The organism is Vibrio sp. A37, assembly GCF_059777565.1.
On the sequence record NZ_JBLNLI010000001.1, the window covers coordinates 692058 to 805902 of the forward strand.

113 protein-coding genes and 1 pseudogene (1 of these 114 running past the window's edge) are annotated in these 113845 nt (G+C 40.9%); 59 read left to right on the top strand and 55 right to left on the bottom strand.

Features of this window, described 5'->3' with window-relative positions; genetic code table 11:
• The 3 genes from ACM2FC_RS02905 to ACM2FC_RS02915 all read left to right on the top strand — a co-directional run.
• Positions 1-690, top strand: the end of a protein-coding gene (locus ACM2FC_RS02905) for a methyl-accepting chemotaxis protein (protein WP_498479325.1). Its footprint begins 1212 nt before the window's first position; only the last 690 of its 1902 coding nucleotides appear in the window; the start codon falls outside the window, past its left edge; the stop codon is at positions 688-690.
• Positions 691-857: 167 nt separating this feature from the next.
• Positions 858-1013 (top strand): DUF5993 family protein, encoded by a 156-nt coding sequence (locus ACM2FC_RS02910; protein WP_498479326.1) that lies wholly within the window; start codon positions 858-860, stop codon positions 1011-1013.
• A gap of 12 nt (positions 1014-1025) precedes the next feature.
• Positions 1026-1574, top strand: coding sequence for a disulfide bond formation protein B (locus ACM2FC_RS02915; protein WP_498479327.1), 549 nt, complete (start codon positions 1026-1028; stop codon positions 1572-1574).
• A 69-nt stretch (positions 1575-1643) separates the two neighbouring features.
• On the opposite strand, the gene ACM2FC_RS02920 is transcribed toward ACM2FC_RS02915, so the two are convergent.
• Positions 1644-2747 (bottom strand): mechanosensitive ion channel family protein, encoded by a 1104-nt coding sequence (locus ACM2FC_RS02920; protein ID WP_498479328.1) that lies wholly within the window; start codon positions 2745-2747, stop codon positions 1644-1646.
• A 271-nt stretch (positions 2748-3018) separates the two neighbouring features.
• Here ACM2FC_RS02920 and ACM2FC_RS02925 point away from each other — a divergent pair, with 271 nt between their 5' ends.
• Together ACM2FC_RS02925 and ACM2FC_RS02930 are read left to right on the top strand one after the other, a co-directional pair.
• Positions 3019-3687, top strand: a complete 669-nt coding sequence (locus ACM2FC_RS02925) for a potassium channel family protein (protein WP_498479329.1) — start codon at positions 3019-3021, stop codon at positions 3685-3687.
• On the top strand, positions 3684-5051 hold the full coding sequence (locus ACM2FC_RS02930) for a TrkH family potassium uptake protein (protein WP_498479330.1): 1368 nt from the start codon (positions 3684-3686) through the stop codon (positions 5049-5051). Before ACM2FC_RS02925 ends, ACM2FC_RS02930 begins: the two co-directional genes overlap by 4 nt.
• A 35-nt stretch (positions 5052-5086) precedes the next feature.
• Here the strand turns inward: ACM2FC_RS02930 and ACM2FC_RS02935 are convergent, their stop codons facing one another.
• Positions 5087-5533, bottom strand: a complete 447-nt coding sequence (locus ACM2FC_RS02935) for a DUF2850 domain-containing protein (protein WP_498479331.1) — start codon at positions 5531-5533, stop codon at positions 5087-5089.
• A gap of 285 nt (positions 5534-5818) precedes the next feature.
• On the opposite strand from ACM2FC_RS02935, the gene ACM2FC_RS02940 reads away from it, so the two are divergent.
• Positions 5819-6100, top strand: coding sequence for a hypothetical protein (locus ACM2FC_RS02940; RefSeq protein ID WP_498479332.1), 282 nt, complete (start codon positions 5819-5821; stop codon positions 6098-6100).
• A 2-nt stretch (positions 6101-6102) separates the two neighbouring features.
• On the opposite strand, the gene ACM2FC_RS02945 is transcribed toward ACM2FC_RS02940, so the two are convergent.
• On the bottom strand, positions 6103-7251 hold the full coding sequence (locus ACM2FC_RS02945) for a diguanylate cyclase (protein WP_498479333.1): 1149 nt from the start codon (positions 7249-7251) through the stop codon (positions 6103-6105).
• A 261-nt stretch (positions 7252-7512) separates the two neighbouring features.
• Positions 7513-8400: a LysR family transcriptional regulator gene (locus tag ACM2FC_RS02950; RefSeq protein WP_498479334.1), complete on the bottom strand. Its 888-nt coding sequence runs from the start codon at positions 8398-8400 to the stop codon at positions 7513-7515.
• Positions 8401-8489: 89 nt separating this feature from the next.
• On the opposite strand from ACM2FC_RS02950, the gene ACM2FC_RS02955 reads away from it, so the two are divergent.
• Positions 8490-9416, top strand: coding sequence for a DMT family transporter (locus tag ACM2FC_RS02955; protein WP_498479335.1), 927 nt, complete (start codon positions 8490-8492; stop codon positions 9414-9416).
• Between the two features lie 14 nt (positions 9417-9430).
• Here ACM2FC_RS02955 and ACM2FC_RS02960 read toward each other — a convergent pair whose 3' ends face one another.
• Both ACM2FC_RS02960 and ACM2FC_RS02965 read right to left on the bottom strand, forming a co-directional pair.
• Positions 9431-10033: an alpha-ketoglutarate-dependent dioxygenase AlkB family protein gene (locus tag ACM2FC_RS02960; RefSeq protein ID WP_498479336.1), complete on the bottom strand. Its 603-nt coding sequence runs from the start codon at positions 10031-10033 to the stop codon at positions 9431-9433.
• A gap of 9 nt (positions 10034-10042) precedes the next feature.
• A complete protein-coding gene (locus ACM2FC_RS02965; protein WP_498479337.1) occupies positions 10043-10561 on the bottom strand; it encodes a GNAT family N-acetyltransferase in 519 nt (172 codons plus the stop codon).
• A gap of 153 nt (positions 10562-10714) precedes the next feature.
• On the opposite strand from ACM2FC_RS02965, the gene ACM2FC_RS02970 reads away from it, so the two are divergent.
• Positions 10715-11146, top strand: a complete 432-nt coding sequence (locus tag ACM2FC_RS02970; protein WP_498479338.1) for an Mpo1-like protein — start codon at positions 10715-10717, stop codon at positions 11144-11146.
• Positions 11147-11431: 285 nt separating this feature from the next.
• Here ACM2FC_RS02970 and ACM2FC_RS02975 read toward each other — a convergent pair whose 3' ends face one another.
• Positions 11432-12961 carry a DUF3612 domain-containing protein gene (locus ACM2FC_RS02975; RefSeq protein ID WP_498479339.1) on the bottom strand — a complete coding sequence of 510 codons (1530 nt, stop codon included), beginning with the start codon at positions 12959-12961 and terminating at the stop codon, positions 11432-11434.
• A 160-nt stretch (positions 12962-13121) separates the two neighbouring features.
• On the opposite strand from ACM2FC_RS02975, the gene ACM2FC_RS02980 reads away from it, so the two are divergent.
• The 6 genes from ACM2FC_RS02980 to ACM2FC_RS03005 all read left to right on the top strand — a co-directional run bounded on the left by ACM2FC_RS02980 (position 13122) and on the right by ACM2FC_RS03005 (position 18476).
• Positions 13122-13697: an aldolase/citrate lyase/malate synthase family protein gene (locus ACM2FC_RS02980; RefSeq protein ID WP_498479340.1), complete on the top strand. Its 576-nt coding sequence runs from the start codon at positions 13122-13124 to the stop codon at positions 13695-13697.
• A gap of 218 nt (positions 13698-13915) precedes the next feature.
• A complete protein-coding gene (locus ACM2FC_RS02985) occupies positions 13916-14122 on the top strand; it encodes a hypothetical protein (RefSeq protein WP_498479341.1) in 207 nt (68 codons plus the stop codon).
• Between the two features lie 182 nt (positions 14123-14304).
• Entirely contained in the window at positions 14305-16020 is a 1716-nt protein-coding gene (locus ACM2FC_RS02990; RefSeq protein ID WP_498479510.1) for an ABC transporter substrate-binding protein, read from the top strand.
• Between the two features lie 7 nt (positions 16021-16027).
• Positions 16028-16756: a substrate-binding periplasmic protein gene (locus ACM2FC_RS02995; RefSeq protein ID WP_498479342.1), complete on the top strand. Its 729-nt coding sequence runs from the start codon at positions 16028-16030 to the stop codon at positions 16754-16756.
• A gap of 366 nt (positions 16757-17122) precedes the next feature.
• Entirely contained in the window at positions 17123-18046 is a 924-nt protein-coding gene (locus ACM2FC_RS03000) for a LysR family transcriptional regulator (protein WP_498479343.1), read from the top strand.
• Positions 18047-18137: 91 nt separating this feature from the next.
• Positions 18138-18476 (top strand): zinc ribbon domain-containing protein YjdM, encoded by a 339-nt coding sequence (locus ACM2FC_RS03005; RefSeq protein ID WP_498479344.1) that lies wholly within the window; start codon positions 18138-18140, stop codon positions 18474-18476.
• Positions 18477-18555: 79 nt separating this feature from the next.
• Here the strand turns inward: ACM2FC_RS03005 and gcvP are convergent, their stop codons facing one another.
• From gcvP to ACM2FC_RS03020, 3 genes are all read right to left on the bottom strand, one after another.
• Entirely contained in the window at positions 18556-21438 is a 2883-nt protein-coding gene (gcvP, locus tag ACM2FC_RS03010; protein WP_498479345.1) for an aminomethyl-transferring glycine dehydrogenase, read from the bottom strand.
• Between the two features lie 140 nt (positions 21439-21578).
• Entirely contained in the window at positions 21579-21959 is a 381-nt protein-coding gene (gene gcvH / locus ACM2FC_RS03015) for a glycine cleavage system protein GcvH (RefSeq protein ID WP_498479346.1), read from the bottom strand.
• A gap of 41 nt (positions 21960-22000) precedes the next feature.
• A complete protein-coding gene (locus ACM2FC_RS03020) occupies positions 22001-23296 on the bottom strand; it encodes a serine hydroxymethyltransferase (protein WP_498479347.1) in 1296 nt (431 codons plus the stop codon).
• Positions 23297-23680: 384 nt separating this feature from the next.
• On the opposite strand from ACM2FC_RS03020, the gene ACM2FC_RS03025 reads away from it, so the two are divergent.
• The 3 genes from ACM2FC_RS03025 to ACM2FC_RS03035 all read left to right on the top strand — a co-directional run bounded on the left by ACM2FC_RS03025 (position 23681) and on the right by ACM2FC_RS03035 (position 26908).
• On the top strand, positions 23681-24304 hold the full coding sequence (locus ACM2FC_RS03025; RefSeq protein WP_498479348.1) for a helix-turn-helix domain-containing protein: 624 nt from the start codon (positions 23681-23683) through the stop codon (positions 24302-24304).
• Positions 24305-24633: 329 nt separating this feature from the next.
• Positions 24634-25761, top strand: a complete 1128-nt coding sequence (gene gcvT, locus ACM2FC_RS03030; protein WP_498479349.1) for a glycine cleavage system aminomethyltransferase GcvT — start codon at positions 24634-24636, stop codon at positions 25759-25761.
• A 106-nt stretch (positions 25762-25867) separates the two neighbouring features.
• Positions 25868-26908: a S1 family peptidase gene (locus ACM2FC_RS03035; RefSeq protein ID WP_498479350.1), complete on the top strand. Its 1041-nt coding sequence runs from the start codon at positions 25868-25870 to the stop codon at positions 26906-26908.
• Positions 26909-26950: 42 nt separating this feature from the next.
• On the opposite strand, the gene nadE is transcribed toward ACM2FC_RS03035, so the two are convergent.
• Positions 26951-27781, bottom strand: coding sequence for an NAD(+) synthase (nadE, locus tag ACM2FC_RS03040; protein WP_498479351.1), 831 nt, complete (start codon positions 27779-27781; stop codon positions 26951-26953).
• 137 nt (positions 27782-27918) lie between these two features.
• Between nadE and ACM2FC_RS03045 the strand changes: the two genes are divergently transcribed.
• From ACM2FC_RS03045 to rplT, 6 genes are all read left to right on the top strand, one after another.
• Positions 27919-28437, top strand: coding sequence for a nicotinate-nicotinamide nucleotide adenylyltransferase (locus ACM2FC_RS03045; RefSeq protein WP_498479352.1), 519 nt, complete (start codon positions 27919-27921; stop codon positions 28435-28437).
• 41 nt (positions 28438-28478) lie between these two features.
• Positions 28479-29093: a hypothetical protein gene (locus tag ACM2FC_RS03050; RefSeq protein WP_498479353.1), complete on the top strand. Its 615-nt coding sequence runs from the start codon at positions 28479-28481 to the stop codon at positions 29091-29093.
• Positions 29094-29361: 268 nt separating this feature from the next.
• On the top strand, positions 29362-31290 hold the full coding sequence (gene thrS / locus ACM2FC_RS03055; RefSeq protein WP_498479354.1) for a threonine--tRNA ligase: 1929 nt from the start codon (positions 29362-29364) through the stop codon (positions 31288-31290).
• Positions 31291-31293: 3 nt separating this feature from the next.
• The gene (gene infC, locus ACM2FC_RS03060) at positions 31294-31845 is read left to right on the top strand and encodes a translation initiation factor IF-3 (RefSeq protein ID WP_237360729.1); all 552 of its coding nucleotides are present in this window, start codon (positions 31294-31296) and stop codon (positions 31843-31845) included.
• A 118-nt stretch (positions 31846-31963) separates the two neighbouring features.
• Positions 31964-32158, top strand: coding sequence for a 50S ribosomal protein L35 (gene rpmI, locus ACM2FC_RS03065; RefSeq protein ID WP_004401085.1), 195 nt, complete (start codon positions 31964-31966; stop codon positions 32156-32158).
• Between the two features lie 40 nt (positions 32159-32198).
• Positions 32199-32552, top strand: a complete 354-nt coding sequence (gene rplT / locus ACM2FC_RS03070) for a 50S ribosomal protein L20 (RefSeq protein WP_073605034.1) — start codon at positions 32199-32201, stop codon at positions 32550-32552.
• Positions 32553-32626: 74 nt separating this feature from the next.
• Here the strand turns inward: rplT and ACM2FC_RS03075 are convergent, their stop codons facing one another.
• Complete coding sequence (locus ACM2FC_RS03075) at positions 32627-33079, bottom strand: Lrp/AsnC family transcriptional regulator (protein WP_498479355.1); 453 nt, start codon at positions 33077-33079, stop codon at positions 32627-32629.
• Positions 33080-33104: 25 nt separating this feature from the next.
• Complete coding sequence (gene tssM / locus ACM2FC_RS03080; RefSeq protein ID WP_498479356.1) at positions 33105-36503, bottom strand: type VI secretion system membrane subunit TssM; 3399 nt, start codon at positions 36501-36503, stop codon at positions 33105-33107.
• Between the two features lie 684 nt (positions 36504-37187).
• Here tssM and ACM2FC_RS03085 point away from each other — a divergent pair.
• From ACM2FC_RS03085 to icmH, 5 genes are read left to right on the top strand one after another with little or no spacing between them, the layout of a single operon-like run.
• Positions 37188-37790 carry a hypothetical protein gene (locus ACM2FC_RS03085; protein ID WP_498479357.1) on the top strand — a complete coding sequence of 201 codons (603 nt, stop codon included), beginning with the start codon at positions 37188-37190 and terminating at the stop codon, positions 37788-37790.
• A 9-nt stretch (positions 37791-37799) separates the two neighbouring features.
• A complete protein-coding gene (locus ACM2FC_RS03090) occupies positions 37800-39164 on the top strand; it encodes an FHA domain-containing protein (RefSeq protein ID WP_498479358.1) in 1365 nt (454 codons plus the stop codon).
• Positions 39157-39657 (top strand): type VI secretion system lipoprotein TssJ, encoded by a 501-nt coding sequence (tssJ, locus tag ACM2FC_RS03095; protein WP_498479359.1) that lies wholly within the window; start codon positions 39157-39159, stop codon positions 39655-39657. The genes ACM2FC_RS03090 and tssJ overlap by 8 nt, the downstream gene beginning before the upstream one ends.
• A gap of 10 nt (positions 39658-39667) precedes the next feature.
• Positions 39668-40993, top strand: a complete 1326-nt coding sequence (gene tssK / locus ACM2FC_RS03100; RefSeq protein WP_498479360.1) for a type VI secretion system baseplate subunit TssK — start codon at positions 39668-39670, stop codon at positions 40991-40993.
• Complete coding sequence (gene icmH, locus ACM2FC_RS03105) at positions 40990-41781, top strand: type IVB secretion system protein IcmH/DotU (RefSeq protein ID WP_498479361.1); 792 nt, start codon at positions 40990-40992, stop codon at positions 41779-41781. Before tssK ends, icmH begins: the two co-directional genes overlap by 4 nt.
• 15 nt (positions 41782-41796) lie before the next feature.
• Here icmH and ACM2FC_RS03110 read toward each other — a convergent pair whose 3' ends face one another.
• The 5 genes from ACM2FC_RS03110 to ACM2FC_RS03130 form a co-directional block, all read right to left on the bottom strand.
• The gene (locus ACM2FC_RS03110; protein ID WP_498479362.1) at positions 41797-42723 is read right to left on the bottom strand and encodes a DMT family transporter; all 927 of its coding nucleotides are present in this window, start codon (positions 42721-42723) and stop codon (positions 41797-41799) included.
• A 391-nt stretch (positions 42724-43114) separates the two neighbouring features.
• Positions 43115-43477, bottom strand: coding sequence for a glutathione S-transferase N-terminal domain-containing protein (locus tag ACM2FC_RS03115; RefSeq protein WP_498479363.1), 363 nt, complete (start codon positions 43475-43477; stop codon positions 43115-43117).
• Positions 43478-43681: 204 nt separating this feature from the next.
• Positions 43682-44209 (bottom strand): hypothetical protein, encoded by a 528-nt coding sequence (locus tag ACM2FC_RS03120; RefSeq protein ID WP_498479364.1) that lies wholly within the window; start codon positions 44207-44209, stop codon positions 43682-43684.
• Positions 44202-44744 carry a YaeQ family protein gene (locus tag ACM2FC_RS03125; protein ID WP_498479365.1) on the bottom strand — a complete coding sequence of 181 codons (543 nt, stop codon included), beginning with the start codon at positions 44742-44744 and terminating at the stop codon, positions 44202-44204. Before ACM2FC_RS03125 ends, ACM2FC_RS03120 begins: the two co-directional genes overlap by 8 nt.
• Before the next feature lie 60 nt (positions 44745-44804).
• Positions 44805-45014, bottom strand: a complete 210-nt coding sequence (locus ACM2FC_RS03130; protein WP_047047292.1) for a cold-shock protein — start codon at positions 45012-45014, stop codon at positions 44805-44807.
• 448 nt (positions 45015-45462) lie between these two features.
• On the opposite strand from ACM2FC_RS03130, the gene ACM2FC_RS03135 reads away from it, so the two are divergent.
• Entirely contained in the window at positions 45463-45654 is a 192-nt protein-coding gene (locus tag ACM2FC_RS03135; RefSeq protein WP_498479366.1) for an alternative ribosome-rescue factor A, read from the top strand.
• A 111-nt stretch (positions 45655-45765) separates the two neighbouring features.
• Here the strand turns inward: ACM2FC_RS03135 and ACM2FC_RS03140 are convergent, their stop codons facing one another.
• Positions 45766-46935, bottom strand: coding sequence for a threonine/serine exporter family protein (locus ACM2FC_RS03140; protein ID WP_498479367.1), 1170 nt, complete (start codon positions 46933-46935; stop codon positions 45766-45768).
• A gap of 343 nt (positions 46936-47278) precedes the next feature.
• On the opposite strand from ACM2FC_RS03140, the gene ACM2FC_RS03145 reads away from it, so the two are divergent.
• The 5 genes from ACM2FC_RS03145 to ACM2FC_RS03165 all read left to right on the top strand — a co-directional run bounded on the left by ACM2FC_RS03145 (position 47279) and on the right by ACM2FC_RS03165 (position 50743).
• Complete coding sequence (locus ACM2FC_RS03145) at positions 47279-47635, top strand: NADH:ubiquinone oxidoreductase (RefSeq protein WP_498479368.1); 357 nt, start codon at positions 47279-47281, stop codon at positions 47633-47635.
• 207 nt (positions 47636-47842) lie between these two features.
• Positions 47843-49012 carry a serine hydrolase gene (locus tag ACM2FC_RS03150; RefSeq protein ID WP_498479369.1) on the top strand — a complete coding sequence of 390 codons (1170 nt, stop codon included), beginning with the start codon at positions 47843-47845 and terminating at the stop codon, positions 49010-49012.
• A gap of 248 nt (positions 49013-49260) precedes the next feature.
• Complete coding sequence (locus ACM2FC_RS03155; protein WP_498479370.1) at positions 49261-49608, top strand: helix-turn-helix domain-containing protein; 348 nt, start codon at positions 49261-49263, stop codon at positions 49606-49608.
• Between the two features lie 57 nt (positions 49609-49665).
• Entirely contained in the window at positions 49666-49896 is a 231-nt protein-coding gene (locus ACM2FC_RS03160) for a DUF3820 family protein (RefSeq protein ID WP_498479371.1), read from the top strand.
• 34 nt (positions 49897-49930) lie between these two features.
• On the top strand, positions 49931-50743 hold the full coding sequence (locus ACM2FC_RS03165; protein WP_498479372.1) for an alpha/beta fold hydrolase: 813 nt from the start codon (positions 49931-49933) through the stop codon (positions 50741-50743).
• A gap of 59 nt (positions 50744-50802) precedes the next feature.
• Here ACM2FC_RS03165 and ACM2FC_RS03170 read toward each other — a convergent pair whose 3' ends face one another.
• The 9 genes from ACM2FC_RS03170 to ACM2FC_RS03210 all read right to left on the bottom strand — a co-directional run bounded on the left by ACM2FC_RS03170 (position 50803) and on the right by ACM2FC_RS03210 (position 62021).
• On the bottom strand, positions 50803-51969 hold the full coding sequence (locus ACM2FC_RS03170; RefSeq protein ID WP_498479373.1) for a nucleotide sugar dehydrogenase: 1167 nt from the start codon (positions 51967-51969) through the stop codon (positions 50803-50805).
• A gap of 98 nt (positions 51970-52067) precedes the next feature.
• On the bottom strand, positions 52068-52484 hold the full coding sequence (gene arnF, locus ACM2FC_RS03175) for a 4-amino-4-deoxy-L-arabinose-phosphoundecaprenol flippase subunit ArnF (protein ID WP_498479374.1): 417 nt from the start codon (positions 52482-52484) through the stop codon (positions 52068-52070).
• On the bottom strand, positions 52484-52834 hold the full coding sequence (locus ACM2FC_RS03180; RefSeq protein WP_498479375.1) for an EamA family transporter: 351 nt from the start codon (positions 52832-52834) through the stop codon (positions 52484-52486). The genes arnF and ACM2FC_RS03180 overlap by 1 nt, the downstream gene beginning before the upstream one ends.
• The gene (locus ACM2FC_RS03185) at positions 52831-54489 is read right to left on the bottom strand and encodes a phospholipid carrier-dependent glycosyltransferase (RefSeq protein ID WP_498479376.1); all 1659 of its coding nucleotides are present in this window, start codon (positions 54487-54489) and stop codon (positions 52831-52833) included. Before ACM2FC_RS03185 ends, ACM2FC_RS03180 begins: the two co-directional genes overlap by 4 nt.
• A gap of 8 nt (positions 54490-54497) precedes the next feature.
• Positions 54498-55397 (bottom strand): 4-deoxy-4-formamido-L-arabinose-phosphoundecaprenol deformylase, encoded by a 900-nt coding sequence (gene arnD, locus ACM2FC_RS03190; protein WP_498479377.1) that lies wholly within the window; start codon positions 55395-55397, stop codon positions 54498-54500.
• Complete coding sequence (gene arnA / locus ACM2FC_RS03195) at positions 55390-57372, bottom strand: bifunctional UDP-4-amino-4-deoxy-L-arabinose formyltransferase/UDP-glucuronic acid oxidase ArnA (protein ID WP_498479378.1); 1983 nt, start codon at positions 57370-57372, stop codon at positions 55390-55392. Before arnA ends, arnD begins: the two co-directional genes overlap by 8 nt.
• A gap of 29 nt (positions 57373-57401) precedes the next feature.
• The gene (locus ACM2FC_RS03200) at positions 57402-58385 is read right to left on the bottom strand and encodes a glycosyltransferase (RefSeq protein ID WP_498479379.1); all 984 of its coding nucleotides are present in this window, start codon (positions 58383-58385) and stop codon (positions 57402-57404) included.
• Positions 58375-59547, bottom strand: coding sequence for an aminotransferase class I/II-fold pyridoxal phosphate-dependent enzyme (locus ACM2FC_RS03205; protein WP_498479380.1), 1173 nt, complete (start codon positions 59545-59547; stop codon positions 58375-58377). Before ACM2FC_RS03205 ends, ACM2FC_RS03200 begins: the two co-directional genes overlap by 11 nt.
• Positions 59548-59978: 431 nt before the next feature.
• A complete protein-coding gene (locus tag ACM2FC_RS03210) occupies positions 59979-62021 on the bottom strand; it encodes a methyl-accepting chemotaxis protein (protein ID WP_498479381.1) in 2043 nt (680 codons plus the stop codon).
• Positions 62022-62443: 422 nt separating this feature from the next.
• Between ACM2FC_RS03210 and ACM2FC_RS03215 the strand changes: the two are divergent.
• A pseudogene (locus ACM2FC_RS03215) lies at positions 62444-63952 on the top strand (M4 family metallopeptidase); the annotation flags it as partial.
• Between the two features lie 26 nt (positions 63953-63978).
• Here ACM2FC_RS03215 and ACM2FC_RS03220 read toward each other — a convergent pair.
• The 4 genes from ACM2FC_RS03220 to ACM2FC_RS03235 are packed head-to-tail and all read right to left on the bottom strand — an operon-like array spanning position 63979 to position 65815.
• Positions 63979-64299 (bottom strand): cupin domain-containing protein, encoded by a 321-nt coding sequence (locus ACM2FC_RS03220; RefSeq protein WP_498479382.1) that lies wholly within the window; start codon positions 64297-64299, stop codon positions 63979-63981.
• A 55-nt stretch (positions 64300-64354) separates the two neighbouring features.
• Positions 64355-64882, bottom strand: a complete 528-nt coding sequence (locus ACM2FC_RS03225) for an O-acetyl-ADP-ribose deacetylase (protein ID WP_498479383.1) — start codon at positions 64880-64882, stop codon at positions 64355-64357.
• A 3-nt stretch (positions 64883-64885) separates the two neighbouring features.
• Positions 64886-65266 (bottom strand): hypothetical protein, encoded by a 381-nt coding sequence (locus ACM2FC_RS03230; RefSeq protein ID WP_498479384.1) that lies wholly within the window; start codon positions 65264-65266, stop codon positions 64886-64888.
• Between the two features lie 12 nt (positions 65267-65278).
• Entirely contained in the window at positions 65279-65815 is a 537-nt protein-coding gene (locus ACM2FC_RS03235) for a DUF924 family protein (RefSeq protein WP_498479385.1), read from the bottom strand.
• Positions 65816-65932: 117 nt separating this feature from the next.
• On the opposite strand from ACM2FC_RS03235, the gene ACM2FC_RS03240 reads away from it, so the two are divergent.
• Complete coding sequence (locus ACM2FC_RS03240) at positions 65933-66715, top strand: substrate-binding periplasmic protein (RefSeq protein ID WP_498479386.1); 783 nt, start codon at positions 65933-65935, stop codon at positions 66713-66715.
• 33 nt (positions 66716-66748) lie between these two features.
• On the opposite strand, the gene ACM2FC_RS03245 is transcribed toward ACM2FC_RS03240, so the two are convergent.
• Positions 66749-67318: an MSHA operon transcriptional regulator gene (locus tag ACM2FC_RS03245; protein WP_498479387.1), complete on the bottom strand. Its 570-nt coding sequence runs from the start codon at positions 67316-67318 to the stop codon at positions 66749-66751.
• Between the two features lie 733 nt (positions 67319-68051).
• On the opposite strand from ACM2FC_RS03245, the gene ACM2FC_RS03250 reads away from it, so the two are divergent.
• Entirely contained in the window at positions 68052-68615 is a 564-nt protein-coding gene (locus tag ACM2FC_RS03250; protein WP_498479388.1) for a pyridoxamine 5'-phosphate oxidase family protein, read from the top strand.
• Here the strand turns inward: ACM2FC_RS03250 and ACM2FC_RS03255 are convergent.
• Positions 68612-69925: a PTS sugar transporter subunit IIC gene (locus tag ACM2FC_RS03255; protein WP_498479389.1), complete on the bottom strand. Its 1314-nt coding sequence runs from the start codon at positions 69923-69925 to the stop codon at positions 68612-68614. The genes ACM2FC_RS03250 and ACM2FC_RS03255 overlap by 4 nt on opposite strands.
• Before the next feature lie 367 nt (positions 69926-70292).
• Here ACM2FC_RS03255 and ACM2FC_RS03260 point away from each other — a divergent pair, with 367 nt between their 5' ends.
• The 10 genes from ACM2FC_RS03260 to ACM2FC_RS03305 all read left to right on the top strand — a co-directional run bounded on the left by ACM2FC_RS03260 (position 70293) and on the right by ACM2FC_RS03305 (position 79498).
• Positions 70293-70598 (top strand): PTS sugar transporter subunit IIB, encoded by a 306-nt coding sequence (locus ACM2FC_RS03260; protein ID WP_498479390.1) that lies wholly within the window; start codon positions 70293-70295, stop codon positions 70596-70598.
• 68 nt (positions 70599-70666) lie between these two features.
• Complete coding sequence (locus ACM2FC_RS03265) at positions 70667-71989, top strand: PTS sugar transporter subunit IIC (protein WP_498479391.1); 1323 nt, start codon at positions 70667-70669, stop codon at positions 71987-71989.
• Positions 71990-72071: 82 nt separating this feature from the next.
• The gene (locus ACM2FC_RS03270) at positions 72072-73457 is read left to right on the top strand and encodes a glycoside hydrolase family 1 protein (protein ID WP_498479392.1); all 1386 of its coding nucleotides are present in this window, start codon (positions 72072-72074) and stop codon (positions 73455-73457) included.
• 10 nt (positions 73458-73467) lie between these two features.
• Entirely contained in the window at positions 73468-73776 is a 309-nt protein-coding gene (locus tag ACM2FC_RS03275; RefSeq protein ID WP_498479393.1) for a PTS lactose/cellobiose transporter subunit IIA, read from the top strand.
• Positions 73777-73967: 191 nt separating this feature from the next.
• Positions 73968-74927, top strand: coding sequence for a LacI family DNA-binding transcriptional regulator (locus tag ACM2FC_RS03280; protein WP_498479394.1), 960 nt, complete (start codon positions 73968-73970; stop codon positions 74925-74927).
• A gap of 242 nt (positions 74928-75169) precedes the next feature.
• Complete coding sequence (locus ACM2FC_RS03285) at positions 75170-76057, top strand: class I SAM-dependent methyltransferase (RefSeq protein WP_498479395.1); 888 nt, start codon at positions 75170-75172, stop codon at positions 76055-76057.
• 137 nt (positions 76058-76194) lie between these two features.
• Positions 76195-76575 (top strand): energy transducer TonB, encoded by a 381-nt coding sequence (locus tag ACM2FC_RS03290; RefSeq protein WP_498479396.1) that lies wholly within the window; start codon positions 76195-76197, stop codon positions 76573-76575.
• A gap of 199 nt (positions 76576-76774) precedes the next feature.
• Positions 76775-77551 (top strand): substrate-binding periplasmic protein, encoded by a 777-nt coding sequence (locus ACM2FC_RS03295; protein WP_498479397.1) that lies wholly within the window; start codon positions 76775-76777, stop codon positions 77549-77551.
• 348 nt (positions 77552-77899) lie between these two features.
• On the top strand, positions 77900-78076 hold the full coding sequence (locus tag ACM2FC_RS03300) for a hypothetical protein (RefSeq protein WP_498479398.1): 177 nt from the start codon (positions 77900-77902) through the stop codon (positions 78074-78076).
• Positions 78077-78202: 126 nt separating this feature from the next.
• On the top strand, positions 78203-79498 hold the full coding sequence (locus ACM2FC_RS03305) for a hypothetical protein (RefSeq protein WP_498479399.1): 1296 nt from the start codon (positions 78203-78205) through the stop codon (positions 79496-79498).
• A 75-nt stretch (positions 79499-79573) separates the two neighbouring features.
• Here ACM2FC_RS03305 and ACM2FC_RS03310 read toward each other — a convergent pair whose 3' ends face one another.
• A complete protein-coding gene (locus ACM2FC_RS03310) occupies positions 79574-80182 on the bottom strand; it encodes a short chain dehydrogenase (protein WP_498479400.1) in 609 nt (202 codons plus the stop codon).
• Positions 80183-80287: 105 nt separating this feature from the next.
• On the opposite strand from ACM2FC_RS03310, the gene ACM2FC_RS03315 reads away from it, so the two are divergent.
• Entirely contained in the window at positions 80288-81190 is a 903-nt protein-coding gene (locus ACM2FC_RS03315; protein WP_498479401.1) for a LysR family transcriptional regulator, read from the top strand.
• 10 nt (positions 81191-81200) lie between these two features.
• Here the strand turns inward: ACM2FC_RS03315 and ACM2FC_RS03320 are convergent, their stop codons facing one another.
• A complete protein-coding gene (locus ACM2FC_RS03320) occupies positions 81201-81872 on the bottom strand; it encodes a fructose-6-phosphate aldolase (protein WP_498479402.1) in 672 nt (223 codons plus the stop codon).
• A 159-nt stretch (positions 81873-82031) separates the two neighbouring features.
• Between ACM2FC_RS03320 and ACM2FC_RS03325 the strand changes: the two genes are divergently transcribed.
• From ACM2FC_RS03325 to ACM2FC_RS03335, 3 genes are all read left to right on the top strand, one after another.
• A complete protein-coding gene (locus ACM2FC_RS03325) occupies positions 82032-82931 on the top strand; it encodes a glycyl-radical enzyme activating protein (RefSeq protein WP_498479403.1) in 900 nt (299 codons plus the stop codon).
• Between the two features lie 2 nt (positions 82932-82933).
• Positions 82934-85357, top strand: a complete 2424-nt coding sequence (locus ACM2FC_RS03330; protein WP_498479404.1) for a formate C-acetyltransferase/glycerol dehydratase family glycyl radical enzyme — start codon at positions 82934-82936, stop codon at positions 85355-85357.
• A 126-nt stretch (positions 85358-85483) separates the two neighbouring features.
• Complete coding sequence (locus ACM2FC_RS03335; RefSeq protein WP_498479405.1) at positions 85484-86227, top strand: DeoR family transcriptional regulator; 744 nt, start codon at positions 85484-85486, stop codon at positions 86225-86227.
• Between the two features lie 18 nt (positions 86228-86245).
• Here ACM2FC_RS03335 and ACM2FC_RS03340 read toward each other — a convergent pair whose 3' ends face one another.
• A complete protein-coding gene (locus ACM2FC_RS03340; protein WP_498479406.1) occupies positions 86246-87157 on the bottom strand; it encodes a cation diffusion facilitator family transporter in 912 nt (303 codons plus the stop codon).
• Positions 87158-87292: 135 nt separating this feature from the next.
• Between ACM2FC_RS03340 and ACM2FC_RS03345 the strand changes: the two genes are divergently transcribed.
• Complete coding sequence (locus ACM2FC_RS03345; RefSeq protein WP_498479407.1) at positions 87293-87886, top strand: hypothetical protein; 594 nt, start codon at positions 87293-87295, stop codon at positions 87884-87886.
• A 144-nt stretch (positions 87887-88030) separates the two neighbouring features.
• Positions 88031-88786 carry a substrate-binding periplasmic protein gene (locus ACM2FC_RS03350; RefSeq protein ID WP_498479408.1) on the top strand — a complete coding sequence of 252 codons (756 nt, stop codon included), beginning with the start codon at positions 88031-88033 and terminating at the stop codon, positions 88784-88786.
• A gap of 59 nt (positions 88787-88845) precedes the next feature.
• On the opposite strand, the gene ACM2FC_RS03355 is transcribed toward ACM2FC_RS03350, so the two are convergent.
• Entirely contained in the window at positions 88846-89268 is a 423-nt protein-coding gene (locus tag ACM2FC_RS03355) for a MarR family winged helix-turn-helix transcriptional regulator (RefSeq protein ID WP_498479409.1), read from the bottom strand.
• A gap of 100 nt (positions 89269-89368) precedes the next feature.
• On the opposite strand from ACM2FC_RS03355, the gene ACM2FC_RS03360 reads away from it, so the two are divergent.
• Positions 89369-90106 carry a siderophore-interacting protein gene (locus tag ACM2FC_RS03360; protein WP_498479410.1) on the top strand — a complete coding sequence of 246 codons (738 nt, stop codon included), beginning with the start codon at positions 89369-89371 and terminating at the stop codon, positions 90104-90106.
• A 7-nt stretch (positions 90107-90113) separates the two neighbouring features.
• Here ACM2FC_RS03360 and ACM2FC_RS03365 read toward each other — a convergent pair whose 3' ends face one another.
• From ACM2FC_RS03365 to ACM2FC_RS03420, 12 genes are all read right to left on the bottom strand, one after another.
• Positions 90114-90578 carry a hypothetical protein gene (locus ACM2FC_RS03365; protein ID WP_498479411.1) on the bottom strand — a complete coding sequence of 155 codons (465 nt, stop codon included), beginning with the start codon at positions 90576-90578 and terminating at the stop codon, positions 90114-90116.
• A gap of 18 nt (positions 90579-90596) precedes the next feature.
• The gene (locus ACM2FC_RS03370; protein WP_498479412.1) at positions 90597-90965 is read right to left on the bottom strand and encodes a MaoP family protein; all 369 of its coding nucleotides are present in this window, start codon (positions 90963-90965) and stop codon (positions 90597-90599) included.
• A gap of 240 nt (positions 90966-91205) precedes the next feature.
• Positions 91206-92417, bottom strand: a complete 1212-nt coding sequence (locus ACM2FC_RS03375; RefSeq protein WP_498479413.1) for a quaternary amine ABC transporter ATP-binding protein — start codon at positions 92415-92417, stop codon at positions 91206-91208.
• A complete protein-coding gene (locus tag ACM2FC_RS03380) occupies positions 92410-93306 on the bottom strand; it encodes an ABC transporter permease (protein ID WP_498479414.1) in 897 nt (298 codons plus the stop codon). Before ACM2FC_RS03380 ends, ACM2FC_RS03375 begins: the two co-directional genes overlap by 8 nt.
• A 61-nt stretch (positions 93307-93367) precedes the next feature.
• A complete protein-coding gene (locus tag ACM2FC_RS03385) occupies positions 93368-94357 on the bottom strand; it encodes an ABC transporter substrate-binding protein (RefSeq protein ID WP_498479415.1) in 990 nt (329 codons plus the stop codon).
• A gap of 171 nt (positions 94358-94528) precedes the next feature.
• Positions 94529-95854 (bottom strand): hypothetical protein, encoded by a 1326-nt coding sequence (locus ACM2FC_RS03390; protein ID WP_498479416.1) that lies wholly within the window; start codon positions 95852-95854, stop codon positions 94529-94531.
• A gap of 342 nt (positions 95855-96196) precedes the next feature.
• The gene (locus ACM2FC_RS03395) at positions 96197-96925 is read right to left on the bottom strand and encodes a prephenate dehydratase domain-containing protein (protein ID WP_498479417.1); all 729 of its coding nucleotides are present in this window, start codon (positions 96923-96925) and stop codon (positions 96197-96199) included.
• A 192-nt stretch (positions 96926-97117) separates the two neighbouring features.
• Positions 97118-98188 carry a glycerophosphodiester phosphodiesterase gene (gene glpQ, locus ACM2FC_RS03400; protein WP_498479418.1) on the bottom strand — a complete coding sequence of 357 codons (1071 nt, stop codon included), beginning with the start codon at positions 98186-98188 and terminating at the stop codon, positions 97118-97120.
• A 16-nt stretch (positions 98189-98204) separates the two neighbouring features.
• Positions 98205-99569, bottom strand: coding sequence for a glycerol-3-phosphate transporter (gene glpT, locus ACM2FC_RS03405; protein WP_498479419.1), 1365 nt, complete (start codon positions 99567-99569; stop codon positions 98205-98207).
• 361 nt (positions 99570-99930) lie between these two features.
• The gene (locus ACM2FC_RS03410) at positions 99931-100305 is read right to left on the bottom strand and encodes a cystatin domain-containing protein (protein WP_498479420.1); all 375 of its coding nucleotides are present in this window, start codon (positions 100303-100305) and stop codon (positions 99931-99933) included.
• A 143-nt stretch (positions 100306-100448) separates the two neighbouring features.
• Positions 100449-101789 carry a sensor histidine kinase gene (locus ACM2FC_RS03415; protein WP_498479421.1) on the bottom strand — a complete coding sequence of 447 codons (1341 nt, stop codon included), beginning with the start codon at positions 101787-101789 and terminating at the stop codon, positions 100449-100451.
• A complete protein-coding gene (locus tag ACM2FC_RS03420) occupies positions 101770-102462 on the bottom strand; it encodes a response regulator transcription factor (RefSeq protein ID WP_498479422.1) in 693 nt (230 codons plus the stop codon). Before ACM2FC_RS03420 ends, ACM2FC_RS03415 begins: the two co-directional genes overlap by 20 nt.
• A gap of 315 nt (positions 102463-102777) precedes the next feature.
• Here ACM2FC_RS03420 and ACM2FC_RS03425 point away from each other — a divergent pair, with 315 nt between their 5' ends.
• Positions 102778-103611, top strand: a complete 834-nt coding sequence (locus tag ACM2FC_RS03425) for a DUF6279 family lipoprotein (RefSeq protein WP_498479423.1) — start codon at positions 102778-102780, stop codon at positions 103609-103611.
• A gap of 43 nt (positions 103612-103654) precedes the next feature.
• Here ACM2FC_RS03425 and nfsA read toward each other — a convergent pair whose 3' ends face one another.
• Positions 103655-104377: an oxygen-insensitive NADPH nitroreductase gene (gene nfsA / locus ACM2FC_RS03430; RefSeq protein WP_498479424.1), complete on the bottom strand. Its 723-nt coding sequence runs from the start codon at positions 104375-104377 to the stop codon at positions 103655-103657.
• 261 nt (positions 104378-104638) lie between these two features.
• Here nfsA and ACM2FC_RS03435 point away from each other — a divergent pair, with 261 nt between their 5' ends.
• Positions 104639-104974, top strand: coding sequence for a hypothetical protein (locus ACM2FC_RS03435; protein ID WP_498479425.1), 336 nt, complete (start codon positions 104639-104641; stop codon positions 104972-104974).
• 380 nt (positions 104975-105354) lie between these two features.
• Entirely contained in the window at positions 105355-106032 is a 678-nt protein-coding gene (locus ACM2FC_RS03440) for a MaoC family dehydratase (RefSeq protein ID WP_498479426.1), read from the top strand.
• Positions 106033-106163: 131 nt separating this feature from the next.
• Here ACM2FC_RS03440 and ACM2FC_RS03445 read toward each other — a convergent pair whose 3' ends face one another.
• A complete protein-coding gene (locus ACM2FC_RS03445) occupies positions 106164-106982 on the bottom strand; it encodes a phosphate ABC transporter substrate-binding protein (protein WP_498479427.1) in 819 nt (272 codons plus the stop codon).
• Positions 106983-107115: 133 nt separating this feature from the next.
• Between ACM2FC_RS03445 and ACM2FC_RS03450 the strand changes: the two genes are divergently transcribed.
• Entirely contained in the window at positions 107116-107469 is a 354-nt protein-coding gene (locus ACM2FC_RS03450; protein ID WP_498479428.1) for a DUF3024 domain-containing protein, read from the top strand.
• A gap of 56 nt (positions 107470-107525) precedes the next feature.
• Here the strand turns inward: ACM2FC_RS03450 and rnb are convergent, their stop codons facing one another.
• From rnb to ACM2FC_RS03465, 3 genes are all read right to left on the bottom strand, one after another.
• Positions 107526-109529 (bottom strand): exoribonuclease II, encoded by a 2004-nt coding sequence (gene rnb / locus ACM2FC_RS03455; RefSeq protein ID WP_498479429.1) that lies wholly within the window; start codon positions 109527-109529, stop codon positions 107526-107528.
• 183 nt (positions 109530-109712) lie between these two features.
• Positions 109713-110774 carry a 3-oxoacyl-ACP synthase III family protein gene (locus ACM2FC_RS03460; RefSeq protein ID WP_498479430.1) on the bottom strand — a complete coding sequence of 354 codons (1062 nt, stop codon included), beginning with the start codon at positions 110772-110774 and terminating at the stop codon, positions 109713-109715.
• Positions 110771-111517, bottom strand: a complete 747-nt coding sequence (locus ACM2FC_RS03465) for a hypothetical protein (protein WP_498479431.1) — start codon at positions 111515-111517, stop codon at positions 110771-110773. The genes ACM2FC_RS03460 and ACM2FC_RS03465 overlap by 4 nt, the downstream gene beginning before the upstream one ends.
• Before the next feature lie 369 nt (positions 111518-111886).
• Here ACM2FC_RS03465 and ACM2FC_RS03470 point away from each other — a divergent pair, with 369 nt between their 5' ends.
• Positions 111887-113755 carry a DEAD/DEAH box helicase gene (locus ACM2FC_RS03470; RefSeq protein ID WP_498479432.1) on the top strand — a complete coding sequence of 623 codons (1869 nt, stop codon included), beginning with the start codon at positions 111887-111889 and terminating at the stop codon, positions 113753-113755.
• The last annotated feature ends 90 nt before the right edge of the window (positions 113756-113845 follow it).

Genomic DNA, 113845 nt, shown 5'->3' on the forward strand with positions numbered 1-113845 from the left:
GAAATCGCTTCTAGCTCAGAGCAAGCCGCAAGCGCGTCTGCGAACTCTGTTAAAATTAGTACCAAAGGGCAACAAGTAGCGAATACATGTCAGGAATCTATCAGTGATTTGGCTGATCAAGTGAATGATGCCGTGAAGATTATTCTCGAGCTCAAAAATCATGGCCAAACGATAAACTCGATTGTAAGCACGATTAGTGATATTGCGGAGCAGACGAACTTGCTTGCTTTAAATGCTGCGATTGAGGCAGCGAGAGCAGGGGAGGCCGGTCGAGGGTTTGCAGTTGTGGCGGATGAAGTTCGAGTGCTATCTCAACATACTCACAAATCGACTGAAGAAATTAACGCCATGATCACTACACTTCAGTCTACTACTCAAGATGCTGTAAAAGTCATGAACCAATGCCATGAACTCGCTCAAACCAGTGTCAGTGACGCGCAGAATGCCAGTGATTCATTCCAAGAAATCTCTCAAGCTGTCAACGATATTAGTGATATGTCTACTCACATCGCAACGGCTGCCGAGCAGCAGACTTCGGTTACCGATGAAATAGGACGTAATACGGAAGCTATTCGTGAAGTCGCTTCTGAATTCTTAACAGAGTCAGAAAGCGGTATTCGACAAGCGAATGAGTTGGCTGAGCAGTCACATCAACTACGAAAACTCCTCAAGCAGTTTAAGTTGGCCTAAAGGCCAACTGGCTTAAGCCTCAGCATAAAACTGGATGAAAAAGCCAGCTTTATGGATAAGAGAAATACAAACTTTGTCTCAGATATGCAACATATCGGGTTAGCAAAGAAATTAGCTCTGTCTATATTGTAAGAAGGATTAAACGAGCAAGGGAAGGGATCTTCACTATGATGAGTTTACTATTCCTTATCATTTTGATTGCGATGATGTGTGCTTTCAAAGGTAAGAAATGCAAGTCTTATATCTTTTTTGCTGTTGCTCTGGTGCTCAGCCTTTACTGGCTTAGACACCATGCAACTGACACCCTCTCTATTTTACTGTAAAGGAGAGGCCTCATGAATCAATCTAGAATTACACAACTCAACTGTTTAGGTGTACTTGGTATGTCAGCGGTATTGCTTGCCGCGTTTGTTATGCAGTTCTCCCTGAATGAGCTTCCTTGCCCTTTGTGTTTGTTACAACGAGTGGGCTTTGCGATGGTGATGTTTGGCTTTATGCTAAATCTCATTTATGGGCCTCAGCAGCGCCATTATGGAATCGTTCTTTTTGGAGCGATGTTTGGAGCAGCAGCAGCGCTGCGTCAAGTTTCCTTGCACGTGATCCCTGGCACACCTGGCTACGGTAGTCCTATTTTTGGTATGCATTATTATACTTGGGCTTTCGTACTATTCATGGCGACCATTTTCGCCGTCGCAATTTTATTGATATTGTGGCGAGAAGAGTGGAATAACGACGATTTTGAAATGACAACATTTGGACGTTTTGCATGTTTGCTCGCGATTTCAGTTGTTGCTTTGAACCTGATATCAACATTTATCGAGTGTGGACCTTTCCAATGTCCAGATAATCCAGTGAGCTATTGGTTTATTGATAGTATGAGTTAGCGAGTTGCTGGAATCGGTATAAGCCTGTAAGTCGGCAGAAGTTTAATGCCGACTTTTTATTTGTGTTCTCTATTTTCCTAACTGTATTTGCTGTTCTACTGAAGGCCCTTGTTGGGGATCCAATTTGATGGTTTGTGTTGGGAACGCTATGTCCGCACCATTTTCGTGTATGACGTCCAATATCTTTAGCATTACATCTTGTTTTACTTCATGAAACCGAATCCAGTTGACCGTCTTGGTAAAGGTGTAAACCATGATATCTAGGGTTGATGGTCCGAATTGGTTGAAGTTAACAATCAGGGTTTGTGTACTGTCTATGTCTGGGTGTTTCTCCAACATGGATTTAATACCATTGACAACATTTGCGACATGAGCGCTATCATCATAACGAACACCAATATTCTCGTAGATTCGACGGTTTAGCATCCTAGAGGGGTTTTCGACGACGATACTACTAAAAACAGAATTTGGGATGTACAGTGGCCTTTTATCGAATGTTCTGACTATTGTCATGCGCCAACCGATCCGTTCTACCGTTCCTTCGATTTGTCGATCTGGGGAACGAATCCAATCACCCACTTTGAAGGGTCTATCGAAATAGATCATTAAGCCGCCAAAAAAGTTAGCCAGTAAATCTTTTGCGGCTAAACCGACAATTAAACCACCGACACCACCGAATGTGAGAAGGCCGGATAGGCTTAAGCCAAAGGATTGCATAATCGTTAGCGCACCGATGACAAGGAATATAAGTCGAGTTACTTTCGCGATAGCTTGTACAGTCGTTTCATCTCGCTTTTTCTGGCTGAGGACATATTTTTCCACATTATTAATAAAGCGGATTATGATCCAAACAAAAACGGCAATGACGAGCAGATGTTTTAGTGTACTTAACCAGTTTAATTCTGATTGAAAACGACTTTGTAAAAGAATGCCAAGAGAAACGGTGGCAGGCCACAACCAAATTAGTGTGCTAACGGGCGTCTTTAGTGAATGAAGAGTAAGATTGTCCCACTGGAACTTAGTTTTATCGACAAGTGGGTCTAAACGGCTGTATATAATACGCCATGCGACCCAAGCAACAAAACTTGCTGCTGTTATAAAAATAACATTTGTATCCCAATCCGCTGGCAAAGTGCCAATATACGACGTTAATCGGGTAAATAATTCGTTCATATTGTTCCATCTTTTTGGCTGACAATCACAAAGAGCTTACTTCCATAGTAGCCCTTCACGTACTTAATTAAGCATTTTTGATAGTTCTAGCGAGATTATAATTACTAATCTAAGTTTTAAAAATCAACCTTAAACGAGTGTCTAAATTTCAACCAGACGTAGTTCACATTTTCATGTCAATTTAATGTCAGAATGTAATTTTAAAGTTTGATATGAGAAATTTATAGGAGCAAACTTAGCTCCGCTTTTTTGACGATACATAGGCAAAAATATGAGACCAAGTGATAAGCAGTTTGCGGTGATCGGTTTAGGCCGTTTCGGTTTGTCCGTTTGCAAAGAACTACAAGATGCTGGCGTGCAAGTTTTGGCGATAGACATCAACGAAGATAGAGTAAGAGAAGCATCCGCGTATGTGACTCAAGCTATCGTAGCAAACTGTACGAACGAAGATACGGTCGCCGAATTACAGTTGGCTGATTATGATATGGTAATGATCTCTATCGGTTCAGATGTCAACTCAAGTATTCTAACCACATTGGTTGTGAAAGAGTCTGGTGCCCAATCTGTATGGGTAAAAGCAAATGACAAATTTCACTTTAAAATTCTTCAAAAAATAGGGGCGGACCATATCATCATGCCAGAGCGTGATATGGGGATCCGAGTTGCTCGTAAAATGTTAGACCGACGTGTTCTCGAGTTTCATGAGCTGGGTAGTGGCATGGCAATGACCGAGATCATCGTGAGTTCTCGATTAATGGGCAAAACACTTTCAGACCTTTCACTCTGTAAAGATAAAGATTGTGATGTCCAAGTGCTAGGCTTCAAACGTGGCCCGGATATTACTAAAGCACCTGAACTGAATACGCCTCTAGAGATTGGAGACGTGATTATCATCGTTGGACCGAAAGTTACCTTGGCGAAGAAAATTAAGTCCTTATGAGTACTTACGACAGAATCAGCTCTATCTTTCCGCTAGAGCCGAGCAAAAAGAAGAAGAAAGGCAACGAACCTAGGGTCATTTTTCTTACTTTTTTAGGTGTATTGATTCCATCTGCGCTGCTACTGACACTTCCGGTATTCTCAGTCACTGGCTTAAGTGTCACCGACGCTTTGTTTACTGCTACTTCTGCTATCAGTGTGACTGGGCTGGGCGTGGTAGATGCTGGAAAGCACTTCACCACAGAAGGTCAAGTATTGTTAATGTTCTTGATGCAAGTGGGTGGCCTCGGACAGATGACACTCTCCGCAGTGTTGTTATACATGTTTGGAGTGAGATTAAGTCTAAAGCAACAAGCTTTAGCGAAAGAGTCTTTAGGCCAAGATACGGGTGTGGATATTCATAGTCTCGTCAATCAAATAGTGATTTTTGCTTTTGTGACTGAATTTATTGGCTTTGTTTTGCTCTCTCTGCATTTTGTGCCGCAGATGGGATGGGAAACTGGCATGTTTTACGCGTTATTTCATGCTATTTCTGCTTTTAACAATGCTGGATTTTCTTTGTTCTCCAACAATATGATGGGGTATGTGAATGATCCTCTTGTGTTATTGACACTGGCGGGATTGTTTATTTTCGGTGGCTTGGGTTTCACGGTGGTGGTAGATCTTGCGAAGAATTGGCGAAAAGGTTTCTCCCAATTATTACTGCATACCAAAATCATGGTTATCATGACGCCAGTACTTTTAATTTCGGGTACTGTTTTGATTTGGGCACTTGAGCGACACAATCCTCTTACACTTGGACCATTGTCTGAGTCAAGCCAATGGTTGTCCGCCTTCTTCCAATCCGCGAGTGCTCGAACTGCTGGCTTCAATACTGTTGATCTTGGACACTTTACCCATCCTGCATTACTTGTGGTTATCGTGCTCATGCTTATTGGTGCGGGTTCTACTTCAACTGGTGGTGGTATTAAAGTCTCCACATTTACCGTAGCTTTAGTCGCAACGTGGGCTTTTCTTCGCCAGAAAAAACATGTTGTTATGTTTAAGCGTACCGTCAACTGGCAAATTGTAACCAAGGCATTGGCGATTATCGTTGTGAGTGGTGCTTTATTAACTACGGCTATGTTTTTACTCATGATTACGGAAAAAGCGAGTTTTGTTAAGGTTGTGTTTGAAACAGTATCTGCGTTCTCTACTGTAGGCTTAACGGCAGGTTTAACCGAACATCTTACTGAGCCTGGTAAAATAATCTTAATTATCGTGATGATTATTGGCCGGATTGGGCCGCTTACGTTGGCATTTATGCTTGCCCGACCAGAACCGTCGTTGGTTAAATATCCAGAAGATTCCGTTTTGACTGGCTAAATAACTACATAATAAGCCTAGGTTTACATCTGGGCTTATTTTCTCCCACTAAAATGATCGCTAAGCGCTGCACGACGCGCCTTTGCTCCCCCTATACCGCCCCCCATATCAATGGTATTTTCATAACCTTTTTTAATCAGTCTTTGACTAGGTGCCTCAGGAGATATTCTTTTAAGTTGGGGAGATTTGACTGAACCTGCAACGGCATAAACAGTCACACCGCTGCCAGTTTTAATAGATATTTCTTTGCCATTGAATTGGAAGTTTGTAGTGACTAGGCGCGAATTTTTGAACACACCTATTTCACTAAGTGTAATGATGTCTGTGTCGTAGGACGGCGCACCGACTTCAATCCAGTCGCCATAAACGTGTTTTGGATCGACGTAATCTTTATAGCTAACATAAATTAGCACTGAGAACCCCATTGCCATTATGATTAGCGCACCATACATGATGTTTTTTATTGCTTTTGATCTTGTCATAGTAAGCCGAAATATGTGATCACGTGAGTGACTAAACCTAGCGATAATGCTGCGTTATATTAACTATCATCCACTCTTTGATATCGCTTCTAGTTGTCTATTGTTCAGTTAAAAGAGTGCAATTATCGCGCAATTCACTTAAAGTGATATTCAACGTTGTTTTCATAAGTATAGTCAATTCCCAAGCTATCGCTTAGGAAGCAACTTGAGATGAATAGACCCTAATAGTATGCGTTATAAAATTGACTATACTTATTTTATGACGCTCAATTGACGGGAGGTAGAATGGCTGTTGTTCCTAAGCATGATGATCAGAATCCTCGTTATGATCCTAAAAAAGATTTTACTGGCGATCAAATGCATCGTTTTACTGAAGTCGCCAATAAAGCTCAGCAGCGAAAAGAGGCACTAGGCTCGCGCAGCTCGGCTTTTTCTTCAGTAAAAGAAAAAGCGATGAGGCCAATAGTTACACCTAAAAAAGATAAATTTAATAGCTTTAGGTACGCGGCATGGTTAATTGTCGCGTGTGCGGTTGGGCTATGGTTGATGTATATGACGAGTACTTAGGCTTACTTTAGTGGAATAACGGTGGCGTTATCTTTGTCGCGTGAGCCGTCTGTTTCTGGGGTGGCATGGTTATAATAGCAATATCGATTTTTGCCACCATGTTTGGCGGCATACATCGCTTTGTCTGCACAGCGAGTCAGTTCAGAGAGTGAATCGGCATCGCTAGGAAATAGGGCTGCACCGACGCTGACGGTTAGGTCATTTATTCTTTCGGTACCTTGGTACCCATCTCGAAACAGGTTGCAAATTCTGCCGAGGATATTGTCTAAATCAGTTTTGTGCTTAACGCCATAAAGCAATAATACAAATTCGTCACCGGCAAACCTAGCAATCGAATAGTCGTGTTTGCCAGTTTTTCTGTCTTTACTTCTCACCTTATTTCCAAGCCTTCTCGCGAAGTGTTGTAAGACTTTATCGCCAATATCATGGCCATATGTATCATTGATGGTTTTAAAGTTATCAATATCGAGAAAGACCAGTGCGGTATAATCCTTTGAGTCCCTAATTTCTTCAAGCTTTTCGCTTGCCCACCTCTCAAAACTCCATCTGTTGGCCAAACCAGTGATATGGTCCATGTAGGCCAGATCTTCAATACCTTCTTGATAAAGGCTTTGAATATAGTCAATGGCTTTCGAGTAGTAATAAGATGAAATATTAAAAATGACACTAAGAGAAATTAGACTCAGGAGAAAGTGAATGCCTGAAAAGCTAGTGGGTAATAAAGTAGACGGCGTATAAGCAATAGAAACTATGGCTAACAAACAGAAAGTCGAGCTAAATATGAGCCCATTGCGAAAGTCGTTCACATAAACAAGGCAACCAACTATTGGATACAGGTACAAGAAGCGACCTGGAATTTGACCATTGTAGAATAGCAGTGCAGCACCTAAAAATAGCATGACTCCACTAAACATAAGATCGGTGCAATTGGCTTGAAAATTTCGAATTGAATACCAAGCAATTATTGAAATTAAAATCAGGCAGCCAATCTCTAACAACCCAAATCCGTATCGACCATCAACCAAATTAAGCGTTCCAGAAATAAGCAATATAATGCTGCATAATAGAGAACATAATAGCATGATATTTCGTCTTTTATTTAAGCGAATATCTGCCATTTCTTCCAAATTTGTGCCTACTAAATTGCCCATGAAACTTCTTTCTAATCCGTTAGTTTACATTTCCTCATATTAATAATAGAAGAAAATTATCATCTGAACCAAATTAACAAATAAAAATATTTCAATATGTCACTGGTTGAATATTCAAGAATAGAATAAGTGACTTACTCTAACTTGGTAGGGTTTTAGTTTTTTGAACTCACGCTCTAACTACTCATCTTATTCTTTCCATAAGGTGAGGTGACTCAAATTCATGTACCGCAATGTCAAAATAGATCGATTATACGTAGCTCATTTGGCAAACTCTGACTTTATCCAAGACCTGAGTAGTAAGATATATTCGTTACTGAGCTGATCCTGCTGACAGATAAAATAGAAGTCTTGATTTGGGTTTAGGATAGGTTCCCCTATCTGCATCAGCATCCCTTGTTCTACATAATCCCGAATAAAAATCTTATGAGTAATGAATAGGCCGAGTTGGCTGATTGCCGCTTGTAGTGCTTGTATCGTGGCGTTAAAAGATAAATTGTGACCAAAATTAGGTAAAGGTAGCCCTTTAGCATCACACCAAACTTGCCAGTCATTTGCTCGACGTTTGTTGCGAGTGATGATGGCTGGAAATTGTTGTAGTAGCTCTTCAATAGTAGTGTTTGGTGGAATGAGGTTTGGATTTGCGACCATTACTAGCTCATCGTTCCCAAGCCATTCACAATGGTAGTTTTCCCAGTCGTCACTGCGGCCAAGGACTAAAGCGACGTCAATCCCTTCTTGTTCAAGCGAAAACGTATCCACCAAATTAGATATCCGGATATCTAATGTGTTTGAGAATTGGTTAAATCGTTCCACTCTCGGGATCCACCAATGCATAGCAAGAGAATGAACCATGTTAAGTGTGAGTCGGTGCGAATGTTTTTTATCTACTAGCGCTTGAGTTGCGTTAACGATTTGCTCGAGAGCGGGCGCTATTTGTTTGTAATATTGTCTTCCTTGCGCGTTGAGTACAACCATCCTGTTGACACGTTGAAACAGTTCCATTCCAAGGTATGTTTCTAAAGATTTGATCGATTGACTTACCGCTGAATGACTGACATTGAGCTTATCCGCAGCCTCTGACATGCTGCCCGTTTCTGCTACCGCCACGAATGAATAGAGCGATTTTAATGGTGTGATTTTATTCATTGTAAGTTTTACTTAACTATTTGGTTAATATTAATCGTTTTTATCTATTCAAGCACTTCTTTACAATTTGTTTATGTAAAGGAGAACTTATGACACGTCAACTTTTACCAATATTATTTGTACTTTCATCGACTTTTAGTGTGTCGTTGAATGGGCTATTGTCTAAATTTCTTACTGAGCAAATCAGCCTAGAGTGGCTTGGTTTTCTTAGATTTTTTCTGCCTGCGGTGTTGTTAATGACGATTCTATTATGCTCGAAACTCAGGCTTCCTCCAAAAGAACTTGTACTACCACTTTCAATGCGAGCGCTTTGTATCGCGGGCTGCCAGTTGTGTTTTATTTTCTCTCTATCTCAATTGAGCTTAGTTGAAAGTGTTGTGCTTTTTGGTACAGGGCCACTATTTATACCCGTGTTAGAAAAACTAATATTTTCTGTGAGATTGAAAGCGAGCACAATTATCGCCTTGGCAATGACATTTATTGGTGTTTTGATGTTGTCTGGTAATTTATCGGGCTTTACCTTTAAGCCTGCATTGTTGGTGGGGCTTTCTGCTGGACTATTTAATGCAGGATCACAGTTAAGCCTGCATCGGGCGACGAAAAGTGACTTGGGGCCAGTAGAAATCAACGCATGGACACTTGCTTTGGCGTCAATTGTATTCGTTCCTGTTCTGGGGCTAGGTTTTGTACTAAATCATGGCTTAAGCTTTAAAACGGGTAACTCTAATGACTTAATTCTTGTTGTTGGACTATTTGCTGTCTCTATATTAATTATTAACACCCAAATATTTAGAGCAAAGGCATACAAGTTGGTAGAGTCTAGTTCTCAGTTAGCACCGTTTCTCTTTACTAATTTACTTTTTGCATCGATTTGGCAAGTCACCTTTTTTAACGTCAAATTTAGCGAGTTGCAGCTTGCGGGGCTGATTGTTATCGTTACTGCAAACGTATTCAATGTATTGACACCTACAGTTGTTGAAAAATGGCAGCATAGAAAACTTCAGGAGGTAAATTAGGGGGCTACAAGCCCTTAAGTGTAGATATAGCGGAACGTTAGGTTCAAGCGCTCTTGTCTGCTAAGGCGGGTTTTGGGCAAGCTGTGTTGCCAAAAGTGCTGAGTGGATTGAGCCATGATGAGTAAAGATCCATGGGTTAATTCTATTTTTATTTTTTCTTTAGTGTTGATGTGTTTTAGTTGGAAAGTGCGAGTTTCTCCTAAGCTGATCGATGCGATAGTCGGGTTTCTACCTAGTTCTGGTTCATCATCCGAGTGCCACCCCATTGAGTCGTTACCGTCTCTATACAAGTTTACTAGTACAGAGTTGAATTGTTGATCACAGGTTTCTTCACATAGCTTTTTCAAAAGTAGTAAAGAGTTTGTCCAAGGTTGCGGGGATAGATTGAGGCCAGAATAGGAGTAGCTGACATCACCATGCCAAGTTTGTAGCCTTGGTTGCAATCGCTTTTGGCCCCAAATAGTGATGTATTTTTGTTCAAAGAAAAGTTCTTTTTTGAGCAGCAAGAACATGTTGCTTGCCTCAGGTTCACTCAAAAAGCGAGGGGACCAATACAATAATCCATCCTTAATTGGTATCCATTCTCCGCTGTTAGTTTGGGTGTCAAATAAGTCCATTTTTTCTTTCTATTCTATATCGAGGATGTATTCGTAGCAGTCAATATAACGGCCGGAAATCTTAGCGTAATTTCGAAAAGATCTGGTTCGGTTAAAGCCATTCTTTTCTAACACTTTTTGAGAAGCGGTATTATGTTTAGAGACGATGGCAACGAAATTAGTGATATTAAACTGACGATTAGCCAAAGATATGATCTGTTTCGACGCATGGCTGGCGATACCATTTCCTGAATGATTTTCTGCGACACGGTAACCAAGCAGCGCACATTTTCTACTGGTATCTAAACTGTGTAGATTCACCCGTGCAACAATACTGCCTTGGTGATTTCTGACAATAAGAGGGAGCATTGTTTGGCATTTATACATCAATAAACACTCTGCGATATGATCTAAAACGCCCTCGAGACTAAAAAATGCGCTTTCTCTAGGCTGAATTTGAGCCTCAAACCAAGCCCTATTTTCCGTCTCAAACCTAAGTAGTTCGTTTGCATCATCTTTCTTTAGAAGTGCAACCTGAATATTCTCCATTCACCGTCCTTTAACATCTGAAGTTGACATTTTTATCTTAGCTTAGATTGTTAACGAATCCGTCAACAGGCTCTAAACTTTAATGCATTGAACCATTCAATGGTATCGGTATTAGATAAATTTTGCTTTGGTACCAACTTAGAGGAGAAGAGTATGAGGAAGTTGTCAGAGTGGCTTTCAGAGTATTCTTATAACCATAAAAATTCCGTTAATGCAAAAATCCACCAAGTAACAGCACCTGGAGTTTTTGTTGCACTTATTGGGTTGATATGGTCAATACCTTCAATTGAGTTGTCTGAGTTGCGTGTCAGCTGGGTTTGGGTTTTTGCCGTTGTCGTTTTAGCGTTTTACTTTAAGTTATCTATCATGGTGTTCATTATGATGTTTGGCTTTTTGGTTGCAGCAGCAGCTTTGGTCTGGTCTCTATCTATACTACAAATACCACTTTTCCACCTGTCACTTGGTTGTCTATCGCTTTTTTGGCTAGCGCAATTTATAGGCTATAAAGTTGAAGGGATCATGCCATCTCTTAGACAACGGTTAGAGTTCGTGTTGATTGGCCCTATTTGGGTCTTTTATAAATAAAGTGAAGTTATTGAATTGCAATATGCAAAGTAATAGCTGGTATTTTCGTTATAATTCGCAAATTGCAATTAATTTATGCATCATCATTCCATGAAACCAGTTGAAACCAATGGAAAAAGGTATATTTAGTTACTTTTTATATATTGGCACGCTATATGCTTTACTCATAACAACCCTTATTAAGCCGAGGGTTACCTAGCCAACTGACGTTGTTAGTGAACCAATTTGTTCACAATTTATATCCGCCAATCACGCTTATTGTGATTGGCTTTTTTCTTTTGGCTGCTAAATAATGTTTTCTCCATCGCATTTGCTATAGCAACTTGGCTTTCGTGGACATACGGCCCCACGAGAACAAATCAATCTAGCGTTAGACTCAATACCTCTTTCGATCCAATTAATATTCAGAATTTTAGCGATTGTGGTGAATTCTTTTTTAATGTGACGAGGAATCACTGTGCTTCCACCACTTTCGACGCAGGAGTTTTTGAGCTCTTCAGCTATTTGTCGAGAGTCTCCACCTTGCGCATCTATCGCAGGGTTTAGGTCAATACCAGCGCAAAGAACTCGGTTGTTACCAGCTGGATCAGTCATGTTGACTGATTCGCAGCAGTAGATCCTAGGTTCGTCGCCAACGTTTAAGATGGATATTTGTGAGGAGCTACTTTCTTGTGGCTCAGAGAGCCTCCTAAATACCGCCCAGTGTTGGCACGGATCATTGACTTTGCGCATATTCCCCCAAGGTAGAGGAATACCATTACCACGGTAGACGGCTTTAAGCTTATTTTGTCCATAGGCATCAAAGTAGTGCCAATGTGGATAAGGAGACACAACAGTCATACGTCTCATCGCGACTGATGGTGATACTCCCGCTTTTTTGTGGACTTCGATCTCGTACCCAGTTCGGTCCAGTAGCTGTCGGAAGGGGACTTTTGGGCAAAGGAGGGCTCCTGCGAAAAAGCTTGATTCAAAATCTCTCCAAGCGAGCAAAATATCTTTTGAGTTTAACTCGGAGGAGTTTTGAGCTGGCTCGTTGCTTTCCCAAGTGTTGGTGTGTCCTACGGATAAAACACTCTTTAACCCTTCTTTGCTATGCAAAATACAGTGTCCGACATAGACAGCTAAGTCATATTTGAGCCTAGTAGGATAGTTTTTTAAGATCTCGTTTAAGTAGATGGTGGTAGGCGGTTCAAAAAACGAAGTGATTAATTGTTTCGCACTGACCCCGAGTTCATCAACGACATCTTGCGGTGTTCGGTTTACCCAACGGATACTGATACCTAAGCTCTTCGCAATATCGATTAAGTCGTCAACCGCTAAGTTGAGGCGTTTATGGCCAACTTCTTCAGCCGCACGCTCTAGATCAGGGAAGTGGTTTTGGTTTTTCTCTTGATGTGCACGAATCAGTAAGTGCGCGAACTGTCGACCTGTAATACCCGTTTGAGAAAGCATTTCAGGAATTGCGATTTGTAAAATTTCATTTGAGAATAGGAAACTTGGCTCTAAAGCCATACCACTGATCCCGCCGCGATTACCTTTGTCTGGCGTAATTTCACTTTCTTCTGGTTCATCATCCAAGAACCAAGCAGGCTCTTTTTGAAACACTTCAGCGATGACTTCGAGCATGTCTACACTAGGGACACGTTTACCTCGCTCAATCATTGAAAGATAAGAAACAGAAGGCGCATAGTCAGGGTTTAAGCGAATACATCTCGCCGACAAATCCTCCATCGTTAAGTGGTTGCGTTTTCTTAGGTTGCGAATCTTGGTACCCAAGAAATGAGATTGACGAACTAAGCTTTTTGACAACGACATTTTGTAAAATTCACACTGTAAAATTTTTGTTGTGAAATTGTAGTAAAAAATTAGCTAATCTACATAGTAAGCAAAATCACAAAATTGCGAAGTCAAGAATATTAGATATAAATTATTTGCTTCATTGCGGAGTTTTTAGAAATATCCTGAGGGGAAGACTATGAATATGCTGACTTTTGGTAACAATGACATTCAAGAACAGGACAAGCCGTTTATCGCTGAAGCAGTGTTTGCCGTGGAAACCATTAGCGCAAATAAGCAGCAAGAGAAACAGCAAAAGGCTAAGCAGTTACTCGATACGATATTCCCTCTAGAGAATGGTTCACATCAAGATGTCACTTCTTATGTGATTGACTATCGACACGTTATGGCATATTTCAAAGATGGTAGCCACAGTGGTTTGAAACATCCAAAGCATTTCGTTGCTTACAATGGTGAAAAAGAAGATCCATCATCAATTTTGTTGAAAGATTCAGCAGGTAGCCATGTAGAAGTGATGTTAGGTCGTCACAAAGGTACAGGGAGTATTGAATTTATTGATATTGCAGACATCCAGCTTGAGACTTGCACAAAGTTAGCGATGGGGTCGAGTGAGTCATCTATTGCAGCTATGCGTCACTGGGTCAGCTTGATTAAAGGTGATGAGCTTGGAAAGCCAAAAGTTTGTAGTGAAGACAAAGAGTTCGTTTCAAAAAGTGGCGAGGACTATAGTTTAGAATACTGCTACAAAATTTAATTTAAAGTCGATTAAATAGTTTCCTAATAAAAAACGCCAAACTTTTTGTTTGGCGTTTTTTATTAGGAAACTATCAATATATCTATCTGAAAAACAGTTGTTTTCTACCATTTCATGCATTGAGTAAAATTTGATATAGAATTATAGGTACCTAAACAAATCCCGCGCTGAAGGGAAGAGGAGAGTTTGGGTTGTTGAAAATGTGAAATGGTATTGGCATGGAAGAGAAAAATCACTTGGTTGTTGGAGATCACGTAAAGCCTAATGATGGTATGTTTGACTTGATGTTCGATCATCTACCAATTATGGATGTCATGCTTGTGGATTACGACAACGGCGTTGCTGAATGTCAATATTACGATCAGTACCAGCAGAAACACTCACACATCTTACTTCTTTCAGTATTAGAAAAAGTCTCAGAGTAAAGCCGCCGAGCAAGTATCATAGCAGCTACATAGTCCTCTTGCTTCCTAGCAAAATTTAGCTGTGCCATTAGCTAACATAGAAATTAATGATAAATTTGTTATTGATGGGAAAAGAATCTGTCGCTTGCTAGGTTTTACTACTATTTTTTATCTTATCCCTTAAACAAAAGAAGGCATGTATGATGACAGGGAATTCATCAAAGTCGTGGCTTCGAATCTCCTTAATGTTTTTAGCGTATGCGCTCAGTGGTCAAGCATTTTCAGGAATAAAAGAAGCTAAGAGTTGGATAGATAGGGAATTTAAGCAAAGCACGTTAACTAGACAACAGCAGCTAGAAGAAATGGCGTGGTTTGTTGAAGCCGCGAAGCCATATCAAAATATCACGGTGCGAGTCGTATCAGAGCGCATTGATACCCATTGGTATGAAGCGAACACTTTAGCTAAAGCCTTTGAAGATATCACGGGTATAACGGTCATTCATGAAATCACTGGCGAAGATGATGTTGTTAAGAAAATATCAACGCAGGTGGAATTGGACTATAGCATCTATGATGCTTACATTAACGATAGTGATTTGATAGGCACTCATTATCGATCAGGAAAAGTCGTTTCTCTAAGTGATTTTATGAAAAATGAAGGTAGAGAGGTGACACTTCCAACACTTGATATTGATGACTTTATAGGGATCCGTTTTACTACAGCCCCTGATGGCAAAATTTATCAACTTCCCGATCAACAGTTTGCCAATTTGTATTGGTATCGACATGATTGGTTCTCTCGCCCAGATCTTAAAACCCAATTCCGCAGTATTTATGGCTATGAATTAGATGTGCCACAAAATTGGTCAGCATATGAAGATATTGCTGAGTTTTTCACCGTTCATGTGAAAGAGATTGATGGGGAAAAAGTTTATGGTCATATGGATTATGGTAAGTATGACCCTTCTCTGGGGTGGCGTTTTTCCGATGCTTGGTTATCTATGGCGGGCGCAGGAGATAAGGGCTTGCCAAACGGAACACCGGTAGATGAATGGGGAATTCGTGTTGAAGGTTGTCACCCTGTCGGCTCTTCAGTGGAGAGGGGCGGAGCACTTAATAGTCCGGCAGCTGTCTATTCAATTCGAAAATATAACGAGTGGTTAAAAAAATACGCGCCGCCAAAGTCTTATACCATGAATTTTACGGAAGCCGGTGTCTGGCCTGGACAAGGGAATATTGCACAGCAAATTTTTTGGTATACCGCTTTTACCGCTTCTTTAACGGCCCCCAGCTTACCCGTTACCAATTCAGATGGTACGCCGAAATGGAGAATGGCCCCCTCTCCTAGAGGTGCTTATTGGCAGCAAGGGATGAAACTAGGGTATCAAGATGTAGGAGCATGGACATTCCTCACAAGTACGCCATTGCAGCGACGAAAAGCAGCATGGCTTTACGCTCAGTTCTTAGTATCAAAGACAGTGTCATTGAAGAAAACGTTGGTAGGGCTTACGCCTATTCGAAACTCTGATATTCATTCAGAGTTAATGAGTAAGGTGGCTCATAAATATGGAGGGCTCATTGAGTTTTATCGAAGTACAGCTCGAAATGTGTGGACGCCAACGGGTACGAATGTGCCAGACTACCCTAAGCTAGCCGATCTATGGTGGAAAAATATCGCTTTAGTTTCAAATAATTCTTTAAGTCCTCAACAAGCGATGAATAAAATGGCGGACGAGATGGACGAACGGCTTAAGAAGCTTGCGCAAGGGGGGCAGCAAGCTTGTGCTCCTAAACTCAACGAGCGCAGATCTGCGAGTTATTGGCTATCAAAACCTGGAGCTCCGAAACCCAAACTAGAAAATGAAAAACCTCAAGCAATAACACTTTCTTATGAAGAGTCATTGAAGGCGTGGGATTAGGAGATTTATGAAAAATTGGATAACACTATTGATTATTGCTTTTAGTAGTATGGCGTCGTCAGGTCTACAAGCTAAAACGTTTACTTTACTGACCGACTCTTTACCCCCTTATGCCCATAAAAAAAATGGACAATTGACTGGCGCTGCTGTTGAGGTGGTATCCCAACTATTCAAGAATGCTAAATTAGATTATCAAGTTAGAATTGTTCCTTTGAAGCGTGCCTATACCAATGCTCTTGATAACCCCAATACTTGTGTTTTCCCGGTTCAGCGCAACCAAGAGCGTGAAGCACAATTTCATTGGGTCAGTCCTATACTGATTACTCAAACCGCTTTTTACACAAATTCAAACTCAGAAGTTGACATCCGAACCCTCAATGATGTCGCGAAACTTAACATAGGTTCTTACTTAGGAAGTGCGACAGCACAGTATTTGGAAGGGCAGGGTTTTAAAGTCGAAAAAACGACACGCGACGAACAAAATATATTGAAACTTCGTAGTCACCGTATAGATGTGTGGGCAACAGACGTGTTGGTTGCGAACTATTTATTGAAGCAAGCTTCAATGAGTGGTGATATTAAAGCTAGGCTAGCTTACTTTAGCACCTTACGTGGTTTGGCTTGCAATAAGAATATTTCATTGGGAGAGCTTGAGGGTTTGTCTGAAGAACTTAGGAAAATGTATCTAAACGGAACGATTGAAAGAATAATGAAAAAATATACAGATGGCGATTAGTTTATAATTATTAGAAATTAACATTTGAAGTTATTTCAAAATATATGGATGTTTTGAAAGTTAATTCTAATTATCTTAACTTATATAGTAAACTATTCTTTTAAAATCTTACTACGAAAATTAAGCTTTTATGCAAGATATATAAAATACAATAAGTTATATCTTTATCTGGTCGTAAAACTAATTTCAATTCAACAAAGTGTCTATTGATACGTGTGCTTTGGCATATAAGATGTTACAAAAAGTAATAGCTCTATTCTATCTTGTAATATTATCTTTAAGCAGTTAGTATTCTACCCAATAAGATTGAAAATATAATTCTAAAAAGATGTGACTTTAATATAATATTGTTTGTTGAGTGTGGCTGTGATAGAAAAAATTGAAGATATTAGTATTAAAAATATTAGATACTTTGTCAGTGTTTATGAACTAGGAAGTATATCTAAAGCAGCTCAAGACTGTAATGTTTCGCAACCTACGATTTCTAAGAGTTTAAAAAGCATAGAAAAGCAATTTGGTGCGATTTTATTTAATCGCGATACTCGTTTATTTTCTCCTACGGATGTTGCAAAGCAGCTATATCCTAAGTGCACAGAGTTGTGTTCTTCTGCCCAAGCGATATGTAATGAGCTTGATGTGATTACAAAAGGTGATTTTGGTGAAATCAAGATAGGCTTTGGTAAAGTTATTGCTCCTTTAGGAAGTATGCTGATTTCAAAGATAATTTCTGAAAAATTCAAAGACGTTCGAGTTTCGGTAATGGGAGCAAACCCGTCAAAATTGCATCGTAACCTTTTACAAGGAAATATAGACTTCTTTATTTGTCACTCGGAAGCACAACAGATGCTAACAAATGTAGAGCAGCTTGTGTGTAAGCCTTTAATCGGTGTTGAAGTTGATGCTGTAGCTTCGCCGAAAGCGGCGTTCCTCAATTCCGAATTAGATATCACGCAATATCCTTGGACCTTTCCACAAGTTGAGGTGTTAAAAACCTCAAAAAGCAGTTTTTACGTCAATTACTTTCAGAAGATTCAATCGAATGGCAGCATACTATACGAAATTGATAATCCAGAAGCTCGGATTAAGCTTGCGTTGTCTGGACAGGCTGCAACGGTTTCTTCGTCTATTCACACAAAAAAATATATTAAAAATGGGCAGCTGAAAAAGCTTCCCGTTGAAATCGAGGATTTTCCGTTGTCCACTTTTCACTTAAGCACTAAGCCTCTGTGCCACAAGGCTAATCAGATAGTGGAATTACTGAAAAGCTATATAGAAATTCTTCATCGTTAGGCCTAATCGTACTATTTGTTTAATGTACTCGCTAATAGCTTCAAGAGGCATTATCATCTGAGGCAAGATAAATTTAGAAATGAAGTAAACTATGTCTTTTCCCCCTTGCCCTAAATGCGATTCAGAATTTGTTTATCAAGATCAAGGTCATTTAGTTTGTCCAGAATGTGCCTATGAATGGGATCCAACTGAAATCTTAGCTGAGAATGAAGCTTTATCGGTAAAAGATGCCAATGGCACTTTATTGCAAGAAGGTAACAAAGTCACATTGGTAAAAGATCTAAAAGTAAAAGGCAGTTCGCTAGTGCTGAAAATTGGCACCAAAGCCGTCATCAGGCGAATTGTAGAAGGCAAGGATCACCAACTCGATTGTAAAGTTGATGGTGCTGGAGAGATGATGGTAACCGCGAAGTTCGTCAAAAAAGCATAATGGCAGTAATTTGCTGTTAAGTGAAACAAAAAGGCGAACCAAGTGGTTCGCCTTTATTATAATGTCGAAACTTTTCAACTTACTCTTCTTCGTAGTTCTCAATACTTGGGCAAGAACAGATTAAGTTACGGTCGCCGTATACGTTGTCTACGCGGTTAACCGTTGGCCAGTATTTCCAGATCTTAGTTGACGCTGTCGGGAAAGCGCCTAGCTCACGTGGGTAAGGGCGGTTCCATTCGTCCGATGATAGGTCAACTTGAGTATGTGGTGCGTTAACAAGTGGGTTGTTGTCCAACGGCCATTTACCTTCTTTCACTGCGGTCATTTCATGACGAATAGCAATCATTGCTTCACAGAAACGATCTAGCTCTTCTAAATCTTCCGATTCAGTTGGCTCAATCATCAGAGTGCCAGCAACAGGGAAAGACATAGTTGGCGCATGGAAACCGTAGTCCATTAAGCGTTTTGCGATATCTTCTTCACTGATGCCTGTCTCTTCTTTCAGTGGGCGAATGTCGATAATACATTCGTGAGCAACACGGCCGTTTGTGCCACGATAAAGAACAGGATAGTGAGGAAGAAGTTTCTCCATCACATAGTTGGCATTTAGGATAGCGACTTTAGTTGCTTCAGTCAGGCCTTCTTCACCCATCATGGCAATGTATGCCCATGAGATAGGTAGGATAGACGCACTGCCTAAATCTGCCGCAGAAACTGCGTAGTCTTTACCTTGAACGCCGTTCTCAATGTGTCCCGGTAGGAAAGGAGCTAGGTGAGATTTTACACCGATAGGACCCATGCCTGGGCCACCACCACCGTGTGGAATGCAGAATGTTTTGTGAAGGTTCAAGTGCGACACATCTGAGCCAATAAAGCCAGGTGAAGTTAAACCAACTTGAGCATTCATATTTGCGCCATCAAGATAAACTTGGCCGCCGGCTGCGTGCACTCTTTCGCACACTTCTTTTACTTGCTCTTCGTACACACCGTGTGTTGAAGGGTAAGTGATCATGATGCTTGATAGGTTATCTTTATGTTTCTCAATTTTCGCCTCAAGATCAGTCATATCGATATTGCCGTCAGCATCGCATTTAACAACCACCACCTTCATTGAAACCATAGAAGCGGTAGCCGGGTTTGTGCCGTGAGCAGAGCTTGGGATTAAGCAAACATTACGGTGACCTTCACCACGGCTTGCGTGGTAGCGTTGAATCGCGATTAAGCCAGCGTATTCACCTGATGCGCCAGAGTTTGGCTGTAGCGAGAAGCCATCGTAGCCAGTAATTTCGCAAAGCTTTTGCTTAAGATCTTCTGCTAGGGCAGTGTATCCCGCCGCTTGTTCTAATGGTGCAAATGGATGAATCGCGCCGAACTCTGGCCAAGTCACGGGAATCATCTCAGCAGCAGCGTTAAGTTTCATTGTGCAGCTGCCAAGTGGGATCATTCCGTGAGTCAGTGAAAAGTCTTTGTTTTCTAGCTGCTTAAGATAACGCATCATCTGTGTTTCACTGTGGTGCGTATTGAAAACAGGATGAGTTAAGAATGAAGATTCACGGCGGCAGTTCTCTGGGATCGCCGCAAATTCGTTTTGTTCGATTTCTGTAGAAAGAGCAGCAACGTCTTCTTTAATACCAAAAACGTCAAATAGTGCTGTGATATCTGCAACAGTGGTTGTCTCATCGAAACTGATACCGAGTTGATCTGAGAAGTTGCGTAGGTTGATATCGGCTTTTTGTGCCTTTTGATAAATATCGGCTGTTTTGTTACCGGTGTTAATCGTGATGGTATCAAAGAAGCTGTTGTGAGCGAGCTCGTAGCCAAATTTTGTCAAACCAGCTGCAAGAATTGCAGTCATGTGGTGAGTACGACGAGCGATGGTGCGCAAGCCTACTGAACCGTGGAACACTGCATAGAACGCAGCCATGTTAGCCAGTAGTGCTTGAGCGGTACAGATGTTTGATGTGGCTTTTTCGCGGCGGATGTGCTGCTCGCGAGTTTGCATTGCCATACGTAGAGCTTGGTTGCCATTTGTGTCGATTGAAACACCAATAACACGGCCTGGCATTGTACGCTTATGTTTGTCACGTGTTGCCATGAATGCAGCATGTGGACCGCCGTATCCCATTGGAACACCGAAACGTTGAGCTGAGCCGATAACAACGTCCGCACCCATTTCGCCCGCAGGTTTTAGTAGAGCGCTAGCAAGTAAATCAGTTGCAACTGCGACCAACGTTTTGTTGGCTTGAGCTTTTGCAATAATGTCTGTTAGATCGCGCACTTCACCTGTTGTGCTTGGGTATTGCACTAATGCGCCGAACACGTCTTGTTCTGGTAGTGAATCTAGAGCGCCAATATGAACCCCAAAGCCAATATATTCAGCACGTGTTTTCACTACTTCAATAGTTTGCGGGTGAACATCGTCTGCAACAAAGAAGACTTTACTCTTACTTTTGCCAGCGCGCTTACATAGCGTCATGGCTTCCGCCGCTGCTGTTGCTTCATCAAGAAGTGATGCGTTGGCGATTTCCATGCCTGTAAGATCCATCACCATCTGCTGGAAGTTCAACAGAGCTTCAAGGCGACCCTGAGATATTTCTGGTTGGTATGGTGTGTACGCAGTGTACCAGCCTGGATTTTCGAGCACATTGCGTAAAATGACGTTCGGAGTAAAGGTATTGTAGTAGCCCTGACCGATGAAAGTACGCTTAACTTGGTTTTGGTTAGCAAACGCTTTCATTGCCTCTAACATATCGGCTTCGCTTTTTGCTTCAGTAAGCGACATTGGCTTTTCGATACGAATTTGGCTAGGGACAGTTTCGTCAATTAATGCGTCTAGATTGGCCACATTGATAGCGTCCAACATTTTTTGTTGGTCTGCTTTGTTTGGGCCATTGTGTCGGCCAACAAATTCATTTTGCGTTCCCAATTGCTTGAGAAGCGAGCTGTTCAATAAATCAGTCATGGATCCTTTACCTTCTAAAGGTTCAGTTACCAGCAGTAATAAATCACTGCAAGTGATACTTTTAATTATATCAATTGGTACAAAAACTAGAACCTGTAAAAAAGCTGCCCAATTGGGGCAGCTTTATATTGTGTTTATAATTACTCTTCTTCGATAGAGTTTTCGTATTCTTCAGCGTTTTTCAGGTTATCAAGCTCAGAAGCGTCAGACATCTTGACTTTAACGATCCAACCACCTTCGTATGGTTCTTCATTGATAAGCTCTGGACTGTCTTCAAGCTCTTCATTAACTTCAACAATTTCACCAGTAACTGGCGCGTAAATGTCAGAAGCCGCTTTAACAGACTCTACTAAAGAGAAGCTATCACCTGCGTCAATCTCAGCTTCAATTTCAGGTAGGTCTACAAATACCACATCACCTAGCATCTCTTGTGCGTGTTGTGAAATACCGATAGTTACAGTGCCGTCGCCGTTGTCTTTAACCCACTCGTGACTATCTGCGAACTTCAGTGTGTTATCCATTGCTTTATCTCCAAAAAAATAGCTATAAGGATGTCAATTAGTTACTGGTAAAGAGGGAAGCGACGGCAAAGTTCTTTGACTTGCTTACGAACTTTTCCTTCGACGTCGGAGTTGCCTTCAGGGCTTTCAACTAGCCCATCTAAAACGTCGCCGATCCACTCACCAATGAGTTTAAATTCTTCTGCGCCAAAACCTCTGCTGGTTCCAGCGGGAGTACCCAAGCGAATACCCGATGTAATCATAGGCTTTTCAGTGTCGAATGGGATGCCATTTTTATTACATGTGATCCCAGCACGTTCAAGTGCTTCTTCAACTTGATTGCCTTTCAGGCCTTTTGGACGAAGGTCAACCAACATTAGATGGGTGTCGGTACCGCCAGTCACAATATCGCACCCGCGAGTTTGCAATACTTCAGCGAGAACTTTTGCGTTGTTGATCACTGAATTGATGTAAGTGCTAAACTCAGGGCCCATTGCTTCACCGAATGCTACCGCTTTTGCAGCAATAACGTGCATCAGTGGACCACCTTGAAGGCCAGGGAATACTGCCGAGTTAATCTTCTTAATGATGTCTTCATGATTGGTTAGAATCATGCCGCCACGTGGGCCACGTAGCGTTTTGTGAGTTGTTGTTGTTACAACGTGAGCATGAGGCAGTGGACTAGGGTGTGCGCCAGTTGCAATTAGACCAGCGATATGTGCCATATCAACCATTAACAATGCGCCAACTTCATCTGCGATGGCTCTGAATTTAGCAAAATCGATGGTACGTGGAATAGCTGAGCCGCCTGCAATAATAAGTTGAGGTTTGTGTTCAATGGCAAGTTCACGAACAGCATCATAATCGATTTCAAGAGTGTCACGATCCACGCCATACTGCACGGCGTTGAACCATTTACCCGATAGCGCTGGACGTGCTCCGTGAGTTAAATGGCCTCCTGCATCCAGTGACATGCCTAAGATTGTGTCTCCCGGTTGGAGTAGTGCAAGCTTGACTGCGCCATTGGCTTGAGCGCCCGAGTGAGGTTGAACGTTTACGTACTCACATTTAAAAAGTTGTTTAGCGCGCTCGATAGCGATTGCTTCTACTGTGTCTACGTGTTCGCAACCGCCATAGTAGCGACGGCCCGGATAGCCTTCAGCGTATTTGTTTGTTAAGCAGGTCCCTTGAGCTTGCATCACAGCTTTAGAGACGATGTTTTCTGATGCAATTAACTCTATCTGGTCATTTTGCCTATGATGCTCATTTTGTACTGCAGCGAATACAGCATCATCGGTCGCAGATAGATTAGTGGTGAAAAAGCTTTCTAAGCTGTGATTGTTGTATGTTTGGTTCATATGCTAAGGACCTTCCTATTTGTTAGCACACCAATTGGTTCTGTTTGTATTTGGTGTGCTAGGCCAATCTAACAACTGCACGTTGACTCGGAATTGTACGAGCCAAAGCAGGCAACTTAATTCCCTAAAAGTTGGGCAAAAGTGACCAAAGTAAATGTTAACACTGTCACTTGCTCGAAACCGAGCTTGTATCTCATCATCTAACAAGCCAGTAACATACCTTGAGTGTCACCAACAATCAATCAAAAATTTCCTATAGGAAACATGAATTCTTTTAAAGTAGGTCAAAGTACGCTTTAATACAACACAAGAGTGATTGAAGCATTCTGACTTTTTGGCCAGAGCTGGCTGTATATTTGGAGCCTAAAATTAAGAGGGAAAGGCATGTCTAAAGACATCTTAAGTGAATATCCGTCGATGAAATTAGCAAGGGAGTCTGCTGAGGAAAACATCGCTCCAATGCAGTTGGGTGAGCGTATAAAGCAGATTCGTTCCAAACTGGGAATCACTTTGGAAGAGGCTAGCCAGCGCACCGGACTTGCTCGTTCTACGTTGAGCAAGATCGAAAACGAACAAATTTCTCCTACTTTTCAAGCAATGCAAAAACTGGCTAATGGTTTGCAAATAGATATGCCTCAACTATTTGAACCACCTAAGAAAAAAGTCGCTACTGGCCGTCGAGATTTAAATCGAAATGGAGAAGGAAAGCCGCATCCGACACCTACTTACGAACATGAATTACTCGCAACTCAATTGTCTAATAAGAAGATGATGCCGTTTAAAAGTCGTGTTCGAGCACGCAGTTTTGAAGAGTATAACGACTGGGTGAGACATGATGGTGAGGAGTTTTTACTTATTCTTTCTGGAGAGATCTTGTTTTATTCAGAATTCTATGAACCGGTGAAGATGGCCGAAGGCGACAGTGTGTACTATGACGCCAATATGGGACATGTGCTGGTGTCCGTCAGTGAACAAGACGCGCATATTTTATGGGTGACAGCAAGATAGTGATTTGGGAATCTAAATTTCCAATAGTGAAGGCAAACGATTGCTAAATTTCAAGCAAACGTTTGCTATGGAGGTGCGTAGATTGAAGATATACTTATTTTCTACGGCATCAATTAATCATGATTAGTAATGTATTTGTATTGTAAATGTTAATTAAATGAGTTTGTCTTAGTTTTTTGACTTGTTAAGAACAAAAAAGCAGGGCATGCTTGTTGATTATTGGAAACACGAAAAACCTAAAGTAAATTTCGCTTGCTTGGGTAAACAATAACTAAAACTGGATAAGGGTAAACTCGACAGGTCGAGTTAGGCTTATTATGGAGAACACAATGACTCAAGAAAATGAACAGCTATTGCAGACACCACTATTTTCTCTGCATGTTGAATGTGGTGCGAAGATGGTCCCGTTTGCTGGCTATGAGATGCCAGTTCAGTATCCATTGGGTGTAAAAAAAGAGCATTTGCATACTCGTGATGCTGCAGGGTTGTTTGACGTATCACACATGGGACAGCTAAGGCTGCACGGTGAAGGTGCCGCCAAACTGCTAGAGTCATTGGTTCCTGTCGATATTATTGATCTTCCTGAAGGTAAGCAGCGTTATGCGTTCTTTACCAATGAGCAGGGTGGTATTTTAGACGACTTGATGGTCGCTAATTTTGGTGACCACCTTTTCCTAGTTGTGAATGCAGCTTGCAAAGCGCAAGATATCGTACATATCTCAAAACACCTACCAGAAAATGTAAAACTAGAAGTGATTGAAGACAGGGCATTACTTGCGTTGCAAGGTCCGAAAGCCGCTGAAGTGTTAGCTGATATTCAACCTGAAGTCGCGGATATGTTGTTTATGGACATCAAAAAGACGCTAATTGATGGTATTGAGTGCTACGTGAGTCGCAGCGGTTACACTGGTGAAGATGGCTACGAAATCTCTGTACCTAGTGAGCAAGCTGAAGCGCTGGCGCGTAAATTGACTTCCTATGATCAAGTTGAATGGATTGGCTTAGGTGCGCGTGATTCTCTTCGTTTGGAGTGCGGACTTTGTTTATACGGCCATGACCTAGATACAACTACGACGCCTGTTGAAGCTAGCTTACTATGGGGAATCAGCAAAGTTCGCCGCGCAGACGGCGAAAGAGCGGGTGGCTTCCCAGGTGCAGATATCATCCTTGAGCAAATCGTAACAAAAGATATTTCCCGTAAGCGAGTGGGTCTTGTTGGTCAAACCAAAGCTCCAGTTCGTGAAGGTGTAGAGCTTTTTGACAGAGAAGGTACGAAAATCGGTGTGGTGACCAGTGGTACAGCTGGGCCAAATGCTGGCAAACCTGTCTCTATGGCTTATGTAAGAGCCGATTTGTCTGCTATTGACACCGAAGTGTTCGCGCAAGTGCGTGGTAAAATGCTACCAATGACGGTCGCAAAAATGCCGTTTGTACCTCAGCGTTACTATCGAGGCTAATCTATACTGATAGATAGTCCATACTTGATGCAAGAAAGCCTCCATATGGAGGCTTTCTGCTTTTAAGTACATGTCGTAACACTGTTTTGTTTTGGTGGAAAGTATCTTGAAGTTGAACAAATGCGCACTTTCATTTTTCACGTTATGCTTGCTGGCCTTTGATACGAGAGCGAGTGGAGGGCCGACTCTTTATATCGTAAATGGCTCGGTGGTCTCGACAACAACTTACCCTGAGTTTGCGAGCTTGTTTTATGATCGTATTGATTACGATGGGCTTTACGGGACTTCAACATATTGTGGCGCGACTATACTAAACTCTGAATATATCTTGACCGCTGCGCATTGTATTTTTGATGGCAATGGCAGCGCTGATGAAAACAAGATGCTTTTCCTTTCTGTTGTTCCTCAACTGCAAAATGAGAGTGACTTTCCTTACAGTTTGACGACTGAACGAGTGATGGCGAGCGAGTTTTATTATCGTTCAGATTACTCCGATTCAGTGAACGATTTGTGGGCAAATGATATCGCTATTATCAAGCTTGAAAGAGCATTGACTTATTATACCGCTGCGAATCGACCCAGTGATCAGTCATATCAAGATGTAAATGATTCGTTTAAGGCGATTGGTCATGGTAATACCTCGACTGGAGTAGACAATAGTGATGATTTATTAGGTACTGATCTAACTTACGTTAACGATTGGGACTATTGCAATGACGGTGATGGGTATAGTGCAGTAACGGATAAGCAAATCTGCTTTACTAGTAATAACAACGTAGGTGGATTGTACAATAGTACTTGTTCAGGAGACTCTGGTGGGCCAGTATATTGGTATGACTCTGCCTTTACGAGATGGGTGCAAGTGGGTATTACAAGTTTTGGTCCTAGTACATGTGGAACCCAATCAACGGTTGGGGTTACTTCTGTTTTTACTGAGATCTATGACTATCGAACTTGGATTGATAACGTTCTCGCTGGTAGTGAAACGGCTAACTATGTCGCAACAGATACTAAGCGTTGGGCTTATCTAAACTCGACCTCAACAAGTTCGTCTGGGGATTCCGGTGGCTCGTTTGGCTGGTTGAGTCTTATAGGGTTAGGCTTTTTGGCCTACTTTAGACGAAGCGGCAAGGCTGCAAATGTTTAGATAAATAGGGAGCTTTTCACTCCCTATTCAGAAGCTAAGAACTTAATCGTAGATAGTTGGTATAGGTAAACGCTTGTGCTGAGTTGCTTTATAAATACCGACAATCTTATCTGAAACTTCTTGAGGTAGTGGTTTCCCTTCCAAGAAATCATCAATCTGATCGTAGCTTAGGTTTAGTGCGTCTTCGTCAGCTTTTTGCGGATTTAACTCTTCCAAATCAGCAGTTGGAATTTTCTTAACTAGCACTTCTGGCGCACCAAGCGTTGCACCGACTTCTCTAACTTGACGTTTACTCAATCCAAATAGAGGTGCTAAGTCACAAGCGCCATCACCAAACTTGGTATAGAAGCCAGTGATGTTTTCTGCTGAATGGTCAGTACCTAACACTAGGCCGCCGACATAACCTGCGATTTCGTATTGAGCAACCATGCGTGTGCGCGCTTTTACATTACCTTTGACAAAATCAACTTTAGACTCGTCACTCGGTAGCAGGCCGTGTTCGCTCAGAGCTGAGCGAGTTGCTGAGTGTGTACCTTCAACACCTGCTTGAATATTGACTGATACAGAATGAGTCGGCTGAATGAAAGACAAGGCTAGTTGTGCTTCGTCTTCGTCTTTTTGCTCTCCGAATGGTAAACGCACGGCAACAAATTTGTATTGCTCACTGTCTGTTTCTTTATTTAGCTCTTCCACTGCAAGCTGTGCTAAACGGCCACAAGTTGTTGAATCAATACCACCGCTGATACCGAGAACTAGAGCTTTACATCCTGACTCTTGAAGTTTTTGTTTGATGAAACTTACACGTCTTGTGATCTCATAGTGAGGATCGATAGACGGAAGTACTCGCATCTCATCTCGAATTTGCTGTTCCATTAAAATATTCCTGCTAGCGTTAACGTTTTGTTTAAAAATATACTCAAGCATATTGAGGTTACTTGGGTATAATATCATACCGATTTCACTCGATTAAAAAACCGTGAACGAATTTTTCACGGCAATTAGGGTATAAAATGAACAAAATCGCTGTATTTGGTAGCGCATTCAACCCACCGACGTTAGGTCATAAAAGTGTGATTGAGTCACTCGAGCACTTTGATCAGATCTTGCTAGTCCCGAGTATTAGTCACGCGTGGGGGAAAGAAATGGCAGATTACGATGTACGCTGTCAGCTTGTTGAAGCCTTCATTAGTGATTTAAATTTAGCCAAAGTGGAACTTTCTGACGTTGAAGAGTGTCTATTTGAACCGGAGAAGAGCGTTACTACGTATGCTGTATTGGATAAATTGCAAAGCAATTATCCAAACTCTAATTTAACGTTTGTTGTTGGACCAGATAATTTCGTGAAGTTTTGCCAATTTTATAAGGCCGAAGAAATATTAACGAAATGGAATGTGTTAGCCTGCCCTGAAACGGTTGCTGTTAGAAGTACTATGGTTCGGGATGAACTATTAGAAAATAAGGATGTTAGCTCTTTGACCACACCGAGTGTTACTCGAATACTGAGAGAGCTAAATATTTACAAGGCCTGACTCCAGTTGGTTGGGCTTGAGATATGTTATAGGTTTACGAAATGTATAAGATTGGAATTTTAATGCTGCTTATCTGGTTGCCTTTCCAGTCTTTCGCCCTTTGCACTACGCCGCTCTCTGATAGCGCTGAAAACGCTGGGAATTCAGAATTTTCTGCCAAAGATAATCGTTCTCCGCTTTGTGTTTCTTCTTCTGATACTCAGCGCTTAAAGACAACGTATTCGTCTAAACTTCCTGATTTTAATTTTTCAGATGCTAGTAAAGTTTCAGATGCTAGTAAAGTTTCAGATGCTAGTAAAGTTTCAGATGCTAGTAAAGCGTCGAGCAATAATTACTGGTCTGATTGGGGGCTTAAATATAAATCGGAACCTTTTCTTTCCGATCAGTACTCTTTTGGTCATCTGGGGTTTGGTATTTGGAGCCCTGATACTGATAGCAATTATAATTTAGGTACTACTTATCACAATACCACTTATACTGGGCAAAGCAGCATCGATCTGACTTCGGACCCAGAAGCTTGGGTTATGAATCATGGCGTGCAATTGAGTTTAGGGTTTGGCAACAAGCAATCGGGCCAACCCCGGGTTCGATTTGACTATTTATGGCACGAAAACTACGATGGCGACGTGCGAATGCAAGTGCAATTTCCTTTCTAAAATTGATCTTGTGGTATTGATTCCTGTTCAAATTCCTTTGTTGCGGGCTAACGTAGTATTGAGCACCCCATCCATTTGAGTAAAACACAAATATTGTCATTTCACTTTATTCCGTTACAATGCTGCTGGATTGCAACGATGCATTGGTATTTGCGTCAAATGCTCTCCACAGAATTTTGCGTTTTATCTCTTTATCTCAAATAGAGACAACGTCATTTAAACTGAACACGTGTTGCTTGGTGTGCAACACCACTGTAAAGGACAAATAATGCCTATTATTACTCTTCCTGACGGCAGTCAGCGTCAATTTGACAACCCTGTTTCTACTCTCGAAGTTGCTCAATCTATCGGTCCTGGTTTAGCGAAAGCAACCATTGCTGGACGTGTTGATGGCAATCGTGTTGATGCTTGTGATCTTATCGAAAGCGATGCGAGTTTAGAAATCATCACCGCTAAAGACGACGTTGATGGGTTAGAAATTGTTCGTCACTCTTGTGCGCACTTACTTGGTCATGCAATTAAGCAGCTTTATCCAGAAGCGAAAATGGCGATTGGTCCAACCATCGACAGCGGCTTCTATTATGATATCGACTTGGAGCACTCTCTAACGCAAGAAGATTTAGAAAAAATCGAAAAGCGCATGAAAGAGCTTGCGAAGACGAAGTATCAAGTCATCAAGAAAAAAGTAAGTTGGCAAGAAGCGCGCGATACATTTGAATCTCGTGGCGAAACTTACAAGATGGAAATCTTAGACGAAAACGTATCAAGAGACGATCGTCCGGGCTTATATCATCACGAAGAATATATCGATATGTGTCGTGGACCACACGTACCACATATGGGCTTTTGTCAGCACTTCACTCTATTAAATGTTGCTGGCGCATACTGGCGTGGTAATAGCGACAACAAGATGCTGCAACGTATTTACGGCACAGCTTTCCATGACAAAAAAGCGCTAAAAGCGCATCTCACTCGTCTAGAAGAAGCCGCAAAACGTGACCACCGTAAGATTGGTAAGCATCTTGACTTGTTCCACATGCAGCAAGAAGCTCCGGGTATGGTGTTCTGGCACCACAATGGTTGGTCTATTTTCCGCGATCTTGAAGTGTTCGTACGTGAAAAGCTGACAGAATACGGTTATCAGGAAGTAAAAGGCCCATTGATGATGGATCGCGTTCTATGGGAACGCTCTGGTCACTGGGACAAATACGCGGAAGCGATGTTCACAACTTCTTCAGAGAACCGTGAATACGCAATCAAGCCAATGAACTGCCCTGGTCATGTACAGATTTTCAACCAAGGTTTGAAATCTTACCGTGATTTACCACTACGCATGGCTGAGTTTGGTTCATGTCACCGTAACGAGCCGTCAGGTGCACTGCACGGTATTATGCGTGTACGTGGATTTACTCAAGATGACGCACATATCTTCTGTACTGAAAACCAAATACAAGAAGAAGTGACTGCTTGTATCAAGATGGTTTATGACGTGTACAACACGTTCGGCTTCGACAATATCGTGGTTAAGTTGTCTACTCGCCCTGAAAAGCGAGTTGGTTCAGATGAAATCTGGGACAAGTCAGAAGAAGCGCTGAAAGAGTCGCTGAACTCAATGGATATTCCATTTGAAATTCAAGAAGGCGAGGGTGCATTCTATGGACCGAAGATCGAATTCACGCTTTATGATTGTCTAGATCGTGCCTGGCAGTGTGGGACGGTTCAGCTAGACTTCAACCTACCGGGTCGTCTTGGTGCAACTTACGTTGGTGAGAACAACGAACGTAATGTGCCAGTGATGATTCACCGTGCAATTTTAGGTTCACTGGAAAGATTCATCGGCATTCTTATTGAAGAATACGCAGGCTTCTTCCCAACGTGGTTGGCACCAGAGCAAGCAGTAATAATGAATATTACTGACAAGCAGTCGAATTACGTTCAAGAAGTTGCACAAAAACTACAAAAAAGTGGAATTAGAGCCAAAGCGGACTTGAGAAATGAGAAGATTGGCTTTAAAATCCGCGAACATACTTTGAAGCGTGTTCCGTATATGCTGGTTTGTGGCGACCAAGAAATGGAAGCTGGAGAAATTGCAGTACGTACACGTAAAGGTAAAGACCTAGGCAAGTTTAAAGTGGATGACTTTATCTCATACATCCAAGCCGAGGTTTCTACCCGTAAGCTCAATCTGGAGGAATAAACTATTAAAGGCGGAAGACGTGGCCAACAACCGGCCAAACAAAACCAGCACAGACTAAACGGTGAAATTCGTGGCGTACGTGAAGTTCGTTTAACTGGTGCTGACGGTGAGTCCGTTGGTGTTGTATCAATCAACGCAGCACTAGAAGCAGCTGATGAAGCTGGTATGGATCTCGTAGAGATCAGCCCTAACGCCGAGCCACCAGTTTGTCGTGTGATGGACTATGGCAAGTTCCTCTTCGAGAAGAGCAAAGCTGCTAAAGAGCAGAAGAAAAAACAAAAGCAGATCCAGATTAAGGAAGTAAAATTCCGCCCTGGAACTGATATAGGAGACTATCAGGTAAAACTACGCAACCTGACGCGTTTCCTAGAAGACGGCAACAAAGTGAAGGTAACAATTCGCTTCCGTGGCCGTGAAATGGCGCACCAAGATATCGGTGTTGACGTTCTTAATCGATTGAAAGAAGACACAGCTGAATTAGCAGTGGTGGAGTCTTTCCCAAATCGTATCGAGGGCCGTCAAATGATTATGGTGCTAGCCCCTAAGAAGAAGTAATTAACGGCTTACAAGTAATAAACCCTGTCGTTGACCTTTCACAAGAAGGAAAGTGGCGGGGTTTTATTCGCCCTAATTACATTGTTAATTAAACTATCACAATGCGGAGTTATTCATCATGCCTAAGATGAAAACCAACAAAGGTGCTGCTAAGCGTTTCAAGAAAACTGCTGGTGGTATTAAGTACAAGCACGCTACTAAACGTCACATCCTGACTAAGCGTACTACTAAGAACAAGCGTCAACTACGTCCAAACGCAATCCTTCCTAAATGTGAAGTGGCTGCAGTTGTTCGTATGATGCCATACGCTTAATTCTTTTTAGTTTATTATCGTTTAGTTTAGGAGAAGCATAATGCCTCGCGTAAAACGTGGTGTACAAGCTCGTGCACGTCATAAGAAAGTTCTAAAACAAGCTAAAGGTTACTACGGAGCACGTTCACGTGTTTACCGCGTAGCTTTCCAAGCTGTTACTAAAGCTGGTCAATACGCATACCGTGACCGTCGCAATAAGAAACGTCAATTCCGTCAACTTTGGATTGCACGTATCAATGCAGCATCTCGTCAAAATGGTCTATCTTACAGCCGTTTCATCAACGGTCTTAAGAAAGCATCTATCGAGATCGATCGTAAGATCCTTGCAGACATCGCAGTATTCGACAAAGCAGCATTTACTGTTTTAGTTGAAAAAGCGAAAGCAGCTCTTTAATTAGGACGCTGACTTGAACTTTGAAAAGGAGAACTTCGGTTCTCCTTTTTACTTTTCGCCGTTTTCTGTTGTTGCTACCTCGCAATCGGTTGGTGCCGTACGATTGTGTTGTTTAGGCTTTTAATTCCTTTAAACGACTCAATTTCATTGCACAGGTTATGAATGCAATGTAAATCGGGTGCTTCGATTAACGCAATGATGTCATATGTTCCACCAACAATACTTGTTAACCTAATTTCTGGGATTTCTCTCAGCGCATTAGTCACATCGTTTTTCTTACCTTTTTCACAGGATATAAGTAGGTAGCTTGCGGTTTTTCGTCCTTCGCTCTCAAACCTGATCTGCGCAGTGTAGCCTTTGATAATACCGCATCGTTCAAGCCTGTTAATCCGCTCAGCGACAGCCGTCCTAGACAAGCCAATATTCCTTGATAGATTTGCTATAGACTCTCGTCCATTAGACAACAGGTTCGAAAGTATTTTTCGGTCAAGTTTATCAAGCCCTTGCAAGCTAGTATTTGAAATCATTAGTAGTGCCTTCTGAAAGTTGTTTTTATAAAGTTATTTTTTTGGGTAGTGTAAAGTTGTATAGCTCTGACAATGTAAATGGGTTTTGTGATGTTAGTGGGCGAATTTGTAAACTTAGCTTTCGCCCTGATACGTTGATATTACTAATAAAGCTGCCGTTTTCTACTTGAGATATCGTGGAGTTATTTATTAATCTGAACAGCGCCCATTGACCTGTTTCACTCAATTCATGTTGCTTACCTTCATTGGTAATATCTTGAATAGTAATACTCGCGTTGAAGTTGCCACTTTCAGGTGGCCAGTGTAGTTCTCTGACTCTGCTTGGTCCTTGGTAGTAATGAATAGCTGTGTCAGCAAGATTTATATTGGCTCGAATAGCACTAGAATCTAAGTCCACAACTTTGGTAGTAAATGGTATGTAAAACTTATTGGTGCTTTTATTAATCAAGGTACCTTTGATGATATTGTAGTTTTTTAGCTGAACTAGGAGTGTCGGTGAAAGAGGCATTATCTGGCCTTCGACTTTTTTAGCCGTCCATAAATTGGGGTCGTAGAATGGGGCAAAATTGTCTTGTATAAAGCTATCTAGTATTCCGCCCGAAGAAAAAAGTTGTTCAAAGCCATCCATCGATACTTCTTCTGAGGAGGTCAGATCAAATGGGTATTTGTGTTGCCCTATTTGAGCATACTTACTATAGACTTGACTGTCCCATTTATTTTGGATACCAATTGCAGCTTCATGTATTAAAACAGACCAACTTTGTTTCACAATGCTCAGTAGCCAGCTTTTTACTGGTTCTGGTGATTTAAGTGCAATCTGTCGCAGTTGAATGATGGGATCTGAGTCAATTCCTTGCATTCTTGAGCGAGCAGCAGCAAGCGCTGCCAATTGAGGGTTTGGTGCGTCTGATATGTCCTTTAGAAATGCTCTAAGGCGACTCAGCGCGGTAATAGTCTCTTCCCAGGGTGTTGCTGTATTTTCAGTTTCTGCGACTTGTAGCTGGTTAATTGAGGAAAATGCACGCTCTACACGCCTCATTGGATCTCGGGTTAGGTAGTCAGCGTTGCCGATTAGTTCGGACGCGCTAGTAGTGATGTTTTGCGTCAGTACGTTTGACTCACTTACTAACTTATCCAAGCTATTCAGTGGCGTAAAGTGGGTGTTTGAATAGACTTGGTTGAGAACATTGGTAAATGGTGACGAAGGACCAGAGATTAAATCTACCGCACTATTTAAGTCTCGAATGTTGTCATAGTGCTTCACTTTCAACTCGCTTAGTGCATTTCGCCAATGATTTATATAATCGTCGATGTATTTTTGCCGAACTTTATCTTTAAAGCTTTCCTGCTCTTTTTGGCTGGGTATAACATTATCGGATAATCCTAAAACCCAGTTATCAGCGATTACTCTTTGCGACATCATATCGACTTGTGGTTCATAAAAAGTTGTAAAGCCTGTTGAAGTGAAGAGTTTGCTAAACTCCAGTTTTTTCTCATGCGGTTTTTCATCAAATACATTATTGAATGAGAAGCCGATGGCTCGGCGAAGGTTTAGAGTACCAATATCATTGTGATTCGTTTGATACAGAATTTGTGAATAAACTAAGTCCACATTAGGTTTGGCTAACAGTTTTCTTCGGGCCGATCGAACAAGATCCATATCTACATCAACAGAGGAAAAAGAGGTTTTAAAATAAGCGGTTAAATATTTAATTACTTGTCGATTGAGTATCTGGTTATCACTATGCTTCGCTAAAACAGCTTCGGTTTGTTTCAGTAAGAAAGAGGTCTCCCTCTTATCTTGATACTTTAGCATCAAGTAGCCTTTTAGAAGAGGTAGGGTTTGCTCAGTACTTACTAAGGAATCTTTTAGTTGTCGCTTGTAACTGTTTTCTATAATCGGCATTAATTTCGAGGATATGATCGTGATTAATGAGGAATAGGCGAGCTTGGTTGTATCCTCAAGCCGACTCACGTTTAATGCTACTAGTTCTCGCTCTAATGCATGACTACCAATTAACCAGGCCTGATAAGTTGGATCGATAGATAGGCTTGCATCTAGCAACGCATCGGCAACTGTGCTCGTGTCCGTGTGCTTAGTTGTCGATTCAACGCTAAGAAGTTGATTTATTAGTTGTAAATTAGAGATAAGCGTATTAGATAAGAAGAAGCCTAATACAGAAACAAGACCCACCGCAGAAGCAATAGAGAGGTAACTTCGCTTTCTAATCTTAGCTAAATAGCCTTTGTTTTCTTGACCATAGTCCAGTTCAGGTAAGATTTGGGATTCAACAAGAAACCGGGTAAAGTACGGAATTTCATATAGCTGCGAATGCTCGGAAGCAATAATCGGAACATTAAAATAGTTGCTGCAGCTTTTCGCTAACAAATTGTACTTCCTACCACCCTGCATACTAGAAACAAAGAACATAGCTCGAAGCTCTATATAGAAGTGACCTTCTTTCGCTTGGTGAAGCGCGTCGACCACTTTTGTAACAAGGTCTTCACATAGTTCAAACTGTTTGGGGAAGGCCAAAATAGCCTTATTCTCATCGCTATTTCCAGAAACAGAAGATGAATCTAGGGAGTTTGCTTCCAGCACTTTAACCAATGCTTTGTAGCTGGTTTGAAAGTGATTAATGAGTGTTCCTTTACAATCTTTAAACTTAATTGGTAGGTACTCAGTGCAAGACTTTAATGGGCTATAGTGTGCATATTCCTTAAACCCTTCCAACTTATCCAGTTTAGTCAATATTAGATAAGTTGGTAATGCCGAAAGGGTAAGCTCCCCCAACATAGTCAATTCGTTTCTGATCGTACTAATAGTATGATTTATATGTTCTTCTTCATTTACAATAAGGAATTCAAAATCAACTAAGATCAAGCAGCCAGCTAAAGGTTTGCGTGGCTTAGAAGCAATGAGTTCATCAATGAAAGTACGCCACAATGGAGAGTCAAACTTTGGCGATTCTTGGAAAGTTAGCTTATCAGTAGGCTCGATGTATACAGCTTGGCTTGATTCATACCAAGTGAAGTAGTCATTGCAATATGTACCTGATACATCGATAGTTTTTATCGTATGTGAAGTGTGTATAAAAGTAGATTTTCCTGAGGACTTGGGGCCCATCACCAAATAAGTTGGTTTGCTGCGAGAATTTTCTAGCAATGGTTTAAGGATGGATGAAACTGAGTCAGCTTCTGTGGTCAAGCCCTCCATATCTTGCTTTTCATGCGCAACTTTTTTCCACAAAAAAATATTGAATGCTAGGCATACAGAGCACAACAGTATGATGCTCGCGATTGGAGCGGCTATATGAAGCGTCGGAAAGTAGAAATAATAAATAAGTGCAACGGAAGTTATCGCTAATATCGATAGAAAAATAGAAATGAAAACCGTGCTTTTTTTTGATTTTATTCTAATCATGTCTATAGAAAAATTTAAAATTAAGATTTACTAAGTAATTGCTATACAATTTTTATACGGCCATTACTTAACTACTATTAAACGAAATCAGTAAGGGGATATTTCCACTTAGATGTAATGAAATTAAAGTAGATCGAGGTTAACATAGAAGTTTTCTTTTCATTAAAATATAAAAACATCAATATGAATCATTCCATTTACTAATAAGATATATCTTGATAGACGCATCACGCCAAAAAATGTAGCCTAATTAATATTGTTCTTTTCATGGAAAGTAACATAACTAAATTGTGTTATTGACACTTTATTGACATTTAAATATCAAAATGTGTCATTCATCATAAAAATAATTAATCATCTTAATGCTCTTGTTAAGTAGAGGATCAATTAATGTTAGCTAGGGTTTGATGTACTTAATTTTACTAAAGGATTATTTGGTAAGCTTGGCTTTCTTCTCATGGTTAGTAGCATGTTTGTCTACTTTATGTTCTAGTTAGTATAACCAACCTGATAGTTACTATAACTATTTTATATGGCATTCTGCTATTTTTCTTGTTGAGTAGAACTTCATTATTGAAATAAAAAAACTTGTTGGTATGGTGCGTGGTCTCTATGGATGTATTCTAAGTTCAATTGATTTCTTACTTAATTAACTTGATCGGAAAGTTGTAAAAAGAGACAGGGATGTACAAGGCTTTTCATATTTTATGTGCACTTATATTATGTGTTATATCGATATCTACCTTTGCAAAAGGTGAAAGATATGGTGGCACGTTAGCACTAATGAATATAGATAGTATAAATTATAATCAAGGTGAAAGTGGCTCTGAAGCTATAGCGAGTTTTGGTTTAGCTTACACGACTCCCATTGATGAAAATAATAATCGTTGGCGCTGGTGGCTAGGTTTGAATTACCTGAGTGATTCTATCAATGCTCCATCTAATGGAATTTATCAAGAGCTGACAAGTTACGAACTTCGTATAGTTCCTCAATATGCGCTGGGAAGTATGGGTTGGATTACTCCATTTGTTGGTGCCGGCGTTTCAGCAGCGTACGTAAACTACGGAAACCGTTGGGTTGTCGATGGTGATGGGTATAAGTATGGTGCCCAGTTAGAAGACATCTCTCAATTTGAATTTAGGATTGCGGCGAATCTTGGTTCAGTAATTAAGTTAGGCTCTAATCCAAATTCCCATATTCAAATCATTCCTCAGATTAGTTACTTGCTTCCCGTTTATAACGATGGAGTTGGAGGTTTGGAGCTCTCGTTGTCGCTTTTGTTCTAAGAGGTTGTTATGTCTTTATGCCAGCTGATATTGAATATTACTAAGAGTCCAGAAGAATATAAAGGGTCAAAGCATATTGAGATCCCAGCTTCTGGTGGAACGATAGGGCGCGCATCAGGGTGTGTTGTTACATTAGCAGATAGCGACCGATTTATCTCTAGTATTCATGGCATGTTCACAAGCTATAGTGATGCATATTATTTTAGCGACGTCAGTACCAATGGAACGTCTATAAACGGTCAGCGAGTTTTAGCTAACCAGCCCATACCTTTGTGTGACAGCGATTTATTATCTTTCGGTAGGTATCAAATCACGGTTAGTATTGTGCCGATTTCGGACAATATTGATATTGCAGTTGATATCGAACCGAATCGAAACTCGCCCGATCCTCTAGAAAATCTTGGTGTGTTACCCAGTGATCGCAATGAAACAGAGCTAAGAAGTAAAGAAAGTGCAACCGGGGAGTTTTTTGGAGAGCCTGTAAATAGCCACTCTACTCAAGATCCGATTGAGTGCTTGGGTACGCAAAGTTGTTCTAATGACGCTATCTTGTTGCAAAGTGATGAGCAACCCAGCATCGCAACTAGGGGAGATGTCAATCGCAGACAAATGGCAGACGATAGCAATAGCGTTGACGCTCATTTCGATACCAGCCAACTTATTCCAGATAATTGGTTGGTATGTTCAAACTCAAAGAGCAATCGAGGTAAGAACAGTTATAACGTACCTATGCAACATATCTCCACGAATACGAGAACGGATGATGTACTCGAGCAAGAATCAACTTCTGTGAAGATGTCGTCTACAAAGGCGAAATTTCAATCAGACAATGTCATTGAAAATGAAGCGAATTGCTTGCGAGCGTTTGCCAAAGGCTTGGGCTTCGACAGTGAGACACTTTTATCCCAAACACCTTTATTTTTCTCGAGTATGGGGCAATGTTTACGCGCTTGTATTCAGCAACTAGAAGAAAAGCTTATTGAAATAAACGATATAAAAACTATCGATTCTGATGATGTAGAGCAAGAGTCATTTAATATTTTAGAAGTGATGCTCGAACTACATAAGAAAGACTTGCTTTCACCGAATGAGCTTTTTGAGCAGGTCATTGAAGAAATAAAACAACACGAATCTGACTATATATCTTCCATCAATCGAGTGTTGGCTGACACTATTCGAGAACACATACCTATTTATCACAATGAAAACAGATTACAAAACAAGACTAAATTCTGGATGAGGTTACGTTTGTGGCAGGCACTAAATAGAGTGGATGGCGATGAGCTGCTAAAGCAAATAAATATTAGTGATCTTGAAGTTAAGAATAGAATAAAAAATTTTTATAATCAAAAAGTTAAGGGACGGTATGCGTAGTTTGTTTATCGTGACATTAGTACTGATGTTATCCAGCTGCAGTATATGGCAGCAATTTAAACAATCTTCGGGCCTGACACCGGAAACATCTTCTGCAGAGCTCGTTATTGAAGCGTCAGAAAGCCTGAATGTTAGGAGTAGTGGTCAATCATCTCCGGTGATCTTGAGAGTGTATGAATTGAGCTCACCAGTGCTATTTCGAAGCCTAGATTTTTTTGCTTTATTTGAAGATGACAAGATGTCTTTAGGAGATGAATACATTAAGCGATATGAATTTGAACTTCAGCCAGGACAAAAAATTCATCAGACTATAGTACTTGACTCCAATACGCGCTCTCTAGGGCTTGCTGCCGCATTCCGTAATATTAATGGCTCATCTTGGCGAAAAGTAGAATTGATTGATGCAAAAAGCGAGTACTTTATGCGTATTCATGTTGAAGAAAGTGAAATAGCCATCGATAACTCTCGTGGTATCGAACAAACCTACTTTTAAGGAAAAGTGTATGTCGTTATATAACCCTGTGGTGTGGCAAGATGGGATGTTCATGAAGCCCCAGCATTTCCAACAGCTGGAGCGAAGTCAAAAGAAGTCACTTAATCTGTTCAATGCTTACAATACTCCTTTACATTGGGGTATAAGACAGATAGAGGTAAATAATGAGCTTTTGGCTTTAGGTAAAGTAGGCCTCACCAAGGTAGAAGGTATCTTTCAAGATAGAACACCATTTGAATTACCTGTACTCGCTGATTTACCAACGGTGCTGGAGGTACCTTCTTCAATTACGGACAAGATAATTTATATATGCTGTCCATTGCCTTCTGATAAATCGGAGTTATTTGGCGAGAAAGGCGATCATTCGAGATACTCTATGCATATTCAAGAGGCAATCGATTCGTGTTTCAATAATGCTGATGTTGCCAACATCACCGTAGGAAAGTTGAATTTCAAGCTGATGTATGAAGACGAAGATAGAAGCTCCTACACATCCCTACCTATTTTAAAAATTGCCGAAGTTTCCCCTGAGGGAAAAGTGGTACTAGATAGAACGTTTATCCCACCTTGTATCGACATCCAAGCATCGGAAGTACTGAAGCAGTTTACAATTGAGTTTGCGACTGTCATTCAGCATAAAGCTGAAACTATCGTTCGTCGGTTAGGTGAAGTGGATCAACATGGTGTTTCTTCTGTCTCCGATTTTATGTTGTTACAGGTATTAAATCGCTATGAGCCTTTGTTTTGGCATATTGCAAATATTGAAGGTGTGCATCCAGAATCTTTCTATCAGCTACTGATACAAGCAGAAGGTGAATTTTCGACACTTTGCTCTGTAGAAAAGCGCCCACGAGAATTTGTCCAATATCGCCATCACGATTTGACCAACTGTTTTAGCTTATATCTCAACCAATTAAAGTCTGCTTTGAGTGTCGTTTCCGATCAGAGAGCTATTCCTTTACCTTTAAAAGAGCAAAATTTTGGCATTCGTACTGCGACAATCACAGACCCCAAAATTGTTGAGAATATGACATTTATACTGGCGGTGAAAGCAGATGTGACGGTTGATACCCTTCATACACAATTTATTAGCCAAACAAAGCTTGGAGCTGTAGACAACATTCGAGATTTGATTAACTTGCAACTCCCAGGTATAGCGCTCAAAGCTATGCCAGTTGTACCTAGGGCTCTTCCATATCATGCGGGTTACACTTATTTTGAATTAGATAAAGCTAGTGACGAATGGCAGTTTCTACATTCAAGTTCAGCTTTGGCAGTTCATATAGCGGGGGAGTTTAAAGGTTTGTCTTTGCAACTATGGGCGGTTCGCTTATGAGTTATATAGATAACGATTCAACAGTTGTCCTCTATCAACCTGAGCCAGGTAAGCCTATGGAGGTTATGCCTGCACCAGACTTATCACGAAATATTGTCGCAGAAGGCTTGGATATTAAAGCGATAGGAATTAATCCACTTGTCGATCAATTCTCTTGGTTGGTGGCTACCTTAACCTGTATTTCTTCAATCCCTTGGTTAGAAGACCCCATGCCTTTGAGAGAACAAATGGCTCAAGAAGTTCGCCAAGGAGAGCGGAAGCTCAATGAAATGGATGTCGATCGCGCTTCTATTTTAGTCATTCGATATTGTTTGTGTTCTGCTCTTGATGAATCAGTGTGTGCTAAGGAGTGGGGAGAGAAGAGCCGTTGGAGTCAAAATAGTTTGTTGTCTGAATTTCACAATGAAACGTCAGGCGGTGAGAAGTTTTTTTTGATATTGGATAGACTGAAATCAGAGCCAAAGAAATATCGTTATCTCATTGAGTTTCTCTATCTCTTGCTACAGCTAGGGTTTAAAGGAAAATATGGAAGAGAAGAGAGGGGGAATGAAAGGCTAAACGACATTGCAAGTACTGTTTATGGACTTATTCGAGATGATAGACTCGCTGATCAAGAGAAACCTAGATTGAAACATGTTAAAACTGAGTGGTTGAAAACTCCCTTGAAAACAGTCGTTTCACCTAGAGTCACGTTTTACATTTCAGGGGTTTTGGCAGCGAGTATGTACATCGCCACCTATTTCATTATTGATATAAAATTTATGCAGTTAACTCAGCTGTATTCGTAAACTGAAATAGTGAGCCTATGAAGACTTACTTTGGTTGAGTAAGAATATCGAATACATGACTAGTAGAAGCCCTATAAAATTGTAGACAGTGAATGTTTCTCCAAGAACTAAGACAGCAGCTAGAGTAGTGATCGTTGGCCCAATATTGTTTGAAAGGCTCACATCTTGAGGTGACAAACGAGACAGAGCCGCTCCCATCATGTATGAAGGGATAACGGTGCACACAAGGCCAAGAGCAATACCCGTCGAGATTAGCTGGATACTCCAGTTTGATATGTTCGCATTAGAAACTGTCAGTTGAACAAGAATAGTGACGCCTGCACTCGCCATTGATAAGCTGGTAAATAGTGAACTTCCCATTTTGCTTATTAGTGTTTTACTAAATACGACAAAGAATGCAAACGCGATAGCTGAAGTGAGGACAAGCGTAGAGCCAATGGCTATTTTATCTCCTCCAAATTGAAAGTCGTGAATAAAAATAACGGCGACACCGATGTAGCCAATGAGAGTAGAAACAAGAGTACTATTATTTGGTCGTTGCTTAGATTTTACCCACACAATTAAAACGACAATCGTCGGATAAAGGAATAACAATAGGCGTTCAAGTTGAGCTGAAATATCTCTTAACGACAAAATATCAAGTAAGCTGGCAAGGTAGTAGCCAAGAATGCCGATACTTGCTGCTAACAGCCCATACCTCTTTGTTAACTCTCTATTCTGTTTATTACGAAGCAGAGCAAGTAAGGTGGTTATATAGATAGGCAAAGAGCAGAATGCTCTTAGCGCCATGATCGAAGTGGCGTTTCCCCCATAAGAATATGCAAGTTTAATTAGCACTGGTTTCAAAGAAAACAAAGTACAAGCCATTAGTGCATAGATAAATCCTACTACACGCACTGAAAATTGAAGCTGAAATTTTTTGCTGGATAAAGTGTTACTCATTCGTCTCGATCCTCGATGGGAGTGAGGCTACGAGAAGATAAAGATAGAGGAAATTAAACCTAGCTACGTCAACTCGTAGCCAGGCATGACATTACCTACCGGCTACAGGGCATAGTTGAGAGTGGCCAACGGGATGTCATGATTGTGAACATAATTTTTCCTTACTAGAAGAGTACATAAACTACAAAAAGATGAGATATGAGACAAGTGTTATTACTTGATTTTTTCTTAGGTGGTGAATGCTTGACTTGACGTACTTCATAGTGAGAGAGAAGGAACGCGAAAACTGAAACGAATATAGAGGTGCTAATTGATAAAGCAGGTAGAAAAAGGTTATTGAGCTTTGTGACCCAAGCAAATTAAAGCTTGGGTCTTATAATTTGTTCTATTCTTAATGGCTAAACTGCTTTTCTAAATAACTGACAATATCTGAAGACTCATATAACCATTTCACTTCACCATTTTGCTCGATACGTAAACAAGGCACTTTTGACTTGCCGCCTTGGCTGAGAAGTTCTTCACGGTACTTACTGTTATTTCTAGCGTCGCGTAACTCTATGTCTACAGATAAGCGCTTCATGGCCCTGCGAACCTTGACGCAGAAAGGACACGCATTAAATTGATATAGTGCTAAGTCTTTTGATTTGTCATTGACTATCTGTTGATCTTGCTCAGAACGTTTTATGCCTTTCGGGCTAAACACAAAATCCAACAATAAAATGAGCCTTCCTAGAAGCCATCGTACTAATTTCATAAGCTGATTACTCGTTTCGATAACATTTTTTATATACAAACGACCTGAATATTTTTTAATAGGTAGATTGATTTATGTGGTTTGCGCGTATTCTAACAGGGCTTATGGTGAAGAACCTACTGCTAATTGCTGGTGCTAGGCTTTTCTAGTCAATGAAACTAGTGCTGAGATATTTGAAACCGGAGTGAGTTTTTCCAACTTTCATTACTTATTGAGCCACTTTTTTAACCAGCTCATAGGCTTAGACTTGGACTTATGAAGCTCAAAACCAAGGTAATAGCTTTCAAGGAACTCGGTTCGTATCGTTTGCATTTGATTTGATGAAGTCGCCAAGGCTTGCGCTGTTTCTATGGCGTAATCATTCGACAAACTACATGCTAGCCCCAAATAGCCTTGTAAGTACAGCCATATGTGAGTGGTTAGGATTAGCTGATTTTGATCTTGGTAGTGAAATTTTTGGCTATGCTCCTTACTCACATTTTGCTCAAATACTTGTTGAAGTGCAGACGCTGTTTCAGCTTGTTTACGAAACCTATCAAGAGATTCGATATGTTGTTTGGTTGCAACTCCAAGCAAATGATTGGCTGGTGCCTTGTCAGGTTTGTTGGTGCAAGCTTTTTCATATAAGTCTTGGTTTTTATCACAGAACCATTGCCATACTTCTGGATATCTATCTATCACTCCCAAGTGACTGATTTGAATATCACTTAAGGCTTGCTTTAAGCTATTCATAGCTATGTAACTTCTTCCAGTGTAGACTGAATGAATGGGCTTCAAAGTCAATAAATATCGACTCATCCGATATCATTACAGACATATCCATACCACGAGTCAGTGAGTTCGCAATTTCTTCAATCATATCGTATTCAAATTGATGTACTTCGACATTATGGAAATCTGAGATTTGGCGATGATTCTGCTGCCACCATAGATCAGACTTAGAGTTGAAGCTAAAGATTTTAACCTGCTCGGCTTTGCGAGAAGCTTTTTTAACTCTATCTGCGTCTGGTTCACCCACATCAATCCAAAGTAAAATTTTGTCGTCAAGTGAATGTGACCATATATCAGGTTGGTCTGTAGTTGACAGGCCTTTAGCAAATTTCAATGCCGCCTGTGAGTTCAGGCAATAAGCCAATACTCTAGAGAGCATTCGTTGATTGTTTTCCGAAGGATGCTGAGCAACTGTCAATGAGAAGTTGTCATAGTGGTTATGATTTAGATCAGACAGAGAGATGCGAAATTTATAAATAGTAGGTTTAAGGGCCATAAGTCTTACCAAAAAAATAGCCAGCTCAAGGCTGGCTATTTTTTACAAAAAAGTTACCAATTACAGTACTTTGATGCTTTCAGCTTGTGGGCCTTTTTGACCTTGAGATACTACGAACTCAACTTTTTGGCCTTCAACAAGAGTACGGAAGCCGTCACCAGTGATAGCTGAGAAGTGAGCGAACACGTCTGGGCCGTTTTCTTGTTGAATGAAACCGAAACCTTTAGTTTCGTTGAACCACTTTACAGTACCAGTAACTGTGTTAGACATAATAAATATCCTAATTTAAACATATGGGCCGAATTCGGCGCGGATAGCGTGGAAAAGTAGATTGCTATTGCGTACGACACGACGGGGGAGTTACAAATAATCCAACGAAATGTATGTGTAAACAAAGAACTGCTTTCTAGCTGCAAACGAGTTTAGAGTAATGGCATTTCAAGTCAACGGATATTAGACGTGATCCTCACATTTTTCTATGTTTTCACCAAAAATTATGCGCTAGGTTTCATTTTTGAGAGGGAAAAATAGGAATTCATCACAATGAAACGTTTATTTGTTTAAAAATCTCATCACAATTCATTACTTAGGTTTGGGGATTTTACCAAAGTAATTCACAAAATAAATATTTTTATTAGCCCAGACCACTTCATTAGCTGTGATTCGAGGTGTTAAAATATCCACTGACAATATTACTTATTCAGAAAAGGGGAATTGGATGACCAAAAGTAATCAATCAAACCTATACGAATGTGAGTTTGAACGAGGCTGTATACAGGACAATGCTCTCAAAGCAGCTGTGACGAGTAAAGTTTTCAAGACAAGAGTAGTAAAAGCTAAAAAAGGTAAAGGTAGTTTCAGCCGAAAAATGAAACATAGAGGCAAAGAGCCCTATTCAAAAGCCGCGTAGTTGAGGTGTTTGAATAGGGCTTTTTAATGATTGTTAACTAGCGAGCCTATTGAAAAAGTTGACTTTACTGTACCCACATCCACCCATCACCCCGATAGGATTCAAGTGAATTTAGTTAGAGTAGCTCACTTTCGGAGAGTACATTGCGTACGCAGTAATTTGTCCTGCGACTATGGCTGAGAACATAAAAAAGGCCGATAATCCAATGCTAGGAATTGGCAAAATAGATTGCGAAAAAACCGACTGTCCAGCACTTACTAGCACACGGCTACCTGGAACTAAAATAATGATCCCTTGGACAATATATATTGAACCTGTTAGGTCCAGTCTTTTTGCAACCCAAGTACCATACAGTGTTATGAGTACAGTTGTAACCCAAGTTCCAACGACCCAGCCCCCTCCAAATTCTAGATAGAATGGCCCCCACATACCGATGACTGCAACAGGTAGGCCTATGACCATATCGATGGGCCGTGCATTGAATATTACTCCTATTGAGATGGATAGTAGAAAAAGCCCTGAAATATGTAGCCACAAAGGGATTTCATTAATGTAGAAGGTTGTAATGCTAGGGCCCCAAAGGGACTCGCCAAGATTTAGGCCAATGACAATTCCAACAAAGAGTTTTATCAATGTAAGGCCACTTTGACCAAGTAAGCTTGTACCAGATACTAGATCGTTGAATGCGAGGCATTCTAGTGAGTTTGCAATAGATAAGCCGGGTATAAATAGCACAATTGCAGCAATACATAGTGTCCAAGCAGGTACCGACAAACCCATACTAGCCACAAAAGCTACAAAAATACCGCTAAAAAGGGCGGCAAAAAACTCAACGGCCAGAGCTTGTCTATTTTTAAAGGTGACTTGGCAAAGCCAGACGATAAGCCCCAATATTGCAGACAGGTAGACTGCTTCTAAGGTACTACCCACTAACATTAAGTAGGCAGGTGGAATAGCGATGTTTGCAAGCGCAACAGTCCATTTAGAATAGCTAATTGCTGGCGAGATAGGTTCGTCACTAGGCTTATTAACTCGTTGTATGGTATTTACCAGCAAACTTAAATTAATCACTGCGGGCTTATGGCGCTTCATAATGACGGCATGATTTTCATCAGGAAATTGGTAATTAACGGTTGTTGGAGTGGCTTGCACCATAACGTCAATTTGATGCTTTTGAGCGTAATGTTGGGTGTATTTTTCAAGCTTATATGGAGCGCATCCGCTTTGATGAAGAGTATCTCCAATCTCCACTATCTTTTTAATTCTGTGTTGTGAAGGCATTTGTATAACGGCAAATTTTTATGTTGGCATAAAGTACCAAAGCGGCTCTAAAAACGCGAGTGTTGATGTATCACTCATTTGCATGTGTGATTTGTCACAATATTAAAAAAATCATATAGATGATTATGTTTTGTCTGCAAGAAGGATTTGGGGATTAATTGAGCTTTAAGGAATTATTTAGTAGAATTTTTTTCTATAAATTTTCTCTTGATAGGAAAGCGTTTGTAATATTTGGTAATACTTTTCTCTTGTTCTTTATTGAATGGATTACCTACTAATAGGATAATATCGGAAAATAAGATTTCACTTATTGATTTATTTTCTAATTATTTAGGGGTTGATGATGAAATTAGTACTGGTACTAATGGCAAGTGTTTCTGCGGGCGTGGCATCCTTCGATCATTGGCAATCGTTTATTCTCGGGCTTTCTATTGCAACTTTAGCTGTCGCTAGTTGCTACTGGTTCGCTTTTAGAAGTACACGCTTCCCTGAATTAGCTTTGCTTTTGTTACTATGTGGCATGTTAGCCAAACTGACAGTAACGGTGGTTGGAGTCGCATGGGGGCTTTCTGCAGACCTCATTACATCGCCAATTGTTTTTGCGTTGTCTTATTTATACTTTTCAATCGTGGCAACGTTTGTTTGGTTCACGTACAGAGACATCATTCAAAGAAAAATATCTGCGAAGCTAGCTAGCTGATAAATCGAAGCAACAAATACGTTTTTCTAAATCGCATTTTTAAAGGCCGCTTGTACATCTCAAGCGGTCTTTATGTATCAAAGTGTGATGAAATTTGAACTATTTGATATAAATATTGGTTTTAAGTAAAAAAACGTAAAATCTCCCTAAACCGTTAATCTCTTTTCTTGATACTCTTCAACTAGGTCAGTAATTTGGTAAGGCACTATGGATAAAACGTCGTTTGCCTCTGCAGTAATCTCATTCGCAGTGGCCTTAATTTCACCGCTCTCAATCGCTAGTCCAACAATTATTCCTTCCGCTCCGTCTCTGAGTGCGAAGGGGTATATTTTAATGGACTACAACACGGGTAAAGTTTTAGTAGAAAAAAATGCCGATATTCGATTAAATCCGGCAAGTTTAACAAAGCTTATGACCGCTTATGTTGCCGGTCAGGAGATGAACAGCGGCAACATTGGTAAAGGTGACGTTGTCGTCATAAGCCAAAATGCTTGGGCAAAAAACTTTCCTGATTCATCGAAGATGTTTATCGAAGTTGGTACTAAGGTGTCCATGGATGACTTGTATCGCGGCTTAATCGTTCAATCTGGAAATGATGCAAGTGTTGCTATCGCTGAACATGTCGCCGGATCGGAAAAGGCTTTTGTGGGGTTGATGAACTCTTGGGCGACTAAACTAGGCTTAAGTAAAACCAAATATACGAATCCGCATGGCTTAGATAGCCGAGGTCTGTATTCTACTCCTAGAGATATAGCATTGCTTGGCCAAGCGATTATAAGAGATTTACCTGATATTTACCCTTTATATAGTGAAACTGAGTTTACCTACAATGGCATCACACAATACAACCGTAACGGTTTGTTGCGAGATAGAAGCCTCAACGTGGATGGCATGAAAACTGGTTATACAAGTGGAGCAGGATATAACTTAGCGACGTCGGCTACTAATGGTGACATGCGTCTAATCTCAGTTGTGATGGGGTCTAAAAGTGCTAAGAGCCGAGAGATGGAAAGTAAACAGCTTCTAAGTTATGGCTTTCGATTCTTTGAGACAATTAAGCCAAGTGAAGCAGGCGAAGAAATTGCTGTCGCTAGAGTGTGGATGGGTAACCAAGATAAAGTGCCTGTTGGTTTAGATAAGCAGGTTTACATTACCTTACCTAAAAGTGAAGCAAGTAAATTGCATGCTACTGTCGAATACAACTTTGATATTAGTGCTCCGATTTCAAAAGGTGAGGTGTTGGGTAAAGTGATTTACAAGATCGGCAATGATCAGGTGAAAACCGCTGACTTAGTTGCTTTAAGCAACGTTGAAGAAGGTAGTTGGTTTAAGAGATTGACCGACTGGTTCAAAAAGTGGATATCAACCTGGTTTTAAACTCTGATATCTCTTAGGGCGTCTAACGGCTCACCTTATTCTGTTAGGCACCCAAGTAATCTAATGAGATGTTTTTCATGGAAATATATAGGTTGTAATAGCGAATACTAAAAATTATTGGTCCCATGTCTTTTTCCTAACAACATTCATCCAAATCTAACTGCATGTTGACAATATAAAACTGAGTTTTTTCGACACTGTAAAATTGAGATTTTTTGAATGTGTAGTTGTTTGCTGGAGGTTTGTAGATGGATTTTACCCAAGAAGATAGAGAAGCATTGAATGAAGTTTGGATGTCACAAAAAGCGAAAATGCGCTTAACGCAAATGGAAATGGTTAAAAGGCTTGGTTTATCTCAGTTAGAGTTTTCAAGGCTGCTACGTGGTATCACCCCGTTGTCGATGACGTTTGTTAGTGAATTTTGTGAGCAGTTACATGTTGATCCACGAAAAGTTATCCCATCACTTGTTCAAAACAATATGACCACACCTAAAGAAGTTCATTTAACAAGTAAAATGAGTGTCGATGGGGAGATCCAGCGAGCTTATATAGAGGGAAATAGTGTCATTGTTGAATATGTGCACCGAGCGTCATAGAATGCGTTCGTTTGCAAAGATGTATTGACTCTTAACCCCAGAAAACTTAGGCCTTAGATGTTAGATAAAGCTTCCCTAGTAAAATTGGCGTCGACAAATATGCCTTTCGGTAAGTATACAGGAAGGCCTCTAATCGACTTGCCTGAAGAATATTTATTGTGGTTTGCCAACAAAGGTGAGTTCCCAAAAGGAGAGCTAGGAGAATTAATGCAACTGTGTTTAGCTTTGAAAGTTGAGGGGCTCGATGGGCTAATAAAGCCTTTAAAACCCACAAATCATTTTCTTTAAAGAAAGTCTACTTAGTAGTCAATGGAATTATTAAATGAACAAATTCTCTATCGATGGAAAAGAACTGGCTTATCTAGATAAGGGCGAAGGTCCCGTCATTTTGTTTGGCCATAGTTATCTTTGGGATCACCAAATGTGGGAGCCACAAATCGAACAACTTAGTCAGTCTTATCGGTGTATCGTACCTGATTTATGGGCTCATGGGCAGTCTGACTTTGCTCCTGATAGGGTGGGGAGCTTAAAGGATATTGCTGAAGATATGTTAGCTTTAATGGATCACTTAGATATAGAGCAGTTTTCCATAGTCGGCTTATCCGTTGGAGGGATGTGGGGAGCAGAGTTAACATTACTGGCTCCACAACGAGTAAAAAGTTTAGTTATGATGGATACCTTTGTGGGCTTGGAGCCAGAAATTACCCATCAAAAATATTTCGCGATGCTTGATGCGATTGCCAAGGCAAAAATGGTGCCAGCACCTATCGTAGAGACTGTGGTTCCAATGTTTTTTGCCAAACAAAACTCTGAGAAATTGCCACAACTCGTGAATGGCTTTAGCAAGCACTTAACCTCTTTAAGTGGTGATCAAGCTGTCGAAGTAACAAGAATAGGGCGTATGATTTTTGGTCGTAGAGATTTGATTGAGGATATTGAAAAGTTTGCTCTGCCAGTTTTAATTGCGGTAGGGCAACAGGATATTCCTAGACCAGTAATGGAATCCTATCTGATGCGAGATTGTATTACCGATAGCCAGCTTGTTGAGATCCCAGAAGCAGGGCATATTAGTAACCTAGAACAGCCAGAATTGGTTACCGGTATGCTTAAAGACTTTTTGTCGATACATGCTTAATGCATCTGATAGTTAAAAATAGCCACCCTTGTGGCTATTTTTAACTTTGGCACTTCACTCTAGTCTTGCTGATACAAATCGCGAGTGTAGACTTTATCCAGCACATCATTCAGTTCTGGAGACATTCGGTTTGTCACGATGACACAAGCTTCTTTTTTGAATTCATCTAGGTTTTGATAATTTTTCGAGTTAAAGAATTGTTCTTGCTCAAGCGAAGGTTCATAAATAATGACCTCGACGCCTTTTGCTTTTAACCGCTTCATAATTCCTTGTACTGAAGAAGAGCGGAAGTTATCCGAGTTAGTTTTCATCACCAACCGATGTATGCCAACTACTTTAGGGTTTCTCTCTAAAATAGATTCAGCAATAAAATCCTTTCGCGTAGTGTTTGAGTCAACGATGGCTTGGATCAAGTTATTTGGCACATCTTTATAGTTCGCAAGAAGCTGCTTGGTATCTTTTGGTAGACAGTATCCGCCATAGCCAAATGAAGGATTGTTATATTGAAAACCGATCCTTGGGTCCAGAGAAACACCTTCGATGATATCGCGACAATTTAGATTATGTGTCTCTGAATATGTATCGAGTTCGTTAAAGTATGCGACCCTCATAGCAAGATAAGTGTTGGAGAAAAGTTTAATCGCCTCTGCTTCTGTTGAGTCTGTGAATAAGATAGGAATATCTTGCTTAACTGCGCCTTCTGCAATTAGATTAGCAAACTTCTCTGCTCGTTGACTTTTCTCACCTACGATAATTCTAGAAGGATATAAATTGTCATGTAAAGCTCTGCCTTCACGTAAAAACTCTGGTGAAAAGATAATATTGTTACTGCTAAACGTAGTGCGAGCTTTATCTGTGTAGCCAACAGGGATTGTCGACTTGATCACCATGATAGCTTCAGGATTAATAGCGAGTACGTCTGTTATCACTGACTCAATCGAACGAGTGTTAAAATAGTTCTCTTTTGGGTCGTAATCGGTCGGTGTTGCGATGATAACGAAATCAGCGTTTTTAAAAGCGAAGTCTTTGTCAGTGGTTGCTTCTAACGTTAGCTGTTTGTTTTTTAAAAAATAGTCAATATCGTTGTCGACAATAGGAGATATTTTGTCATTCAACAGATTAACTTTATGCTCATCGATATCATAGGCGACGACTTCATGATTTTGAGATAGTAGTACGGCATTAGAGAGCCCTACGTAACCGATTCCAGCTACTGCTATTTTCAAGTTATTACTCCTACTATTAAATTTTAAACTTTTTGTTGCTTAACCACTCCTTGATTTGAGCAACCTATCTGATATTACAAACAGGAATATATGTTTGGTTAAGACCTAATTTTATTTTCCGAAAATAAAACTTTAAGTCCTGCGATGATTAGAACAATACCTGCTAGCTTCTCTAGTGAAAATTGCTCATCAAACTGTGGAACGAGCATCGAGACAAAATAGACTAGAACATAGCTAATACTAAGCAATGGGTACGCAATACTTAAAGGCAAGTACTTTAGACCTAACACCCATACCATCATTGATAAGGCATAACATGCGAGCCCGAGTCCTAGCCAGAAAATTTGTACCCAATTTGTAACAATAAACTGGTAAAAATTATGTGAATTTATAAAACTATCAAGTCGAAAAGATAGGTTAGTGACCCCTAATTTCATCGATATTTGAGCGACCGTCACGAGAACTACGCTAATTAAAGCGAATTTGATGCCACTTTTTAACTCTGCACCGTTCATTACAAGGAGCTCCCAAGTAACGCGACACCAGCGAGTATCATTACACTACCAAGCCAGTGACGTTTTGTGAGGTTTTCCCCGAAACAATAATGTGAAATCAAAAGCATCATAATGAAATTTACGCTGAGCATGGGGTAAGCGATTGAAACACTCCAATCTCTCAGTACGCCTAGCCAAGATATTGCTGCTGCAGCTAAGAAAAACACAGACATAAGTGCAGGGACTGTAAACAGTTTTCCCCAAAGCGATAGGTGTTGATTTTGTTCGATTAATATCGCGGTTTTCTTTTGCCAATATTGACTATACGAACTTGAAAGCACGGATACTATAAAAAGAAATACAGTGGTCATTTTGACTTCCTATTGAAAATGAACACATGGAATGGTCCATACTTAACAACTTTGTCTGGTGTTGGAAAATCTGTTGGAAGAGATGTAACTCCCTTTAGTTCTATTAGCACCTGTTGTGTTGTCACTTTTCTATCGATAAATTGAGCTAAGTTCTCAAATGGAATATATCGATACTTGGCGTTAGGATAACTCAGGCCGTAGTGCTCTTCACCTTGCCCTTTAGTCAAATAGATATCTGAGCGTTTTAAATACCAATTAAAAGCCGACATTGTCGAAGGGTAATCTGCAACAATTAAGGTATCAGGTGTAATATCAGCTTCGACGTTCTGGATAAGGTATTGAGGTAGCTTTGACTCTTTTGTAGCATTTGGTAATACGACACCAAACAATGCAATTAACCCGACAGGTGCCAGCATATTTGCAACAATAAATGATTTTAAGTGTTTCACACGGATCGAAATAATCACGCAAGCCGCCCAAAAAGCAAAGATTAAGGCAAATACCCATACTTTGTAATGCTCGCTATTTGCCAAAGGCAACTTGTTTAGAGCGTATACGACAAAAATGGCAGCAGCTAAGAGAATTGCGATTCCTGCATGGAGCCAAGAGCCAAGCCTGAAAGCTTTCGATCTTTTCTCAAAAACATTTCTGATGCCATACGCTAATAAAATGGCCATTGGCGCCAGGCATGGCAAGATGTACGTAGCAATTTTACCTTCTGAAGCGGAGAAAAAGATCAAAGGCAATAAGACCCAAAGCAAAGCATAGCGAATTAGAGGGTTAGCGCTACTTTTTAGGGTCTCTCTTACAAGCGAAAATGAGATAAATAACCAAGGTAAGATGCCAGTAAGTAAAAATGGAATATAGTACCAAATAGGTTGTGGATGCTGAGCTACATGGGTATTACCAAAAAAGCGCTGTATATGTTGCACCCAAAAGAAATACCGCCAGAAGTCAGGAGCTTGATGATATATCGCAATACTCCAAGGCAAGGATATAACCAACGCACCTAAGATGCTGATTGACCCATACTTTATCAGTGACCATAAATCTTTTTGCCAAATTGCGAAACCACCAACAACGATGACGGGTAGGGCTAAAGCTAAGAACCCTTTGGTAAGAAAAGCAGCGCCACAGAATACTCCAGCGATAAAGTATAGTAGAGCCTTTCTGGAACGTTGTTTTTCAATAACCGCGTAGTAAAAAGTGACAAATGAAGCTGTTAACCAAAAGCTTAAAATACTGTCAACACTGTTGTAGGTTCCAACCGCGATGACCATAAACATACTAAGAAAAACACCAGATGTAATCCAAGCAAGACTCTTATCTTTTGTGTCTTTACTCACCAAGAGGAAGAGAAAATATACCGAACCCAATACTGACAATGCAGATGGTAGTCGGACCGCGAAGTTGTTTTCACCAAATAAAATTTGAGAAATAGCATTTAGCCAATAAGCCATGACAGGCTTTTCGAAATACAGTAGGCCATTAAAGTGCGGTACTACCCAATTTCCACTTGCGATCATTTCTCTCGATATTTCAGCATACCGAATTTCATCTGGTGAAAATAACGCATGAAAATTCAATGGAAACAAGTAGGTAATGACAAAATAGCCCAATATAATAAAAGGCCATGAACGGTATATCTTTTTCACAGTAACCTCTAACTCACGGCCCCAGACTGTTGGCTAATCCAACCTTCTCGACCTTCAAAAGAAATGTTTTCAATAGAGCCGATTGGAAGGTTTACATCTGAACCAGGCAATAGGTTACCTAGTGGTACAAACTGAATATTTTTCGAAGCCGCCTGTTGTATCAGCTCTTCAAACGCAGAAGCATATTGAATCCCCTCAACTTCGGCATGAATGGTATACACATTCAATCCGACAGGCTTAATGAGGTCGATAATATGTGCGTTATAGTTGTCATCGGTGATGCCATTTTCTCCAATGAGTTCATCGTATGTTGGCAGGGTGACAGGGATTTGCGGCGTTTTGCCATTTTGGGGAATAAAAATAGATTCTCCGCGACAATCGCTATTGTAACGGAAAGGAAGTTTTTCCTTTTCGACAATGGTTTGGCTATTGCAACGCCAACCTGCTACGGCACTGCATGAAATCCTCTTACCAGTGATTCTTTCGAGCGCGTTATATCCTTTACGAATTTCGCTAGATAACTGTGAGGAAGACATTTTATCAATTTTGATTTGCCACTTGTGATGATCCCAAGCGTGCAAACCGACTTCGTGACCTTCTTCGTCTGTTTGCTTAATCACATGACCTAGCTTGTTACCAATATTGGGTCCGGGCCACATCGTACCTTTGAACAAGATATCGTAGCCATACAAGCTACCAGCATTCGAACGAAGCATTTTCTTAATAAACGCAGGGCGGATAAGACGCCATAAATGGCGTCCCATGTTGTCCGGACCAACGGAAAAGAAAAACGACGCGCTAATATCGTACTTGTTAAGTATTTCTAGTAGCTTGGGCACGCCTTTGCGCGTGCCACGAAAAGTATCAACGTCGATTCTTAAGCCAACTTTGATAGGACTATTAGCCATTTTGTTTCTCTTCAAGTGCACCTTTTAGGAAGAAATCTAGCGTTTCTTCAATGGTTTTTTCGAAGTGAGTGGTTGGCTCCCAGTTTAGTAATTTCTTAGCGTTAGCAACACTTGGACGGCGGTGTTGAACGTCTTGATAGCCGTCACCGTAAAACGCTTTACTTTCCACTAAGTTATAACCTGCAAATTGAGGGAATTGGTCCCTTAGAGGGTGGGCTTCAAATTTCGCAACTAGAGTTTCAGCTAACTCTTTGATGCTTGCCTCATTGTATGGCGCACCGATGTTGATGATTTCACCATTACAGTTGTCATCTTTGTTTTCGATGATTCTGAATAGCGCTTCAATAGCATCTGCGATATCAGTAAAGCAACGCTTCTGTTCGCCACCGTCGATAAGCTTAATCGGCGTACCTTCAACCAAGTTTAAGATTAGCTGAGTGATTGCGCGGCTTGAACCTACTCTGGCGGAATCTAGGCTATCTAGGTGTGTGCCCATCCAGTTAAATGGTCGGAAGAGCGTGAATTGTAGATCTTCTTTTTTGCCGTAAGCCCAGATGACACGGTCAAGTAGCTGCTTAGAGGTGGAGTAGATCCAGCGCTGTCTATTGATTGGCCCAACAATTAAAGGAGACGTATCTTCGTTGAACTCATCATCAGTACACATGCCATATACTTCAGACGTAGACGGGAAAATAACACGCTTGTTGTACTTAACACAGTCACGAACGATTTTTAGGTTTTCTTCGAAGTCTAGCTCAAATACACGTAGTGGATTACGCGTGTATTCGATTGGTGTAGCAATGGCCACAAGCGGTAAAACAATATCGCACTTCTTAATGTGGTACTCGACCCATTCATTATGAATGGTGATATCACCTTCCACAAAGTGGAAGTTAGGGTGATCTAAAAACTCTGATACTTGGTGAGAGCTCATATCCATTGCATAGATAGAATAGTTGCCATCTTGCAGTAGTCGACGAGTTAAGTGAGTTCCGATAAACCCATTCGCACCTAAGATGAGAACCTTTTGGCGTTTTTTCTTACCTAAGTTTACAGCAGATCCAAATCGAGAGCCTTTAACTAAGTGTAGTTCTGCAGTTAGTTGGTCACTGTTTAGGTAGAGCCCGCTTTCTGCTTGACCCGATTCAAGAACAAGTGAACCTTTTCCACAAGCAATAACAAGAGGGTTGGTTGATACAACTGTGCCTGGTTCGTTATCGTATTGGGTGTCGCTAGCTTTTGCCTTCCATACAATAACTTTTTGATTGGCTAGGTAAGTAAACGCACCCGGGAAAGGTTCAGTCACTGCGCGAACTAAGTTAAAGATAGTGCGCGAATCTTGGCTCCAGTCGATTGCACCGTCTTCTGGGGTGCGGCGTCCAAAACAACTTGCTTTTGATTCGTCCTGAGCGGTGTAAGTAATGTTGCCCTCTTTCAACTGAGGGATAACGTCTTGCAGCATGTCGTCTGCTAGTTCTAGCAAACGCTGGTGTAACGTTGCAGCTGTGTCTTCATCACTAATGGCTAGAGAGCGCTGAGCAACAATATCTCCGGCGTCTGCTTTTGCTACCATAGAGTGTAAAGTCACACCAGTTTCGTCTTCGCCGTTTACTAAACACCAGTTGATTGGTGCTCGACCACGGTATGCTGGCAACAGAGAACCGTGTAAGTTGAACGCCCCTTTACTTGCACAATCGAGAACATCTTGGCTCAACATATTGCGGTAGTAAAAAGAGAAGATCATGTCCGGCTTTAGAGCGCGGATTTTGTCTACCCAGATAGGATGGTTGGCGTCTTCTGGCGCATAAACTGGAATGCCGTTTTCTGCTGCTAGTTTAGCAACAGAAGAGAAATAGACATTTTCATTCTTGTCATCAAGGTGTGTAAAGATAGCTGCAATCTCAACGCCACTTTTTAATAGGCTTTGGATACCAGCACAGCCGAAGTTATGATAGGCGAAAACCACTGTTTTCATAATATTTCCCAAATTTGTACAATTAAAATTTATTCTTTTGAATCACGCGCGTTCTGAGCTGCCTGCCCAACAATAACTTCCTGTACATAATATCTTGGCCTTGCTCTTACATCGGAATATATGCGCCCAATATATTCACCCAGTAGCCCCAGACCAATGAACTGTGCTCCAATAAACACGAACATTATCGCGTCTAATGTGAAAATTCCGTTTGCAGCCCATTCCGAGCCGAATATAAAGCGAAGGACAAATAGAAATACGCCAAAAGCAATACCTAATGAAGCCATAATCCCACCAAATATGCTTAACATACGTAGCGGTGCCGTGGTCATGCTGGTCACAAGATCAAACGTTAAACTGATTAGACTCATCAAGCTGTATTTTGATTCACCATCAGCACGTTCGTCATGATCGACGTCGATTTCACTAGTGTGTCTAGAGAACCCATTAGCAAGCACTGGAATAAACGTACTTCTTTCATGACACTCCAGCATCGCATCGACAACATGTCGACGATAAGCGCGAAGCATACACCCATAGTCTGTCATCGCAATGCCGGTTGATTTCTTAACTAAGATATTGACTAACTTAGATGGTAGCTTTCTTAGTAGAGAATCTTTTCGGTTTCTTCGAACGGTTCCAACAGAGTCAAAACCTTTCTCAATTTCCTGAACTAACTTAGGGATCTCCTCTGGGGGATTCTGCAAGTCAGCATCTAGAGTTATGACAACGTCACCTTTGGTTTTAGCAAAACCTGCCATAATAGCGTTGTGCTGGCCGTAGTTACGATTCAAAATAACGCCAACCACGGCACTACCTTCTTCATTGGCTGCTTGTTCAATAAGCTCAGCACTTCTATCTCGGCTACCGTCATCGACCAAAACGAGCTCGTAATCTTGGCTCAGACTTTCACCTGCTAGTTTAGTTCGACGAAGCAGCTCTGGTAGGGTTGCTTCTTCGTTGTAGACGGGTATCACAATGGATACGAGTCCAACGGATTGATTATTTCTCATTTTTACTCGCGATGTCTTTGATTGCTCCAACCACTCGTGCCACATCGTCCAATGTCATGTCAGGAAACAATGGTAAAGAACAGATTTGTGAGCCTACTAGCTCAGTATTTTCAAGGTTAGAATTGAGCTCACCATACAAATCGCTATAGTTATCTCTATAGTATTTTTGCTGGTGAATTGGGCGAAAATGAATACCGGAACCAATACCTTTTTGCTTCAGTAATTCAATTAATTCATTGCGATCCACACCGAACTGTTGTGGTTCAACTTTAACAATCATCAAGTGATGGCAGTGCTTGTGCGGGTATGAGGGGATAGCTAAAGGTGTAATACCGCACACGCTTTCTAATTGTTCAGAATAAGCACTGACTAGATTTTTGCGCTTTTCAGCAATACTGCTAATTCGCTTAAGTTGCCCAAGTGCGAGTACAGCGCAAATGTCAGGTAGATTGTATTTAAATCCTGGCTCAATCACTTCTGCTTGAGGGGAACGGCCTTGCTCTTTTCTATCAAAAGCGTCTACACCCAGCCCATGAAACTTTAATCGGCGAACAGCATCCGCAATGTTTGGGTCAAAAGTAGTAAGTAGCCCCCCTTCAGCAGAGGTAATATTTTTAATGGCGTGCAATGAGAATAAACAAGTACCTCGACCGCCTATTGCTTGGTTCTTGTATTCAGTTCCTAAAGCATGAGCGGCATCTTCAACAACAGGGATGCTATGTTTATTTGCGAGGTCGTATATAGAGTCGAGATCCAAGCTCGCCCCAGCGTAATGTACGGGAATAATAAGTTTAGTGTTCTCATTAATGAGTGGTTCTATATCTTCTGCACTAACCATTAAGGTATTAGGGTCAATATCTACAAATATAGGCTTAGCACCTGATAGGCTAATCATATTAGCCGTTGATACCCATGTTAGAGAAGGAGTAATAACTTCATCACCGGGCCCAATACCTAAAGCCTTCAACACGAGATGCATACCAGCGGTAGCACTGCTTAAAGCAACGACATGTGGAGCACCTGTCAGTAAACTGACTTGCTTTTCTAACTCGGCATTTTTAGGGCCAGTGGTGATCCAACCAGATCTAATAACGTCGACGACTGCGTTGATGTCTTCATCATTTGTAGCAGGTCGGCACAGTGGAAGAAATTCTTCTGTCACGCGCTTGTCCAAAGTAATATAAAAATTCGGTACAGTGTGTACATTAAAACTAATATACTTGTCAAATGATTGTCACATTAATAGAACGCCTTATTCTAGAATAAGATAAAAATTAATCTAAAAATAAGTTGTTTTTAAACCAAATAATCAGAATGATTTTTGGGGACAATATATCTGGCATAAAGTTCAAAAATTATAAATCACATAAAAATCATATAGATAAATAATTTTTATTGCATTTATATTAAATGAAGTGCACTTAGGCTTTGCCCGGCTCAAATAAATATATAGTTGTGAGTACTGTTTAATATGGAGCATTAATGAGTTATAAGTATTATAAATATTTAACACTAAGGTATCATTTTTTGTGTGAATTTAATGTGAATGCTCGAGTGAGCAGAATTTAGCGGTATTCTGTTTTAAAGAGTCTCTTAGTGAAAAAATCCTACTTTTTGTTTTAATACTGATGCTTGTTGCTCTAAATCTTGCGCACTGTTTGAGGTTTGGGCAATGGTTTCTCTGCTTTTTCGATTGAGTTCACTGATTTGCTGAGTATCGGTCGCGACTTCTTCAGCTGTGGATGCTTGCTCCTCGGACGTAGTTAATATGGTTTCAGCTTGTTCTGAAATGCTGTGTACTTGATTCGCGATGGCTTTGAGTGCTTCTCCCACTTGCTGGGCTTTTTCTACTGCTTGGGTAGCATTACTTTGACTATGGCTCATAAGTTCAACTGAGCTTGAAGTGGACGCTTTAAGCTGTTCAATGATAGTAACGACATCTTTTACCGAGTTTTGAGTTCGTTGAGCTAACGTACGCACTTCATCTGCGACTACTGCAAATCCTCGGCCTTGCTCTCCCGCTCGAGCCGCTTCTATTGCGGCGTTTAGCGCTAATAAGTTGGTTTGCTCTGCTATTTCATCGATCATTTTCGTTACGTTTTGAATGCCTTCACTATCACTTTCTACTTGATTAATGGCGTCCGATGATTGGGCTAAATTGTCGTTCAACGTGTTCATGCCTAAGCTCATATTTTCAACCATATCTAGGCCAGACTGACTGTCTTTGTTAGCCAATCGGACATTCTCAACAATAGTATCTACTTGTTGAGCAATAGATTTAGCCGAAGTTGTCATATGATCGATTGAGGAGACGACTCGTTCAACTTTACTTTGCTGCGAATCGGCTTGAGTAAGGTTGAATTTGGCGTCAGAAGCGACATTTTGTGATTGTTCGCTGACGACATCGCTAGTTGAGGAAATCTGGGTGACCAATTCTTTTAGCTGTTGGGCCATGTCAGCAATTCCGTTTCCTAGACTGGTGATTTCATTTTTTGTGTCTGTACGCCCCTTGGGAATTGATATACTGACCTCTCCCTTGGCTAATCTTTGAACAAAGTGATTCAGGGTTTCTAAAGGCTTGAGCGTTTTATTAAGGTAAATGGTCAGAATAACCAAGGCAGCGATACCAATAATAGTGGCCACCAATATGATCAGCCTTAGTAGTGTTGCACTTTCTTTCGTTACTTCATTGATAAAAGTGCCGCCGAGCAGTTTCCAATTCCATCCTGGTACTTCAGTGAATACCAGATATTTCTCGGCTTTACTATTTTGGCCAGGGTACTTAAATGGGTATTGTATTAATCCGCTATCTGACTCAAATATTTTGCTAAATGGCTTATTGCCATCGTAGTCTGCTACATCTTGTATCGGTGCATCCGTAATATTTTTATCGGGGTGTAATAGGAATCTTCCTTTATGACTTTCTTCGTTGTCAACAACGATTGTGTAGCCAGTATCGCCCCAGGTAATGTGATTGAGAGAGTTAAACAGATCTTGTGTCGCTTTTTCTATGGGTAAACCAACAAAAGTGATTGCAACAATTTTTCCTGTAGCCGTTTTAATGGGAGCGTAATAGGTGATGTAGCGTTTACCATGAAGGACGACATTGTTGTAATATTCTTCACCTTTGGAAATCGCATTGTAGGCTGGGTGATTCGGAGTAATCGTTGTGCCTGTATTACGTTTGCCAGAGGGATCCTTAAGAGATGATGAAACTACTATCCAGTTATTTTCTATCGGAGCAAACAGAGAAGCAACAGAGCCAGTGTCCCTAGTAAAACTATCTACAAGCTTGGTATCGTTAATTAAACTTTCACCATATTGTGTTAGGTTGGTGATTTGTTTTCCCATAAAGTCTACAGTGTAGTCTTCTTGATAGACACCCGCTAAATAACCGTTTTTGTATGCTGAATCTAAAACTTTTGCAGTTTCGAGATAAGCATTGAATTGACCTGCTATTGTCTCTGCTAGCGCTTCTATTTTGGACTGATGAGAAGTCAATGTTTTTTTGAGGAGTAAGGAATAAGCGTTGTTGTACACCAGTATGGCGATACCAGAAAATGCGAACACCAAACATAGTGTGATGACGACTTTTAATTGAAATCCAACACTCGTGTTTTTAAGGCGATCCAACATAGTTAATTCCGTTTAACGTTGTAATATTTTTTAGTCGTTGAGTAGCAGCCTTATTGAAACCTTCTTAGCTGCTCACTAATCAACTATAGACTAAATTAATAAAGTCATTACTTTAGCGTGTGGCTATCTAGTAAAAGCAATAATCGTATCATTTCTCATAGTTATAATTTGATTACTAAATAATTGTCATAATATTGTTATTGTTAACGCATGATTAACAAGGGGTAATTCCCAATACTTGGCTTTAAGTAGAGTATAAGCACTAGCTCGTGTCTAAATTTTTTGACGTTGAGAAAATAAAATTTTTCTTAGATTCTAGAAAGTTACCGTCATGTGGTTCATTTTTTATCTGCTGGATACAATTTTCCAGTCTTCCTGCAGTGGAAATAGGAAGCAAACTAATAAAAATTAGGAAATAAAAAATGAAAACATACCAACGTCGCATACTCGCAGTTGCTATTAGCTCAGCGGTTGTATTTTCGGTAAATGCAGCTGAAATGGTGAAAGTTCAGGATAGCGACTTATTACAACAAGGGCTCGCTGCAACGAAAAGTATTGTACCTTCCGAGCTTGGTTTTACTCCCCTAAAAACAGTCACCCTGCCAAATGGCAAAACCAAAGTACGTTATCAACAGACCTATCTTGGTGTTCGAGTATTTAACACGTCCGTTGTTGCGACCAGCAGCGCTGTTGGCCCAAAACAGGTGTATGGTCAAATGTTACAAGGTATCAATGCTGATGTAGCAACGGTATCTGGAAAGTTAGATAAAGATCAGGCTATCACTGCTGCAAAGCAAGCATTTGAGCACGACGCCAAGTTGACAGAAAACCAACTGGATTACCAGAATCCAAATGCTGAGCTGATGGTTAAGTTGGATAAAAATGATAAAGCACAGTTAGTTTACCTAGTTAACTTTTTTGTAGAAGCAGAGCGTCCTACAAGACCATATTATTTTATTGATGCAAACTCTGGCGCAGTGCTAGAAACTTGGGAAGGCTTAGCTCATCATGAAGAGGAAGGGACTGGGCCTGGTGGTAACGCAAAAACAGGACAATACAATTATGGTGAAGATTACCATGCGTTTACTGTCGACAAAAATGAGTCAAGTGGCAAATGCACCATGGAAAGTACGAATGTCAAAACAGTAAATTTGAACAACCGAAGATTTGGTAGTACCGCCTATAGTTACGACTGTGTAGATTCTTCAAACTACAACGACTATAAGCAAGTTAATGGCGCCTATTCTCCGATTAATGACGCCCAATATTTTGGCCAGGTAGTATTCGACATGTATAAAGATTGGCTAAACACTGCGCCATTAACATTTCAACTCGTTATGCGTGTTCATTACGGCACTGACTACGAAAATGCGTTCTGGGACGGTTCTTCGATGACATTTGGGGACGGTGCGAGCATTTTTTATCCTTTAGTTGACATCAATGTCAGTGCTCACGAAGTGAGTCATGGCTTTACCGAGCAAAATTCTGGCTTGGTCTATTCGGGTATGCCTGGTGGTATTAATGAAGCATTTTCTGATATCGCTGGTGAAGCTGCAGAGTACTATATGAAAGGGCAAGTAGATTGGGTTGTTGGAGCCGATATTTTTAAATCCGAAGGTGGGCTTAGATATTTTGATACACCCTCAAAAGACGGCAGATCCATCGACAATGCTTCTGATTATTATGAAGGGATAGACGTGCACTATTCAAGTGGTGTATTCAATCGAGCGTTCTACTTATTGGCCAACATGAAGAATTGGGATGTTCGCAAAGGTTTTGAAGTGTTCGCTACAGCTAACCAACTGTATTGGACAGCAAGCAGTAACTTTGATGATGGTGCGTGCGGTGTTGCACTTGCAGCAGCAGATATGGGTTACAGTGAATCTGATGTCGTGTCCGCCTTTGAACAAGTGGGCGTCAACGCAACTTGTTCTTAGTTACTAACACTCAGGGCCAGTTACCGCTGGCCCTTATAAAAAATTGCCAACCAGATAGTTTCACTATGAGGCTGTGTCCAATGAACCCGATGCTTTGTCCTAGCTGGTATATTGACATAATCACCAGCATTTAAGGTGATTTTCGATTTATCTTCATACTCTATGACCCCTGACCCAGATAACACTAAAACCCATTCGTTGTCGTCTTGGTCATACCAAAAGTCTTCAGGTGAAGAGTGTCCTTTCGAAATGATTCGTTCAACCCGGACAGAGTTAGTCGATAACAGCTCTTCGAATATTTCTTCTGGTACGTTGTCAGGTAGACTTGTAAGTAAGTTCATATAAAAGTTACCGCCATAATATCAATTAACGTATTTATGCGTTAGGTGTGCCAACTTACCCAGTATTATGAAGTGATTTGGCTACTTGGTTCCACACGTCGAACACTTGCCTATTAAATAGATAGAAATAAATATCTAAATCTGAGTACTTATTACGTGAGCACTCTGTTAGTGCAATCTGAGCCGCTTCTGTTATTGGATATCCATACACTCCACAAGAGATTGCAGGGAAAGCAATGCTCTGACATTGATGTTCTTGTGCTAGTCGAAGGGAATTCAAATATGCTGAAGTGAGCGTGTGTTGAGGAGAAGGCGAACTATGATAAATGGGCCCAACAGTGTGAATGACATATTTCGCTTTTAAGTGACCCGCTGGAGTAACCTTGGCCTCACCAAAAGGGCAGCGTATGCCGTTTTTTTCAGGGATGAGCTTACACTCGGCGAGGAGCTGTGGTCCCGCTGCACTATGAATAGCGCCGTCAACGCCACCTCCTCCTAGTAAGGAGGGATTCGCTGCATTGACGATGGCGTCTACATTTGCTTGCGTAATGTCGCTGCATAGTAAGGTTATATGTCTAAGCATATTTCACCATTGGATAACTTGTCCATTTTCAAACACCATTTGCGATTCTACAAAGTTTGCATGTACAAATATATTATTGAGATCGACTTTCGTTTGATTGGAAATCTGATTTGCTACTGTCTTCATGATTGTGCATACAGAATCTTTTTTGTGTGTATCTGGTAAAACAATCTCCATCATTATCGGGTGCGATGACTTGCTCTGAACAGGAATGGTTTTTCCTGCTACAGCGAGTCCTTCAGATTCAAAGAACCTCCAACTACAGGTGACGTGCTTTATATCTATATTACTCGTCTGACAGACAGCATTAGATACACTGATAACCAGCTCTGATACTCTTAGTGGGGGATGAAAAGGCAGTGATTGGATGTTGATGATAGGCATCGATAGAACCCCTTAAAAGCTGGAATTCGGCTGCTGTAAGAATTCAGCTTCTTCTTTAGTTATCTCTCTGCCTAGAATTGTATTTCGGTGTGGATATCGACCAAATCGATCAATAATAACTTTATGCCTTAACTCATAATCCAAATTATTTTGGTTCCCAAGCTTTGTGAACAGATTGACCGCTTGTTCGTGAATAATTGAAGACTCGCTATGCATATAAGGCATGTACATAAAGCTTCGTTCAGAAGCAGACAGTTCTAGGTCAAAGCCCTGAGCAACCGCTTCTTGAGCTAAAGCTAGTGCGAGTGGGTCTTGGGCAAACGCTAGTGGCTTATCCCTATATATGTTGCGAGAAAACTGGTCTAATACAATGATTTCCGCTAAGCGTCCACGCGCAGACTTTCGCCATATAAACAATTCAGATTTAGCGGCCTGAGACAGTACTGAGGCGTAACGAGTGAGTATTAACTTATCAATTTCGACGTCACTAGAAAACCATTGCTCTGGCTGAAGCTCATGAAACCAAAACTTTAAGACATCCTCATACATATAATTCTCCAGAGATTTTACGACCTTAGTCAAACTCTAGACGAGGAATTAATTTTCAACTAGCTTTAAAGGATGTTTCACCTCAAAAGGTCAACGGACCCTAGGTAAGATACTGGCATGCAAAGGTTACGCATCAATGTTAAAAATGGACTGCTCTCTATATTGATGCTATTTTCTGCTAACGTGAGCGCAAAAGAGCTCACTTTTTCTGAGCTTATTTTTTACACCGAAGACTATCCTCCAGCCAATTTTGCAGATGGGAATATTGCAAAAGGGTATGCAGTAGACATTCTCATCGAGTCTGCAAAAGCTGTTGGGCAAGAAATTAAACCAAGCCAGATAGTCATTTCTCCTTGGTCACTTGCTTATAAAGAAACGTTAACCAGCCCAAATGCTGTACTTTTTGCGACAACTCGAACAGGTCATAGGGAAAATCTATTCAATTGGGTAGGTCCAATTGCAGATTCAAAATTGGTTTTGATTGCTAGGAAAGACTCGAATATAAAAATAAACAATCCTCTTGATATGGCGAAATATACCATTGGTGTGGTACGTGATGATATTGGTGAGCAGAAATTGCTGTCTTTAGGAGTTCCCCGAGCTTCAATGAGAGAAGCTCCCTACATCAACCGATTGGTAAAGCTATTATTGAAAAATAGAATAGATTTGTTGGCTTTCTCTGAAAGGGGACTATATTGGTGGGCCTCTAAGCAAGGCGTGGATGCAAGTGTGTTTGAAACGGTATACGTCCTAAATCAAGGCTATTTATATTATGCTTTGAATAAATCGATTAAACCAAGTGTTGTCGAAGAATTGCAAAAAGGAATTAATAGATTAAAAGCGACCAAAGATGGAAATGGTGTCTCAATTTATCAAAGCATACTTAGTAAATATCGATAAGGCTGATTCGCTAAAAAGGTTTACTGGGTGTTGTTATTCAGCCTCAACAGCTTGCTTTATCAAAGCGCGCTTAACAAAAAAAGGATTGTTATATTTTTTTGCTGGCCCTAGTTCCGATACGACCAATTTATTCCACAGCGCTTTATCGAATTTTGCCTCTGGAATCGAAGGGTACAAGGTTTCTTGCTCTTCGATAGCAAATCTCAAAAATTCTTTTAGTTTAATCTGGTTGTATTTTTTCGCGATTCGGTTGTGTTTTTGGATCCACTCCTGTTTGTATAGTACCAAAGCGGGCTCTGCGTGTTCGAGTGGCATAGTAGAAAGATAGATTCTTTTATACGCGACTTTTCTATCGATTAGAGCTCGCATCGCTGTTTGGATATATTTACCATGATGAGTGATAGAGATATCTTCGCTATCGAACAGATTGACTACCCACCCGGTAGGAGACAGCATTTTCGACTTGAATTGTCGGTTACGAACTTGAATGGCTTGATGAAGTACTATATCAGAAGTACCACGAAATGTTTGCTGCCACTTTCCGATTCGAATCTGAATTGAACCAGGTAGTCGATAGATATTGGTGAATTTGTCTTGACTCATTTAATTAATGCACAAATTTTTGAGATAAACGGCAAGCGCTTTATTTATCTACTATATCAAACACGCCAGACTAAATTGTATGGCACACTAAAACTCTTGATGCATGAAGTTGCATGCTGATACTACTATCTTGCAGCTCACTTGTTCCACTGTCTTTGAGGGAGATCTATTTTTGTTAGATAATTGGATATTCTTATCGTTACACACTTCTCATAGAAGTGTATCTCCTGCAGGTTGTACGCCGAGTGACCATCACGCATAGTGTGGACATAAAACGAAACTACCCAGTGAATACGGCCCTATTATTTTACATTTGTCCACTAATGTACAGTATTTCGTGAAAAAGTGTTCCAAATTATTTACAAAATTTTATTTTAATATTACAGGTAGAGAAACTTAATTTATTGTCATGTTTACGTCATATTATTATGAGTGTAAATGATAGAAATGTATTTATTATTTTAAATTAATTAAGGATTGCTTTGATAGGCTGCGCTTTGGGGTAGGCCACTATATTAGATGTAATAGTCTTCTCTGCTTACAGAAAATACGGAGAGTCTAGAATATAAAACCTTGTAGGGTAAAATAATAAGCGTGTCGCCTATCGTGGTACATATAGGTGTCCACTAATCCCCATGATAGATGAATAATTAAATAGTTAGTTGACTATGAACTCCTTTAAATATTATGTTCCTAGTTCGCGAAGTATAACTAGCTAATTGGGAGCTGCGCTATGGGACAAAAATTTTCACAACTTTCAGAGAAGCATATTGAGTTCATTCAGCAACAGAAACTGTTTTTTGTGGCTACAGCGGCTGAAAGTGGCAGCGTTAATCTATCTCCCAAAGGTGGAGACTCACTTAGGGTTATTGATGAAAATACCATTGCTTGGCTCAACTTAACAGGTAGTGGGAATGAGTCTGCAAGCCATGTACTTAAAAACCCTAGAATGACTATCATGTTTTGTGCTTTTGAAGGAGCTCCGTTGATTTTGAGAACTTACGGAGAAGCGAAGGTTTTGCATCAGCTTGATGATGAGTGGACGAAGTACATTGATCTATTTCCGTATAGCAATGGAAATAGACAAATTTTTATCCAAACAATACACACAGTTCAAATGTCATGTGGAAAGTCTGTGCCTTATTATGATTATGTTAGTGACCGCACAGAACTTTCAAACTGGGCAGAAAAGCAAGGGAAAGAAGGCGTCGAAAAATATTGGGTTAAGAAAAACCAAAAAAGTATTGATGGCTTTGAAACGGAAATTATAGAACGGACAGGGATTAACATCGATTAAACTGATGTTTGGGTCTTTTCAGCGCGCTCTTGTTGTTGTGATATCAGCAATTTTTCATGGGCCCGAAAAAACGGTAAGTACAGAAAATACGCATTTATCATAGCGAACACTACCATCAAGGTGTTTGCTATACTGCCATTCGATGCCCAAGCTGCACCAATTGGGGCGGGTACTGACCAAGGAATCATGGTCACTACTTTGGCTAAAACTCCCGCAGAAGTTAAATACCAAGCAATTGTCGCGTTGATCATTGGAACCAATACAAACGGAATAATGAAGATGGGATTCATTATGATCGGGAAGCCAAATAATATGGGCTCGTTAATATTAAACAGAGATGGAATCAATCCAACTTTTCCCACTGAGCGTAAATGTGCGGACTGACTTTTTATCGCCAGATAAATCAAAGGGAGGGTAGAGCCGACTCCACCAATGAGTATGAAAAAGTCCCAAAACGCTGGCAGATAAATATGTGGTAATACTTTCGCTCCTGCTTCCATCGCATCTTGGTTTGCGAGTAAATTAGACATCCAAAAAGGATTCATAATCCCAGTCACTACCAGTGCACCATGAATACCCACAAACCACAGTAGCTGGCATACCAAAATGGAAATCAACACAGCCGTTAAAGTATCTGATGCCATGATAAGCGGGTGAAAGACTTCTTCTATTAGCTGAGGAAAATGTAAGCCGAAGTGGCTGGCAATAAACTGATTGAATGAAGACAAGGTGATCATCACGGCCATAATCGGCAAGATAAGTTGAAAGCTCTGTACGGTGAGAACGGGGACATCTTCCGGCATAGATATGACCCACTTCTTGCTAATGAACAAACGAATAACTTCAACCGAATAGACGCTGGCAATCAGTGCAGTAAATATGCCTGCTCCACCTAGATAGCGAATATTTTGCACTGTTGGATCAGACATTCCTGCCAACATTAAAAAAGCCATACAGCCCGTCAAACCAGACATCCTCTCTGGCAGTTTATATTGCTTGGCTAAGCTGGCTGCAACGCCAAAAGCAACGATCAGCCCAACTACCCCAAGAGTAAGCTGATAGGTTGGTAGGAGGGTTGGGCGAAGAGACAAGGCAAGTTTTTCCCACCATATCGAAAACTCAGAGTTGGGAGTGGAAAAAGGTGGAAAAATCAAAGGGACAAACATGCAGCCAACAAAAATGAATGGCATAGATAGTTGAAAACCATCCCGAAGGGCAGATAAATGAACATTTTGCGCTAGCTTTCGGGCAATAGGAGATAAATATTGCTCCAGTTGTGAAGTGACTATTCTCGCTAGCGAATGGTTCATGTTCGGCCCTATATCAAACTTATGGCTGTGGATGATATAAAAAAGATTCCTCCCAAAGAAGTATGACTCGCAAGAATGTTGCCTACTCCACAGTTTACTGCTTTAGATGTTTACAGCTTGTTTAGTCTTTAAGCTTGCATAAATGAACTAGAAAACGTGACAGCTATCACCAATCTCTCCCACCTTTTCACTGTCGATAAAGGCAATTCATAACTGAATAAAATCCATCCAGATCACGAAAAAAAGGTGATTCATTGAATTATTGATGATCCGGTTCACGAGTACTTGGAAATAAATGGGAAACCGGTTTCCAAAATTTTCATGGAGGAGCATATTGTTAGCACATACCGAATAAGGAGAACGAGAAATGAAAAAAATAATGCTTTGTTGTTCAGCAGGAATGTCAACGTCAATGCTGGTTAAAAAAATGGAAGCGGCCGCTAAAGAGCGTGGGATTGAAGCTGAAATTAAGGCTTATGGAGCAGCAGAATTTAGTAGTCAAGTAGGAAACTATGAAGTGGTGTTACTTGGGCCTCAAGTTAAATACATGCAATCTGATTTACAAAAAGAAGCCGACGAATTTGGTATTAAAGTCGAGCCTATCAATATGATGGATTACGGCATGCAAAAAGGAGACAAAGTTTTAGATTTCGCATTAGAGCTAATTAATTAGACGGTAGATCTAAGGGGTTTTTACCCAACTAATTTGATATTTAATCCAGATAACTTTGGGACAAAATTATGAGTGCTTTGTACGACAAAATGGTAAACGTCATAGAGCGTAAAGTAACGCCAATTGCAGGTAAATTGGGTCAGCAGAAATACATTACCTCAATTCGAGATGGCTTTATTGCAGCTTTACCTTTCATGATAGTCGGATCATTTATGTTGGTATTTATTTTTCCTCCGTTTTCATCCGATACCACTTGGGGCTTCGCCCGTGCTTGGCTTGATTTTTCAGAGACCTATCGCGAACAATTGATGCTACCCTTCAACTTGAGTATGGGAGTGATGACCATATTCATATCTGTCGGTATTGCCGCAAGCTTAGCAAAGCACCATGATCTTGAGCCGGTTACGGCTGGACTACTGTCACTGATGTCATTTTTGTTAGTGGCTGCGCCGCTAAAAGATGGCGCAATCTCTATGCAGTATTTGTCGGGACAGGGAATATTTACTGCGATCATTTGTGCCATTTACTCAACAGAAGTGTATGCATTTTTGAAGAGAAAGAACGTCACTATAAAACTTCCGCCAGAAGTGCCAACGGGTGTTGCACGCTCTTTTGAAATCTTGATACCAGTATTAGCCATTATCTTAACTCTGCATCCACTGAATTTATTTATTGAAGCTGAAACAGGGATGATTTTGCCAGCTGCGATCATGTCACTATTGCAACCGTTAGTTTCAGCTTCTGACACCTTACCGGCAGTATTGCTGGCCGTATTAGTCTGCCAAGTTCTATGGTTCGCGGGGATTCATGGCGCTCTGATTGTAACGGGTATCATGAACCCATTCTGGATGGCAAACCTTTCTGCTAACCAAGCGGCAATGGCGGCTGGTGATGCGATTCCCCACATTTTTGTACAAGGTTTCTGGGACCACTATTTATTAATTGGTGGCGTAGGCTCTACTCTACCGTTGGCGTTCCTTCTATTACGCAGCAAAGCGGTACATTTACGTACGATCGGCAAAATGGGCATTGTACCAGGCTTCTTTAACATCAATGAACCAATCTTGTTTGGTGCTCCGATTATCATGAACCCAATGTTTTTCCTACCGTTTATCTTGGTGCCGATGATTAATGCGACGTTAGCTTGGTTTGCTACTGACTTGGGCTTAATTGAGCGCGTTGTCTCTTTAACACCGTGGACGACACCGGGACCTATTGGTGCATCATGGGCTGCAAACTGGTCATTCTCTCCTGTCATCATGTGTCTGATTTGTATGGTAACAGCAGCAATCATGTACCTTCCTTTCCTAAAAGCCTATGAAAAGCAGTTACTGGCGCAAGAACAAGCGGATGCCAAGGAAGAGACAGCAGCAGAGCCAGTTACAGCATAGTCGTACATTGATGACATCTTTCTTAAACAAGTTATTTTAACCTAATCAAGGGGGGTGCCTTGCACCCCGAACAGGATATAAAATGAAGTATCAATTTCCAAAAAATTTCTATTGGGGTAGTGCGGCATCTGCAACACAAACTGAAGGTGAAGCTTTTCAAGCAGGTAAAGGTGAGAATATTTGGGACCATTGGTATAAGCAAGAACCAAATCGTTTTCACAATGGCGTTTCGGCGACAGAGGCATCGACCTTCTATAAAAACTATCAATCTGATATCCAACTGATGAAAGACATCGGTCACAACAGTTTTCGTACTTCAATCTCTTGGTCACGCTTAATACCCAATGGTATTGGAGAGGTAAATCAGGAAGCGGTTGAGTTTTATTCCAACGTGATTGATGAGCAAATTAAGCAAGGCGTTCAACCGTTTATTTGTTTGTTCCACTTTGACATGCCAATGGCTATGCAAGAAATAGGCGGTTTCGAGAATAGAGAAGTTCTCGATGCATACGCTAACTTCGCAGAAACCTGTTTTAAGCTATATGGGGATAGAGTTAAACATTGGTTTACGTTTAACGAGCCGATTGTGCCAGTCGAAGGTGGGTACTTGTACGATTTCCACTACCCAAATGTGGTCGACTTTAAACGTGCAGCAACAGTCGCTTTCCACACAATGTTGGCGCATGCAAAAGCGGTTGAAAAATACCGCGCTCTAAACCAGAATGGCCAGATTGGTATCATATTGAATCTCACACCATCCTATCCTCGCTCACAAAACCCAACGGATCTAAAAGCGGCCAATGTTTGTGACTTGATGTTTAATCGTAGCTTTTTGGACCCTGCAGTAAAAGGCGAATACCCTCAGGAGCTGGTGTCTTTGCTGCAAGAGCATGATCAAATGCCAGAGGTAAAAAGCGGTGATTGCGAGCTAATCGCAAAAGGCAAAATTGATTTACTTGGCGTCAACTACTATCAACCTCGCCGTGTAAAAGCCAGAGAGAATGCTGTGCATCCTGAAGCGCCGTTCATGCCAGAGCATTTCTTTGATTACTATGAAATGCCCGGGCGTAAGATGAACCCTCACCGTGGCTGGGAGATCTATGAAAAAGGCGTCTACGATATCTTGACCAACCTTAAAGATAACTACGGAAATATACCTTGCTACATTTCTGAAAATGGAATGGGTGTTGAAGGTGAAGATAAGTTCCTTGTAGACGGCCAAATCCAAGATGATTACAGAATTGATTTCATTAAAGGACACCTTAAGTGGTTGCACAAAGGTATCAAAGAGGGTTCGAACTGTTTGGGATATCACTTATGGACGTTTATTGATAACTGGTCATGGAGTAATGCTTACAAGAACCGCTATGGTTTCTATCAGCTCGACTTAAAGACACAAAAGCGCAGTGTGAAAAAAAGTGGTGAGTGGTATGCCGAAGTGTCTAAGGCCAATGGTTTCGAAAGTTAAGGGGTAAATGATGGATTTAGAAGAGCAAGTAATGGGCATTATTATTAATGCAGGCCAATCAAAAAGTCTATGTTACGAAGCCTTAAGGTGCGCGAAACAAGGTCAATTTGAAGAAGCGGAAGGGTTACTTAAAGAAGCGCAGGAGTTTGCCAACCAAGCCCACCTTGTCCAGACGCAGCTCATTGAACAAGATGAAGGAGAGGGAAAAACGAAGATGACCTTGATTATGGTTCACGCGCAAGATCACTTAATGACCTCGATGCTAGCCAAAGAATTGGTTACCGAACTGATCGATGTACATAAAAAAATTGCAGCTTAACAATTAATATTACACCGGGCTTAGGCTCGGTGTTGATCTATTATTCACTTTGTTTGGAGTGACGAACCAGTACAGATCAAACTTTAAACTACAATTGAAACCGTTTTCCGTATATCCTACATAATAGATAATAAGTAAGCCTTATTAGGTTTGCTACTCAATTGAATTTAAGTCAGTTAGGTAAGTGTTAGATGGTAACCATCACAGACGTTTCTAAACTCGCAAATGTTTCAAAAGCCACTGTTTCAAGAGTCATGAGTGGAAGTCGCGGTGTGAAAGCTGCTAGTCGGGATGCGGTACTCAAAGCTGCTGAGGAACTAAACTATCGTCCCAATGTTGCTGCGCAAAGCCTAGCAAATCAGCGTTCAGACTATATTGGTGTTATTTTGTCTACAACGGATGCAGGGCAAGTTTCAACTTATCTACCATTGTTTGCGAAGTCTTTAAAGCGGTTGGGTAAGCACATGTTAGTCAATTTTGCAGACACGGCAGATGAGTACTTGAGAATCGTTGATGAGTTAAATAATCGCCATTGTGATGCAATCATTGCCATTGGAGGCAACTTACCGGAAACCTTAGATGGCAACATCATTACTATAGACAGCGGTACAAGCAGCGATCATAGATCCATCGGATATGACTACAGCTTTGCCAGCGAAAGTGCCTGTCGTTATCTATCGAGCAAAGGTCATTCGAGTATTGCTGTTGTTTTGGAAGATGAAGGTTATGCATCCCAACAAGTTCTCGAAGGCTACAAAACGTCTTTGCAAAATATGGCAATGCCAGTCAACAGACAACTGATTGTGAGTGCGACACATGGATCGGAACAAGCTATCCTGTCATTGCTCAACAGCTATTCTTCATTTACTGCTTTGGTAGTCATGCGTGATAGCCAAGCTGCGATTGCGATGAAGCTGCTGAAAGACTTCAACTTATCTACGCCGCAAGAAGTGTCCATTATTTCGTTAGAAGACTCTGCACTTGCAAGCCAGCTGACTCCACCTTTAACCTGCATAAGCTATCCGTCGGAAAAATTGGTAGATGAAGCCATCGCTGAGCTAAGTAACTACTTAAATGCTAAGCCTATTAACCCTAAGCCGTTATTGTCAGGCAATCTTGTTACGAGAGATTCTGTAGTAAGTCGATCCTAATAGCTGCTTAATTTAAGCCTATTGTCGGAAAAGTAAGAGTGACCATCACTTCGAGACGGCGCTATAGTCCTACTTCACTCGCTTATTTAAAGCTGAGTTTAAATTTTCACTGAGTTTGGGTATTACCTTTTAGATGAGAGTTTCCAAAGCGAAGCTCGCTTTTTACGATATTGATTTTTCTTAGTAGCCACGTATATTTCACACCTACCAATTAAAAAAATAACGGTATCAGAGCTAGGATTATGAAAGAGTTACTGTCACATAATGTCGAAGGGGATATTGGTTTCGTCACTGAGTATGAACGGCTGAAAAAACGACTTGAAGAGTATCCGCAGCATGAGAGTTTACTTGAAGAGTTGTGTAAGTTCCCTCTAGGACGTTTTCTTATTGAACATAGGGGCATTGATGGGTATTGGACTGATGTTATTGTCAATTACCCACAGCAAGTTCGAACATACAACGCGAATTCTCGCATTGAGTCTCTTAATCCGATTGAGCAAAAGATCCTAGATGAGGCTCCAACATTTCTTGCTACTCAACAACGCTATCAAATTTTTCGTCAGCAACTGCAAAAATACTTACCTCATTGCCAACGCCTATTGTCTGTACCTTCAGGATTAATGAGTGAGCTTTTAAGCTTGGACTACGAAGATAAAAAGCATATTGAGTTAATCGCGGTAGATCTTGACAGAAAAATTCTCAATCAAATTGGTGAGAATGCAAAAAAATACCATTTTGAGGGGAAGCTGAAACTAGTGGAAGCGGACGCATGGAGCTTTAGTGTTGATAGCCCTGTTGATTTGATTACTAGTAACGGCCTAAATATCTATGTTGAGGAAGATAAAAAGGTCGAGGCTCTATATCACCAATTTTTCAAAGTACTTAAGTCTAAAGGTCTCTTTATTGGTAGTTTCCTAACCCCAATCGAGAGCTGGGATATGGATAAGATCGATGAAAAGGCGATGCAACTACAAAAAAGTATTTTTGTCGATTTATTGGGAGTTAATTGGCAACAATATCGAACGGAGCAACTGACACAAGAGCAGCTAGAGCGAGCTGGCTTTGTTGATATCGAGTTTATCTATGATGAAGCCCGAATATTCCCAACCTTTGTTGCGAAGAAGGGGTAGCTTTACCAATCTGAAGTGAATTACATTTCATAGCTTTATGCTTTCCGATTTCGTTCGTTGCTTGCAACAAGCAGGGGAATCGACTTTAATGAATGCAGCCTTTTAAAGGTAAGACCTAACTAGATTTGGAGAATATAATGCGCATTCTATGGATAATGATTTTATTAGTGTTAGGTGGTTGCAGTCTATCACCCAAAGTACCAGAAGCGCAGATAATCGAATACGGTCCTAATCAACATACATACACGCAACCGATAGTACGGATTGTTCCAGTATATCCTGAATTTGCGATTGAAAGGCATGTCGAAGGTTACGTAAACTTAGCGTATGATGTTGATAGTAAAGGTAATGTCACTAATGTTCGTGTTTTAGATGCTAAGCCTGAACACATTTTCAATAAGTCAGCCATCGAAGCTCTGTCGGATTGGAAGTTCTCAATTTATCCAAAAGGAAAGCAGTCTATTGCTCGGAAAAATCAAACTGTACGCTTTGATTATCACTTCCCAGTAGAGAATTAATTGTTTCAATACCACATTGAAGTTGTGTGCTGTTCCCCAATTGATACCTAAAGTTGGCTCAAATTCACAGAGTCAGCTTTTTTTTTTATCTGAAACTAATCTAGTAGTCTATCTAGGCTAATATTTCACTAAAGGTTGGAATGATTGTGTTTGTCATTTGTTTGGGGAACGCTTAAAACGCTTTAGGAGAAAAGTCAGCGTGAAAAATTACATCTTCGTACTGTTGTTATTTTCGTTTTCCTCATTTGGCAAAACCATTACTTTGGGCTCTACAGATTACCCTCCATATTATGGGCAAAAACTGGACAACTATGGTGTTGTTAGTGAAATAGTGCAAGGTGCTTTCAAAACCCAAGGTATCGATAGCAGTGTCGCATTTTATCCATGGGCTAGGCTGATGAAAATAACCAAGGAGGGCAAATTGGATGCCATGTTCACAGTTTGGTGTACGGCGGAACGCAAGCAAGATTTTTTATATTCCCATTCTCTGTTTCCAAATGAGCTTGTTTTTCTAAAGCTAAAAAAACTTAAGCTGAAGTTCGAGAACTATAAGGATTTACGACCTTATCGGATTGGTTATGTGTATGGCTATGCCTATCCAGATGAGTTCTATCAGGAGCCTGGGCTCAAACTGATAAAAGGCTACGCAGACAAAGAAAACGTAGAGAAGCTTTTAGCCAATAAACTTGATTTGGTTGTGATAGACAAGTATCAAGGGCTTTCGTTAGTCAAAGCGCTATCACCAGACAAAGCAGGTTTATATGATACATTGCCTAAGCCAGTGAGTATTAGCCAGCAATATGTGATTGTGTCGAAAAATGTCAAGCAAGGCCAAGCCTTGATTGACAAGTTTAACCAAGGTTTACAAGAGTTAAAACAGAATGGTGCATTTGCTGCATTGCTTAAAAAACATCACTTGGATCTAGATACAAAATATTGGAAAGAGCCGCAAGATTGTACTCCTTCTGGACAATAATTTTCTGCGCTATCTATATTGTGCCTGTATGATGAAATGACATATCATCAGCATATTTAGGTAGTGCAGTGAGAATTGATCCTATATCTAATTTTTGCTTTATTTGTCAGGAACTCAATAGAAATTATCCCTCTCATATTATTATTTAATTTATTAATTACACCTTTTACAGAACATCTCATTTATTAAATAATTAGATATTATTCTTAAAACATTGAAGTCATATTATATTTTTACATTAAATTGATTTTCATTATTCGTTAATTTGTAGAATCTTTTAGAATTAAGCTAATAGATAAAGTGTATCTGTACGGTTTAATTGTAAATAGTTTAAAGGATAATCGATAAATGAAAATAACTCTTATTGGCATTTTAGCTGGAATAGCAGTTCTTATAATTGCTTACTTAGCAATTCAGCTACTACTACATGGTGATTCATACGCTAAATTATACGGTAAACCAATCGTTGAACATTTTAGAGACAAGCAAGAAGTTCAGCAGATGATCCACTTTTTTGAGCGTTGAGAGATCTCGCCAATCACTTTCCTGCTGATAACTATAGTTTGAATTTAGACCAATAAATATAGATTCTGTGTATTTATTTCTCTTTTAATAATGCTCAGATTTATTGCAATGTAAATAAGGAATAATATGAAATCGATTAGGATAATTTCTATTTTTGTTACTTTATTACTTTTTCTTTCTGCATGCAGTATGGCAACCAGTCAAAGTCATACGACTCAAGCGAGCAATAATGTCTCGCTGCAGCAAAAAAAAGTAGCGAGCTTAGGTAGTACTTTCGAAGGACCTAATATAGCAGACAACGGCCGTGAATTAGTCGCTAGGGGAATGTTAGCTGGAAAACCAGTGATTTATTTTAGCCAGAAGGAGGATGAAAGCTGGTCGAATATGACTCCAATTATATCCACAAGCAGTAAAATTGAGAACTCTGATTTAAATTTCATTAATTTCTCTAAGAACCTACATTCAGAACCATCGACTAACTATAATGGGCCGATGATTTCTCAGAATACCGTTGCTTTCTCTGCCGAGTTAAGTAATCACAAAAACGCAGTGGTTTATTCGAAAAAAGAGCAAGGTACGTGGAAATCAAGATTGATTGTGATGACCGGAGATAAAATATCCGGTAAAACAATAAAGTCTATCAATGCACCTTATATTAATGGCGATGAAATATATTTTTTAGCAACAATAGATGTTGGCGGACATGGCGTGACTGATATTATGCGTTATGATTTAGCGTCAAAGTCATTGTCCGTCGTCGACAGTGCAGCTTCTGGTAATATTGATAGCTTCTGGGACTTATCATTAAATGATCATCAATTTTCTATCCGAGCGGAAAATAGACTAACCAAGAAACAAGATATTTATGTGTCTAACAAGAACAACAATCTATCGCCGATATACTCGGAATTTAAGCTACCAACTGGAACAGACTCTTATAGTCTCGGAGGGCCAAGCTACTTTAACTACCATGGGCATAACTACGTAGCGAACATGGTGATGTTTGCTAAAGATAACAAACCCAAGTACACGCAAATTTACTCTAACGTAATTGCGAGTCAACCATGGGTGGGGTCTGGTAATGTTATACAAAAAAGCCAAGACAAAGTTATAGCGGTCGGTAACCCGACATTAGAGGTGAAACAGGAAAAAGCAGATCTTGTTTTTCAAGCTATTACGGCAAAAGATCAAAACCTGCCTGGTGTTTACTTTTCATCAGTCCGAGTAAATTCCGCTACTTCAGAGCAGCCTGATATTATTCCTGTAGTCCGACCAAACCAGATGATAAAAGGTGTCGGTGAAGTGAAACAGGTTTTCCTAGGATCAGTGAGTTTACGCCAAGATACAATCGCTGTATCCGTTGAGCTAAAGTCTGGCCAATATGCATTGTTGATCGCGAAGGTCCATAATACTAGCGCCTAATTGCAAGCAAAAATGGAATAGGGGAGTGCTTCTAATTGGAAGCACTCCTCGCTAAACCTGCTGGAGTGCGATCTTCTAGTTACTGCCAAAAGCTTTCAAAGTTTTGCCCGTTTCAATTCCTAGTACTGAACGGACGTAATACTTCGCTACGTCACTAGCATCGATAGAGAAAAAGCCCGGAAAATACGAACCGTATGCTTCCATTGACTCTGTCACCACTGATGGGCTGACAACATTTATTCTTAGATTGTTTGGTAACTCGTTGGATACAGCAGTCACAAAATGCTCAATAGCGCCATTGAGAGTAGCAGCACTGGTTCCATGAGCTATGGAGTGGGACGCAATAATTCCTCCGGTTAAGGTAATACTGCCATCTGTATTGAGGTAATTCATGCCGATTTGGGTTAGGTTAATTTGTCCCATCAATCGGCTGTTGATACCTTTCTGCCAATCTGCTTGTGTGAGTTCTTCGAAGGAATTAAAACCAACATCGCCAGCGGCGCAGATAATGGCGTCTAACTTTCCAATTGACTCTAACCCGGTGTGGATAGAATCCCTAGAAGTAATATCTATACAAATATCCCCTCGGCTTCTTCCGGCAGTAATGATCTGGTGTTCACTTTGTAGTGCCTTTGTAATTTCGCTACCAATGGTGCCATTAGCGCCGATAATTAAAATTCTCATAGTGTTATCCTACCTATATTTTGATTACAAAATGGATGTTATTTGCTTTATTGGTAGAGAAAAACAACAAAAATTAGTAATACTGTTTAATAAATAGGGCTAATAATGAACTTGGAACACTTGCAAACGTTTTTGGTTGTGTCGAACACGAAAAGCTTTACCAAAGCTGCGGAGTCTTTGGATGTATCAAAAGGTTTGGTCTCTAGGCATATTCAAAAGCTAGAAGAGCATTTAGAGACAAAACTTTTTCATAGAACCACGCGAAAAATTGAGCTCACTGAAATTGGCCAAGAACTGTTAGTTAAGGCGCAGCAAATTCGAATGCTTTCTGTTGAAGCAGAAATGAGAGTGCATGATCTGATACACGACCTTACCGGTGAGCTTAAAGTCACGGCTGCGCCTGAGTTTGGCCAAATGCTGTGTCGAACGGTTGTTCCTCAATTTCGTAATCAATACCCGGAAGTGGATCTGCAGCTCAATTTCACCTTGGACCAGAAAGAAGTGGAATCTGGAGATTTTGATATTGCCTTTCGAGCTGTTGATGTCTTGCCCAATGATGTTATTGGGAGGGAATTGGGCTATATCCGAAATATCTTGGTTTGTACGCCAGAGTTTATCGCACAACACAATATTGACAAACTTACAGACCTTCAACAAATACCATTTATCATGCATAACCACAGAAATGAATGGAACACGCTGGACCTTATTTCTCGGTCACAAGAGTTAGATATGAGTGTAAAAGGAAGTGTAAGCGCCAATAACTATCAGACTGTTTTGGCACTTACGATACAGCATTTAGGTGTGGCGAGTCTTCCATTCTATCAGGTGGAGGATCACGTAAAGAGCAATCAACTATGTCATTTGTTTCCTGACTGGTCAGTAAAAGCCCACAAACTTAGTTTACTCTATGCTCAAAAACGCGTGACTCCTAAGAAAATCACTACTTTTAACCAGTTAGTCATTAACTTGCTAGAAGAGCGCAAGGAGTATCTACTGAACACCTAATTGCTTCGCTTTAGCTTTCAAATGAAAGTTGGTTGCCAAAAGCTTGCTTCCAATCTTGCTCGAACTTATCGACGGCAGGCGCCACGCTTGGGTGGGACAGCATTTGCAAAGCTACGTCTGTCGGCAAGGTGATCGCACCGATTCCCAACTTCATCACGTCCATTACCTGCTGAGTATTTTTGAAACTTGCTGCCAAAATCTTACTGTCAAGTTTGTGTACATTTAGAAGCTGTTGCAAGTCAGCCACAACTTTAACACCATCACCGTTGATTGCATCGATGCGATTAACATAAGGCGCTAGGTAGTCAGCGCCACACAAGGCCGCTAGAAACCCTTGCTGTGCAGAATATATTGCGGTGGCTAACACTTGGATACCTTCTGCTTTAAGCCTTTTTATCGCTTGTAGGCCTACTTCCGTCGCAGGTACTTTGACCACTATATTATATGGAAGCTCTGTCAGCTGCTTGGCTTCACTAACAATGGCTTCTATGTTGTTACTGACTGCTTGTGCGAAAAAAGTTGTGTTGTTGCCTAATATGTTTGCCATATTGTCGAAAGTTTCGCGTAACCCCTTTGTGCCAGTTGCTAGAATGCTTGGATTCGTCGTGATGCCACAAAGAGGTAGGCATTTTGCCAATCGTTCAACTTCTGTGTGGTTTGCTGTATCTAAATAGAATTCCATATTGATCAATCTCACCTAATTATTGCCAACTCAATATTAAAAAGATCGTCTCAACTCATCTTTGATCAAAATCAATATTAACTTCAAATGAAAGTATAATAATTTCATTTGATGATTGATTGTGATCGTCAAATTGAAAAGTGAAGCAGGAGAAGGCGAATGTTTTTCAACATCCAACGTTTTTCCACCCATGATGGTGATGGAATTCGGACCATTTTATTTCTTAAAGGGTGTAACTTGGCCTGCCCGTGGTGCCAAAACCCTGAAAGTCGAAGTGTTGAGAAAGAATTGCTCTTTGACCCTGCACTTTGTTTAAAAGGTTGCGAGCTTTGTAGCCTAGCATCAAGAAACATTTCACGCTGTGACGGGCAATTAGTGATAAATAGAGCCGCTATAGATGAACAAGACTTGATTGCACTTGAGAAGGTGTGTCCAACAGAGGCGTTGTCAGTATGTGGCCAATCTATTAATGAAGATTACCTCTTGCAGCAATTAACGCGTGATAAAGCCTACTACGAACAAAGTGGCGGCGGCGTAACGTTCTCGGGTGGTGAGCCGTTGTTGCAGCCAAACCTAGTTGCTTCGTTGGCAAAAGGATTAAAGTTGCAAGGTATTTCCACCGCCGTGGAAAGTTGCATGCACGTCCCATGGAAAAACATTGAACTAGTATCGCCCTATATTGACTGTTGGCTCGTGGATTTAAAGCATACAAACGAAACCAAGTTTAAAGAATATGCTAAAGGTTCGCTTAAACGTATAAAAGCGAACTTGCTTAAACTCGCTTCATTGGAGAAACGTATTGTGGTGCGAGTCCCTGTTGTGCCTGAGTTCAATGAATCTTTAAGCGAATTAAAGCAGATTGTTGAGTTTGCAGAGCAATTAGAAAACTGCGTGGAGCTGCACCTACTTCCTTACCACACAATGGGTACAAAAAAATATCAGATGTTAGATATGCCATATCTGTGCTCAGACAAACCACTTAACAATCCTGAACTACTTGAAAGCGTAAAAAACTACGCAGAACAAAATACTCTACTTCACGTGATTATACGAGGCTAATTATGGACTTAAAAAACTTACCGAATCGCATTCGTGCTCATAAAGAGCAACTCGTAAATGTTGTCACGCCACCAATATGTACCGAGCGTGCGCAAGCATACACGAAGGTTTATCAGCAAAATGAAGACAAACCCGTTGTTGTCACTCGAGCCTTAGCTTTAGAGGAGCACCTCAAAACTCGTACCATTTGGATAAAACATGATGAGCTGATTGTTGGAAACCAAGCGAGTAAAGTTCGCGCTGCGCCAATTTTCCCTGAATACACGGTTCGTTGGATAGAAGCTGAAATAGATGAGCTTGCAGACAGACCAGGGGCAGGCTTTGACGTAACGGAAGAAGATAAACAACGCATCCACCAAATCAACCCGTATTGGAGAGGCAAAACGGTACAAGATAGGTGCTACGGTTTATTTACCGACGAGCAACAAGCGTTGCTTGCTTCAACGATCGTGAAAGCAGAAGGAAATATGACCTCGGGTGATGCTCACCTTGCCATCGACAACGAGAAAATACTTCAGTTGGGCTTGAATGGCTTTATTGACGAGCTAAAACAGCGTCGAAACGAGAATCAAACTTCAACATATGAAGGATTGCAAAAAGAGCAGTTTTATAAGTCTGTGAGTATTGTGCTAGCGGCAGTTCAGCAACATATTTTAGCTTATGCAGAGCTTGCTGAGTCGATGCTTGCAGAAGAACAAAGAGAGTTCAGACGTGAGGAACTAAAGGTTATCGCTGAGAACTGCCGCCACATCGCTTACCATCCGCCGCAGTCATTTTGGCAAGCTTTGCAACTGGTCTACTTTGTTCAGCTAATTTTGCAGATTGAATCAAATGGTCATTCCGTTTCTTTTGGCCGCATGGACCAATATCTGAATAGCTACTATGTCAACGACATCGAAAGTGGTGCGATTAGTGAAGAATTTGCCACCGAGTTGCTGCAAAGTTGTTGGCTGAAACTGCTTGAAGTCAATAAAATTCGCTCTGGAGCTCATTCGAAAGCGTCGGCTGGCTCTCCTTTATATCAAAATGTTTGTATCGGTGGTCAGGTACTTGATTCCGAAGGAATGCCTCACGACGGCGTTACCCCTTTATCTTGGGTCATTCTAAAGTCATGTGGCCAGTTAAAATCGACACAGCCAAACTTAAGCGTACGTTATCATGAGGGGCTAAACCAAGAATTTCTCATGGCGTGTATTGAAGTAATTAAGTGTGGCTTTGGTATGCCAGCCTTTAATAACGATGAAATTGTTATTCCAGAATTCATTAAATTAGGCGTAGAGAAAGAGGATGCGTACAATTATGCATCGATAGGTTGTATTGAAACTGCCGTACCCGGAAAGTGGGGCTACCGTTGCACGGGAATGAGTTTTATTAACTTTGCTCGAATCTTATTGGCAACTCTAAACGAAGGTGTTGATGCAACCACTGGGCAAGCGTTCCTAGAACACGATAAGTCGCTTGTGAAAAACAGCTTCGACTCTTTCGAACAAATTATGCAGGCTTGGAACGAGCAAATTCGCTACTACACGCGAAAATCTATCGAGATTGATACTGTTGTCGACACAGTATTAGAGCATCAAGCTCATGATATTTTCTGTTCTACGCTTGTCGATTCTTGTCTTGAGCGAGGCAAAACCGTCAAGCAAGGCGGCGCTAAATACGACTGGGTTTCTGGGCTGCAAGTAGGTATCGCAAATTTAGGTAATAGCCTCGCCGCAATCAAGCATTTAGTGTTCGACCAGGCTCAGGTAAGCCAACCGGAGCTCGCTAAAGCCTTGGAAGAAAATTTTTCTGGAACCGAAAGCGAAATCCTTCGTCAGAAGTTGCTCAACTTTGCTCCAAAATACGGCAATGATAATGACGAGGTAGACCAACTACTTCATACAGCATATCAAGCGTATATTGATGAGCTGTCACACTACAAAAATACCCGATTTGGACGAGGCCCTATAGGTGGTGGGTACTATGCCGGAACGTCAAGTATCTCTGCCAATGTACCATTTGGCTCTTCAACAATGGCTACGCCAGATGGACGAAAAGCACATACACCTTTGGCTGAGGGGGCGAGCCCATCGTCTGGTTCGGATAGGCTTGGACCTACAGCAGTATATAACTCCGTAGGGAAAATCCAAGTAGGACAAATTCTTGGTGGAGTTCTACTCAATCAAAAGTTGTCACCTAGTTCTTTAGCAACAGAAAGCGATAAACAGAAGCTATCAATGTTGATTCGAACCTTCTTCAATCACCATAAAGGCTGGCATGTACAATACAATATTGTGTCACGTGATACCTTGTTAGCTGCGAAAGAAAACCCTGAAAAGTATCGAGACTTGGTGGTGCGGGTTGCGGGTTATTCAGCGTTCTTTACGGCACTATCTCCTGATGCTCAAGATGACATCATCGCAAGAACGGAACATGAGCTATAAGCAGATCTGGACGTAACAACCAGTTAGGCCAATATGTTAGATTCAAGGATCATGTTTAGTTTCACTTGAAAGTTGGTTACTATCGTAGCCAACTTACTTCGAAAACTAGAACTTAAGGAAACATGCGTGAATTCTAGACAAATGGCCATTGTTCAGCTGGTGAACGAAAACAAGCGTGTTCAAGTAAAGGAATTGAGCGAGCTAATCGGTGTGTCTGGTGTGACAGTGCGTCAGGATCTTAATTATCTTGAAGAGCAGGGATACCTGAAACGTGTTCATGGAGCCGCAGTTGCTCAGCAGACTGATGATGTCAATTCGCGCTTGTCCGTTAACTTCGAAGTAAAGGAAAGAATCGCGAGCAAAGCAGCAGATTTGGTCGCCCAAGATGAGACAGTTTTAATAGAAGGTGGTAGTGCGAATTCATTGCTAGCGCGAATGTTGGCCGAAAGAGGCGATGTCACCATCATTACTCCCTCTGCTTACATCGCACATTCAATACGTGATGTAAGCAAAAACACTATACTGCTTGGTGGCGTGTATCAGCAACAGGGTGAAAGTTTAGTCGGCCCTTTAACTAGGCTTTGTATTGAGCATATTCAATTTAGCACTGCTTTTTTAGGTGTTGATGGGTTTCATCGTGATGCCGGTTTCACTAGCCGAGATATGATGCGAGCTGATATAGCTAACGCAATTATTGGTAAAAAACGTCGAAATATTATCCTTACAGACTCAAGTAAATTTAATCAAATCTATCCGTCGACATTGGGTAAAGTGAGTGATTTTTCCACTCTCCTCACCGATGAAGCGGCTCCAAAATCTGAGCTTAAAGCGATAGAAAAGCTAGGCGTTGAAGTGTTGGTTTGCATTTAAGCGGCAATAAATATGTATTCAATGCGGATCACAATGCAACTGGGTTTTATAGCATTCGCCTTCATTACGCGAGGATTCAATTTGAATAGTAGAATGAGCAATATTAAATTTTTGCTTTAAATTGTGTTGTATAGAAATTAGAACGGATTCCGATTGAGTGACATCTGCCAACACGAGGTGGACGGTAAGCGCGTTTTCTGTGGTACTCAATGGCCATATATGTAAGTCATGTAGGCTAGTAACTTGAGTTTCTGATAAAAGATAACTTCTTATATCAGAGACATTTAAGCCTTTTGGCACGGCATCAATAGAGTACAAAAGCGAGTCTTTTAATAGTCCCCATGTTCCAATGAAAATCACGACTACAATAGCTAAACTCATCGCTGGATCAACCCATAGCCAGCCTTTCAACATGATGACAATCCCAGCGAGTACAACTCCTAGTGATACCGCCGCATCCGCAGCCATGTGCAAGTAAGCACCTCGAATGTTGAGGTCTTCCTTTTGTCCTCCAACAAAAAGCCATGCAGTAACACCATTAATGACAACACCGATTGCCGCAACAATGATGACAGTCATACCTTGAATCGGCTGAGGATCGGTTAAACGGCCGAATGCTTCCCAAGCTATACCACCGAGTGCGACAAGTAACAGAGTCGCGCTTAGCAGAGACGCAAGAATCGTTACTTTTCTGTAGCCATAAGTACGAGTGTCAGTCGCGGCCTTTTTAGCTAATGCACTCGCTCCCCAAGCAAGCAAAAGGCTAACAACGTCACTTAAGTTATGCCCAGCGTCCGCTATCAGTGCAAGAGAGTTGACCAGCAGTCCATAGATGGCCTCAACAACGACAAATGCAATATTCAGTAGCACCCCAATAGCGAAGGCTTTATTATAATTAGCTGGCTCATGATGATGGTGGTCATGTCCCATAATAGCTCCAAAGCTAGATAGTATTAAGAATGACTCTGCTAAGTTAAATGTAGCTTAATTTTTTGAAATATATAAATTTTATGTTGTCTATCGTAGAGTTTTAAACTGAGATGTTCGAATTGGAAGGAAGATGTAATGCGCCGTTCACCTGTTTATATGTTGCTGAGCTCTTTGTTTCTTGCCGGGTGTACCACTACGCAGACATCTAAAATCGTCGATTCTCCTTTAGTCGGTGCTCAGTTTGTTGGTGCGCCTTCTACCAGTACAAGCTCTAATCCAGTTCCTCAATGGGCTTATCATCATCCGAAGCCAGACAAATTGGGAGTATTTGGTGTTGGAACTGGTGAGGCAACCAATTTAGCCGAAGCAGAAAATAAGGCTAAATTGGCCGCTCAATCTGATTTAGCAAAAAATGTTGTTCAAGTGCTCTATGGGCCAGAAAAGCATAACAAAAAAGACCGCAATGAAAGCAATATTCGGCAAAACAGAACTGGAGTCATTCTCAGTATTATCGAACAAGCTCCAGAAAGTGACTATGCGATGACAGAGCAACAAGCGTTAATGCAAAACAATTCATTTACTGCTTATTCAATGCTGAAGCTCTCTTATGTCAACTTTTATAATTTGCTAGCTCAGCAAATTCGTTACACAGTAGGGAGTGGGCCTAACCAAACTTTACAAGAGCTCCAACAGAGAACCAAAAAATTAATTTCATTTAAAGGTAAGTAGTAACCGATGCCGACCATTGATAATGTTTAACCAAAGTCCCTATAGTCATACGTCCTATGTAACTTGTCTGTCGCTGAGTTGACGTAGCTTATTGATGCTATTCTTACTTAGGTAAACAACAAAAGTAACAGAGAAGGGAATCTCATGTATCGAGCAATTAAGCTACTGGCAATATGGGTTGCAGCTTTAGGTTTATCGTCAGGTTTATCTGCCAAGACAGTAAAACTCGCTAATGGCGAATGGGCGCCTTATCAATCTGAATCTTTGAAGGAAAATGGATTCATTTCTCAGTTTGTGAAAGAAGTGTTCGAGAGTGAAGGGTATCAAGTTGAGTTTGTATTCTTACCCTGGAAGAGAGGGTTTGAAGAAACTAAAAGTGGAAAGCTTGATGGCTCTTTTCTGTGGAGTAAAAACCCTGACAGAGAAAAATCCTTTCTATATTCAGATCCTGTTATTGAGCTAAGTTCATCTTTGTTTCAGCAAACATCCAAACCAATATCTTGGCAAAAATTAACGGACCTTTCTAAATATAAAATCGGTGGTGTTGTAGGCTATTCCTACGTTACCGATGATCTCGAAAAGCAAGGGGTGCTGAAGATACAACGTATTGCTAAACCAGACAGCAACTATAAAAAGCTCTCGGCAGGTCGTTTGGATGCACTTATTGAGGATACAGATGTTGGCTTCGAAGCGATTAATCGATTAGGGTTGTCTGGAAAGATTGAACCTAATAAAAAACCTCTCTCTACAGATGAATACTATGTCATTATTTCCAAGAACTCACCGAGAGCGCAAGAGTTGCTCGACGCTTTTAATAGAGGGCTTGCAAAGGCACTGGCTTCTGGAAAACTGAAACAGTATCGAGAAGCTTCAAATCGTGGTGAGTACGAAAAACCTTAAAGCTACGTTAATAAAAAATGTTTAATGGACAAGGTAGGCCGACTACCTTGCCCACTTGTTTATTTCAGATTCTCAGAAATTTTTTCCGCGACTTTTGTAAAAATGGCTTTTTCTTCGTTTGTTATGTTTTGATTGATTTTGTTCAGCAACTTAGCTTTCGTCTCAGAAATCTTCTTGGCTAGAATGATACCTTGATTTGTTAAAACAAGAAGTTGGCATCGTTTATCTTCTGGGTTAGGAGACTTTGTTAACCAGCCTTTTTCACTCATTTCTTTAATTAATCGCGCTATTTGCGCCTTGTCTCGACCAAAGTGATTAACAATGTCATTGGCAGTGCAGCTTTCTGACTCATATATGAAAGACAAGCATTTTACGTACATCCTATTTAATCCAAGCTCCTTTGCTCTCATCTCTTTTCGCATTGCCATTTTATAACGATGTACGATTTCAAAAATTGGGTCAGATAGTGAATTATTGCTCATCATTTCCTCGTATAAAATTTGTTGACATTATCATCTATATTGAATTATGGTTGACTTTATCAACATAGTTAACGTTTTTCAACTGAAAGAGGAAAAGTTCGTGAGGCAAAAAAGAGTAATGCGTTTAGCTCAAGTTACACAAGTAATAGACTTATCTCCGCATCTAAGACGAATAATTGTATCAGGTGATAGCTTAAAAGATTTCCCTTCAGGACAAGAGGGAACCTATGTAAAAGTTGTACTGCCAGCAGACGGGGAGTTTGGTGGTAAAAAGCGTTCATACACAATACGATTTTTTAACCCAGAAACCTGCGAATTAGCGTTGGATTTTGTAGTGAATAGACACAGTGGACCTGCAACGAATTGGGCTTTACAGGCGAAAGTGGGTAGCGAAGTTGGCATTGCGGGTCCTGGGCCAATGAAGTTGACAAACTTTGCGCATCATAGCTATCTACTGGTAGGCGATCTCACCTCAGTAAACGCTATTAATGGCTATGTACCTAGGTTTAACAAAGAGGCAGATGTACGGGCTATAATCTCGGTACCAACGAGGGAGGATATTATCGAATTAGATTATGATGATTCGGTAAATACCTATTGGTATATTGAAGATGAAGCGCAGCTACCTTTAGAAGAAGTAGTAAAGGATACTGCGCATGATATGGATAAGGACAGCCATGTCTTTCTTGGGCTTGAAGCACGTACTATTCGTTCACTGCGACCAATACTGCAAGAAAGCCTTGGTTTTAGTCGATTGAATACCTTTGCTGTAGGCTACTGGAAGAAAGGTATCAATGCTGACAAATTTAGTATGCAAAAGAAACTGATGCCTGTGTAAGCCATTATTATTTTGGCACTTGTGTGAAGTCGAAGTCGTCACTGTTGGCCAGTTTGCAATAATCATCAACAACGACTTTACACCACTTAACGATATCGTCACGCATTGAAGTAAATTTGGCATGCGCATTGTCAACGGTGTATGGCAAAGTGATGACGCAGGTGAGCAGAAGATCATTTCCTATCGAGAATGAAGCAAGGTTATACAAACCATAGGACTCTAAAATAGGCAAAAACTCTGAGTGGTACGAGCCGTTACTAGTATTGGGAAAACACAGTTTACCAAGGCATTCTTCGGTTTGCTCAAAAGTGTCGTCGATCTCGTTGTAATGATTTTGATAGTAGATTTCTCGAAAATCATTTGGCACGTTGGTTATGAGCTCTGATTGTTTAGTTTTTAGGTTGTTTACTCTAACGGCGATATATATATCTTTGGTTTCCAGTTGTTGATTGATTAAGTCTGTATAACTCACTCTTAGCATCTCTGTATTTTATTCTTCTTCAAACAAAGAGTCAGAAGTGTCCTCTTCTAGTTGTACCAAGCTTTCATCCGCAACGGGTTTTTTGCTATGAAGTGTATGAAATTGTTTTCTTCCTCTGGCGAGTTTTATGTATTTAAGCCACGTCTTTTCTAGTTTAGTCGTCGCTAGTGAGTGGTCGGTAAGTACATTAAGAAATTGGGCTTCTTCTGAATTTTGTGGGGGTAACTGACCTGACTCTAGCTGTTCCATAGTATGACCGTATTTCATCAATAGCTCTTCTTCAATAATTGTGAAGTTGCCTGATTTAGCAAAGCCACGTGGGAACGTTTTATTATCGTAAAATATTCTCTCACCCACTCGTAGCTGAGTATTTATCATATCGCCCTCTATGCATTCATTGTTATTGGAACAATGCGAAATTAGAGCGATTTTGCAAAAATGAAAAACAAAAATTTTTAATCGTTATGACAATAATTATTTATTGTTAGGCGTATATGGTAGTGTCGTAATACTAAGATTTTGTTTAGCTCTCGTTCTTTTCATGTACTAAAAGCCGAACAAGATGAAATAACGAATTCAACTTGTTCGTTACTTAAAAGGTTATGAGATTCTATCTAATTAATTCGCAACGTTTTCAGCTTCAGGTTCATTATTCTCTGTGAAAATGTCTGCGACTGCTTGCCTCCCGAGTTCACCTTTTAGGTTACCTTCTTCGTCCACAACAGGTAGCGAATATTCACAAGACATGCTGTCAGGCAATACTTCTTCAATAGCGGCCTCTGGTGAAATCGCAGGGATTTCTTCATATATATCTTCATTGAACCCTGCGATAGTGACGTCGTCGACTGCTGATTGTAGGTTTTCCTTGGTTACTAATCCTTGGTAGCCGTCTTCTGTCACATGATACGCATAATCTTTTTTGAGTTTCTTCATTTGTTTGAAGGCTTCATCAATGGATTCAGCTGTAATACGATGAGCTGGAGGTTGCATAACCGCTTCCACAGTAAGTGCTCTAGCGCGATTTACATCTTTAACAAAGGCTTCAACGTAGTCATTGGCTGGGTTTAGAAGTATTTCATCTGGTGTGCCTTGCTGAACCAGTTCTCCGTCTTTCAAAATGGCGATTCTATCGCCCAGCCTCAACGCCTCATCAAGGTCATGTGTTATAAATATAATTGTTTTATGTAACTTCTCCTGCAGTTCGATAAGTTGATCTTGCATTTCGCTGCGTATGAGTGGGTCCAGCGCAGAAAAAGCCTCATCCATCAGCAATATTTCAGCATTGGTGCATAATGCTCGGGCGAGCCCTACACGTTGTTGCTGACCGCCAGAGAGCTGTGATGGGTATTGTTTGGCATATTCCGTTAACCCAACTGTATCAAGCCATTCTTGTGCGCTTTTTAGTCGCTGTTCTTTGCTAATTCCCTGAATTTCAAGACCATAGGCGACATTATCAATGACGTTTCTGTGAGGCATCAAACCAAAACGCTGAAATACCATCGACATTTTGTACCTACGAAACTCCTCCAACTCTTTAGTGGAAAGTTCAGTCACATCAACACCCTCAACGAGGATTTGCCCCATAGTAGGATCGATCAAGCGGTTAAAGTGACGTATGAGTGTTGATTTACCCGAACCGGATAGTCCCATAATGACGAAAATTTCGCCTTTATTGATACTCAGGTTGATATCTTTCAGGCCGACAGTGTGGCCAGTATCAGAGAGAATTTGTTCTTTTGACTCACCTAATTTTACTTTTTCGACCACAGATAAAGGCTTTGGACCAAAAATTTTGTACAAACCAATTATCTCGACAAGGGTGTTAGTCATGCTTATTTTCTCCTAGGTGAGATTGCACGCGTTTAGCGTAAGCCTGAGAAGCCCTATCAAATAGTATAGCAAGTGCGACAATCGCAAATCCGTTAAGTAGCCCAAGCGTAAAATATTGGTTGGTGATGGACTTGAGAACTGGTTGTCCTAAACCTTTTACACCTATCATCGAGGCGATAACGACCATGGATAGGGCCATCATGATTGTTTGATTGATACCGGCCATAATTGTAGGCATTGCCAGTGGCAATTGGACTCCCCAAAGTCGCTGCTTGCTATTTGCTCCAAATGCTGTTGCAGCTTCCAAAACTTCTTTATCAACCAACCGAATACCAAGATTTGTTAAACGAATGACAGGTGGAATAGCGTAAATGACGACTGCAATTAAGCCGGGAATTTTACCGATGCCTAGTAACATCACCACAGGGATCAAATAGACAAAAGCGGGCATTGTTTGCATGATATCAAGTAACGGAGTGACAGTTGCTTGCACCCGATTTGAGCGTGCCATCGCTATGCCTACGGGAATCCCGATAGCTATTGAAAGTAGTGTGCATACCGTGATGATACTCAAGGTTCGCATTGTGTCTTCCCACATACCGAAATATCCAATAAGCAGTAGCGAGACGATGCCCCCAAGTGTCAATTTCCATGAGCGGCTTGCAACGTAGATTAGCCCTGCACATATTGCGAGAACTAACCACCAAGGTGTTGATATTAGTAATTTTTCAAACCAAACGAGAAAGGATAGGAGGGGATCAAAGAAGGATTCAATTAAGTCTCCGTATTCACGGGAAAACTCCCTGTACCCTCCATCTAACGTCTTTTTAATTAGTCGAAGATCCGCGCGATCCATCTCAGGAAAGCTTATCCAAGCGCTATCGGCCATAGTTACATCCTTATAAAAACGCAGTAACCTTTTGGGTTACTGCGCATATTATTAAATTGGCTTAAAGTGCACTTTGTACTTTTTTAGCAACATCTTCAGGTACCCATCTTTGCCAAGTTTGTGGATAATTGCTCAAAAAATAATGCATAGCTTCATTGCTATCAGCTTGATTGTCTTCCATCCAAGCTAGTAGCTTGTTTAGCTCTTGGTTGGTGAAACCACGTTTAACGAAGTAACGGTTTACGTCTGGATATTGGGAAGCGAATTTTTCAGTGGTTACGGTATATACCGGAGAAGTCGGGTACATCGATACTTTAGGGTTTTCACAATCTGCTTGAGTAATGCAATCCACAAACTCTTTTTCATGAACGCCGCTACCAAAGTCTACTTTCACCATTTGATACTTACCTAGTATGGCCGTTGGAGCCCAGTAGTAGCCAAACCAAGCTTCTTTGCGTTCGTTTGCTTTTGCCAGTGAGCCAGAAAGGCCCGCACTTGAGCCTGGATCAATCAAGGTAAAGCCCGAGTCTTTGAGTTTTAACGCTTTGAATAGGTTTTCCGCTGAGATTTGGCAAGCCCAACCAGCAGGACAGCCGTAAAAGGCAGATGAGTCTGGATCTTCAGGGTTCTTGAACAGCTTGGCGTGCTTTTTTACCCCTTCGATGGTCGCCAAATCAGGGTACTTTTCGACCATGTAAGCTGGAACCCAGAATCCTTCTTCGCCACCATCAATTAGGACGTGACCAGTATAGCGCAGACGTTTTTCTTTAACGCCCTTATCCAACGCGTCTTTCAGGCTGTTGGTCCATAATTCAGGTGCTACGTCTGGTTGGCCTTTTTCAATCATTGATGTGCCTGTGGGCATCGTATCGCCTGGTATAAGCTGAGCATCACAACCGTAGCCATGTTCAAGAACAAATTGATCGATGTTGGCAATTAAACTTGCCGAGTTCCAGTTCATGTCTGCAATCGTAACCGTACCACAGTCTTTTGCGAGACTAGGGAAAGAAAAAAAGGTGGTTAAAAGTAGCAGAGAGGTAATTCTTTTCATGCTGAGAGGTCCTTTCTCAATTGAAGGTATTTATAACAGCTTATGTTATATAAATATTGGCGTATACCTTAGAGCCCTCAAAGGTGACAGGCATCTCACAGCTGGCAGATAAAATGGAAATTAAAAAGGGCTATGATTTGGAAACCATAGCCCTTTTAGTCAAGATGGCTTTTATCCTTCTTCGTTTAAGGTATCCATATAGGAGTCAAACTGGCCAAAGGCGGTTGAAGCCATATTAGACACAGTAAAGGTTTCTGATATTTTGTTTTTTATAGTCGTACCATCTTTGAGGTTTTGCCACTTTTGTTTTCTAACTGCTTTTTTAAACTCATCTTCGTCTGTACCAGGGATAAAGTTGGTTTCACCTCGAGCAGCATTTAAGACTTGAAGCGCTCCAGGTTTTTCACTAGTTAACTGGATTGGACATTCGGAAATAAATGCTCTTGCTTCATCCTGCAAAGATCTATACGCAGACAGTAGATCTTTTTGATGGGAGAAAATAGGATCGACTGGGCCACTTCTACCAAACTTTCTTTTCAGTTTTCTGTAAAGTTTGGTGGTTTTGGATGGAGGATTAGGTTTCGCATTTACAATATCTAGGAAATTATATGGCGAACTATAGCAAGGCATACATACAATGTAGCTAGCTAGGATCGGGATAGTTTCCATTTGTCCACGAAGCCACTCTTTAAACCTAGTAGCAGTCAGTGTTCCTGCTTTTAATTTGAGGTTGATGCATTGCTTTTTAAATTTCTTAAAGTTTCTAACCATCATGTAGCGATCAAATAATCCTTTCAAGAAATCAAATACCGCTTTTACCGCTTTTACTACGGTAGTGACTGTCGACGAGATTCCCAGAGTACCTACATCAATAAATAGCGAGCCGACAGAGGTTAGGGCAACCACACCTTTCTCGATAGCAACCGACCCAATTTCTGAACGTACAGTTTCAATAACATCTTCAGCACTTGCATATCTAGTATTACTACTCAAATTTCGAGTTTTGTAATAAGTCACTGATTTTTGTAAAACAGGATAAATTGCTGTTGCGGCTTTCTTAATATCACCGTAAATTGGCGCGACCTCTTCCAGAACTTTAAATATGAGCTTAGGGACCATAGAGACTATTGCATTCTGAACGTGCTGAAGTACCGCTCCGCCATGACGACGGAAAAATTCCTTTAGCTTGTCTTTAACTGTGGTTATTATCTTTTGTATGTATTTGTATGCTTTAGAATCTTGGACACCAGATTTTGCTTTTTCTATTCCCTGAGTGACATAGAAGTCTTTCCCACTTGACGCTTGCGATATTGAGTCTGCTAAATCATTAGTTGTAGACAAGCCATCGACTGCGGTTTGAATTTTTTCGATAAGCGTTAGCCCTTCAATATTCGTATTCGAAAAAAGATTCAGCATATCTAGGTACATTGGGGGTAAGGCATTGTTGGTGTTTAACGGTGGTGGCTCACTTATCGCATTCGACCTTTGTCTAGGCATAACAGGTACCTCTAGTGTGGGTTAATTTACAACTAGTTCCAAATTAGCCAGTGGTAGTCCTACTTAAAATGCATTGGGGTAAATTTACTGCGTACTGCCGTTGCAATATCTACATATATGGCTATCTCTAAACCTGAGCTCAGGTTATTTACATTTATTTCAGTTTTAAATTTAGCACAAAAAAGATTTTATTTTTGTCGATAAATCGTCACTATGTGTAACATTGAATATTAAAATTGGAAAGAAGTTAATGTTTTTAATGATTTATGTTAATAGAGATGTTACTTAAATCTTTGATTTTGTATTTGAAAGCCCAGGTGAGGCCCTAGGCTTTGCTTTCTACTATAAAACGTTTTTATTTTTATTTTTCGCAGTTTTAATAATTTGTTGCAATTCTGAAGCAGCGAGATTCTCAGAAATAGGCTTTTCACGCTTAGTCACTTCTGCAAGCATAAAGCTGGTGCGATTTGACTTGTCGTTTTGAATATTTGTGCCCACGTTGACTAAATTCGGATATATCTCATTCAACACGCAAGCACCGACCGCAACTGTGCCTTTTGGCAATTTATGCATTGCCACTTCCTTAGCGGCGTAAGCAGTACCCTGCGGAACTGCTATTTCAGTTGCTTTATACGACTGATTCCATTTACTCACTTCTTTGAGTGCCGCTGGATGCGAGGCTATCGCTTTAATTGGTTGTTTGGCTTCTACATCCTGTTTGCTCATAAAGGCGCACATATCTATGGGGGTAGTAATAAAGGCGATAGGTTTGGTGACTTTGTATTCTTCCAATGCTTTCACTGTTGCATTCACCAACTTACCTGTAATTGTTGAGTTTTCGATTGCAGTGAATGCGACCCCTTTATTGAGATCTGCTTGCTTATACGTGTTTAACAGTGTGCCAGAAAAAATGACGTCACTCTTAAGTTCTGGCTCTTTTTTTATCAGCTGGTGCAGTGCTGCATCATTAAAGCTTCCTTTTGACGCTTGCACGTAAATTGTTGGTGCTGCCTGAGCAGCAAAAGGTGCTACGCAGATTAATATTGCAGCGAGCTTTTTTAAAGAAAACATAAAAGACCTGTAATTTGAACTGAAGTTGGAAACACAAAATACTAAAGAATATTCTGGACTCCAAGGGTAAATATTAAATTTGTTGATAATTTTAAAAATGACAACTTAATAATAATATTTATTTATGTTTCCTTAATGTAATAAATAACCCGCCTCCATAATGGAGGCAGGCTATATGAGAAATATGTCGAGCTATTTCCCTGTGTCATTTGAGTGTAAAAAGTTTACCGCTTTATCTGGAAAGTCAGTAAATACACCGTCAACCTTTACTTTGTTATAGAAAATATTCAGCATGTCATCAAAGTTATCTGCATAATCAGGAATTCGTCCAGAGTCAGCCCTAAAGGTATAAGGATGAATGTCTAAGCCCGCCTTTTTAGCAGATTTAGCGAGTGGGAGGATAATAATATTATCCTTTGTAGAGGTTTCGTCAACCAACATTGATTTCCAAGGGCCGATACCATCTGCGTATTCAGCAACTTTTTCCATACCATTTGGTTTAAACATCCAATCATATTTGTACGGAATAAGTTGGCCGTTTTTTCTTACCATCGTCTCATTCCAATCTGTATACGCCATTAATTGAATTAATTTTAACTCCATATGCATATTTGGTAATAGTTCATCATGGATTCTCTTCAACTCGATTGGGTCAAAACTTTGTAGGTAGGCATTGCTGTTTTTTGACGTGTAACCATATTTTTTTAATGTATTAAGTACGGCTAAACTAATATCTTTGCCTTCATTCCGATGAAACCATGGAGCTTTTATCTCTGGGTATATGCCAATATTGTAACCCAGAGTTTTGTTAAGCCCTTGGATAAGTTCGATTTCCTCTGCAAAGGTATGAACTTTGAACTCAGACTTCCACATTGGAAACCGCTCTGGGAATATTTGTTGCTGTTTGCCATCTTTATCTAAATTAAACCCTTCAGTCGCATTTAAGCTTTTGATTTCTTCCAGCGTAAAATCTATCGCGTAAAAACGCCCATCAGGCCGAGCCCGGTTAGGGAACTTGATAGCGACATCGGTCACACGGTCTAAATATCGGTCATGCAGAATGACGAGCTTGTCATCTTTTGTCATCACTACATCTTGTTCGATGTAGTCTGGTTTCATGGCATAAGCCATCGCTTTTGCAGCCATGGTATGCTCTGGTAAGTAGCCAGACGCACCACGATGAGCAATTACTATTTGCTTCGCTTGTGCAAGCGATGTCATCGTCATGAAAGCAGAGAGAGCAAATACTTTGAGTAATTTCATTAATCGGTATCCTTTCCTAAGCTAGATTCTCAGAGGCTTGATGTTTGTTTTTATGATGCAGCCTTTCACCAACATATGCGTAAATTAGACAAGCAATCGCGGCGATACATGCTCCAACCAATACAATAAACCCACCATTCCAACCAAATTTGTCTACGGTATATCCGAGTACAGCATTGGCGGCAACTGCTCCCCCTAGGTAGCCAAATAATCCTGTTAAACCTGCGGCCGTTCCCGCTGCTTTTTTAGGAGCGAGTTCTAGCGCATACAGGCCAATTAGCATGACAGGGCCATATATTAAGAAGCCAATTGCGATTAAAGCTAGCATGTCGACAGTTGGGTTACCGGCAGGGTTGAACCAGTATACGAGCACAGCAACAGTCACAAGCACCATAAACAAGATTCCAGCTGGGGCACGACGACCTTTAAACAGTTTGTCCGATATCCAACCACAAAGTAGGGTTCCGGGAATACCGGCCCACTCATAAAGGAAGTAAGCCCAAGAAGACTTATCTACACTGAAATCTTTCGCTTCTTTAAGGTAAACAGGAGCCCAATCTAGAACGCCATAGCGGATCAGATAAACAAAGGCATTTGCGATGGCGATGGACCAAAGTAGCTTGTTGGAAAATACGTATTTAAAAAAGATTTCTTTGGCGGAGATTTCTTTCTCATGTGAGGCGCTGTAATCATCAGGAAAGTCCTGCTTATACTCTTCGATGGAGGGCAACCCACATGACTGAGGTGTGTCTCTTACTGTCAACCAAATGAAAATGGCGACCAGCGTGGCAAAAAATGCTGGGACATAAAATGCGGTATGCCAGTCATCGTTAAATAACCATAATCCTAATAAGAACATTGGGCCAATTAGACCACCACCAACATTGTGGGCAACGTTCCATACGGAGACGATTTCTCCTCTCTCTTTTCTAGACCACCAATGCACCATGGTTCGTCCGCAGGCTGGCCAACCCATACCCTGAAACCAACCATTGATAAACAGTAGAATAAACATGGCAGTGATGCTGCCCGTTGCCCAGGGCATAAAACCAAAACAAAACATAACTAACGCGGACATCAGCAGGCCAGCACTCAAGAAATACCTTGGATCTGAGCGGTCAGACACACTACCCATTAAAAACTTGGAAAGGCCATAGGCAATCGAAACCGCCGCTAAAGCTACACCTAAATCTCCTCGGCTATAACCTTGTTCGATTAGGTAGGGCATAGCTAAACTAAAGTTTTTTCTAACTAAATAGTAGCCAGCATAGCCGAGAAATATGCCAAGAAATAGTTGCCAACGGAGTTTTGAGTAGGCGCTATCAACTTTGTCTGAAGATAGCGGAGGTAAATGGGCCTTTGGCTTAAATATACCAAACATAGGTGTCCTCATTATTATTTATTTTTATATGAAACGTACGATAGCTTTGTATGTCCATATAGCAATTTACAGAACGAATGCTCGTACGAAAGTGTGAGGAGTTTGTTAAATATTGAAGGTTATTTCTGTGATGAATGTGGTAATAGTGTGGATAAATATATAGTTAATGATATAAGTTAGATCTGCATATCACTAAAAAGTACAACTTTTCTGCACTCAATAAAGCCATTTTCGAATGTGTTAAGTTTCGAAGGAGTAAGTTTTGTTTGTTTGTTGAGCGATTTAAATGCTTCAGCTATTTGCTGAAGCAAAAAGAGGGAGTTGTCATACAGTTGTTGTAGGACTTTAAAGGTTCAACATATTACGAACAAAGCGGACCTTGCTGAGGTGGTTTTGAAATAGCGTATTCGCCTTTGAGACTGCGGTAAACAATAACATGCCAAACAGTATTGTCTGTAAGACGATACTCAATCGCGTAATTAATACCATTGACCACTTGTGAGTGTACAGAAATAATGCTGTCGAGTTTAGCGCTAGTATCCATATGAGACATCACCAATTTTAACGCTTTATGAATGTCAGGGTTTACTTCAGTCGCTTGCCAACCACCAGGCAAGTTAGCCGTTGTGTCACATATTGGGTTTTTCACTTTGGGCGTTTCTACTTTTTTCACTTCCTTTTGTCCACAGCCCGCTAAAGCTAAAGTGCAAATGGTTAGCGCTATTAGTTTCTTCATGTTGATTCAGTCCATATACAGCCAGAGGTAGCGAAGATAAGCTTGCGGTTACGGGAAGCTACCTCTTGAGATAATTTCAATGTGTTGAAGCGTCTAATGATACTGATATATGTGTAAAGAATCCGTCAAAAGCTGTCAGGATTTTATGAATATTGATAGTCGGTCTTTTGAGGGGTATCGGCTCTAGTAAATTGAATGGTGACTTTGCGACCACCCTCAACAACCTCATGATGATAATACCAACCCATTTTTGAAACGATTCGTTCGACAAGCTGAAGGCCGAGTCCGTAACCATAATCGCTAGAACTTAACCTTTGAGTGCTTAAACTTTCGTCGTTGTTTTCAATAACGATACAACCACGTGAATACTCAATCCCTACTCTGCCTTGTTGCGTATATTGAAATGCGTTTCGTAAAATGTTGTTAATGACCAACTGACAAGGGATCATCTCTATAGGTAGCTCTTCTTGTGAGATATTTGGGTGGATGTTAACAACTTTGCCTTCAAGCAGGTATTGATTATCTTCAATAAGCGTTTCTAAAAGGTCATTGAAGTTTACAATATTTACTCCAAGTTGACGATCGTCTTCACTGCTTAACCAAAGCAAAGTTTCGGTTATATGCTGCATATTAAGTGCTGCTCGATTAACCCTTGCAATAGATGCGGCATATTTCTTGTCTCTTTCAGCGATCTTTTCTAGCAACTCTCCATTGTTTCGCATAATTGCTATGGGTGTTCTAAGCTCATGACTCGCATGACGCAAAAAGCTTTTATCTTTTTCAATAAGTTGAGTGATCTTTACAAAGCTTGACTGTTGTTGTCTTGCTACACGATTGATTTCTTCGAATTGGAAATCAGGTATTGGCTTATTGATATCCTCGGCTGTCAAAGAGTCGGCCCAATCACCTAATCTGGCCAGTAATCTAAGCGTTTTAAGCGCGAAGAAACGAGCCATAATGTGCATTATGAAGCCAATGATAAAGCCAATTGGAAAGGTTAATAAAAGTAGGGTGGTGAATCTGTTTTTAGTAAAAAAAGACAGCTCACTAGGGACGTTAAATATTCTCGTTAAATAAAGAGTCTTTCCATCATTTAAGGGGTAAGTAAGTAAAAATAAGGTTTTGTCGGGCCAAAAGACATGTGTGACGTGGCCGTCGATATACCTAATACGTCTTAAGCTTATTTGTGTCGGATCTGCTGTTGGAGATATCGTACTTTGTATCCAGTCAGGTAGAGAATGCCAACCTATATAGCTGCTGATGTTGGCAGTGTGTGGCAGTGGCGCAGTGGTAGATTTGTCATAAAGTTTTGAGAATTGCTGTGCTTCGTTTTCTAAAAACTGATAGTGAGCCTCTTTAAAGCCTTGGACTGTAAACCATCCGACAAAGTACGTATAAGTTAGAATGACGATTACAGTCGTTGTGAGTTGTGCTCTGGTAAACGTATTTTTTATAGATACTGGTTTATTCGCTTTGGTCTTCACAATAGTCTTCCCTAAAGGCAAACCCTTGACCTGAAATTGTTTTGATTAGCTTGACGTTAAAGTCACAATCTAATTGCTTTCTTAGCTTAAACAAGTGAACTTTTAAGCTGTTGCTATTAGGGCAGTCATCTCCCCAAACTGAAGAGTAGAGTTTTTCACGGGATACAACATTGGGTGAGTTGCGCATTAAAATTTCGAGCAACTTCCAGCCGATTGGAGATAAGTGAATTTCTTGTTTATCTCTAGTTACTGTTTTTTGGCTAAAGTCAGCCTCAACACCAAACATGGAAAATATGTTGCTTTGACCACTATTTCTTTTTGCTAATGCTTTGAGCCGAGCAGTGAGCTCTAGCAATTCAAATGGTTTAACTAAGTAATCATCGGCGCCTGCTTCGAATCCCAAGAGTTTATCGTCGAGTGTGTCACGAGCAGTTAGCATGATGATTGGTATACTTACCCCTTGCTCTCGTAATTTTTTACACACGGTAATGCCATCAATTTTAGGCATATTGATATCCAATACTATTACGTCAAACTCGTACTTCTTTATTAAAGATAGGCCTTCCATTCCGTTTGCAGCATGGTCGCAGCAGATTTCTTCTAATGCGAGATAGTCTATGACAGTTGCTGCCAAATCCATATCGTCTTCAATCAACAAAACAGATGAGCTCATTTGGTTACCTTATTTGCAGGAGCTTTCGTTATTATAGACGATGTCAAATGTCGCCTTTTAATGAAAGTAATAATCAAAACAACTAGAGCGGAAATAACACTTGTCATTAAACTTGCATGATTACTCGTTTAAATTCTCAGGCCGAACTTTATTGATTCATGTTGTGAATGTAAATTTTGATAGAGGCTTGTTGTGTTAATGAATGTTTCCCGCAGAGCTATTATCGAATAGTGAGAGGTTAATGGAGGGTTACCATGTTTCTTGTGGCAGATTATCTATAATTATACCGTCGTGGAAAGTGTGGAAGGTTTAGCTTTGAAAAAATGGATAGGGTTCGCTATCTGCTTATTATGCGCAGGTTGTGGGACTCAGCTAGCATACAACAATGCGGATTGGTTGGCTGTTCGATATATCGAAGGTTATATCGACTTAGATGATAGCCAGCAGGAGATGATAAAGCGAAAGGTAGATTTGCTTGGTAAGTGGCACCGTGAAAATGAATTAGCACTATATGTAAGTCAAATTGACGAGCTAGTGGCAATGTCACCGCAGCAGTTTTCTACTGCTGATCTTGAATCGCTACAGTCTGAAGTTAGAAAGCGCAGTCAAGTCATGTTACAAAAAGCGGCACCAGATATTCTGCTGTTGGTTCAAAGCCTTTCTGATCAACAGGTTAGGGGTTTTACTGCCGTAATCGAAGAAAAACATAAAAAAACAGAGCTTAAGTTAGAGAAGAGATCCTCTAAAGAGTCTAGAAAGATATATGCTGACAGAATCAAGGGTACGCTTAAGGAGTGGCTAGGCTCAGTCAATGAAGAGCAGGCTAAGACAATAAGCATATGGGTTCAAGAAATAGTGGGTACTAAAGTGGAATGGCTTGAATACCAAGAAAGGTTAAGAGGGGAAATTAGCAAACTGTTAGATAATAGACATAATCGAATGTATCTCGTTACTCACTTCAACCAGTTGGTTTATTTCCCAGAAAATTATCACTCAGACAGCTTAAAAGCTAAGCGCCAACATAATCTAGCACTAGCGAACAAATATATTGTGGAGATCGTTCAATCAATGAACGAAAAACAGACTCAACATTTAAAAGATGAACTTAATGATTGGCGAGAAACCTTTATTGAGTTACAACAAGGTTGAACCCACATTGTTTCAAAAGCCAGTTCAACCATTGTTTATTCGGTTACCTTTTTGCTAAGCCTTTTTCAGCAAGGTATCCTTTAATATGAGGTCTAGATTCTTTCGTCAATTTAGATCTCATTTGATCTGACCAAGATTGTTGCTTGTTGTTAGAAGAGCGCTGTGAATAGTACTCCAGCATTGTTTGATCGAATTTTTCAACATCCTTTAAATCTAACGAGTGGTACTGATTTTCATGAACGACGACGCTCAATGGTAGACGGGGCTTAAGCTCTGGCTGTTGAGCAGGGTAACCTAGACACATACCAAACAATACCGCCGCGTGGCTGGGTAGCGCTAACAATTGGTCGACGTCTTTTGCGTTATTGCGCAAGCCCCCAATGTACACCCCACCCAAACCTAAAGACTCAGCTGCCAACATGCAGTTTTGTGCCATAATTCCGGCGTCAATGGCCCCAATTAGTGTTAATTCAGTAAAATCTAATTGAGCACTAGGACAAAGTTGCTGGTGTCGGTTGAAATCGATACAAAATACTAGAAACTCCGCGGCGGCTTGAACGTATTGTTGGTTGCCAGCAAGCTCCGCAAGTTTTTGACGCTTGCTCTCGTCAGTTACGCGAATGACTGAAACAGCTTGAAGTAAACTAGACGATGAAGCAGCTACCCCCGACTGAGTGATGGTATTGAGCTGCTCTTCGGAAATCTCCTGTTCGGTAAACTTGCGAATAGAACGATGGGAAAGAATGGTGTCGATAACAGAGTTCATAATTTATCCATGAATAATTTTCATTTTAATAACTGTACCCTTGTTAAGGTACATTACGACCGGTAACAATTGTTCGTATTTTACCTCAATAAGTGTGATCTTGCGTTTAAATCGCAACTACAACATAATGTTTTTACTACTAAAAAAAACAAAAAAAGGTAGATTTATATTGTAACAACCTATGTTAACGGTTTGCATGTTTGATCAGCAAACCCAGTTCAGGGAAGCAACGTTCAATTGAAGTCAATCAAAGGTGCTTGTATGAAGCTAAAGTCGTTAAGTTTTTTGATCTGCTGTTCTTTATCTTTTTCTGCTCTCGCTGATACACCTGTTCTCAAAAATGACCCCAAAAGGCCTGTAAAGGAAATAAGCCATGATCTAGGGGTGACTGAACAACAATTTGTTGATTGCTTTAGTCATGTGAATCCTACCCCTGGTGGGAATCGACCAGAGTCTACTCAGCGAGTTCACGCCAATAAGAAAGTCTTATTAGAATGTTTGCAGAAAGCAAACCCTTCGATTACCAACGACTCTTTGGACAGTGTAATGGATAAGTATCGGCCCGGTGGTCGCAAAGCTCAGCAGCCACTCAGCTAAAATTACATTCGCTCGGATTATCATTGGGTTTGTGTACTAAAAAGGTCAATAGGCCCTAAAGTTTCGAATACGGAAGCCGACAATTATTAAGCTAGCTGTAGGTACTCAATAGGGGCCATCTAAATAATTGGCACCAAAATTGATGGGTAACTTAAGGTAATTTTGATGGAGAAAATCAATCGTGGTCAGAACTGTCACTAGAGTTATAGCTCTAAAGAGGTGTGTCTAATAAAATAATGTTTTATTTATAACTTATTGAAAAATAACAAAATAGTAGCTAAACGTTAACGGTTGTACGCTCGAAAGTCGTTGCGTATATCTGTGAACTGCTTCAAAATTAGAGGGTTGCCAGCTTGTTTGGTTAATTTCTGAGGGTTTCTATGAAAGTCGCGAATCTGTTAAAGCATCATGGTGAATCTATCTCAAAACACCACTCTGAACTTGTTCAGAGAATGTCTCCTATGCTACGTGGTTATTGGGGAGAGTTTTTAAATAAGACTCACGGTAGGCATTTTTTCGCCTGGGTTAGGGATTTTCAGCAACCTGCAATCAATGAAGATGGACCGATTCAAGAACCGATTGTGTTAAAGCCTGCTGCACAGGAATTGTACAATGAGCTCAACGAGCAAATCGGCGAAGTAATTCATGTCGGAGACTGGGTTTCTGTTGATCAAGAGCGCATAAATCAGTTCGGTCAAGTGACAGAAGATATGCAGTGGATTCACACTGACCCTAAGCGCGCTGAATCAGAGTCTCCTTTTAAAACGACAATTGCACATGGCTTTTTGACGTTAGCGTTACTGCCAAAATTGACCGATAGCGTTGACCCGGAAGATTCGTTATTTCCAACTGCAAAGATGGTCGTTAATATTGGGTTAAATCAAGTACGATTTCCTTATCCGTTAAAATCTGGTAGTCAAGTACGGGCCAAGAGTACCTTGACCAAAGTAACGCCAATCAGAAGAGGACTTGAGGTAGAGAGAGAAATTCGTGTGGAAATTGATGGAGTTAGGCGTCCTGCTTGTATAGCGGTCTCGGTAATACAGCTCCACTTTTAAGCCGATAAATTACTTTTTGAAAACCTAACACTTAAGTTTCTTTGCCCTCCAAAAAAGGAGGGCTTTTTCTTGTTTTAATTTCTACTCGGTGATACGGCACCCATTATAGCTTCTGTTGTCCAAAGACCTAGTTATTGACTGGCGGGAACATAACCGTATTCAGCGATAAGCTCTTTAGCCTTTTTTGAAAACAAAAACTGAATAAAATTTTTCGCTTGATTGTCTAGCTTTTTGTCTTTGTACAAAATAAGAAATGGTCGTGACAGGCCATAATTACCATCGAGTATGGTCTTTTCTGTGGGGTAGTACCCATCAAATTTAATCGCTTTGATTGAGCTGTCGACAGAGCCCATAGAAATAAAGCCTATCGCTTGCTTGTTGTGATTGACGAGTGTTTTAACCATGCTATTGCTGTTGACGACCAAGTTATCTTGACTAATGTTTGATACTAGTCTTTTGTTCACCACTTTGGTTAAGCCGAGCAGGGTCTCAAAACTGTATCGTGAACCAGAGGAGGCTTCACGGGTAACCACGGCTATCTTTTGGTCAATGCCACCAAGCTGTTTCCAGTTGGTTATTTTCCCTTGATAAACATCGTATAGTTGCTCTCTGGTGATTTTGTCCACTGGATTTGCATTGTTGACTACAATAGCTAAGCCGTCATAGGCAATAGTTTTTACTGACAAATCAGGGCTATCTTCTTTTTCCGTTAAATATCTAGAGCTCATGCCAATGCTGACAATATCTTTTTCAACTAAAGTTATGCCTGCTGTTGAGCCCACACCTTGTACAGCTATATAAGGGTCTGAATGATCTGCATTGTATCGCTCTGCTAACACATCCATTAGACGAGCCTCGGATGTCGAGCCAGAGACGATCAGCTCTGAGGCGAAACCTGTGGATATCATTAATAATAGTGGCGTGAAGCAAAATACGATTTTTCTAAGCATGTCATTCCCAAATTTGAAATATAAGATTGATGAATACTATTATCTATACATTACAAATTTGTGAATTTTAGTACAGCAAATTTGATTTCTAATACATAATGTACATAGCAGCGAATGGGATTGAGGCTTACCTATGAGTTTAGTGAGTATGTTGCAGCGGCAAGTTGAGAGCAGAGCTCTAATTGTATGCTCTAATAGAAATCAGGGTGTCCCTGTTGAGTTGGGGGGCAAATCTAACTTCGAAACAATAGACAATGGTGTTGAGTTCGTTGTGGAGCACTATTTGTTAGACTCTGCACATTGTGACTATATGAGCTCGGTAGCAAGAGTAGAGTGGAGCGAAAGTCAAGACTGCTGGTTATTGCTTGTGCCACGTTCAGATGAAGCGGGTGAGCATTGGCTTCCATACCCACATTTATCCCAGAGCAAAGATTTAACAGCCATCATGCGGGAAATAGAAAAAGATCCCTACGCGTCTTTTTGGTAATCGGGCAATCTTTTTGGTAGAAATCGGCCCTAGTTCAGGGCCGATTTGCGTTTAACTTAGTTGGATTCAGAAGTTTCTTCGGTTTTCTGATTCGGTTCAGCAAAAACGTAAGTTGGCTTAGCAACTAAGCTGCGATTTGTTTGGTTGACGTCAGCCAGTACAACTTCCAGAGTATCACCTAATCGATAGTTCACTTCTTTGTCGATACTGATTGTACCTTCTTCTGCATTTAATTCGATACGCTCTTTGTTATCTATGATTAAGGAGCCTGGGACAAAAGCAGTAGCGCCGTTTTCTACAAGTCGGATACGCATACCAGCTCGGTTAATATCAAAGATTTCCCCGGTGTATTTCGTACCGTCCTCTGGCTCGTTGGCTAGCGTGCGGGCATACAACCAATCAGCTACGTTGCGCTCAGCAATTTTGTGGTGTTTCTTATGAATAGCTAACTCTTCTCCAATACTCTCGTCTGGCTTCTGAGAAGCGGGTTTGCCCATAATCATCGACTTCAGCATGCGATGATTAATCATATCGCCATACTTACGGATTGGAGAAGTCCAAGTCGCATATATGTCTAGCCCCATTGCATAGTGAGGTAAAGGCTCGGCACCAATTTCACTGTAGGCTTGATACTTTCTGATACGGTTATCAAAGTAGCTGGTTTCTTGGTTGTTTAACCAGCGACGAAGCGCGGCAAACCCTTCAAGTGTTGTGATGCTTTCTTCGGTAAAAGGTAGATCGCCATCTGGATTGATCAGCTCGATAATATCTTTTAGCTTTTCAGGTTTGAAGCCAGAATGGCAGTTAAATACTCCACAGCCAAATGCTTCTTTTAATGCAAAGCCCGCGCAGATGTTCGCGGTTATCATCGCTTCCTCGACCAGCCGGTTAGCACTGCGGCGCATGTCCGCGTGAATCGCAACCACATCGTTGTCTTCGCTTAGTTCAAATCGATAATCTGGTCTATCTGGGAACACAACTGCATTGTTTTCACGCCAAGCAGAGCGAGCTTCAGATAGCGTATTCAAATCTTTTACAACTTGAGCGATTGTATCGCTTGGTTGCCACTCATCTGAAGAACCCGTTTCAAGCCAGTCTGAAACATGATCGTAGACAAGGCGCGCATGTGATTGAATGTTTGCTGCAAAGAACTTGATATCATCTTGAATTGTGCCGTCTTTCGCGACAGTCACCGAGCAGCAAAGTGCAGGTCGAACTTCGTTTTCAAGCAGAGAGCACATGTCATCGGCAAGTTCTCGAGGCAACATAGGGATGTTTCTACCTGGTAGGTAGATGGTAAAGCCACGCTCACGAGCCACTTTGTCCATTGAATCTTCTGGCATGATGTACGCAGTAGGATCGGCAATCGCAATAGTGAGCTTGATGTCGCCAGATTCAGTAGATTCTGCATATAACGCATCGTCCATATCTTTTGTGCTTTCGCCATCGATAGTCACAAAAGGTATGTCGGTCATGTCAACACGCTCAAGATCAGCGTCGTCTTTTAGTTCCCAGTTATCAATACCTTCTGGCTCGCTGTTTGGTAGGTCGTTTTGCGCTAGTGTTACCCACCAAGGTGCAATTTTGTCATCAGCGTTGGTAATTTTCTCAGTAACTTCTACAAAAAAGGTGTTATCGCCTTTTAGAGGATGGCGAATGAGATTCGCAACGACCCAATCCCCTTCTGCGAAGTGCTCAGGATTCAGTCCTTTTTTCACTTTTGCTTTTAAAGATTGCTTTTTCAATTGAGGGTGATCTGGGGTAACGTTTAACTTACCCTTAAACATTTTGATTCGGCCAATGAAGCGAGTCAGGCTTTGCTCAATCAACTCTTCAGGTTCCGCGACTTCTTTTTCCTTCTCGGTACGAATGATCGCAACAACCTTATCGCCATGCATACATTTTTTCATGTATGGCGGTGGAATAAAAAAGCTGGTCTTGCTGTCCACTTCAAGAAAACCAAAGCCTTTATCAGTGGCTTTAATTGTCCCTTCCTTTTTAGGTAGGTTTTCTTGGATTTGTTGCTTTAATTGAGCGAGTAGAGGATTATCTTGGAACATGGTTTCTTGTCTACAGTATTAGATTGACGACACTATAAACATTGCCGTCCGTGAATGCTAGGGGCTGGCCGTCTTTTACGATTACTTTTGCAAAACCTTGGCGCAATTTAATGTTGGCCAAGGCGAGGGAGATGACATTGGTAAGAAACAACCCTTGAGATCAGTAATCTGAGTTCGGTTTATTCAATAATGAGAATAGATAAATCCGCCAAACATATATTTAGTCGCTTCTGCACCCAAAATGGCAACCTTATCTCCTGATTTTAGTTTTCCACAATTGATTAATTCCGCCAAGCTACACCAAATAGCGGCTGAGCCGAGGTTTCCCCACTGGCGAGCGTGATTGATTATTTTGGTCGGATCGATGTCGTAGGCTTCGCTTAGTTGTATATCGATATGGCCACTTGCTTGGTGGGGAATAATATAGTCAAAAGCATCAATGTGATGGCCTAATTGGGCCAGTGTATGTACACTTTGGGTAAACAACTCGGCGCCATGCTTCATCACGTCAGTAGAGCGATGATGAAAGCGGGCATGTTGGCTGAATATCGACTGCGAACCTGCATCGAGCTCTAACCCGGGCTGCATTCCCACTCCAATCTGACCACTGAAGCAGTTAGAAATGATACCCAAAGCTTTTGCCGAGTTGTTCGTGGTTGAGTCTAGTAATATGCCTCCAGCGCCATCTCCCATTTGCATGTAATTCACCAATTGTGAGTTATCTGCAAAGTCAGCGTCATAGTTAAAATAAACAGATCCTGTTTCGCTGCCGACAATGGCAATAGGCTTATTTAGTAGCGCGATCCTGGGTAGGGCAATCTGTAGTGCACTGACAAAGCCGGTACAAGCTTGCCTCAACTCCATAAATGTGCCTTGATAGTGAAGTTTGTCTGCTACCCATGCAATGTTTGCCGGAAGTTGAGTGTCTGGTGTGGTTGTGTGCCCGATTAAATAATCAAGTTGTTCGAGACCAATATTTGACTTTTCTATAAGTTGCCTGATGACATTGGCGCTTAAGGTCGAATTAGGAGGAGTTGCTGGGCTAATGGTTTTGTGGATGTCACGACAAAAATGGCGGCTTTCAACGCCTAAATAAGGAGCAACTTTAGTCGCAAATTTGGCAGCTTTAGAGCTGGTCAACTTTCTTAACGCCGCGACCAGTTGAGCATTGTTGAGTTTTTGTTGAGGGAAATGATGTTCGGCGGCCAAAACATGGGCCCTGCAGGGTAATACATTCGCATTCATAGAGCCTCCAAGGGCTTAGTTGTTGTAAGAACGCTTTGAGTCTCTCTATGCAGCAGAGGTGTTTGTCTGATAGCCTTCTGATCATTGAACACTGCCGATAAATCAACCCCTATCTGTGAAAAGGCATTTTCTTCTGTATTGAGCAGGTTGAAGAGACGTTGATTGATTTCTTGGCGAAAGTCAGGCCACTTTCTCGACTCGAAACCCAAAACCAGTGCGTGCTTTTTCGACAGTGAAACATGCCTAGCTTCATCTTGCTTGATTGCTCTACACAATTTTGAAAAAGGATGTTGCTTACCTAAACTACCATTTTCTATGGCTAACATGAGTTTACAAACCAATGAATCAAGGCAGGCAATTTGGGCAAAGTGTTCACTGAATGTCTCAGTTATGGCGAGTTTAGCGAAAAAATGTTGGCTTTTACGTTTGAGAGCTGTGATGTCGTGAGGCTCCTTTAGCTGGGTGCGTACTAGCTCTAGTGCTTTTTCGTGGTATTGCTCATCGGCGACGATTTGTTCGAAATCTTCAATAACTTGTGGGTTATTGTGATTGCGTTGTTTTTCATTGTAAAACACCCATTGGGAAGATTGTTCACCACAAACCAGTAGGGGCAGTAACCGAGCCAACGCTTGGTGTTGTTCAGAAGAGAAATGAATAGGTGTGTATCTATACTTCTTTAACCACAACTTAACAGGGCTAGTGCTCTGTCCAGAAATGGGTACCGCTGCAAAACAAGGTTTCATTGTAGCAAAGCTTCTTTTTCGTAAACACTTCCCATATGACCTAGGCTTCCTTTTATTTCTTTCAACAGATTTCTGGGAATGTGATAAGAGTGGGATATAAGATGCCAGTAAAAACCATTCTATTAGTAGGTGAAATGAACAAGTCGTGGGCAGAATTAACAATTCTTGGTTATATTTGTGATGAATTTCAATTTTTTCTGGCTTTTTTTGTGTATTTAGGGAATAATCCGCGTCCCTAAGTAAGTCCCTAGTCGCTTGATGCGTTTTAACACTTGTCCGCATCTGGATGGATTCAGCTCTAAATTGGATCGGTATTGGAATTGGTAGAGCACGTGGGACCTTTTGTTAAATGTTATTAGTGGGAACCCAATGCAAGATTCTGCAATACAATTCAGTGACCTAGACCTAAACGACTCTATTCTTTCGGCTCTCGATGGAATGGGGTTCACAAGCCCAACCCCTATTCAAGCTGCAGCTATTCCTCATCTTCTAGAAGGTAAAGATGCACTAGGTAAGGCTCAGACAGGTACAGGTAAAACAGCTGCTTTCTCTTTACCTCTTTTGAACAAGCTCAACCTTGATCAACGCAAACCTCAAGCTATCGTTTTGGCTCCAACTCGTGAGCTAGCGATTCAGGTTGCGGCAGAGATCAAAAACCTTGGTCAAAACGTTCGTGGACTGAAAGTTTTAGAAATCTACGGTGGTGCTTCTATCGTAGATCAGATGCGTGCACTAAAATCTGGTGCTCACATCGTTGTTGGTACGCCAGGTCGTGTACAAGATCTAATTAATCGCGATCGTCTACACCTAGATGAAGTTCATACATTCGTACTTGATGAAGCGGACGAAATGCTTAACATGGGCTTTGTTGACGATGTAACTTGGATCATGGAGCAGGCTCCAGAATCAGCGCAACGCGTGTTGTTCTCTGCGACTATGCCTCCAATGCTTAAAAACATCGTTGAACGCTTCCTACGTAACCCAGAGCACATCGACGTTGCTGGTAAAAACCACACAGTTGATAAAGTAGAGCAACAGTTCTGGGTAGTAAAAGGCGTAGAGAAGGACGAAGCAATGACTCGTCTTCTTGAGACTGAAGAAACGGACGCGTCTATCGTGTTTGTTCGTACTCGTCAAGACACGGAGCGTTTAGCTGACTGGCTTTCAGCTCGAGGCTTCAAAGCGGCTGCTCTTCACGGTGATATTCCACAGTCTCTACGTGAGCGTGTGGTTGATCATATCAAGCAAGGCGTTATCGATATTCTAGTTGCAACAGACGTTGTGGCTCGTGGTCTTGATGTTCCACGTATTACGCACGTATTTAACTACGATATCCCATTCGATGTTGAGTCTTACATCCACCGTATCGGTCGTACTGGTCGTGCAGGACGTAAAGGTAAAGCGATCCTATTGGTTCGTACCAACCAAATTCGTATGCTTCGCACTATCGAGCGTGTGACTAAGTCTTCTATGGAAGAGATTCAACTTCCATTGCGTGACAAAGTAGCTGAAGCACGCCTAATTAAACTTGGTGCTGAGCTTGAAGCTGAGAAAGAGCACAAAGCGCTTGATAAATTTGCTGAGCTTATCGAGAAGCTGCAAGAGTCTCTAGACATTGATACAACAACTTTGGCGGCGATGCTACTAAAACGCCAACAAGGTAAACGTCCATTGTTCTACACTGGCCCAGATCCGATGATTGAAGCGATTGAGCGTGATAAGCAACGTCGTAAAGAGCGTCGTGAAAACGGTCGTGACGGCGGTCGTCGTAACTTCAACAACGCTGATTGGGAAACTTATCAACTACAAGTTGGCCGTGAGCAAGGCGTACAGGTTAAAGATATCGTTGGTGCACTAGCTAATGAGCTAGGCCTAACAAAAGGCTCTATCGGTGCGATCAAGCTAGCTCAAGGGCACACTTTTGTTCAGCTTCCTAAGTCAATGAACTCAGAAGCATCTAACAAGCTACGTAAGCTACGTATTCGCCAGAAAGAAGTGGGTGCTGTGGTTTGTGATTTTGATGACTTCCGTGAGTCTCGTGGTCGCCGTGACGGTGGACGCAGAGATGGCGGCGGCTATCGTGGTAACCGTGAAGGAAACTTCCGTGGTGGACGTGAAGGTCGTGATGGCAACCGTGGTAATCGTGAACGACGTTTTGACCGCAACAAAGGTGGCGATCACCGTGGTGCGTACCGAGGCGAGCGTGGCCACAGCCGTGCTCGTAGCTTGGAAAGCTAAGCTGTAAAGTAAATTGCTAGCCCTGCCTAAATGGTGGGGCTTTTTTATATCTCATTTATGTCGAATGGAGCTCGAGTCACAGACTTCAAA

Excerpts from the sequence above, each read along its gene's own strand:
- ACM2FC_RS02925 (WP_498479329.1), top strand. The coding sequence starts at position 3,019 with ATGAGACCAAGTGATAAGCAGTTTGCGGTGATCGGTTTAGGCCGTTTC.
- ACM2FC_RS03140 (WP_498479367.1), bottom strand. The coding sequence starts at position 46,935 with ATGCCTTCACAACACAGAATTAAAAAGATAGTGGAGATTGGAGATACT.
- ACM2FC_RS02970 (WP_498479338.1), top strand. The coding sequence starts at position 10,715 with ATGAGGAAGTTGTCAGAGTGGCTTTCAGAGTATTCTTATAACCATAAA.
- ACM2FC_RS03370 (WP_498479412.1), bottom strand. The coding sequence starts at position 90,965 with ATGATAAATACTCAGCTACGAGTGGGTGAGAGAATATTTTACGATAAT.
- ACM2FC_RS02920 (WP_498479328.1), bottom strand. The coding sequence starts at position 2,747 with ATGAACGAATTATTTACCCGATTAACGTCGTATATTGGCACTTTGCCA.
- ACM2FC_RS03090 (WP_498479358.1), top strand. The coding sequence starts at position 37,800 with ATGTCTTTATGCCAGCTGATATTGAATATTACTAAGAGTCCAGAAGAA.
- ACM2FC_RS03005 (WP_498479344.1), top strand. The coding sequence starts at position 18,138 with ATGTCTTTTCCCCCTTGCCCTAAATGCGATTCAGAATTTGTTTATCAA.
- ACM2FC_RS03085 (WP_498479357.1), top strand. The coding sequence starts at position 37,188 with ATGTACAAGGCTTTTCATATTTTATGTGCACTTATATTATGTGTTATA.
- ACM2FC_RS03440 (WP_498479426.1), top strand. The coding sequence starts at position 105,355 with ATGAAAGTCGCGAATCTGTTAAAGCATCATGGTGAATCTATCTCAAAA.
- ACM2FC_RS03180 (WP_498479375.1), bottom strand. The coding sequence starts at position 52,834 with ATGACCACTGTATTTCTTTTTATAGTATCCGTGCTTTCAAGTTCGTAT.
- arnD (WP_498479377.1), bottom strand. The coding sequence starts at position 55,397 with ATGGCTAATAGTCCTATCAAAGTTGGCTTAAGAATCGACGTTGATACT.
- ACM2FC_RS03145 (WP_498479368.1), top strand. The coding sequence starts at position 47,279 with ATGAAATTAGTACTGGTACTAATGGCAAGTGTTTCTGCGGGCGTGGCA.
- ACM2FC_RS03460 (WP_498479430.1), bottom strand. The coding sequence starts at position 110,774 with ATGAATGCGAATGTATTACCCTGCAGGGCCCATGTTTTGGCCGCCGAA.
- ACM2FC_RS03250 (WP_498479388.1), top strand. The coding sequence starts at position 68,052 with ATGGGACAAAAATTTTCACAACTTTCAGAGAAGCATATTGAGTTCATT.
- ACM2FC_RS02980 (WP_498479340.1), top strand. The coding sequence starts at position 13,122 with ATGAATATGCTGACTTTTGGTAACAATGACATTCAAGAACAGGACAAG.
- ACM2FC_RS03310 (WP_498479400.1), bottom strand. The coding sequence starts at position 80,182 with ATGAGAATTTTAATTATCGGCGCTAATGGCACCATTGGTAGCGAAATT.
- ACM2FC_RS02965 (WP_498479337.1), bottom strand. The coding sequence starts at position 10,561 with ATGGAGAATATTCAGGTTGCACTTCTAAAGAAAGATGATGCAAACGAA.
- ACM2FC_RS03260 (WP_498479390.1), top strand. The coding sequence starts at position 70,293 with ATGAAAAAAATAATGCTTTGTTGTTCAGCAGGAATGTCAACGTCAATG.
- glpT (WP_498479419.1), bottom strand. The coding sequence starts at position 99,569 with ATGTTTGGTATATTTAAGCCAAAGGCCCATTTACCTCCGCTATCTTCA.
- rnb (WP_498479429.1), bottom strand. The coding sequence starts at position 109,529 with ATGTTCCAAGATAATCCTCTACTCGCTCAATTAAAGCAACAAATCCAA.
- ACM2FC_RS03075 (WP_498479355.1), bottom strand. The coding sequence starts at position 33,079 with ATGATTTCAAATACTAGCTTGCAAGGGCTTGATAAACTTGACCGAAAA.
- ACM2FC_RS02960 (WP_498479336.1), bottom strand. The coding sequence starts at position 10,033 with ATGGACTTATTTGACACCCAAACTAACAGCGGAGAATGGATACCAATT.
- ACM2FC_RS02945 (WP_498479333.1), bottom strand. The coding sequence starts at position 7,251 with ATGGGCAATTTAGTAGGCACAAATTTGGAAGAAATGGCAGATATTCGC.
- ACM2FC_RS03465 (WP_498479431.1), bottom strand. The coding sequence starts at position 111,517 with ATGAAACCTTGTTTTGCAGCGGTACCCATTTCTGGACAGAGCACTAGC.
- ACM2FC_RS03225 (WP_498479383.1), bottom strand. The coding sequence starts at position 64,882 with ATGCTTAGACATATAACCTTACTATGCAGCGACATTACGCAAGCAAAT.
- ACM2FC_RS02935 (WP_498479331.1), bottom strand. The coding sequence starts at position 5,533 with ATGACAAGATCAAAAGCAATAAAAAACATCATGTATGGTGCGCTAATC.
- tssK (WP_498479360.1), top strand. The coding sequence starts at position 39,668 with ATGTCGTTATATAACCCTGTGGTGTGGCAAGATGGGATGTTCATGAAG.
- ACM2FC_RS02985 (WP_498479341.1), top strand. The coding sequence starts at position 13,916 with ATGGAAGAGAAAAATCACTTGGTTGTTGGAGATCACGTAAAGCCTAAT.
- ACM2FC_RS03230 (WP_498479384.1), bottom strand. The coding sequence starts at position 65,266 with ATGCCTATCATCAACATCCAATCACTGCCTTTTCATCCCCCACTAAGA.
- ACM2FC_RS03420 (WP_498479422.1), bottom strand. The coding sequence starts at position 102,462 with ATGAGCTCATCTGTTTTGTTGATTGAAGACGATATGGATTTGGCAGCA.
- ACM2FC_RS03125 (WP_498479365.1), bottom strand. The coding sequence starts at position 44,744 with ATGGCCCTTAAACCTACTATTTATAAATTTCGCATCTCTCTGTCTGAT.
- ACM2FC_RS03280 (WP_498479394.1), top strand. The coding sequence starts at position 73,968 with ATGGTAACCATCACAGACGTTTCTAAACTCGCAAATGTTTCAAAAGCC.
- arnA (WP_498479378.1), bottom strand. The coding sequence starts at position 57,372 with ATGAAAACAGTGGTTTTCGCCTATCATAACTTCGGCTGTGCTGGTATC.
- ACM2FC_RS03020 (WP_498479347.1), bottom strand. The coding sequence starts at position 23,296 with ATGAACCAAACATACAACAATCACAGCTTAGAAAGCTTTTTCACCACT.
- ACM2FC_RS03155 (WP_498479370.1), top strand. The coding sequence starts at position 49,261 with ATGGATTTTACCCAAGAAGATAGAGAAGCATTGAATGAAGTTTGGATG.
- nadE (WP_498479351.1), bottom strand. The coding sequence starts at position 27,781 with ATGGAACAGCAAATTCGAGATGAGATGCGAGTACTTCCGTCTATCGAT.
- ACM2FC_RS03240 (WP_498479386.1), top strand. The coding sequence starts at position 65,933 with ATGCAAAGGTTACGCATCAATGTTAAAAATGGACTGCTCTCTATATTG.
- ACM2FC_RS03350 (WP_498479408.1), top strand. The coding sequence starts at position 88,031 with ATGTATCGAGCAATTAAGCTACTGGCAATATGGGTTGCAGCTTTAGGT.
- ACM2FC_RS03160 (WP_498479371.1), top strand. The coding sequence starts at position 49,666 with ATGTTAGATAAAGCTTCCCTAGTAAAATTGGCGTCGACAAATATGCCT.
- ACM2FC_RS03325 (WP_498479403.1), top strand. The coding sequence starts at position 82,032 with ATGTTTTTCAACATCCAACGTTTTTCCACCCATGATGGTGATGGAATT.
- gcvP (WP_498479345.1), bottom strand. The coding sequence starts at position 21,438 with ATGACTGATTTATTGAACAGCTCGCTTCTCAAGCAATTGGGAACGCAA.
- ACM2FC_RS03395 (WP_498479417.1), bottom strand. The coding sequence starts at position 96,925 with ATGTTTTCTTTAAAAAAGCTCGCTGCAATATTAATCTGCGTAGCACCT.
- ACM2FC_RS03025 (WP_498479348.1), top strand. The coding sequence starts at position 23,681 with ATGTCTAAAGACATCTTAAGTGAATATCCGTCGATGAAATTAGCAAGG.
- ACM2FC_RS03110 (WP_498479362.1), bottom strand. The coding sequence starts at position 42,723 with ATGAGTAACACTTTATCCAGCAAAAAATTTCAGCTTCAATTTTCAGTG.
- ACM2FC_RS03275 (WP_498479393.1), top strand. The coding sequence starts at position 73,468 with ATGGATTTAGAAGAGCAAGTAATGGGCATTATTATTAATGCAGGCCAA.
- ACM2FC_RS03345 (WP_498479407.1), top strand. The coding sequence starts at position 87,293 with ATGCGCCGTTCACCTGTTTATATGTTGCTGAGCTCTTTGTTTCTTGCC.
- ACM2FC_RS03445 (WP_498479427.1), bottom strand. The coding sequence starts at position 106,982 with ATGCTTAGAAAAATCGTATTTTGCTTCACGCCACTATTATTAATGATA.
- ACM2FC_RS03245 (WP_498479387.1), bottom strand. The coding sequence starts at position 67,318 with ATGAGTCAAGACAAATTCACCAATATCTATCGACTACCTGGTTCAATT.
- arnF (WP_498479374.1), bottom strand. The coding sequence starts at position 52,484 with ATGAACGGTGCAGAGTTAAAAAGTGGCATCAAATTCGCTTTAATTAGC.
- rplT (WP_073605034.1), top strand. The coding sequence starts at position 32,199 with ATGCCTCGCGTAAAACGTGGTGTACAAGCTCGTGCACGTCATAAGAAA.
- ACM2FC_RS03210 (WP_498479381.1), bottom strand. The coding sequence starts at position 62,021 with ATGTTGGATCGCCTTAAAAACACGAGTGTTGGATTTCAATTAAAAGTC.
- gcvH (WP_498479346.1), bottom strand. The coding sequence starts at position 21,959 with ATGGATAACACACTGAAGTTCGCAGATAGTCACGAGTGGGTTAAAGAC.
- ACM2FC_RS03410 (WP_498479420.1), bottom strand. The coding sequence starts at position 100,305 with ATGAAGAAACTAATAGCGCTAACCATTTGCACTTTAGCTTTAGCGGGC.
- ACM2FC_RS03315 (WP_498479401.1), top strand. The coding sequence starts at position 80,288 with ATGAACTTGGAACACTTGCAAACGTTTTTGGTTGTGTCGAACACGAAA.
- ACM2FC_RS03285 (WP_498479395.1), top strand. The coding sequence starts at position 75,170 with ATGAAAGAGTTACTGTCACATAATGTCGAAGGGGATATTGGTTTCGTC.
- ACM2FC_RS02990 (WP_498479510.1), top strand. The coding sequence starts at position 14,305 with ATGACAGGGAATTCATCAAAGTCGTGGCTTCGAATCTCCTTAATGTTT.
- ACM2FC_RS03300 (WP_498479398.1), top strand. The coding sequence starts at position 77,900 with ATGAAAATAACTCTTATTGGCATTTTAGCTGGAATAGCAGTTCTTATA.
- ACM2FC_RS03135 (WP_498479366.1), top strand. The coding sequence starts at position 45,463 with ATGACCAAAAGTAATCAATCAAACCTATACGAATGTGAGTTTGAACGA.
- ACM2FC_RS02995 (WP_498479342.1), top strand. The coding sequence starts at position 16,028 with ATGAAAAATTGGATAACACTATTGATTATTGCTTTTAGTAGTATGGCG.
- ACM2FC_RS02940 (WP_498479332.1), top strand. The coding sequence starts at position 5,819 with ATGGCTGTTGTTCCTAAGCATGATGATCAGAATCCTCGTTATGATCCT.
- ACM2FC_RS03290 (WP_498479396.1), top strand. The coding sequence starts at position 76,195 with ATGCGCATTCTATGGATAATGATTTTATTAGTGTTAGGTGGTTGCAGT.
- tssJ (WP_498479359.1), top strand. The coding sequence starts at position 39,157 with ATGCGTAGTTTGTTTATCGTGACATTAGTACTGATGTTATCCAGCTGC.
- rpmI (WP_004401085.1), top strand. The coding sequence starts at position 31,964 with ATGCCTAAGATGAAAACCAACAAAGGTGCTGCTAAGCGTTTCAAGAAA.
- ACM2FC_RS02955 (WP_498479335.1), top strand. The coding sequence starts at position 8,490 with ATGACACGTCAACTTTTACCAATATTATTTGTACTTTCATCGACTTTT.
- gcvT (WP_498479349.1), top strand. The coding sequence starts at position 24,634 with ATGACTCAAGAAAATGAACAGCTATTGCAGACACCACTATTTTCTCTG.
- ACM2FC_RS02975 (WP_498479339.1), bottom strand. The coding sequence starts at position 12,961 with ATGTCGTTGTCAAAAAGCTTAGTTCGTCAATCTCATTTCTTGGGTACC.
- ACM2FC_RS02915 (WP_498479327.1), top strand. The coding sequence starts at position 1,026 with ATGAATCAATCTAGAATTACACAACTCAACTGTTTAGGTGTACTTGGT.
- thrS (WP_498479354.1), top strand. The coding sequence starts at position 29,362 with ATGCCTATTATTACTCTTCCTGACGGCAGTCAGCGTCAATTTGACAAC.
- ACM2FC_RS03435 (WP_498479425.1), top strand. The coding sequence starts at position 104,639 with ATGAAGCTAAAGTCGTTAAGTTTTTTGATCTGCTGTTCTTTATCTTTT.
- ACM2FC_RS03450 (WP_498479428.1), top strand. The coding sequence starts at position 107,116 with ATGAGTTTAGTGAGTATGTTGCAGCGGCAAGTTGAGAGCAGAGCTCTA.
- ACM2FC_RS03165 (WP_498479372.1), top strand. The coding sequence starts at position 49,931 with ATGAACAAATTCTCTATCGATGGAAAAGAACTGGCTTATCTAGATAAG.
- ACM2FC_RS03050 (WP_498479353.1), top strand. The coding sequence starts at position 28,479 with ATGTATAAGATTGGAATTTTAATGCTGCTTATCTGGTTGCCTTTCCAG.
- ACM2FC_RS03220 (WP_498479382.1), bottom strand. The coding sequence starts at position 64,299 with ATGAACTTACTTACAAGTCTACCTGACAACGTACCAGAAGAAATATTC.
- ACM2FC_RS03305 (WP_498479399.1), top strand. The coding sequence starts at position 78,203 with ATGAAATCGATTAGGATAATTTCTATTTTTGTTACTTTATTACTTTTT.
- ACM2FC_RS03470 (WP_498479432.1), top strand. The coding sequence starts at position 111,887 with ATGCAAGATTCTGCAATACAATTCAGTGACCTAGACCTAAACGACTCT.
- ACM2FC_RS03255 (WP_498479389.1), bottom strand. The coding sequence starts at position 69,925 with ATGAACCATTCGCTAGCGAGAATAGTCACTTCACAACTGGAGCAATAT.
- ACM2FC_RS03235 (WP_498479385.1), bottom strand. The coding sequence starts at position 65,815 with ATGTATGAGGATGTCTTAAAGTTTTGGTTTCATGAGCTTCAGCCAGAG.
- ACM2FC_RS03130 (WP_047047292.1), bottom strand. The coding sequence starts at position 45,014 with ATGTCTAACACAGTTACTGGTACTGTAAAGTGGTTCAACGAAACTAAA.
- ACM2FC_RS02910 (WP_498479326.1), top strand. The coding sequence starts at position 858 with ATGATGAGTTTACTATTCCTTATCATTTTGATTGCGATGATGTGTGCT.
- ACM2FC_RS03150 (WP_498479369.1), top strand. The coding sequence starts at position 47,843 with ATGGATAAAACGTCGTTTGCCTCTGCAGTAATCTCATTCGCAGTGGCC.
- ACM2FC_RS03320 (WP_498479402.1), bottom strand. The coding sequence starts at position 81,872 with ATGGAATTCTATTTAGATACAGCAAACCACACAGAAGTTGAACGATTG.
- tssM (WP_498479356.1), bottom strand. The coding sequence starts at position 36,503 with ATGATTAGAATAAAATCAAAAAAAAGCACGGTTTTCATTTCTATTTTT.
- ACM2FC_RS03265 (WP_498479391.1), top strand. The coding sequence starts at position 70,667 with ATGAGTGCTTTGTACGACAAAATGGTAAACGTCATAGAGCGTAAAGTA.
- ACM2FC_RS02950 (WP_498479334.1), bottom strand. The coding sequence starts at position 8,400 with ATGAATAAAATCACACCATTAAAATCGCTCTATTCATTCGTGGCGGTA.
- ACM2FC_RS03380 (WP_498479414.1), bottom strand. The coding sequence starts at position 93,306 with ATGGCCGATAGCGCTTGGATAAGCTTTCCTGAGATGGATCGCGCGGAT.
- ACM2FC_RS03270 (WP_498479392.1), top strand. The coding sequence starts at position 72,072 with ATGAAGTATCAATTTCCAAAAAATTTCTATTGGGGTAGTGCGGCATCT.
- ACM2FC_RS03200 (WP_498479379.1), bottom strand. The coding sequence starts at position 58,385 with ATGAGAAATAATCAATCCGTTGGACTCGTATCCATTGTGATACCCGTC.
- ACM2FC_RS03390 (WP_498479416.1), bottom strand. The coding sequence starts at position 95,854 with ATGCCTAGACAAAGGTCGAATGCGATAAGTGAGCCACCACCGTTAAAC.
- ACM2FC_RS02930 (WP_498479330.1), top strand. The coding sequence starts at position 3,684 with ATGAGTACTTACGACAGAATCAGCTCTATCTTTCCGCTAGAGCCGAGC.
- glpQ (WP_498479418.1), bottom strand. The coding sequence starts at position 98,188 with ATGAAATTACTCAAAGTATTTGCTCTCTCTGCTTTCATGACGATGACA.
- ACM2FC_RS03045 (WP_498479352.1), top strand. The coding sequence starts at position 27,919 with ATGAACAAAATCGCTGTATTTGGTAGCGCATTCAACCCACCGACGTTA.
- ACM2FC_RS03385 (WP_498479415.1), bottom strand. The coding sequence starts at position 94,357 with ATGAAAAGAATTACCTCTCTGCTACTTTTAACCACCTTTTTTTCTTTC.
- nfsA (WP_498479424.1), bottom strand. The coding sequence starts at position 104,377 with ATGAACTCTGTTATCGACACCATTCTTTCCCATCGTTCTATTCGCAAG.
- ACM2FC_RS03330 (WP_498479404.1), top strand. The coding sequence starts at position 82,934 with ATGGACTTAAAAAACTTACCGAATCGCATTCGTGCTCATAAAGAGCAA.
- ACM2FC_RS03375 (WP_498479413.1), bottom strand. The coding sequence starts at position 92,417 with ATGACTAACACCCTTGTCGAGATAATTGGTTTGTACAAAATTTTTGGT.
- icmH (WP_498479361.1), top strand. The coding sequence starts at position 40,990 with ATGAGTTATATAGATAACGATTCAACAGTTGTCCTCTATCAACCTGAG.
- ACM2FC_RS03340 (WP_498479406.1), bottom strand. The coding sequence starts at position 87,157 with ATGGGACATGACCACCATCATCATGAGCCAGCTAATTATAATAAAGCC.
- ACM2FC_RS03355 (WP_498479409.1), bottom strand. The coding sequence starts at position 89,268 with ATGAGCAATAATTCACTATCTGACCCAATTTTTGAAATCGTACATCGT.
- ACM2FC_RS03115 (WP_498479363.1), bottom strand. The coding sequence starts at position 43,477 with ATGAAATTAGTACGATGGCTTCTAGGAAGGCTCATTTTATTGTTGGAT.
- ACM2FC_RS03120 (WP_498479364.1), bottom strand. The coding sequence starts at position 44,209 with ATGAATAGCTTAAAGCAAGCCTTAAGTGATATTCAAATCAGTCACTTG.